Source organism: Pseudomonas sp. Sample_14, assembly GCF_004307515.1.
GTDB lineage: Bacteria > Pseudomonadota > Gammaproteobacteria > Pseudomonadales > Pseudomonadaceae > Aquipseudomonas > Aquipseudomonas atacamensis.
The window spans coordinates 57,059-171,559 of record NZ_RCOC01000026.1 but is presented as its reverse complement, the minus strand read 5'-3'; the positions used below and the strand labels follow the sequence as shown (position 1 = coordinate 171,559).

Below are 114,501 nucleotides of genomic sequence, written 5' to 3'. Positions count from 1 at the left end.
ATGAACGGAATCAAGTGCGCCACGGCCTGCTTCATCACGCGCGCGGATTTCACCACTTGCGGGAGGAACATTTTGCCGGCGCCGAACAGGTCGCCGACGATGTTCATGCCGGACATCAGCGGGCCTTCGATCACTTCGATCGGCCGCGCAAACGCCTGGCGGGATTCTTCGGTGTCTTCAACGATGTGCGTGGTGATGCCCTTGACCAGCGCGTGTTCCAGACGTTTGTTGACGTCCCAGTTACGCCACTCTTCGGTCTCGGCTTCCTTGACACTACCGTCGCCCTTGTACTTGTCGGCGATGGCGAGGAGGGCGTCGGTGCCGTCCGGGGTGCGGTTGAGGATCACGTCTTCGACCGCGTCGCGCAGCTCGGCCGGGATCTGATCGTAGATCTCCAGCTGGCCGGCGTTGACGATGCCCATGGTCAGCCCGGCGCGGATCGCGTAGAGCAGGAACACCGAGTGAATCGCCTCACGCACCGGGTTGTTGCCACGGAACGAGAACGACACGTTGGACACGCCGCCGGAGCTCAGCGCGTACGGCAGCTCATCGCGGATGTAGGCGCAGGCATTGATGAAGTCGACGGCGTAGTTGTTGTGCTCTTCGATGCCGGTGGCGACGGCGAAGATGTTCGGGTCGAAGATGATGTCTTCCGGCGGGAAGCCGACTTCATTGACCAGAATGTCGTAGGAGCGTTTGCAGATCTCTTTCTTGCGCGCTTCGGTGTCGGCCTGGCCGGCTTCGTCGAAGGCCATCACCACCACCGCAGCGCCGTAGCGCTTGCACAGCTTGGCGTGATGGATGAACTGCTCGACGCCTTCTTTCATGCTGATCGAGTTGACGATGCCCTTGCCCTGGATGCACTTGAGGCCGGCTTCGATGACTTCCCATTTCGACGAGTCGATCATGATCGGCACGCGCGAGATATCCGGTTCGCCGGCGATCAGATTGAGGAAGGTCACCATGGCCTTCTTCGAATCGAGCATGCCCTCGTCCATGTTGATGTCGATGATCTGCGCGCCGGCCTCGACCTGCTGCAGAGCGACTTCGAGGGCTTCGGTGTAGTTGTCTTCACGGATCAGGCGGGCGAATTTTGCCGAACCGGTGATGTTGGTGCGCTCGCCGACGTTGACGAACAGCGAGCTGCGATCGATGGTGAACGGCTCCAGACCCGACAGGCGGCAAGCCTTGGGGATGTCTGGAATCTGCCGCGGCGCATAACCGGCCACGGCTTTGGCGATGGCTTCGATGTGGCCCGGCGTGGTGCCGCAGCAACCGCCGACGATGTTGAGAAAACCGCTCTGAGCGAATTCTTCGATGACTTTGGCGGTTTGCGACGGCAGTTCGTCGTACTCGCCGAATTCATTCGGCAGGCCGGCGTTCGGGTGCGCGGATACGTGGGTGCTGGCCTTGTTCGACAGCTCTTCCAGGTACGGGCGCAGTTCGCTGGCGCCGAGGGCACAGTTCAAGCCCACGGAAATCGGCTTGGCGTGAGCCACCGAGTTCCAGAACGCTTCGGTAGTCTGGCCCGACAGGGTTCGACCGGAGGCGTCGGTGATGGTCCCGGAAATCATGATCGGCAGTTCGAGATGCAGTTCTTCGAACACGCCCTGCACGGCGAAAATCGCCGCTTTGGCGTTGAGCGTGTCGAAAATGGTTTCGATCAGGATCAGGTCGGCGCCGCCCTCGATCAGGCCTTTGGTGGCTTCGGTGTAGTTTTCCACCAGCTCATCGAAGGTCACGTTGCGGTAGCCGGGGTTGTTGACGTCGGGCGACAGCGAGCAGGTACGGCTGGTCGGGCCGAGCACGCCGGCAACGAAGCGCGGCTTGGCCGGGTTTTCGGCGGTCTTGGCGTCGGCAATCTTGCGCGCCAGACGTGCGCCTTCTACGTTTAACTCGTACGCCAGCTCTTCCATGCCGTAATCGGCCATGGATATGCGCGTGGCGTTGAAAGTGTTGGTTTCGAGAATGTCGGCGCCGGCGTCCAGATAGGCTTTTTCGATACCGCCGATCACGTCCGGACGGGTGATCACCAGCAGGTCGTTGTTGCCCTTGACGTCACTCGGCCAGTCCGCGAAGCGCTTGCCGCGATAATCCTGTTCTTCGAGCTTGTAGCTCTGGATCATCGTGCCCATCCCGCCGTCGAGAATCAGGATGCGCTCTTTGAGGGCTTGCTTGAGAGCTTGAAGGCGGACGCTGCGATCGGACATGTGGACTACTCGAAAAAGACCATTACGAAGGAGCGGGATCATAGCAAACCTGTGCGCTTTTGGAGCATGTGCAGCTTTTGCATGAATATCGCTCATGTTGGTACGAGCGTCATAACGGTAGAATCGCAGCCTTTTTTATCATCGAGATCAGCAGCATGCCGCACCGCTTCATCAGTTTATGGTTGCTGGTCCTGAGCGGGAGCGTTGCGGCGCAAGATCCCGCCATTTCTTCTTCCATCTCCTACAGCCGAGATATCCAACCGATCTTCACCGAGAAGTGCGTAGCCTGCCATGCCTGTTACGACTCGGCGTGCCAGCTCAATCTCGGCAGTGGCGAAGGCGCCGCTCGTGGCGCGAGCAAGATGCCGGTATATGACGGCGAACGCACCCAGGCGGCACCGACCACGCGCCTGTTTTACGACGCCTTCGGCAAGCGCGCCTGGCAGCAGAAAGACTTCTATTCGGTGCTCGACGCCCAAGGCAGTCAGGCCGCGCTGATGGCACGCATGCTTGAACTCGGCCACAAGACGCCGCTGACGCCGAATGCCAAGCTGCCCGAAGACATTGTCTTGGGGCTTAATCGCAACAATCTATGCGCAATGCCTGCGGAGTTCGACGGATATGCCGGCGCGCACCCGAAAGAGGGCATGCCGCTGGCCGTCACCGGGCTGACCGACCAGCAATATCAGACCTTGCAGCGCTGGCTGGCGTCTGGCGCGCCGATTGACGAGCAGAGCCTGGCGCCGAGTGCCAAAGAGGCCATGCAGATCCTGCAGTGGGAAAACCTGCTCAACGCCCCCGGCGCCCGGCAGAGTCTGGTCGGTCGCTGGCTGTTCGAGCACTGGTATCTGGCGCACATTTATTTCAAGGACGGCGAGCCGGGGCATTATTTCCAGTGGGTACGTTCGCGTACGCCGAGCGGCCAGCCGATCGACCTGATCGCCACGCGCCGCCCCAACGACGACCCGGGCACGCAGGTGTATTACCGCTTGTGGCCGGTGCAGGGGGTGATCGTGCACAAGACGCACATCACTTATCCGCTGAGCGCGGCGAAAATGGCCCGGATCAAGAGCCTGTTCTACAGCGGCAACTGGCAGGTCAATGCGCTGCCGGGTTACGGCCCGCAGAGCCGTGCCAATCCGTTTGCCACTTTCGAGGCGATTCCGGCGCAGGCGCGCTATCAGTTCATGCTCGATAACGCCGAATACTTCGTCCGCACCTTCATTCGCGGCCCGGTGTGCCGTGGGCAGATCGCGACCGACGTGATCCGCGACAACTTCTGGGCGCTGTTCCAGGCCCCGGAGCATGACCTCTACATCACCGACCCGAACTACCGCGGCCAGGCCACGCCGTTGCTGGCGATGCCGGGGCAGAACGACGATGTCGGCAGCGTGCTGAGCCTGTGGCGCAACTACCGCGACAAGCGCAACGAATACGAGGCACTGCGCCGTGACAGCTACGCCGATCTGCCGGGGCCGAGCTGGTCGACGCTGTGGGCCGGCAACGACAACGCCTTGCTGAGCATTTTCCGTCACTTCGACAGTGCTTCGGTGACCAAGGGGCTGATCGGTGAGGTGCCGCAAACCATGTGGCTGTTCGACTATCCGCTGCTGGAGCGCACCTATTACCAGCTCGCGGTCAATTTCGACGTGTTCGGCAACGTCTCCCATCAAGCGCAGACCCGTCTGTATTTCGACCTGATCCGTAATGGCGCGGAGCAGAACTTCCTGCGCCTGATGCCCGCCGACTCACGTGAGGATTACCTCAACGATTGGTACCAGGACGGCGGCCAGTTCAAGATGTGGCTCGATTACGAGGCCATCGATGACGACAAACCGACCGCGCTCAAACTCGACGAAAAAGACCCGAAACACGATTTCGCCATGCAGTTGCTGGCGCGCTACGGTGATCTGAACGCGCGGCCGGACCCGATCAATCGCTGCGACGGCGCTTATTGCTCGCGACCGAATATCGATCCGGCGTTGCAGAACGCCGAGCAGGCCCTGAGCCGTCTAGCCTCGCGACCGGCAGCGGGACTGAAAGTCATCGACCAGTTGCCCGAAGCGACCTTGCTGCGCGTCGAAACCGCCAGCGGCAAGCGCGAGGTCTACAGCGTGCTGCGCAACCGCGCGCACAGCAACGTGGCGTTTCTGCTCGGTGAGTCGCTGCGCTATCAACCGGGTCTCGACACCTTGACGATCTATCCGGGCGTACTCAGCAGTTACCCGAACTTCATCTTCAACGTACCGGCCGAGCAGGTGCCAGCGTTTGTCGATGCCATGGAGAATGCCAGGGATGCCAATCGGTTCGAAAAAATCGTCGAACGCTGGGGCATTCGTCGCAGTCATCCGCAGTTCTGGCTGTATTTCCACGATCTGAGCCAGTACATACACGAAACCGATCCGGTGGAAGAGGGTGTGCTGGATATGAACCGGTACGAGAACCTTTGAGCATTCGCAGGCATATGCCGGGATTCTTTCCCGACAAAAATACTAGGACTTTGTCAGCCGCGCCGATTGGCGTAAACTGCGCCCAAGCCTGCGAGGAGTTTTTATGACCGCTATTACCATTACCGACGCCGCCCATGATTACCTGGCCGATCTGCTCTCCAAGCAGAACACCCCGGGCATCGGCATCCGCGTTTTCATCACCCAGCCTGGTACCCAGTACGCCGAAACCTGCATTGCCTACTGCAAGCCAGGCGAAGAGAAACCCGAAGATACCGCGCTGGGGCTGAAAAGCTTCACCGCCTACATCGATTCCTTCAGCGAAGCGTTTCTTGATGACGCCGTTGTCGACTATGCCACCGACCGTATGGGCGGCCAGCTGACCATCAAGGCGCCAAATGCCAAGGTGCCGATGGTCAACGCCGACAGCCCGGTCAACGAGCGCATCAACTACTACCTGCAAACCGAGATCAACCCGGGGCTGGCCAGCCACGGCGGTCAGGTCAGCCTGATCGATGTGGTCGAGGACGGCATTGCCGTGTTGCAGTTCGGTGGCGGTTGCCAGGGCTGCGGCCAGGCGGACGTGACCTTGAAGGAAGGCATCGAGCGCACCTTGCTTGAGCGCATTCCGGAGCTCAAGGGCGTACGCGATGTGACCGACCACACGCAGAAAGAAAACGCCTACTACTAAGGTGTTCGCTGCGAACAGAAAAAACGGCGCCCCGTGAGCGCCGTTTTTTTATGCCTGATATTTGCCAGCCCTTTGATCATGCCCACGCTCCGCGTGGGCATGCAGCCCGGGACGCTCCGCGTTCCACTCACGGTCGGTACAAATGCGCATGCCCGGCGCGATACAACGAAGACTCGCTGAACACCTCGCTGCCCAGCACCCGCCCGACCAGAATCAACGCCGTACGCCGAAACCCCTTGGCCTCGACCTTTGCGGCAATGTCCGCCAGTGTACCGACGACCCAGTCCTGATCCGGCCATGTCGCGCGGTGAATCACGGCAATCGGGCAGTCCGCGCCGTAATGCGGCAGCAATTCAACCAAAATCTTTTCCAGATGATTGACCCCCAGATGAATGGCCATGGTCGCGCCATGCTGCGCCAGGCTGGCCAGCTCCTCGCCAACGGGCATCGCGGTCTTGTCGGCGTAACGGGTCAGGATCACGCTTTGCGAGATGTCCGGCAGAGTGAGCTCGGCGCCCAGCAGCGCTGCGCATGCCGCTGTGGCGGTCACGCCAGGGATGATCTCGAAAGGAATGCTCAGCTCACGCAAGTAGCGGATCTGCTCACCGATCGCGCCGTACAGACCTGGATCCCCCGAATGCACGCGGGCAACATCCTGGCCTTTGGCATGGGCCGTCCTGATCAGATCGATGATCTGTTCCAGATGCAGTTCAGCGCTGTTGACCACGGTTTCGGCCTGATGACCTTCCAGCACCGCGGCAGGTACCAGCGAGCCGGCATAAATGATCACCGGGCAGCTGCGAATCAGCCGTTGGCCTTTGACGGTGATGAGCTCCGGGTCGCCGGGGCCGGCGCCGATGAAGTAGACAGTCATCGTTGAATCCTTGTGAAGAGGCGCAGGCACACTGCAGATGAAACGTGCTCATGATCGATGGCGGGGATTATCGGGATTTTATGCAGCGCCGGCCAATGCCAGCGTGGCCTGCGCATATTTCTGCCGGTGGATCAGCAGTTTCGCCGGCGCCTGAATCAACTGCTCGGCCAGCGCCAGCGCGGCGCTTTCCGCCACGCCGTAGCAGCCGGTGCGTTCAAAGGCGATCTGCGATTGATGGCTGAGGCGCTGTTGATAGGGCGCCAGCTCGGCACTGTTGAAATACTGCAGCGGCAGGTTCAATTGTGTGGCCAGTTCCAGCAACCCCGGTTCGTCACGCTTGAGGTCGATACTCGCCAAAGCCTTGACCGCTCGCAAATCGATGCGGTGCGCCTGCAACGCTTGATCGAGTAGTGCACGCAGCGTACTGGCCGGGCAGCCACGCTGGCAGCCGAGGCCGACCACGAAGGTCGGCGCTGCGCGGTCATCGGTCATGCCTGATATCGGCCTGCGCTTTTGCGCCGGAACAACCATGCACTGATCAAGCCCAAGGCCAGCCAGAACGCGACGTTGGTCAGCTGCGAAGCAATTTTGAACTGGGTTTCCAGTGCCTCTGGGGCAAGCATCGAATGCACCTGCGGTTGCGGCGCGCCGATCACATGCGGCACGACGAGAATCGCCACACCGAGAAGCTTCATCAGCCAGTGACGACTGAAGGCGATCAGTGCCAGGCCGACGGCGGTCGAAGCGGCGGTGCCGATCCACCAGATCTGCCGCGAAGCCAGATCGGCAGCCGCAGTGCCCGGCAATTCAGGTGGCAGGCCCAAGGTCGGCGCGAGAACGAACGTCGCGTAACCGGCCAGACCCCAGAGCAGCCCTTGCGAGGTTTTGGTTGGCGCGCGCAAGGTGTACAGGCCGGCAAGCATCAGGGCGAAACCCACCGCCACCACCAGATTGCCGCCAGTGGTCGAGACCACGCGCTGCCAGCCGTCTTCCGGCTCCCAGGCTTCGCCATCATGGCTGTGGGCGGCGGTGCCGGCGGCGTGTTCGTGAACTTGCGCGACCGGTTCGGGTTTCTCGAAGGATTCGGCCTGCAGAATCAGTGGCGATACCCAGAAACTCTGCAGCAGGGTCAGCAGCAGGGCGGCGAGCAAGCCGGTGAAGCCTGCGGTTTGCGCGATACGCTTGATCATCTCGGCAGGCCTCAGTGGCACGGGAACGCGGCGCTGTGGCGGGTATCGTGGGCGGCGTTGTGCACCGCTTCGATGTGCGAGAAACCGGCGAACCAGACCAGGCTGGCACCGAGGATCGAGGCGAAGAGGGCGGCGGCGACGCGTTGGCCGAGTGTGGTGCTGCTGGAAATGTGGTCAGTGTGGCTGACGGTATTGCTGATGATCGACATAGCGCTTCCCTCTGAAATGTCAGCGGGTAAACAGAGCGCATGAAAATCCCTGCGAGCCGGGCACGCAGGGATTTCGAACAGCGCCCGCCCACCGCGGGTTTGTTTGTGGTCAGCGGCGCTTGCGCGCGCTGGGTGTTGCGGGCCGGTCTCCGGGCTTGCGAGGGGTTGGCACGAGGCCGACCTGCAAGCATCACCTTCCCATGCCGGGGCACAGTGGATCTGACGCTTCGCTCGCTTACCGTTGCGGGGGCAGCACCGGACTGACATGGCCTTGAGTAAAGCACATGATTCACCGGTTTCCCGTTTCACCCTGTGAAGGGCACCCGTAACAAGGTGGGCAGGAGAACATGGGTTTGGGTTTTTAGTCAATTTCCGGGGAGTTTTCGGTGCTGCGCTGGGGGTGTTTTTCTGATGTTTTTTGTGTGTATATCCGTCGCCGGTGGATCAAGATCAAGATCAAGAGCAGGCGAGCTGACACTCGGCTTATTGAGTGGTGAAAAGCGTGGGTGTTCGGCTTTTAATTTGTGTTGTTGCTGCCCCTCACCCCAGCCCTCTCCCGAGGGAGAGGGAGCCGATTTGTGTGGTGTTCAAAATCTGCATTCGACTCGGTAACGCAAGTCGGCGTATTTCGCCTAAACACCTCGGTCAGTCCCCTCTCCCTCGGGGAGAGGGCTAGGGTGAGGGGCTCTAGATCTGGCTTTTGCTTTGGCTTTGATCTTTTGCCCCTTCAGCAGGCTGCGCCCGGATCGGTCCCGTAACGAAGGTACCCCGAGCCCCAGCGAGCGGGCCGTGCGCCGGGGCAAAGCCTTTTGGTTTCTTTTTGCTGTGCCGGCACTCCGGCGTTTGAAAAAGGGACTCGCTGTAAGAGCGAAACCATAGGAAGCCGTTACCGCAGCAACGGATATACCCCCAGTTTCAGACTCACCGACCATTGACCCACGACGGACCCATGCGTAGCCTTGCGCTTTCGAGGTTCTTCGGCGCTCGCCGAAGCTAAGAAGGGAACGCGGTCAAAGCCGCGGCTGCCCCCGCAACTGTGAACGGTGATGTTCGTTGCCACGCCACTGCCAGCTCAACCGATGAGCCAGCGGGAAGGCGCAATGAACGCCAGGCCCTGCGCCTGAACGCCGTCAGCCAGGAGACCTGCCTCGTCACAGATTCTCACTACAACCGGGCGGGGTGATCCGGTGGCGAATGCTTCCGGCGTGCATGCGCGCTGCCGGTTCTCGTCCCGTATGCCCGCCGCTTGCCAAAGGGCATACCGATGAAAACACTGGCCAAACTCCCCGTCACCATCGTCACCGGTTTCCTCGGTTCAGGCAAAACCACGCTGCTGCGACACATGCTCGATAACGCTCAGGGCCGGCGCATCGCGGTGATCGTCAACGAGTTTGGCGAGCTGGGCATCGACGGTGAAATCCTCAAGCAATGCACCATCGGCTGCACCGAAGAAGAGGCCAGCGGCCGTGTTTACGAACTGGCCAACGGCTGCCTGTGCTGCACGGTGCAGGAAGAATTCTTCCCGGTAATGCGCGAACTGGTTGCCCGTCGCGGCGATCTCGACCACATCCTTATTGAAACCTCGGGCCTGGCCCTGCCAAAACCGCTGGTGCAGGCCTTCCAGTGGCCGGAAATCCGTAGCGCCTGCACCGTTGACGCGGTGATCACCGTGGTCGACAGCCCGGCCGTCGCTGCTGGCACCTTCGCAGCGTTCCCGGATCAGGTCGATGCCCAGCGCAAACTCGATCCGAACCTTGATCACGAGTCGCCGCTGCACGAATTGTTCGCCGATCAACTGGCCAGTGCTGACCTGGTCATCCTCAACAAGGCCGACCAGACCAGCCCGGAAGATCTCGCACGGGTGCGCGCTGAAGTCGCCGAAGAGCTGCCGCCAGCGGTAAAAATCATCGAAGCCAGCAATGGCCGCCTGCCGCTCGACGTGCTGATCGGCCTCGGTGCCGGCTCCGAGGAGCACATAGACAGCCGCCACAGTCACCACGATCACCACCATGACGGTGATGACGACGATCACGATCACGACGCGTTCGATTCGATCTCAATCGAACTGCCGCAAGCCGATGAAAGCCTGCTGCTCGACGCGCTGACGCAACTCGTGGTGCAACACGGCATTCTGCGCGTGAAAGGCTTCGCGGCGATTCCGAACAAGCCGATGCGCCTGTTGATCCAGGGTGTGGGCACGCGTTTCGACAAGCATTTCGACCGTCAGTGGGGCGCCGAAGAAGCGCGCGTCACGCGTCTGGTGCTGATCGGTCAGGAACTCGATGCCGCACAACTCGAAGCGCAATTGCGCGCTGCGCTCAGCGTTTAAACCATGCACCTGCTCAGGACCCAGCCCGGCGGATTCGTCTCGGACGACAACATTGCCGATCTCGGACAAACCCCCGCCGAGCTGGTGATCCTGTGCAGCGGCGATTCCAGCCTGGCGCTGCTCGCCGAGGCTGCGCAGCAATTGCCCGATGACTACCCGAGCCTGCGTCTGGCCAACCCGATGCAGGTGCAGAATCATGCTTCGGTCGATCTGTACGTCGACGAAGTGCTGCGCCACGCCAAGGTCATTCTGATCTCCCTGCACGGCGGCATCGCCTATTGGCGCTACGGTGTCGAGCGGCTGGTCGAGTTGTCCGAACGCGGCGTGCAACTGATTCTGGTGCCCGGCGATGACCGTCCGGACCCCGAGCTCAGCGACTTGAGCACGGTCAGCGCCGAAGTACGCGATCGACTCTGGCAATTTCTGCGTCAGGGCGGCATGGGCAATGCACTGGATTTCTTCCGTTGCCTGGGCAACCAATGGTTTGCCCGCGATTACCCGTGGAGCGAGCCGCAAACCCTGTCGCGCACGGCGATTTATCACCCACAGAAAAACAGCGCTGCCCTGAGCGACTGGCAAGCCGAATGGCTACCCGGTCAACCGGTGGCGGCGCTGTTGTTTTATCGCTCGCATTTGCAGGCGGCGAACACGGCGTTCATTGATGTGTTCTGTCAGCGTTTGCGGGCAGCCGGGCTCAATCCGCTGCCGATCGCGGTGGCCAGTCTGAAAGAACCCGGTTGCTTGTCTGTGGTCGAGGACTGGCTGGATGAAGTCGAGGCGGGGGTGATTCTCAATACCACCGGTTTTGCCCAGTCCAGCCCCGAAGCGCCGCATCTGCGGCCGTTTCGCCGCAACATCCCAGTGATTCAAGCCATCTGCGCTCAGGACAACGAACCCGGCTGGCGCGACAGCGAACAGGGCCTCGGGCCGCGTGATCTGGCGATGCACATTGCTTTGCCGGAGCTTGACGGGCGCATCATCAGCCGACCGATCAGCTTCAAGGATCTGGCCTGGCGCAGCGAGCGCAGTCAGTCCGATGTGGTCTGCTATCGCGCCCAGCCCGAACGCATGGATTTCGTCGCCGAACTGGCGCGGCGCTGGGTTGATCTGGCGCGCGTGGCCAATGGCAAAAAACGCATCGCGCTGATCCTCGCCAACTATCCGACCCGCGACGGCCGCATCGGCAACGGTGTCGGCCTCGATACGCCAGCGGCGGCGCTGAACATCCTGCGCGCGTTGCGCGAAGAGGGTTATCCGATCACGGCCGAGTTGCCCGAGAGCGGCACCGAACTGATCCAGCAACTGCTCGGCGGTGTCAGCAACGACCTCGATAGTCTCGACCTGCGCCCGTGCCAGCAGAGCCTGGCGATGGATGATTACCTGGCGATGTTCAACGCGTTGCCGGAGGCGAATCGCGCGGCGGTGATGGAGCGTTGGGGGGCGCCGCAAAACGATCCGATGTGCCGCGACGGTCGCCTGATGATCGCCGGTCTGCGTTTCGGTCTGACCTTTGTCGGCATCCAGCCGGCCCGGGGTTATCAGGTCGATCCGAGCGCGGTGTATCACGACCCGGATCTGGTCCCGCCGCACGGCTATCTGGCGTTCTATTTCTGGTTGCGCAACACCTACGGGGCCCACGGCGTGATCCACGTCGGCAAGCATGGCAATCTCGAATGGTTGCCGGGCAAAGGCGTCGGCCTTTCGGAGAATTGCTGGCCGGACGCGCTGCTCGGGCCGCTGCCAAATATCTATCCGTTTATCGTCAACGATCCGGGCGAGGGCGCTCAGGCCAAACGCCGCACGCAAGCGGTGATCATCGACCACCTGATGCCGCCACTGACCCGCGCCGAAACCTACGGGCCGCTGCGCAATCTGGAGCTGCTGGCCGACGAGTATTACGAGGCGCAACTGCTAGATCCGCGCCGTGCCCGCGAGTTGCAACGCGACATTCTGCAATTGGTGCGTGACACGCAGATCGACCGCGAGCTGCAACTGGACGCAGCGCTGGACAGCGATGCCGATGCGGCGATCTGGCTGCCGCGTCTGGACACTTATCTGTGCGACCTCAAGGAATCGCAGATTCGCGATGGGTTGCACATTTTCGGCGAATCGCCGAGCGGGCGCTTGCGTATCGACACCTTGCTGGCATTGCTGCGCATCCCGCGCGGTGACGGCAAGGGCGCGCAGTCGAGTCTGCTGCGAGCACTGGCCAAAGCGTTTGATCTCGGTTTTGATCCGCTGGATTGCGCCTTGGCCGATGCCTGGAGTGGCCCGCGTCCGACCGAGTTGCAGACCATCAGCGAAGAAGTCTGGCGCACCGCCGGCGACACCCGCGAACGCCTCGAATTGTTTGCCGCAGACCTGATCTCCCAAACACTGAATGTCCCCTGTGGTAGCGAGCCTGCTCGCGAAAGCGGTGTGTCAGTAAAAGAACAATTGTCTGACCCGACGCCTTCGCGAGCAGGCTCGCTCCCACAAGGGCCGGGGTGGGCTGAGGTTGATTCGATACTCGAGCATCTGCGCGAAGTCGTCGCCCCGCGCCTCGATGCTTGCGGCCCGGCCGAAATGCGCGGTCTGCTTGACGCCCTCAGCGGTCGTTTCGTCCCCGCCGGCCCCAGCGGCGCACCCAGCCGTGGCCGTCTCGACGTGCTGCCCACCGGGCGCAACTTCTATTCGGTGGACGTGCGCAATCTGCCGACCACCACCGCGTGGCGCATCGGATTCCAGTCGGCGACGCTTATCCTTGAACGACACTTGCAGGATCACGGCGATCACTTGCGCCAGCTCGGCTTGTCCGTGTGGGGCACCGCAACCATGCGCACCGGCGGCGACGACATCGCTCAGGCCATGGCGTTGATGGGCGTGCGTCCGGTCTGGGCCACGGGCAGTCAGCGCGTGGATGATTTCGAGATTCTGCCGCTGAGTCTGCTCGATCGTCCTCGGGTCGATGTGACATTGCGGGTTTCGGGGTTTTTCCGTGATGCGTTTGCCAACCTCATCCGCCTGTTCGACGCCGCCGTGCAAGCGGTGGCCGCGCTGGACGAGCCGGACGACCTGAATCCGCTGGCCGCTAAAGTGCGTGCCGAACGCGAGGCGCTGTTGCAGTCGGGCGTCGATGAAGACACCGCGCGGCGTCAGGCCGAGTGGCGCATCTTCGGCGCGAAACCGGGGGCGTATGGCGCCGGGGTGCAAGGCGCCATCGACGGGCGTTTGTGGCAGAGCCGCGAAGACCTCGCCGAGGTCTACCTGAACTGGGGCGCCTACGCTTACGGCGGCGCCGACGAGGGCACGGCTGCCCGCGAGCAGTTCAGCCAGCGTCTGAGCCAGGTACAGGCAGTTCTGCAGAACCAGGACAACCGCGAGCATGACTTGCTCGATTCCAACGATTACTACCAGTTCCAGGGCGGCATGCTCGCGGCGGTGGAGACGCTGCGCGGCGAAGCGGCGGCCAGTTATCACGGCGATCACAGCCAGCCGGATCTGCCGAAGATTCGTACCCTGAAGGAAGAGTTGAACCGCGTGGTGCGCTCGCGCGCGGCGAATCCGAAGTGGATCGACGGAATCAAGCGTCACGGCTACAAAGGCGCGTTCGAACTGGCGGCGACGGTTGATAATCTGTTCGCCTTCGATGCGACTACGCAGTTGATCGATGACCATCAGTACGCGCTGCTGGCGGAGGCATATTTGCTTGATCCGGCGACCCGGGATTTTGTCCGTGAGCATAATCCCCACGCGTTGCGCGACATGACCGAACGCATGCTCGAAGCGCAGCAGCGCGGGATGTGGCAGGAGCCTGGGGCTTATAAGGAGGCGCTGGAGAATTTGCTGTTGGATATCGAGGAAGATATGTAGCCGCTAAAAAGCTACCCTCACCCCAGCCCTCTCCCGGAGGGAGAGGGAGCCGATTTGTGTTGGTTTTGAGGCCTGAGTTCAACTCGATAATTCAGGTCGGCGCAACTTGCAAGAACACCCAGATCAGTTCCCTCTCCCTCTGGGAGAGGGTTAGGGTGAGGGCCACCCAACTGACACGCCACCAAAACTCAAGCACACCAAAGACCACGAAAGGGAAAACCAAAATGACCGACACCCCGCATTTCCCACTCTCCGCCGTGGTCGGCGCCGATGACCTGAAGCTCGCCCTGTGCCTGACCGCCATCGACCCGAAAATCGGCGGCGTACTCATCGAAGGTCCGCGCGGCATGGCCAAGTCGACGCTGGCGCGGGGCCTGGCGGATCTGCTCGCCAGCGGCCAGTTTGTCACTTTGCCGTTGGGCGCTACCGAAGAGCGGCTAGTCGGCACCCTCGACCTCGATGCTGCCCTGAGCGACGGTCGCGCGCAGTTTTCGCCCGGTGTTCTGGCCAAGGCTGACGGTGGCGTGCTCTATGTCGATGAGGTCAATCTGCTGCCCGATCACTTGGTCGACCTGCTGCTCGATGTCGCCGCCAGCGGTACCAATCTGATCGAGCGTGACGGCATTTCCCATCGGCATTCGGCCAAATTCGTCCTGATCGGCACCATGAACCCGGAAGAGGGCGAGCTGCGGCCGCAACTGCTTGACCGCTTCGGCTTGAACGTTGCCCTGAGCGGCCACACCGCGCCCGCCGAACGCGGACAGATCATTCGCCGGCGGCTGGATTTCGACAGCGATCCACAAGGGTTCTGCGCGCAGTGGGCGAGCGAGCAACACATCCTGCGTTCGCGCTGTGAAAGCGCCCGCGAGCGCTTGGCAGCCATTCCGCTGGATGACGCGGCATTGGCGTTGATTACCGAGCGTTGTTTCGCTGCTGGCGTCGATGGCTTGCGTGCCGATCTGGTCTGGTTGCGCGCGGCCCGCGCCCATGCCGCGTGGCGTGGGGCGGATGCGATTGCTGAAGAGGACATCGACGCGGTGGCCGAATTTGCCCTGCGCCATCGCCGTCGCGAGCAGCCCTTGGCTGGCGCAGAGCCACAAGCGCAATCTCCGTCAGGCGCAGACAGCAAATCCGGTGAAGGGCAGGGCCAGTGGGGCGAGATGCCGGCGACGGCGCAAGCCACCGGTGCCCGCCGCGAAGTTCCGAGCTGGCCGCCCCTGGCAAAAAAGCCCTAGGCATTCGCCCCCGGTCCGACGCGGGGGCGAATGCCAAGCCCCGTGCCGGACAACTCGACAATGGCCGCCAGGGCCAGCGGCATGGGGCCGGCAGCGGATCGGTGAACTGGCCGGGCACACTGCTCAATGGCCGCCCCCAGCGCCGCGCCGATCTGCTGTTTCAACAGCGCACCCGCGCGCCCCATGAAGTCTGGCTGGTGATCGTCGACGCGTCGGCCTCGACCCGTCGCCATCAGGCCTTGAGCGATGCCAAGGGCCTGCTCGCGCAGCTGTTCGACGATGCTTATCGCCAGCGGGCGCGGCTAGCGTTGCTGACCGCCAGTGGTTCTACGCCGAAATGGCAGGTGCAAGGCTTGAAGGCCTCAAGCGGCCTGGGCGTCTGGCTCGACGGTCTGGGCGCCGGTGGCGGCACGCCGTTGCTCGCGGCACTGGAGCAGGCGCAGCAATGGCTGACGCTGCGACGCAAGCGCTTTTCTGCCGAACAGCAACGCTGCCTGATCGTGACCGATGGTCGCGTGAAAGAACTGTCGGCGTTGCCAGTGCTGGCGTGTCCGGGATTGCTGATCGACATCGAGCGCGGGCCGATTCGACTGGGCCGGGCGAAGGATCTGGCGACCGCGCTGCAAGCGCAGTATCAGCATATCGATGAGCTGGATTTGCGCTGAAATCCGCCGCACCGCTCGCACCCTGTGGGAGCGAGCCTGCTCGCGAAGGCTGCTTCAGCAACGCTGAAAGTCTGCGATCAAGGTCATTCATACAGATTTTGAAATGATTTACCGCTGTGGAGCAGGTCGGTCGACGCTGTACGCTCGAAGGCCATTTTTCATTCAGGATCTACATGAACACCCTCTCGGAGCCTCCCAGTCAGCACTCTCCAGCACGCCTTCGCGCGGTCTTGATCCTTTCGCAGCACCCCGTCTTCCGACTCCCGACTATGGTTGATAACGCGGCTCTTGAGCCTTTGCGTTGCACTTCGCCGTGTCCGGCCGCCTGAATTCACTGAAGAGAGATCGAGACGTTTTATGGAATGGTTAGCGGATCCCACAGCCTGGTTAGGCCTGTTGACTCTGATCGTGCTGGAACTGGTACTGGGTATCGACAACCTGGTGTTCATCGCAATTCTTGCCGACAAACTGCCGCCGCATCAGCGTGATCGCGCGCGGATCATCGGCCTGTCGCTGGCGTTGATCATGCGCCTGGGCCTGTTGGCGAGCATTTCCTGGCTGGTTACGCTCACGCAGCCGTTGTTCGAGGTGTTCGACAAGAGCTTCTCCGGTCGTGATCTGATCATGCTGTTCGGTGGCGTGTTCCTGTTGTTCAAGGCGACGATGGAGTTGCATGAGCGGCTCGAAGGCCATGTCGGCGAGCGCTCGACCAACACAGCCTACGCGCTGTTCTGGCCAATCGTGGCGCAGATTGTGGTGCTCGACGCGGTGTTCTCCCTCGACGCGGTGATTACCGCCGTGGGCATGGTCGATGAACTGGCGGTGATGATGATCGCCGTGATCATTTCCATCGGCCTGATGATCGTTGCCAGCAAGCCGCTGACCCGCTTCGTCAACGCACATCCGACCGTGATCATGCTGTGTCTGGGCTTCCTGATGATGATCGGTTTTGCCCTGACCGCAGAAGGTCTGGGCTTCCATATCCCGAAAGGTTACCTGTACGCCGCCATCGGTTTCTCGATCCTCATCGAAGTCTTCAACCAGATCGCCCGGGCTCGGCGCAAACGTTCGATGCAGGGCGTGCGCCCGATGCGCGAGCGCACAGCCCATGCGGTGATGCGTCTGCTCGGTGGCCGCAAGCTGGCGGCGGAGGAGGTTGGTGAGGAAATCTCCGATCTGCTGGACAACGGTGAAGCGCCGGTGGCCGAGCTGTTCGACCGTCGTGAGCGGGTGATGATCAGCGGTGTGCTGCAACTGGCGGAGCGGCCGATTCGCAACCTGATGACGGTGCGCGCCGACGTTGACCTGATTGATCTTGCCGATGACGCCGAAACCATTCGCACGAAGTTGATGCATTCGTCGTATTCACGCTTGCCGCTGATTCGCGATGGCGCGGTGGACGAGCCGCTTGGCTTCGTACACAAGAAGGAATTGCTCAAGGAGTATCTGGCCGGCAATGAGCCGAACCTGGAGCATCTGGCACGCAAGACCGTCAATCTGCTCGACAGTTATTCGATCCTCAATGCCCTGGAGCAGATGCGCGCGGCATCGACGCACATCGCCTTCGTGGTCAATGAGTTTGGCGATTTCGTCGGTGTATTGACGATGACTGACATCCTCGAATCGATCGCCGGTGAGTTGCCCGATGCCAGTGAAATCGAAGGCCCTGATGTGGTCGAAGAGCGCGGCGGGTTTCTGGTCAGCGGCGCGCTGCCCTTGGCTCGCGTTCGCCAGCGTACCGGCTTCGATGCCGAGCCGACCGAGGATTATCAGACCATGGCCGGGTTGGTCATGAGTCTGCTGGATCGGTTGCCGATGACCGGTGATCGACTGGAATACGAGGGCTGGCAACTGACCGTCAAAGCGGTAGAAGAACGGCGGGTGACGCGGGTGTTGCTGGAGCGTGAGGTGGCTTGAGCATTCGCGGAATGGCGCAGCGGTCGCTGCGCTTGTTACTGATGAAACGTAAAGCGGTCCTTGCCCGTATGCTTTGATGCGTACAACGCCGCATCCGCCTTGATCAGCGCCTGATTCAACGAGTCACCCTCAGCCACCCGGGTAATGCCGATGCTGATGGTGACCGGGTGCTGGGTGGGCTGTTCACGCACTGATTGGCACAGTTGCGTGGCAAGGCTTTCAACATCCTCGCGCCGCACTCCCGCCAGATAGATCGCGAACTCCTCACCGCCCATACGCGCGTAGTCAAACGCAATCATCACTGTCTTGATATCGGCAGCGACGCGAATGAGCACCTCATCACCAATGTCATGCCCGTAGGTGTCGTTGACCTTCTTGAAGTTGTCGATGTCGATCATCATCAGGTAATGATCGCGCTCGCGCGGGCTTGCCAGCAGCCGTTGCCCTGCGTGGGTCATGAATGAGCGTCGGTTGGGAATCTGCGTCAGCGGGTCGTTATAGGCCTGATCCAGCAGCAGCCGCGACATCAGGTAGTTGTTCAGCTTGGCCTCACGAAACTTCAAGAAGGTGTACACCGTGAGTGCGCAGAGAAACACGCTGTAGCAGGCAGTCAGGACGCCGCGCAGTTCAGTGATTTCGGTAGTGGTGGCAAGAAACGGGTTGAGGATCACCCAGATCACAACTTGTACCGCAAAGAACGCCCAGCGCCGCAGCGGCAGTACCGACACGCTGTACAACATGCTCGCTGCTGCCAGCACCAGCCACAAGCTGTGCGAAGCAGGCGCGAGGCCGTCGACGATCATTCGCACACCGACGGTCAATCCCAGGACCAGCAACAGGGTGAGCACATCGAAATGGCTAGCCCTGCGCGTAAAACCGAGCACCACCGTCAACAGCGCGAAACCAGCGAGAAACGCCATCGAGCGCCACGTGAAGCCTTGGCCGCCGAGAAAACTGACGATCAGATCAAACAGCAGCCACATGAACACACTGACCACGTAGATCAACAGGCTGAACGGTTTGAGCCGTTCGAACTCGCGCTGGAGAAACTCTTCCCTCAACTCGTTAGACGCGGTTTCCTTCAACGCTTGCGCTTCAATGGTTTCGAACATGCTTATCCCGCTGTCTGCGCCGATCCTGGCAACCACCCGAACCGGCGGGCGGCGCGCAATGTGTTCGCTCAACAGCAAAGCAGGCAGACCGCGGGTTGTCCAATCCCGGTCGGGTTCAGCGCAGAAGCCGGTGGCGCGAACCAGTGACGGTGCGCAATGACTTGAGTGTTCGCCTCAGCCATGCCAGATCATGGTGAGGTTTGCGTGGCGTTGCGGGAGCCTTTGTCCTGCCGACATGCCGGGCCATATCCCTCGCCAGGGTTTCCTCGGTGCCGATACCTTTGAGCTTTTTCAGCAGCCTGCCGTTTTTATAGAACAGCACTGTTGGCGTGCCCGTGACGTTCGGGTGCTTGGGCGATTGGCTGGTGTTGAGCATATAGATGTTGGCGCGCAGTCGGTAAGGCTCGGCAATCTGCCGAAAGATCGGCCCGGCCCACTCGCAGGCGGGGCAGTGTTCATTGGCGAAATACAGAATGACCGGACGCCAGGTTTTCAGGGCTTTGCGGTAAACCGGGTCCAGCGCGGAAGTAGTGTTTGTGGCGTTCATCGAAGGGTCCTTTTCAACGAGCGGGTACGCTCCTTGACGTTAAAGGAGCAGGGGCGTCGCGGTCTACTGTCAGAAATTACAGGTGGGGTGCGTCAACACGAGATTAATCGCACAAGAACGCCAGATAGACCTGACAACCAATGCGGGAACCTCACAAGAAACCGCGTGATAACCTCAATGCATTGCGCCGAGCATCACTTGGAGTGCTATTTTGAGCACTAATCAGAGCACTTCAAGAGGCACAGTTCATGACGCACATTGTTCTTTCTCACGTCGTAGCGAGTATTTCCGAATTGAAAAAAAATCCTATGGGTACAGTGGCAGCTGGTGGAGGCCGGTCTGTGGCGATCCTTAATCGAAACGAACCGGCCTTCTACTGTGTTCCTGCCAAGGAATATGAAGCAATGATGGAGCGCCTGGAGGATCTGGAACTGATCGCCCTTTGCAAGGAGCGAGAAAACGATCCGACCATCAAGGTATCCATTGATGACCTATGAACTGGAATTTTCTGAAAAGGCTTGGAAGGAGTGGCGAAAGCTTGGGTCGGAGCTCAGAGAGCAGTTCAAAAATAAACTTGTTGAAAGGCTGGCAAATCCCCACGTTCCGGCGGCTCGTCTGAAAGGATTGAGTAACGCCTATAAAATCAAGCTTCGAAGCGCTGGATATCGGTTGGTCTATCGGGTCAGGGACGAGGTACTGGTCGTTACGGTGATAGCGGTTGGGAAACGGCAAGGTGGTGATGTGTACAGGCAGGCACTCAAACGCTGACACAGGTATTGCTCAACTGTAACCCTGATTCGCACCATCACGACGCCATCTGACCCAAGTTGGGAACGAATCACCCCTTTCATTAGTGATCGCAGGGACCTTCCTGCGTGTTGGGTCGGACCGATCAATTGGTCCGCAAGTCCATATCTCCTTGATTAACAAAGCATTCAATACGACTACAGATTTCTCCTGATTCCTGTGGCACACTTTCTGCTGTCTATTCCGTAGTAACAAACCGTGTTCCGGTATAGCGGAATAAACACAATTCTGGAGTGCTTGCCATGCATCGCCGTCCTTCGTTGTTCAAAGCGTGTGTTTTTGTTCTTGCGGCTTCTTCCTCGGTCATGGGCCTGGCCCAGGCTGCCGACAGCAAGCTCGACAGTGTTCTCGCCCGTGGCAAGTTGATCGTGGGCACTGGCAGCACCAATGCGCCGTGGCACTTTCAGGGCGCGGACGGCAAGTTGCAGGGTTTTGATATCGACATCGCCAGGATCGTGGCCAAAGGGCTGTTCAACGACCCGAGCAAGGTCGAGTTCGTGGTGCAGTCGTCCGATGCGCGGATTCCCAATCTGCTCACCGACAAGGTCGACATGAGCTGCCAGTTCATCACCGTCACCGCCAGCCGCGCGCAGCAAGTCGCGTTCACCCTGCCGTACTACCGCGAAGGTGTTGGCCTGCTGTTGCCGAACAACAGCAAGTACAAGGAAATCGAAGACCTGCAGGCGGCGGGCGATGACGTCACCGTTGCGGTGCTGCAGAACGTCTACGCCGAAGAACTGGTGCATCAGGCATTGCCCAAGGCCAAAGTCGATCAGTACGACAGCGTTGACCTGATGTACCAGGCCGTGAACTCCGGCCGCGCCGATGCCGCCGCCACCGATCAGTCGTCGGTCAAATACCTGATGGTGCAGAACCCTGGCCGCTACCGCAGCCCGAGCTATGCCTGGAGCCCGCAGACTTACGCCTGCGCAGTCAAACGTGGCGATCAGGACTGGCTGAACTTCGTAAACACCGCGCTGCATGAGGCCATGACCGGGGTTGAGTTCCCGACCTACGCCGCCTCCTTCAAGCAATGGTTCGGTGTCGATCTGCCATCGCCCGCGATCGGTTTCCCAGTCGAATTCAAATGATCCCGTGAGAGTGGGGCGAGTCAAATCGCCCCGCTCAAGGTGCTGCTGACCATGAACTATCAGTTGAACTTTGCCGCCGTGTGGCGCGATTTCGACACCTTGCTGGCGGGGCTCGGTCTGGGCTTGCAGCTGGCGCTGGTGTCGATCGCCATCGGCTGCGTGATCGGCCTGCTGATGGCGTTTGCCTTGCTGTCGAAGCACCGCGCCTTGCGGGTGCTGGCCTCGGTGTACGTCACGGTGGTGCGCAACACGCCAATCCTGGTGTTGATTCTGTTGATCTACTTTGCGCTGCCCAGCCTTGGCATTCGTCTGGACAAGATTCCGTCGTTCATCATCACGCTGTCGCTGTATGCCGGCGCGTACCTGACCGAAGTCTTCCGTGGCGGCTTGCTGAGCATTCCCAAAGGCCAGCGCGAAGCCGGGCTGGCAATCGGTCTCGGTGAATGGCAGGTCAAGGCTTACGTCACCGTGCCGGTGATGCTGCGCAACGTGTTGCCGGCGTTGTCGAACAACTTCATTTCGCTGTTCAAGGACACCTCGCTGGCGGCTGCGATTGCGGTACCGGAGCTGACCTATTACGCGCGCAAGATCAACGTCGAGAGCTACCGGGTGATCGAAACCTGGCTGGTGACCACGGCGTTGTATGTCGCGGCCTGTTACCTCATTGCCATGCTGCTGCGTTACCTCGAGCAGCGTCTGGCGATCCGCCGATAGGAGGCTGCGATGTACCAATCTCCCAGTTGGTTGCATGAATTGTGGGTCGCGCGCGAGCCGTTGTGGCAGGGCTTTCTGACCAGTGTGCAGGTCTCGGCGCTGGCCATTGTGTTGGGCACCATGCTCGGCGTGGTTGCCGGCCTGGTCCTGACTTACGGCAGATTCTGGATGCGCGCGCCGTTTCGGCTGTACGTCGATCTGATTCGCGGCACGCCAGTGTTTGTATTGGTGCTGGCCTGCTTTTATATGGCGCCGGCGCTCGGTTGGCAGATCAGTGCGTTTCAGGCCGGAGCCCTGGGCCTGACGCTGTTTTGCGGCTCGCACGTCGCCGAAATCGTTCGTGGTGCGCTGCAAGCCCTGCCGCGCGGGCAGATGGAGGCGGGCAAAGCCATCGGCCTGACGTTCTACCAATCCCTCGGCTACGTACTGTTACCTCAGGCGCTGCGGCAGATTTTGCCGACCTGGGTCAACTCGTCCACCGAAATCGTCAAGGCGTCGACCTTGCTCTCGGTGATCGGCGTCGCCGAATTGCTGCTCAGCACGCAACAGATCATCGCCCGGAACTTCATGACCCTGGAGTTCTACCTGTTCGCCGGTTTTCTGTTCTTCGTCATCAACTACGGCATCGAATTACTCGGCCGGCACATTGAAAAGCGGGTGGCCCTGCCATGACTCAAGCTCAAGTTGCTTCACAGGATCAGGCATTGCTGGATATTCGCGGCCTGCACAAACAGTACGGCGCGGTGGAAGTGCTCAAGGGTGTCGACCTGAGCATGCAGCGCGGCAACGTCGTCACGCTGATCGGCTCCAGCGGTTCGGGCAAAACCACGCTGTTGCGTTGCGTGAACATGCTCGAAGAATTCCAGGGCGGGCAGATCCTGCTCGACGGCGAGTCCATCGGCTACGACGAGGTCAACGGCAAACGCGTACGCCATGCGGAAAAGGTCATTGCCCGCCATCGTGCGATGACCGGCATGGCCTTCCAGCAATTCAACCTCTTCCCGCACCTGACCGCGTTGCAGAACGTCACCTTGGGCCTGCTCAAAGTGAAGAAGATGCACAAGGACGAAGCCGTGGTGCTCGCGGAAAAATGGCTGGAGCGCGTTGGCCTGCTGGAGCGGCGCAATCACTTTCCCGGTCAGTTGTCCGGCGGCCAGCAACAACGCGTGGCGATTGCCCGAGCGATTGCGATGAACCCGAGCCTGATGCTCTTCGATGAGGTCACTTCGGCCCTCGACCCGGAACTGGTCGGTGAGGTGCTCAACGTGATCAAAGGGCTGGCCGAGGACGGCATGACCATGTTGCTGGTGACCCACGAAATGCGTTTCGCCTTCGAGGTCTCGGACAAGATCGTTTTCATGAATCAAGGGCGAATCGAAGAGCAGGGGCCTCCCAAGGAACTGTTCGAACGCCCGCAATCGCCGCGTCTGGCGGAATTTCTCAAAAGCACGCGGTTTTGAATCTGTACTTTTGCAATCAGGAGAAACACCCATGAGCATTACGCGTTACGGCACCGGCAGCACCGCCGCCGGCGGCCAGCCTCGTCCATTCGCCCGCGCAGTTGAAGCGGATGGCTGGCTGCATGTGTCCGGCCAGGTTCCGGCGGTGGACGGCGAGATCATCGTTGGTGGCATTGTCGAACAGACCCACCAGACCATGAAGAACCTGATCGCCATTCTCGAAGAGGCTGGTTATGGCCTTGAAGATGTGGTCCGCACTGGCGTCTGGCTGGACGATCCACGTGATTTCAGCAGTTTCAACAAGGTCTTCGCCGAGTATTTCAAACCCGAACACGCCCCGGCGCGGGCCTGTGTGCAGGCGAGCATGATGGTTGATTGCAAGGTTGAGATTGACTGCATTGCCTACAAGAAGAAGGCCTGATACACGCCGATCGTTCCCACGCTCTGCGTGGGAATGCAGCCCGGGACGCTCTGCGTCCCAAAAGTGGACGCGGAGCGTCCGGTAAGGCATTCCCACGCGGAGCATGGGAACGATCATTGGCTGTAAACTCCCGGCGACTTTGAATGGAAACCACTGACATGACCGAAGACACCATCAAGCGCCGGGCACGCGGTCTGGACCGGGCGTTCGATATCCTCGATTTTCTCAAGGAAATCGGCCAGCCCCTGCGCCCCAACGACATTGCCAATGGCATCGGCAGTCCGAAGTCGACGGTCTACGAACTGGTCGCGTCCTTGCTGGAACGGCGGATTCTCGAGCCGGTGGGCAAGGATGGCCACGTCTACCTTGGCCGCCAGTTGTACTTCCTTGGTCAGGCGCATCTGCGCCATTTCGACCTCAGTCGCGAGGCCGATCACGCCTTGCAGGAGATCGTCAGCCAGACCCGCGAAACTGCGCAGATGTGCCTGCTCAACGGGCGCAAATACACCGTGGCGTTGATGAAAGAGGGCGAGCGGCATTTCCGCATTTCCTCCGATATTGGCGAAAACGCGCCGATCCCATGGACAGCTTCCGGGCGTCTGTTGCTCGCGCACTTGAGCGATCAACAGATCATCGACCTGATCGACGAAGACGACTACATCCTGCCCGACGGCGAACGCCTGCCACTGGACCGTTTTCTGGCGGAGATTCGTCAGGCCGGCAGCGATGGCTTCTTCTCCTTCGACAGCGTCGCCGACACCTTCACCCATTGCTTCGCCGCGCCGGTCAAAGACCGGCAGGGCGTGGCCATTTGCACGTTGTGCATCGTCGCCCCGCGCGCCGATGCGAAAAACAATTACGACGACTATCGCCGGGTGCTGATCGAGAGCGCCAACAGCCTCGCCCGGCGGATCAACGAATAACCGTGGCTGCCTGCGGCCGCGTCTGTGAGGATTGGACCATGACCACTGCCATCAACTCTGCCGTAGAAAAAGGCGACGCCGTCATCGGCGCGCAATTGACCCGCGACGTCAGCCTGCCGGCGCTGGTGCTGCACCGCGAGGCGCTGGAGCACAACATTCGCTGGATGCAGAAATTTGTCAGCGACAGCGGCGCCGAACTGGCGCCCCACGGCAAAACCAGCATGACCCCGGCACTGTTCAAACGACAGCTCGACGTCGGCGCCTGGGGAATCACCCTCGCCAGCGCCACCCAGACCCGCGCCGCCTACGCCCACGGCGTGCGCCGGGTGTTGATGGCCAATCAACTGGTCGGTACGCCGAACATGGCGTTGATTGCCGATCTGCTCGTCGACCCGACGTTCGATTTCCATTGCATGGTCGACCACCCGGACAACGTCGCCGATCTCGGAAGTTACTTCGCTTCCCGTGGGGTCAAGCTCAACGTGATGATCGAATACGGCGTGGTCGGCGGCCGTTGCGGTTGCCGCAGCGAGCAGGAAGTCATTGAGTTGGCCAAAGCTATCGATGCGCAACCGGCACTGGCCCTCACCGGTATTGAAGGTTACGAAGGCGTGATTCATGGCGATCATGCGGTCCGTGGCATTCGCGAATTCGCCGCGTCGCTGGTTCGCCTCGCGGTGCAGCTACAGGACAGCGGCGCCTTTGCCATCGCCAGACCGATCATCACTGCGTCGGGTTCGGCCTGGTACGACCTGATCGCCGAATCTTTCGAAACCCAGAACGCCGCTGGCCGCTTCCTCAGTGTGTTGCGCCCGGGCAGTTATGTCGCGCACGACCATGGCATCTACAAAGAGGCGCAGTGCTGCGTGCTCGACCGTCGCAGCGACCTGCACGAAGGCCTGCGCCCGGCGCTGGAAGTCTGGGCTCATGTGCAGTCGCTGCCGGAACCGGGTTTTGCGGTGATTGCTCTGGGCAAGCGCGACGTCGCCTTCGATGCCGGTTTGCCGGTGCCGTTGTTGCGCTACAAGGCCGGCGTGGTGCCGGCGGCGGGGGATGATGTCGGCGCGTGCAAGGTCACGGCGGTGATGGATCAGCATGCGTTCATGACCGTGGCGCCGGGTGTAGAACTGCGGGTCGGCGACATCATTTCCTTTGGTACTTCGCATCCATGCCTGACGTTTGACAAATGGCGTGTTGGGTTGCTGGTGGATGAGCAGATGGCGGTCATCGAGACCATGGAGACTTGTTTCTAAGGCTTGAGATTGCGTTGCGGCGGCTATTCGCGAGCAGGCTCGCTCCCACAAGATCAATGCGTTCCATTGTGGGAGCGAGCCTGCTCGCGAAGACGCCCGCTTAGCCACCACTGAACCACCCGAGATCCCACCCGATGAAAATCCTCAGCAACACCCCACGCATCGCCCTGATTGGCGAATGCATGATCGAACTGCAACAACGCGCCGACGGTAGTCTGCAGCAAAGCTTCGGTGGCGATACCCTCAACACGGCGGTGTACCTGTCCCGTGCGCTGGGCGACAAGGCGCAAGTCGACTACGTCACCGCGCTGGGCGATGACAGTTTCAGCGACGCCATGTGCCAGATCTGGCGCAGCGAAGGCATCGGCCTCGATCTGGTGCAGCGTTTGCCCGGTCGGCTGCCCGGTCTGTACTGCATCCAGACCGACGCCAACGGCGAGCGGCGTTTCCTGTACTGGCGCAACGAAGCGGCAGTACGCGATTGCTTCACCACCCCTGCGGCCGAGCCGATCCTCGCGGCGTTGCCGAACTACGACGTGCTGTATTTCAGCGGGATCACCCTCGCTGTACTTGGCATGCAAGGCCGTGCCCGCCTGATCAAGACGTTGAGCGAAGCCCGGCAGCGCGATGCGCGCATCGTGTTTGACAATAATTACCGTCCACGCTTGTGGGCTTCTGTGGAAGAGGCGCGGGCGGCGTATCGCAGCGTCCTGCCTTATGTCGATCTGGCTTTGCTGACGGTGGATGACGAACAGGCGTTGTTCGGGTTTGCCGATTGCGCTGATGTGTTTGCCACGTACGCGCAGATCGGCACACCGGAAGTGGTGCTCAAGCGCGGCGCCGAGGCGTGTCTGATTCGTTGTCAGGGGGACGCGTTTGAAGTGCCGGCGCAGAAGGTCGACAAGGTCGTCGACACCACAGCGGCGGGGGATTCGTTCAGTGCGGCGTATCTGGCCAGGCGCTTGCTCGGCGGCAGTCCGGCAGAGGCGGCGCAAGCGGGACATGAATTGGCCAGTCGGGTGATACAGGTGCCTGGAGCGCTGATCCCCAGGTAATCAGAGAATGGCCGCTTGCTGCGCAATCGGTTCGCGAGCAGGCTCGCTCCCACAATGAAAACGCGGTCGACATGGGGGAGCGAGCCTGCTCGCGAAGAAGCCCGGCAGCCAGCCGATCAATCCCGATAAAACACCTGCACCAGGTGATAACCAAACTTGCTTTTGATCGGCCCATGCACGGTGCGCAGCGGTTTCTTGAAAATCACCGCATCAATCGCGCCGACCATCTGCCCCGGCCGCACTTCGCCCAGGTCGCCGCCGCGTTTGCCGGACGGGCAGGTGGAAAATTTCTTCGCCAGCACATCGAACGCTTCGCCCTTGGCAATGCGCTGTTTGAGTTGTTCGGCCTCTTCGGCGGTTTTCACCAGAATGTGGCGGGCTTGGGCTTTCATCGTGCAATACCTGATAACGGGGTGACAGCGGGGCGCGCGATTATGCCTCAAGTCGCGGGGTCGGGTTGCTCAACTTGCGAATCTTGCTCGCCAGCACTTCAAGGACAAAGGGCTTGGCGACCATGTCCATGCCCTCTTCAAGAAAGCCCTGACGCTCGGCAGCAATCTGCGCGTAACCGGTCATGAACAGCACTTTAAGCCCCGGACGATGTTGGCGAGCAATCTCCGCCAACTGCCGACCGTTCATGCCCGGCAGCCCGACATCAGTAACCAGCAGATCGACGCGCTGCACGGACTCGAGCACGGGCAGGGCGTTCGTGGCGTTTTCCGCTTCGAAGGTTGTGTAGCCCAGTTCCTTGAGCAGATCGAGCACCAGCATGCGCACTGCCGGATCATCCTCGACCACAATCGCGGTCTCGCCCGAAGATGAAGCGGCAATCGGTTCAGCTTTCTCCACAGACGAGGATTCGGGCGTCGGCTCAAGCAAACGCGGCAAGTACAGACGTACACAAGTGCCTTGCCCCGGCACACTGTCGAGGCTGACATGGCCACCGGACTGCTGGGCGAAACCGTAGATCATCGACAGCCCCAGACCGGTACCCTGGCCGATCGGTTTGGTGGTAAAGAACGGATCGAACGCTTTGGAACGGATTGACGGCGTCATGCCGGTGCCGTTATCGCTGACCGCGAGCATCACGTATTCCCCGGCCTTCACCGGCTCGAGAATGGTGGTGTCGCTGCTGTCGAGATACACGTTCGCGGTCTGGATCAGCAACGTGCCGCCTTCGGGCATCGCATCGCGGGCATTGATCACCAGATTGAGCAGGGCATTTTCCAGCTGGCTGACGTCGGTACTCACCGGCCACAAATCATCTGGCAGGCGCAGTTGCAGCTCGATGGCATCGCCCTTGGTGCGGCGGATCAGGTCTTCCAGTGAATGCACCAGTTCATTGACGTGCAGTTGCTTGCGGTCCAGCGACTGGCGCCGCGAGAAGGCCAGCAAGCGATGCGTCAGCGCGGCCGCACGGTTGGCCGACGACACGGCCGCCTCGGTGAAGCGACCAATCTCATCGGCGCGACCGTTGGCGATGTAGCGCTGCATCAAGTCGAGGCTGCCGATGATGCCGGTGAGCATGTTGTTGAAGTCATGGGCGATGCCGCCGGTGAGCTGGCCGACAGCTTCCATCTTCTGCGCGTGGCGCAAGGCGTCTTCGGCGCGCTCGCGTTCGAACATCTCGTTCTGCAAGCGCTCGTTGGCCTGAGCCAGTTGCTCGGTGCGCGCGCTGACCCGCTCTTCGAGGGTCTCGTTGAGATTGCGCAGGGCTTCCTCGGTTTTCTTGCGCTCGGTTTCGTCGATGACAAAGATGTAGAAGCCATTCACTGCGCCGTCCGCGCCATGTCGCGGCAGATAATTCATGAGGGCATGACGGGTGCTGCCGTCGCGGTGCGGCGTGTAGAAACTGAAGGAGCAGGAGCGGCCGGCCAGTGCTTCGGCGATGTACGGCGCACGCAGGAAATACGCCTCTTCGCCGATGACTTCGCGGATCGTGCGCCCATACAACTCCTGCGGCGTCAGGCCGTACCAGTCCAGATAGGCTGCGTTGTTCAAGCGAAAGCGTTCTTCGGCGTCGACATAGCTGATCAGGATCGGCATGGCGTTGATGATCAACTGCAATTCGGTCTGGCTCTGACGCAGCGCCTGTTCCGTATGTTTGCGTTCGGTCAGGTCCAGCGCCGCGCCGAGAAAGCGCATCGGCCGACCATGATGATCCTTGTAGCAACGCCCGCGCGCGAACACCCAGCGCAGCGTGCCATCGGCCTGCAACAGGCGATATTCCTCAGCGTACTCGGTGCCATGGGTGATGCAGTACTTGATGCCGCGCGCGACCATGGCGCGGTCTTCGGGGTGCACCCCATGCATGTATTCGCTGATCGGCAACTGCCCGGCCCTGGCCGGATCCACGCCGTGCAATTCGGCGAAGTGCGCATCGGCGATGAAACGGTCTTCGCCAATGTCCCAATCCCAGGTGCCGACGGCGTCGGTGGCGGCGAGGGCCAGTTGCAGACGCTCCTCGGACTGGCGCTGGGCCTTGAGGCTTTCTTCGGAACGACGCTGCAATTCCAGGGCAATGCGTCGGCGCTCGTTGGTTTCGATGGCAGTGATCAGAATCCCGGCCACCTGTGCGGTTTCATCGCGAATCGGGCTGTAGGTCAGATCCAGCCAGAAATCGGTTTTTTTGCCGTCCCGCTGCACGCTGAACCGCTGCTCGCTGAAGCTGCGCACCTGGCCCTGCAGCACCGCTTGGTAAATCGGCTCGGCAAAATCCCGCACCTCTGGCCAGACCTCATGCGTCGGCTGCCCGAACGCTTCGGGATGCTTGCTGCCAGCGAGCAGGGCAAAGCCATTGTTGTAGATCTGCGTGAGTTGCGGGCCCCATAACAGCAGCATCGGCATCGGCGAATGAATCACGATGTCCACCGCCGTGCGCAGGCTCTGCGGCCAGGTGCCGGCGGCGCCCAGCGGGCTGCGGCTCCAGTCGGTGCGGGCAATCAGGGCCTGAGCGTCATCGGTGGTGGATACAGCATTCATGTTTCAATCCTGAGCGTGGTTCGGTGAGACGGGGTCTATCATTGTTGCAGGAGCCGCGCCAAGCGTCGGCCAAATTTGCTCATTCAATGCTTCGCGGGTGCTTTCAGCCATGGAAATCGATGCACTGTTGTCAATATTGTCGCAAAAAAACGGCTCGGATCTGTTCCTCTCTACCGGCGCAGCGCCGAGCGCGCGCATTGATGGCGTGCTGACGGCGCTCAGCGATCAGCCATTCAAACCCGGCGAAACCGCGGCCATCGCCACCTCCCTGATGGACGCCGAGCAGCGCCGGGAGTTCGACCGGGATCTGGAAATGAACCTGGCAATCTCCCGAACGGGCGTCGGGCGGTTCCGGGTGAACATTTTCAAGCAGCGCAACGACGTTTCGATCGTGATCCGCAACGTCAAGGTCGACATCCCGCGATTCGAAGACCTGAAGCTGCCGCCGGTGTTGCTGGAAACGGTGATGCTCAAACGTGGCCTGATTCTTTTTGTCGGCGCGACCAGTTCAGGCAAGTCGACTTCGCTGGCGGCACTCATCGATCACCGCAACCGTCACAGTGCCGGACACATTGTGACGATCGAAGACCCGATCGAATATATCCATCGGCACAAGCGCTCGATCATCAATCAGCGTGAAGTCGGCGTAGATACCCGAAGCTTTCATGCGGCTTTGAAGAACACTCTGCGCCAGGCTCCGGATGTTGTATTGATTGGTGAGATCCGTGACCGCGAAACCATGGAGCATGCACTGTCATTCGCTGATACCGGCCATCTTGTGTTGTCGACGCTGCATGCGACCAACGCCAATCAGGCGCTGGATCGAATCATCAATATGTTTCCCGAGGAGAAGCGCGAACAGCTTTTGCAGACATTGGGCAACAACCTCAAAGCCTGTGTTTCGCAGCGTCTGCTCCGCACTGTCGATGGCCAAAGGCGCGCGGCAGTCGAAATTCTTCTGGGTACGCCGACCATCGCTGACCTGGTCCGACGCGGCCAGTTCGAAGAGCTCAAGCCGATGATGGAAAAATCGACCGGACTCGGTATGCAGACATTTGACGCGGCACTGTTTGCGCTGTTTGCAGAAGGTGCAATCAGTGAGCAGGAAGCATTGAAGAATGCCGATTCGGTGAATAACTTGAAGTTGCGAATCAAACTTCAGCACGATCAGGCAGGTGTTAACAATACAGGCACCGGCGAGTGGGGTTTGATGGATTGACTTGGTGTCTTCGATTGCATCGAGTGTTTGCACGGCAACAACACTTAATAATTGACTCGTGGTTCGGTTGTATGTGTTTGGGTAAAACGTCATCACGCTGAATGGTCAGCTAGTTGGTTTGATGAGGTTTTACTGTGAGCGAAGTTAAGAAAAATAAAGTATTCCGGCCATCGAAAGTTGCGCTGGCTGAATGGAAGTATCGGTCTGCGGCAGATGCCACCGAGCGCGATATGGTTCTCCGGCATCTGGAAGAGGCATTGAATGAGTACACTGAAGATCACGATATAGACTGGTATGGGCGTGAAGTAGAGTTGCAACCAGGCTCTTCACTGCATGAAATATATAACCCCGGCAGACTGCTGCTCAATGAACTGCTGAAAACCGGGCCGGTCATTGGTGCAATCGGTCGAGAGGAGGCGCGCGAGCATAACGGCCTGGTTCGGATTACGCCGGATGGCAAGATGGAAGTCCGTGCCGTCAGAGGTTGGGTAGATCTGGTTGCGGCGCAGTATTTTGTATACAGTCAACCTACGCGCTCGACGGTGAGTCTCATCGCCGACATTGCCGCAGTCGCCGGCGGTTTTGTATGGCCCGATCTGGATGTAACCCTGGATCAGTGGTTCAAGTTTCATGATATCGATCTGCCTGACACCAAGGCCAAGATCAGTAACTTGATCGGCTTGTTCAAGTTTTCACCCGAGGTCAGGGAGCCAGTTGCTTTTTGGGATCACTTTCAATCCGGTGAGCAGAGTCACAACGGGTTATCCGAAGAGCAATTTGCAGATATTCGTGGCGCCACCGCCAAATTGATGCCGAAGCGAAAACTGTTGTCAGCCTTGTACAACGTCACAGGGCGCGCGGATATATCTCACGAAACGGCGGCGCAGCGCCTCTTTGAATTTGTCGCCTATCCAGTTTCGCTGGATCTTGCCAGAAGTTATATCAAAGAGCTGAATTGGTACGGGGTGAATGACGGGCAAACGCTTTCCGAAAATATTCTCCGCCAATTGTTGATGACCGCGATTTTACTCGACCTGGACCCATCAATCGGCCATCGCCACTTGGTCGAACGGCGGGACCTGTACTCGCCAGACAATCTTGAGCGCCATCCATCAGAGATACTCGAGGAGTACACCGAGTTTGTGCGGAACAAGCGCTGGGTAGATCCGATATTGGCGCCTCTGGTGGTTCATCTTCTCCTGGCACGCAACGCGCCCGAATTTCTGGTCAGGAAAATTCCGACAGAGGTCACACTTGGATCGATCGCCTGGATCAAGTTCTGTCGCGCTGTAGTATTGGTCGAGGCGGTAAAGACCGGGGCCTCGCGGGAATTGACCTATGCACAGATCATCGCTTACGGCGAACTGGAGCCGGTCAGTGAAGCGCAGAAGCATATGCGCGATCTGGCGCTGATCGACCCGATCGTGGAGTGGGCGTTGCTCAACCGGATTATCTCCAGAGCCGAGCTCGAAGAGGCAGAAGAAACCTGTACACGAAGGGCGATTGACGCGTTTGAGCACCACGCAGACCAATTCGCCCAGCTAGCCCGCGCATTTTCGACACCATTACCCAACCGAGCGGAAATTGCCCGAAGCCAATTGAGAAAAGCTGCACCTGGCTGCGACACACTGGATGAAAAGGCGCTGTCCGAGAAAGGCGGACAGCAAATCATGTCCATGGTCGAGCTGCACCAATCGGGCGATCTGGTCACTGGTCAGTGGGACAGGCGCACCGTACGGTTGATCGTCAACGGATTGCTGCAACCTGCGATCAACTACAACCCTGCGGGTCTCAGCCTTTATCAGCGTTATCCGCGACTGCTGACGATTGAATCCTGTGACGAGGAAATGGATCGTCAGTTGGCCGTGCATTTCGAAGCGGTGAACGGCGGCATGATGTCTGCCATCAAGCTGGCGTTGGCACACATGCCGGAAGCGGATCTGCAAGTGTTCATGAATGCTGACATTCATTTTTTTACCGTGCGTGAATCGGCATCCTATGTGACTACGCGCCGGGCCGGCGGACCTTTGAATGTAGGGCTTGAACAAGAAACACAACAAAGCCGGGATGCCGCCACGGGACGCTTCGGCGTTGTGATGTACACGTCTGATGAAGACGCTGATCTTTGTTATGAATTATTCACTTCGCGTGCAGAAACCCGCAGGAATGATGCGCTGGGTGCTTTCATCAGACGGGAAAAAAAGCTTCAGCAACGCTCAAGAATGAGCGCCAGTGCCAACATGACGACGCCCCTGAGCAACACCCTGACCCAGAGCGTTCCGCTGAACATCAGGCGCTATACCCATGCCGCGGCCGAGGACGCTTCGATCAGCAGCAGTATGGCGATCATCGATTACTTCGGCGCGCTGAAAGCACCAGCGCAATCTGCGCGGTCGCAGACAGGGTTCTACCAGAAATTCAACGACCCTAACATCGTGCGCATCGCCGGGTTTCTCGCCGAGAACAGACCGTTCCTGAATAAAACCGAGCTCAGAGAGCTCGTGCGTGTACCGACGCCGCTCGAACTCTCCCGGGAAGAGGGCGAACGCTTGCTGACTTACTTCATCGACCTGTTGGTGCCGTTCAAAAAATGCATCGAGGACATCGCCTCGGGCGAACACAACAAGATGGTGGACGGGGTTTACGGATGTTTGATGGACGGCATCGGCCTGGTGGGAACAGTGGCTGGCGCCAGCTCGAAGGCGCTGAGTATTTCCACCAGGGCCATTTCCACTACTGCCAAGGCCGCGCGTTTCACCCGGCTGGCGTTTACTTCGGCCATCTCGCTTTTCAATCCCTTCGACGGTGTGCCCTCTGGTCTGCAGGCGGGCGGTAAACTGGTACACAAGGGCCTGCTGCGGTTCAACAAGAACACTCATGACCTGATTACTCTGGCCAGGGGGCAATTGCACAGGATCAGCGGTCGCCGGCAATCCTATGATCTGCTTGAAGCGGCCGATAACGCGCAATTCGGGTTGGGGAGCTGGCGGCCACGCGGGGCTACGCATGAAGCCGTCGCCGTGCTGGCCGCGCGCAGTGGTGACAAATGGTACTCGCTGAATCGACGCGGCAACTTGTGGGGCAAGTCTCTGGAGGGTTTTGTGTATCAAGCCCCCTTGCAGCTGCCTGCTTCGCCGCGCACGTTGCCGCTCAGTTACACGCGCAAGTTCATCGAGCAAAGCCTGCCCCGTGCACGGGCCAAGATCGACAACGCATTGGAAATCTTCAACCGTCATGATTTCAAACGCGATCGCGACGCGCTGATGAAGATCGTGTTCGGCGATGCTTCTCAGGTGTCCACTGATCGGCTGGTGAACTACTTGCGTTTGATCCGCTTCGATTTCGCCGGTTTCTCCTTGAGCAACATGGTTCTCGACGGCCTCAAGATCAACGACACCCTGGCATCGTTCGATGCAAACAATTACCAGCGCTGGAAAGACGCGGGTTCGAGCGGTGATTGCGCTATAGCGTTTGTTGAGGTCTACACGAAAAACTTCAATCGACACTTCGTCAGCATGGGTCTGAACCACGATGTGATCGCCGACGACCTGATTCATGAGCTGTTCCACGCCAGCGCACAAACCGACGATGTCGGTTATGCCACCGACGCCGTGCATGCCAGTGACAGCGGACAGCAGCTGGATGTGTCCGTATTGCTCAATCTGGGGGCAGGTTGCCTGGCGCAGTCGCAGAGCGGCACTGATTGTCATGCGCCGTCCAGAGCCTTCGAAAACGCCGACTCGCTCACGCTGGTCACCTCATTGCTGAGTCAACTGATCACTGACGAGGTCACTTTCGATCAAAACATGACTGTTCTTGCCAGTGCGCTCGAGGCCAGTGCAGGCCGGGCGATTGGCGAGCCGGTGGTCATTACCTTGAACAAACCTCGTTGATGAAAAGCACTGCCGCCAGCCTGTCGGATGAGGGCGTCAGTGCCGATTTCAATCAGCCAGTTCCGGCCGTTCCCGAAACTGCTCCAGCGCTTCGGGATTGGCCAGTGCATCGGTGTTTTTTACCGGCCTTCCATGCACGACATCACGCACCGCCAGCTCCACGACTTTGCCGCTGATGGTGCGCGGTATGTCCGTCACTGCAACAATCCGCGCCGGGACATGCCTCGGCGTGGTATTGGCGCGGATCACTTCGCGGATTCGCTGTTCGAGCCCTTGATCGAGTTCGACCCCATCGCGCAGACGCACGAACAGCACGACCCGCACATCATCCTGCCACTGCTGGCCGATGGCGACGCTGTCCAGCACCTCGGTGATTTTCTCGACCTGACGATAGATTTCCGCCGTGCCGATACGCACGCCGCCCGGGTTCAACACCGCATCCGAGCGGCCATGGATGATCATCGCGCCGTGGGGCAACTGTTCGGCGTAATCACCTTGTGCCCAGACGCCGGGGAACAGACTGAAGTAGGACTGGCGGAGTTTTGAGCCGTCGGGGTCATTCCACAAGCCGATTGGCATCGCCGGGAAATGCCGTGTGCAGACCAGCTCACCTTTCTCACCAATCACCGGTTGGCCAGCGTCGTTCCACACCTCGACGGCCATGCCCAGGCTCTTGCCCATGATTTCTCCGCGACGTATCGCTGACAGCGGGTTGCCATTGACGAAGCATGAGACGATGTCGGTACCACCGGACATCGAAGCCAGGCACACATCGGTTTTGAAGTCGCGGTAAACGAAATCGTAGCTTTGCGGTGACAAAGCCGAGCCTGTGCACAGCAGGGTTTTCAAACTGCTCAAGTCATGACTTTCGCGGGGCCTCGTGCCGCTGCTTTCCAATGTGGCAAGGAATTTCGGACTGGTGCCAAACACACTGATGCGTTCGTCGTCGATCAGGTCGAGCAAGCGCTGATGGTCCGGATGAAACGGCGAGCCGTCGTAGAGCACCACGGCGCTGCCAACCGCGAGCGCTGAAACCAGCCAGTTCCACATCATCCAGCCGCAGGTCGTGTAGTAGAACAAGCGGTCACCGGGACCGAGGTCGCAGTGCAAACCATGCTCCTTGACGTGTTGCAGCAGCACACCGCCGGTGCTGTGGACGATGCATTTCGGCACGCCAGTGGTGCCGCTGGAGTACAGCACGTAGAGCGGATGATTGAACGGCACCGGGGTGAAATCCGGTTCGCCGCCGGGTTGATAGAAGTCTTGCCACAAGCAGACATCAGCGTGGCTTTGATAATCCTCGATGCGCGCTTGCGGACGGGCGTACGGGACGATGATCAACTGCTGCAGTGACGGCAGTTGTGCCAGGATTTCGTTGAGCTTGGCGGTCTGATCCAGGATTTTTCCGGCGTATTGATAACCGGCACAGGTGAGCAGCACTTTCGGTTCGATCTGGCCAAAGCGATCGATCACGCCGTGGGTGCCGAAGTCCGGCGACGAGCAGGACCAGATCGCGCCGAGGCTGGTGGTGGCCAACATCGCCACCAGGGTTTGCCAGGTGTTGGGCATGCACGCCGCCACGCGATCACCCCGGTCAACGCCCGCCGCGCGCAGGCTCGCCTGAAAACCGGCGACGTGTTCGGCCAGTTCGGCCCAGGTCAGTTGTTCGCGCTGGCCGTTTTCCGCCACAGCAACCACCGCCACGGCATCGTCGCGGCGGCGCAGCAGGTGTTCGGCAAAGTTCAGCGTCGCGCCCGGAAACCACTCGGCGCTGGGAATCTCTGCACCTTCACGCAAGACGGCGTCTGGCTGGGTTTGAAAGCGGATGTCGAAGAAATCGACGATCGCCTGCCAGAACGCCGGGCGCTGATCGATGCTCCATTGGTGCAGGGCAGGGAAGTCGTCGAGCTTAAGCGAATGCCGCTGATTGATTTCGCGCCGGAAGGCATCCATACGCGAACCGGCGATACGCTGGGTGTCGGGTTGCCAGAGGATGTCGGACATGGGTTTGCCTCTTCTTATCGGATTCGCGAGCAGGCTCGCTCCCACAATGGCCAGGTGTTTATTGCGCCAACCACCCACCATCAATATTCCACGCCGCGCCGCGTACCTGGCTGCCGGCTTCACTGCACAAGAACAACACCAGCTCACCCAGATGCTGCGGTGTAACGAACTCCAGCGACGGCTGTTTTTCCGCCAGCAGATCATGCTGCGCCTGCTGCGGATCGACACCCTTGGCCGCGCGATCATCGATCTGCTTCTGCACCAGCGGCGTCAACACCCAGCCCGGACAGATCGCATTGCAGGTGACGTTGCTGGTCGCGGTTTCCAGCCCGACCACTTTAGTCAGACCGATCACGCCATGCTTGGCGGCGACGTACGCGGCTTTGCCGGTGGAGCCGACCTGGCCGTGCACCGAGGCGATATTGATGATGCGCCCCCAATTCTTGCGGCGCATGCCCGGCAGGCTCAACCGCGTGCTGTGGAATACCGATGACAGGTTGATCGCGATGATCGAATCCCAGCGCTCAACAGGAAACTCTTCTACGGCCGCAACGTGCTGAATGCCGGCGTTGTTGACCAGAATGTCGACGCCGCCAAACTCGCGGTCGGCGTAGGCGACCATGTCGGCAATCTGCGCCGGGTCGCTGACATCGGCGGGATGATGGCCGACCTTGCCGCCGTACTGAGCGACGTCGGCGATCACCTTCGAGGCGTCGCCGAAGCCATTGAGAATCAGGTTGGCGCCCGCTTTCGCGAGAATCAGCGCGATGCCCAGGCCGATGCCGCTGGTGGAGCCGGTTACCAAGGCTGTCTTGCCGGAAAGAGTGGTCATGAATACCTCACACAATGCCAGTGGCGTAGAAAGTGCCGATCACCACGAAAACCGCGAGGGTCTTGATCAGCGTAATACAGAAAATGTCTTTGTAGGCTTCGCGGTGGGTCAGCCCGGTCACCGCCAGCAGGGTGATCACGGCGCCGTTGTGCGGCAGGGTGTCCATGCCACCACTGGCCATCGCGGCCACGCGGTGCAGCACTTCCAGCGGAATATTCGCCGCGTGCGCCGCACTGATGAACTGCTCGGACATCGCCGCCAGCGCGATGCTCATGCCGCCCGACGCCGATCCGGTAATGCCGGCGAGCAGTGTCACGGTAATCGCTTCGTTGACCAACGGATTGGGAATCTGCTTGAGCCAGTCGGCCAGCACCAAAAAGCCCGGCAGCGAAGCGATTACCGCACCAAAGCCGTATTCAGACGCGGTGTTCATGGCCGCGAGCAACGCACCGCTGACCGCGCTTTTGCTGCCTTCGGCGAGCTTGCTTTTAATCGCCTTGAAGCCGAACGCCAGGACCATGAGGATGCCGACCAGCAACGCCGCCTGCACCGCCCAGATCGCCGTGAGCTTGGCGATTTCGGTAGTGACCGGCGCGGCCATGCCCGGCAGTGCGAGGCTGTGCGTCTTGCCGTACCACTGCGGAATCCACTGGGTGAACAACAGGTTCATGATGCCCACCGCCAGCAATGGCGACAGGGCAATCCACGGGTTGGGCAGCTTCAGGTCTTCGGCGGTTTCCGGTTCGTTGCGCAGTTCAGTGCCGTAACCTTCGCCGGCACGTTGCGCCTTGTTGCGTTGGCGCTGCAGAAACAGCATGCCGGCGCAGAACACGAAAATCGTGCCGATCACCCCCAGCCACGGCGCCGCCCATGCGGTGGTGTTGAAGAAGGTGCTGGGGATGATGTTCTGGATCTGCGGCGTGCCGGGCAGGGCGTCCATGGTGAACGAGAATGCACCGAGGGCAATGGTCGCCGGGATCAGACGTTTGGGAATATTGCTCTGGCGGAACATCTCCGCTGCAAACGGGTAAACAGCGAAGACAACGACGAACAACGACACGCCGCCATAAGTCAGCAGGGCGCAGACCAGCACGATCACCAGCATCGCTTGTTTAGTCCCGAGCAAGCGAATCGCAGCGGCCACGATCGAGCGTGAGAAACCGGACAATTCGATGAGCTTGCCGAACACCGCGCCGAGCAGGAATACCGGGAAATAGAGCTTGATGAAACCGACCATCTTGTCCATGAACACCCCGGTGAACGCAGGGGCAACGGCGGACGGATCGGTGAGCAGGACCGCGCCGAGGGCGGCGATCGGGGCAAAGAGGATGACGCTGTAGCCACGGTAGGCGGCGAGCATCAGCAGCGTCAGGGCTGCCAAGGCAATGATCACACTCATGGTGTGTCTCTCCAGGATTGTTATTTTTGTGGGTGGAACGGGTGTGGAGAGTGGGTTAGCGAGATTTGTGCCAATCTCCTAACTGGTTGAAATATAACGAAATTTGATCCGGGTCGCGTTCTGGTAGCTGTTTTTGTCTCTTAGTTGAGATTTTCTTTGAGTGGGCCGGCGCCTTCGCGAGCAGGCTCGCTCCCACATTGGTCATGCATTCCCCTGTGGGAGCGAGCCTGCTCGCGAAGCTTTTGCTCTAGTCTTAAAATGGAGATCGGATGTCTCTATATGTAGACTCAACGATCCCCAGCGCAGCCATTTTTTTGTACAGCGTCGACCGCCCCAGCCCCAGTCGAACCGCCGCCTCCGGCACTTTTCCCGCGCATTGCGCCAGGGTCGACTCGATCAACTGCCGATCAAACCGCGCCCGCGCCTGTGCAAATGTCTCCCCAGCGGAGGCTTGCATGCTCGGCTCGGACGTTCGCTCAACCGGAGTAAACGTGCCAATCGCGCCGCGAATATCCTGCTCGGTCAGCATCAGATCATCACTGAGCAACGCCGCCCGCTCCAGCACATTGCGCAACTCACGGATGTTGCCCGGCCAGGCATGCTGGCCGAGCAACGCCAGCGCATCGCGGTGCAATTCATGCTGGCTGCGCAGTTCTTCGAGAATCGCCTCGCTCAGCGCCGGCAGATCGTCGAGACGTTCACGCAGCGGCGGCACCTGGATCGGCAGTACGTTGAGGCGGTAGTACAAATCGGCGCGAAATTCGCCGCGCTTGATCGCCGCCTGCAAATCCGTCGACGTCGCGGCGATTACCCGCACATCGCTCTGAATCACTTCATTGGAGCCGACCGGCTCGAACTCCTTTTCCTGCAACACGCGCAGGAGTTTGCTTTGCAGCGGCAGCGGCATATCGCCGATCTCATCGAGAAACAGCGTGCCACCCTGAGCGATTTGTAATTTACCGGTGCGGCCCTTGCGGTCGGCGCCGGTAAAGGCGCCGGGTGCCGTGCCAAAGAACTCGGCTTCCAGCAGCGCCTCGGGAATTGCCGCGCTGTTGATGCTGACGAAGGCTTTGTGCGCGCGTGGTGAGGCGCTGTGGATCGCTTGGGCAAGCAACTCTTTACCTGTGCCGGTTTCCCCCAGCAGCAAAACCGGCGAATCAGCGCTGGCACTGCGGCGCGCACGTCGTTTGACTTCAAGGCTGGCAGCGCTGGTACCGATGAAGTGGGCAAAGTTGTATTTGGTCTGCCGCGCACGCAGCAGCGAACGGGTCGAGGCGAGTTCTTCCTGCATGCTCAGGTAACGCTTGAGCATCGGCGACAGCGTGCGCAACTCGTCGAACAGGGCAAAACCGATGGCGCCGATCACGCTGCCGGCATCGTCGTGGATCGGCAGGCGCATCACCACCAGCGGTTCCTTTGGCGTGTCCTGCATGTCCAGCAGAATCGGCCGACCGGTGCGTACCACCTCGCGCAGCAGGCTGCCGGGGATCACGCTTTCGCAGGGTTTGCCGATAGCGCCTGCCGCTGAATCGAGACCGAAGCGCCGGGCGTAGCGTTCGTTCATCCAGACGATATTCGCATCGCGATCGACAATCACCGTGCCCTCACTGGATTGCTCGATGATCTCGAACAGCGAACGGATCGCCAGAGTGCGGACTCGTTGGTAGTCCTTGAGGCTTTCGGTGGTGTTCATTGAGGCTGATCCTGATTGTTTGTTGCCGGTACCGGCCCGTTCGCGAGCAGGCTCGCTCCCACAGGGGGCTGCATTCCAATGTGGGAGCGAGCCTGCTCGCGAATGCCGCGCCGCGAATTAGCAGAAAAAACCTACCCCGGATGCGCCGCCGCCAACAGCTCTTTGGTGTAGGGATGCTGCGGGTTGTCAAACACGTCGTGACTGGCACCACGCTCGACCACCTGACCGTCCTTGATCACGATCATGTCGTGTGCCAACGCGCGCACCACCGCCAGATCATGGCTGATAAACAGGTAGGTCAAACCGTATTTTTCCTGCAAATCACGGAGCAGGGCGACCACTTGTTTCTGTACGGTGCGGTCGAGGGCCGAGGTCGGTTCATCGAGCAGGATCAGCGCCGGTTTCAGCACCAAGGCCCGGGCGATGGCGATGCGCTGGCGTTGGCCGCCGGAAAATTCATGCGGGTAGCGATGGCGGCTTTCCGGGTCGAGGCCGACTTCCTTGAGCACGCGAATCACTTGCTCATCACATTCATTAGCGGTCGACTCGCAATGCACTTCGAGACCTTCGCTGATGATCTGTGCCACCGACATGCGCGGGCTGAGGCTGCCAAACGGATCCTGAAACACCACCTGCATCTGCCGCCGCCACGGCCGCAATTGCTTTTGATTGAGGCCATCCAGCGCTTCGCCCTGAAAGCGAATGCTGCCCTCGGAATCCAGCAAGCGCAGGATCGCCTGACCCAGCGTCGACTTGCCTGAACCGGATTCGCCAACTATGCCCAAGGTCTTGCCGCGCTGAATATTCAGACTGATGCCATCGACAGCGCGCAGATACTGCTTGCGCCTGAACAGCCCGCCGCCGACCTGGAAATCGACGCGCAGATCAGCGACCTCCAGCACATTTTCGCGTTCGTCACGGGGCAGGGCTTCACCTTCCGGCTCTGCGTTCAACAGCACGCAGCTGTAAGGGTGTTTGGGTTCGGTAAACAGGGTTTCACAGGGCGCCTGCTCGACGATCTCGCCAGCCTTCATCACGCACACCCGCTGCGCGATGCTGCGAACCAGATTGAGATCGTGACTGATCAGCAGCAGCGACATGCCGAGCCGCTGTTGCAGGGACTTGAGCAGCAAGAGAATCTTGCGCTGCACGGTGACATCCAGCGCCGTGGTCGGCTCGTCGGCAATCAACAACTCCGGTTCGCAGGCCAGGGCCATCGCGATCATCACCCGTTGCCGTTGCCCGCCAGAGAGCTGATGCGGATAGGCTTTCAAACGCTCCTTGGGCTTCTGAATACCGACCAGTCCGAGCAATTCGAGAATGCGCTGCTGGGCTTGCTTGCCGCCGAGGCCGCGGTGCAGCAACAGGGTTTCGCCAATCTGTTTTTCGATGGTGTGCAACGGATTGAGCGAAGTCATCGGCTCCTGAAAGATCATGGCGATGCGATTGCCGCGCAGTTCTCGCAAGACCTTCGGATCAGCACCGAGCAATTCTTGCCCGCGATAGCGGATGCTGCCACGGGTTTGCGCCTCGCTCTCAGGTAACAGTTGCAGGATCGAATGCGCGGTCACCGATTTCCCCGAGCCCGATTCGCCCACCAGTGCCAGGCACTCACCGGGGCGGATATCCAGGCACAGGTCACGCACCACGGTCTGGCCATGGAAGGCGACATTGAGGTTGCGGATTTCAATCAGGTTTTCTGTCATGGTCACGCTTCAGGATCGAGGGTCAAAAGCGTCGCGCAACGCTTCGCCGATGAATACCAATAACGAAAGGATCAACGCCAGGGTAAAGAACGCGGTCAACCCGAGCCACGGCGCTTGCAGGTTCTGCTTGCCCTGACCGATCAGTTCGCCCAGCGAGGCACTGCCGGCCGGCATGCCGAAGCCGAGGAAATCCAGCGCGGTCAGCGTTGAAATGGCGCCGGTCAGAATGAACGGCAGGTAGCTGAGCGTCGCGTTCATTGCGTTGGGCAGGATGTGCCGGAAGATCACCTTGCGGTCAGTCAGGCCCAGGGCGCGTGCGGCTTTGACGTATTCCAGATTGCGCCCGCGCAGGAACTCGGCGCGCACCACGTCCACCAGCGCCAACCAGGAAAACAGCGCCATGATCCCCAGCAGCCACCAGAAATTCGGCTCTACGAACCCGGAAAGGATGATCAGTAGATACAACACTGGCAGCCCCGACCAGACTTCCAGCACGCGCTGTCCGAGCAGGTCGACCCAGCCACCGTAATACCCCTGCAATGCGCCGGCGGCGATGCCGATCAGCGCGCTGACGAAAGTCAGCATCAGGGCAAACAGAATCGATACCCGAGCACCAAAGATGACCCGCGCCAGCACATCGCGCGCCTGATCGTCGGTGCCCAGCCAATTGACCGAAGTCGGCGGACTCGGCGCCGGTTTGTTCAGGTCATAGTTGGGCGTGTCGTCGCTGAACGGAATCGGCGGGAACAGCAACCAGCCGCCGTCCTTGCGAATCAGATTCTGCACGTAATCGCTGCGGTAATCGGCCTGGAACGGCAGTTGCCCGCCGAACTCCTGTTCGGTATGGCGCTTGAACACCGGGAAGTACCATTGGCCCTGATAACTGACCATCAACGGTTTGTCGTTGGCGATCAATTCGCCACCCAGCGTCAGCAGGAACAGGCCGATGAACAGCCACAGCGACCACCAGCCACGACGGTTTTTCTTGAAGCGTTCGAAACGGCGACGACCCAAAGGCGAGAGCTTGAACATCAGGCATTCCTCGCGGCAAAGTCGATACGCGGGTCGACCAGGGTGTAGCAGAGGTCGCCGATCAGTTTTATCAGCAGGCCGAACAGGGTGAAGATGAACAGCGAACCGAACACCACTGGATAGTCCCGCGATACCGCTGCTTCGTAACTCATGCGCCCAAGGCCATCGAGGGAGAAGATCACTTCGATCAGCAGCGAGCCGGCGAAAAACACACTGATGAACGCCTGAGGTATCCCCGAGACCACCAACAGCATGGCGTTGCGAAACACGTGTCCGTACAGCACGCGGCGTTCGCTCAAGCCTTTGGCGCGAGCCGTTACTACATACTGTCGGGTGATTTCATTGAGGAACGAGTTTTTTGTAAGGATCGTCAAGGTCGCGAATCCACCGATCACCAGCGCGGTGACCGGCAGCACCAGATGCCATAAGTAATCGGCGATCTTGCCCAGGGTCGATAGCGATTCGAAGTTGTCCGAAACCAGTCCGCGCACCGGAAACCAGTTCAACGAAGTACCGCCGGCGAATACCACGATCAGGAACATCGCGAACAGAAACGCCGGCATGGCGTAACCGATGATGATCGCCGTGCTGCTCCAGATGTCGAAATGGCTGCCGTGGTGCACAGCCTTGCGGATGCCCAGCGGGATCGACACCAGATAGGTGATCAGCGTCGCCCACAATCCGAGCGAAATGGTCACCGGCATCTTTTCCAGAATCAGGTCGGTGACTGTTGCACCACGGAAGAAGCTCTTGCCGAAGTCCAATTGCGCGTAATTCTTCAGCATCAGCCACAGGCGCTCGTGGGCCGGTTTGTCGAAGCCGTACTGTTTTTCAATGTCCTTGATCAATTGCGGATCGAGGCCACGGCTGGCGCGCGAAGCGTTGCTCGATGTCTCGCCGGCTCCGCCGCCGACACTGGCGCCGCCAATGCCTTGCAGATGGGCGATGGCTTGTTCCACTGGTCCGCCGGGCGCGGCTTGGATGATGACGAAATTGACCAGCAGGATGATCACGAGCGTCGGAATGATCAGCAGCAGGCGCCGCAGTATGTAACCCCACATCAGTGCGGCCCTCCGGGTCTGCCGCGACTGATTTTCTCGGCGGTCATCTGCTGATTGGTCAGTGGCGTGCGGCTGATTTCCCACCAGCTCTCGATGGCTTCGTCATTGCTCGCCTGCACCGTGGGAATGCCGAAGCGGTTCCACCACACGGTCGAAGTGCCCGGCGGGTAATAGTTGGGAATCCAGTAGTAATTCCATTGCAGCACCCGGTCCAGCGCATGGGCGTAATGCAGCATGTCCGACTGAGTAGAGGCGCGGATCAGGCCGTTGATCAAGGTGTCGACCGCCGGGTTTTTCAACACCATGTAATTGTTCGCGCCCGGATCGTTGGCCGCTGCCGAGCCGAAATAGTTGAGCAACTCACCGCCCGGAGAAGTGGTAACGGGGTAGCCGGTGACGATCATGTCGTAGTCGCGACTCATCAGGCGATTGACGTATTGCGAGGCGTCGATGCGACGGATATTCAGCTCGATGCCGATCTGCTTCAGCGTGCGCTTGTAGGGCAACAGCAGGCGGTCCATGCCGTTCTGGCTGACCAGAAAAGTGAAGCTCAGCGGCTCGCCGGCGCCGTTGACCAGTTGATCGCCATCCGGTTTCCAGCCGGCCTGCTCGAGCAGTTGCAGGGCTTGCAACTGCTTGTCACGGATGATGCCGCTGCCGTCGGTCTTCGGCGCCTCGAAGACTTTACTGAACACTTCCTCAGGCACCTGACCGCGCAGCGGTTCGAGAATCTTCAGCTCTTGAGCGTCGGGCAACTGCCGGGCGGCGAGATCGGTATTGGAAAAGTAGCTCTGCTGGCGGATATAGACGTTGCGCATCATCTGCCGGTTGCTCCATTCGAAGTCCCAGAGCATCGCCAGCGCCTGGCGTACCCGGCGGTCCTGGAACATCGGCTTTTGCAGATTGAACACGAAACCCTGGGCCGATTGCGGCGCTTCAGTGGCGAGGTGGGCCTTCTGTAAACGGCCATCGCTGAGGGCGGGACTGTCGTAGCCGATCGAATAGCCGGTCGCGGAAAACTCGCGGTTGTAGTCATAGGCACCGCCACGCAGCACCTGACGGGCGACATCGGTGTCGCCGAAATACTCGATACTGAAATGGTCGAAGTTGTACAGGCCACGACTGACCGGCAGGTCCTTGCCCCACCAGTCGCCATTGCGTTCGAAAGTGATGCTGCGCCCGGAGTCGACCTTGCCGACCCGGTACGGCCCGCTGCCCAGCGGCGGCTCATAACCACCGCCGCCGGCGAAATCGCGACTCTTCCACCAGTGTTCGGGGAACACCGGCAGGGTCGCGATATCCAGGGGCAGGGTGCGGTTTTCGTTGCTTTTGAAGTCGAAGCGCACGGTCAGCGGCGCCTCGATCTCGACGCCTTTGACGTCGGCAAACTGGGTGCGATAACGCAGGCTGCCCTGGGTCATCAGCAGGTTGTAGGTGTAGCGAACGTCCTCGGCGGTGATCGGTTTGCCATCGGCAAAACGCGCCTTCGGATTGATGAAGAAGCGCAGCGACAGACCGTCGTCCGAGCGTTCCATTTTCTCCGCCACCAGACCGTACACCGTGTAGGGCTCATCCAGCGAGCGCTGGGCCAGCGGCGAATACAGCAGGCCGTCGATCTGCGTCACGCCGATGCCTTTGTCTATATAGGGCAGCAGATGATCGAAGTGGCCGATTTCGATTGCCGAGCGCCGCATCGTCCCACCCTTCGGCGCCTGCGGATTGGTGTAGTCGAAATGGCCGAAGCCGGCGGGGTATTTGGCCGGTTCGCCGTAAACGGTCAGTGCGTGTTGCGGGGCAGCGGTCGCACCGGCGGCACCCGTGAGCAGGGCGAGGGCGGTGAGCATCAGTGTGGGGAAAACCAGTCGCATCGTCAGCCTTGGAACGCAAAATCGATAAGCGCAAGTTGTACGCGAGCGGCGCGCCACTCGCCAGCCGTATATGTAACCGAAACACAACGGCCCACCAAAGGGTGGGCCGTTGTCAGCAACAGGACGACGAATCAGTCCTGACGGCTGGTGACTTCCAGCAGGTGGTAACCGAACTGGGTCTTCACCGGGCCTTGCACGACGTTGATCGGCGCGCTGAACACCACGGTGTCGAATTCCTTGACCATCTGGCCAGGACCGAACGAACCCAGGTCACCGCCCTGACGGCTGGATGGGCAGCTGGAGTTGGCTTTGGCGACTTCAGCAAAATCGGCGCCGGCTTCGATCTGAGCCTTGAGTTCGTTGCACTTGTCTTCGCTGGAAACCAGGATGTGGCGGGCAGTGGCTTTGGCCATGGGGAATTCTCCGAACTGTTTCAATAAAAGGTGGAGCGTACCGGAATCAGTCGGTGAATTCTCGGCAAAGTTCCATTCTGATTCCCTGACTCTACTCAAAGATCCGCCGCACGCAGGCGCCGGGCATGCTCGACGTACAGCTCGATAGGGTCCGGCGAAGACGCGGTTACTTCCGGGCTGCGCCGCAAACTAGCCAGGTGATCCATTGGATAATCAGAGCGGATCACTTGGCCGAGATGGCTACTGAAGCGTCCGACGAAGCCGTCATTCTGCTGGGGTTCGGTGGTGAAATACTGCGACAGGACGCGGCAGGTTGCTTGAACCGGATCCAGCGCCGGCAGCCTGGATTGCGCAACAACCCCGCTCCACGAGTAGTAACGCACGCCGTTGACTTGCTCCGGGCCGTGACCGCCCCAGGTGTGTGGCAGGCCTTGTGGGAATTTGTCATTGAATTGACCGACGCCGACGGTGGTCAGTGCGTTGAGTGCGGCCACTGCATTCTGTGGCAGTGCCACGCTGCCACTGAGCAGCGACAACAAATCGGCAAATTGCGTCGCCACGTTTTGTGCAACGACCTCCGGCAGCTTGCCCGGGACCAGTGCCTTGCGCAGGAAGTCGGCGAGCTCCGAACCATGGTTCGGACCACTGACGGAGGTGACTGAAGCGACGACGTTTGGTGCAAGCGCTGCCGCATAGCGTGCAGCGAGTGCACCTTGACTGTGTCCTATAAGGTTGACTTTCTTCGCGCCTGTGCCTCGCAGCACGCAGGCCATCTGTGACAGCAATTGCTCACCCCGCATTTCATTGTCATGGGTGGCCGAAAGGTGTGGAACAAACAATCGACAGCCAGCCGCTTTCAGCGCGGATTTGACGTCATGGAACAGCTCGAAATGACCGATACGCTCGAACCCGAACAGACCGTGGACCAACAGGATGGGATAACGAGTTGTAGCATTCCGTTGCATGTTCTTACCTTTTTCGTAGAAGTTCATCGGGAAATCACCGAGCCACTCTAAAACACCCCTGTCGCTGAGGAAGTACGAAGAGGCTTCGCGTTGTGTTTGAAAATGGACTACGAGGCGTACGAAATTTCGGAGAGCTGTGAAATCCGAATCGGAAGTTCAGTGGGTCGTTTGTCGGCATAACAGCGCGAACGCCCCGGTTGCCTACCTTGCGAGTAGCGCTTGCGCCGTCGTTGCGGTGTATTCGGCTGACATCAAGAACATTCGAAGAAGTCCTCAATGTAGATGTCAGTGTCGCCATTCGGGGCGGCACGTTTTCCAGGGAGTGGAAACGAAAATGAATAGCCATGAAGTCGAGTTTTGCTGGCGGATGCGTCAGCCGATGGTTGCCGAAGTGTCCATCGAAACTCTTGTCGCGCCGATGATTGACGGGCTCAGTGGGAGCGTGTTGGATCCTTCAGTGGTCAAAGCCATCGTTCGCATTTCTCCTTATGCCAACATGAGCTGCGGCGATCAGTTGATGCTGTATTGGGAGGGGCTGGATATCGAAGGCTTCACCTATCAATACGAGAGTGTTCGATTCATCAGCCAGGCTCAGGTCGGCAGGGACGTAATCTTCGTCATCAAGGCCATGCATGTGGCTGCGCTGGATGGAGGCTCGCTGGAGGTTTACTGGACACTGCAAAGTGCGTCCGCGCCCAAGGCAGTGGAATCTGCACGCCTGCAACTGTCTGTGGGCGATATGCGCACGCAATTGTTGGCGCCACAGATCGAAGGCTCGGTAAACGGAGCGCTGGAGCCATCGCGAGTGGCCGAGGGCACCCTGGTGACTCTGCAGCCTTACGCGAGGATGTCGGCGGGCGATCGGGTGATGTTGTCCTGGCACGGCGATACCTCGCCCGAGATCTTTACCGACTCATTGAACGTGGAGGCCTACTCCGTCGCGCAATGCCTGTCGTTCTGGGTGCCGGGTAGCTACATCGAAGCTCACCGAGGTGGTGAAGTGGTCGTCGCCTACCGTGTCGAACAACGCTGTGGAACGGTTCGAGCGTCCGAGCCTGCCACGGTTTTCCTAGGGCCTGCAGTGCGTGCGCAATTGCCTGCGCCGGATGTCGTCGAGGCAGTTGAAAACGTGTTGTCACTGAAGGATTCGGTCGACGGCGTTTCCGTTCTCATCGAAGGGGCGCAGGTGCAAGAGGATGAGTTGGTCTATCTCAAGTGTGACGGTGAGTTCTTCAGTCACCGGGATGATCTTGAAATTACGCGGGAGACGGCTGGTCAAGCGGTGTGTTTCATTGTCCCTCACCGGTTCTGGCGTGAACATCACGGCACAACGGTGCAGATCGCCTACACCGTGGAGCGTCTGGACGATGTCAGTCAGCAATCCCCCGTTAGGCAAATCAGCGTGGAGGCTTTGCCAGTGAATGCCGGCCCTCCGCGCTTTGAATGAGCGGGAGGGCGGTTCGATCAACGTTCGGCTTGCGCGACGCGTCGTGCGGCATCGGTCAGCAATCGCTCAGTTGCATCGAAGCCGAGGCAGCCGTCGGTGATCGATACGCCGTAGCGCAGAGAGCTGCTCAGCGGCTGGCAGCCTTCGAACAGGTGAGATTCCAGCATCATGCCGATCAGCGAGTGGTTTCCCCGCAGGCGTTGTTCAAGGACGTCATTGAAGACTGCTGGCTGGCGCAGTGGATCCTTGCCGCTGTTGGCATGGCTGCAATCGACCATGATCCGGCTGGGGATCTTCAGTCTGCTGAGCTCGGCGCTGATGTTGGCCACGCTGGTTGCATCGTAGTTCGGCCCTTGATGGCCACCGCGCAGCACGATGTGGGTGTCAGCGTTGCCGGCTGTCTGCACGATCGCCGGATGCCCTTGGCTGTCGACGCCGAAGTGCCGATGCGGATGGGCTGCCGAGCGCATGGCGTCGACAGCAACGGCGGCGCCGCCGTCGGTGCCGTTCTTGAAGCCCACCGGCATGTTCAGGCCGCTGGCCATTTCGCGGTGGATTTGCGATTCGGTGGTGCGGGCACCAATGGCCACCCAGCTCAGCAGGTCATCAAAGTAGTTGGCGGCCATGGGTTGCAGGAGTTCGGTAGCGACCGGTAGTCCGAGCCGGATCATTTCCAGCATCAGTTCGCGCGACAGCGTCAGACCGGCAGCCATATCGTCAGTGCCGTCCAGATGCGGATCGTAGGCCAGACCTTTCCAGCCGATCGTCGTTCGCGGCTTTTCGACGTAGGCACGCATGACCAGCAGCATTTCACCGCTGACATCTTCGGCCAGGCGAGCGAGTTTGCTGGCGTATTCGATTGCCGACTGCGGATCATGGATAGAGCAGGGGCCAACGATGACCAGCAGGCGCGGGTCTTCACCGTCGAGGATGGCGCGCACCGCCTGGCGATGGGCATTGACCTGCTGATGCAAGGAGTGGCTGAGCGGTAATTGCTGTTTGAGCTGCAATGAACTGGGCAGACGCAGGGTCAGCGCTTCGTTGGCAGAGTCGAGAGTGGACAGCGGCAAAGCGGAAACTGAAGAGTTCATGTTCGGTCTTCCTGGGCGGATGGCGGGTTTTTCCCGCGCACTCGGCCCTACTGGGGTGTTCGACAAATGGCCGTACGGGCTAGGCGTGTGTGTTTGCCACCGGTAGGTGACCGATCGGAGGCGGCAGGCTGTCCCGAGCGGAGGCTGGTAAATCGCCAGGCGCTAAAGCTGTCGTAACGGTAATAAGTGGCGTAGTTCATGGGGGAATCCTCGAAGTGTGGTGTGTCGCTGAAAGTGATGGGCCTGAAAAAACAAAACCCCCGGTCGGGAGGCCGACCGGGGGTTGAGAAATCTCTGGTAGGCGACCCGTTATCATGGGCGCCGTTTGGGTATCAGGCGCGCCAGTGGCTAAACCAATACCCAAAATAAAAGTTGTCTGGAGCGCAGGCGTCGTTCACCCACGCAGCCGCAATCGAGCGCGAGGCGCTGGCGATGCAAGACTGTGAAGGGGCGTTGAACATGGTCTGTCTCCGAGGGATGCGCCGAGCTTACTCGACGCTGATACGCCTCAGCAATCAGAAAATGCTATTGCGTGCCGAGCGAAACGGCTATCACTGGCAAACGATCTGGTTAAAGTACATTTTTACGATTGGAGAGAGCTGAATGAGTTATCGAATTCGGCATGCCACCCATGATGATCTTGCTTTTGCGCGGGACCTGACCTGTCGCAACATGCTGCGTTATTACATTGACCACGATCTGTTGTGGCAGGACGAGGCATTCGACGCAGGCTGGCAGCATCGTGAGAACTGGATGATCCTTCAGGATGAACTGCTGATCGGCTTTGTCAGTCTGAGCCAGGATGCCCGAGCGCTGTACATACGCGAATTGCAGATTGATCATCCGTGGCAAGGGCAGGGCGCCGGGTCCTGGGCCATTGATCAGGTGGTCGAGATGGCTCGGCAGGCAAGGCGACCGGCACTGCGGCTGACAGTGTTTGACAATAACCCGGCGCAAAAACTGTATGCATCTAAAGGACTGCACATCGTGGGCAGGGATGAGTGTTTCCTCAGAATGCAGCTCGATTTGAGTACAGCTGTGCTCTGAAACCCACAGCCGGCAAGCCCTGAATGACGAATTGAAACTTTTTAAATGCGGCTTTCCGCTAGGTCTGTCTGGCACTTTTTGCTAAGGTGTCCGGCATCCCAATAAGACCATATCGCGAGGTGTCTGCTTGATTAGGGTGCTAGTGGTCGACGACCATGATCTCGTTCGTACAGGCATTACACGGATGCTGGCCGATATCGATGGCCTGCAGGTGGTGGGTCAGGCCGAGTCAGGTGAAGAGTCCCTGATCAAAGCCCGTGAATTGAAGCCTGACGTAGTGCTCATGGACGTCAAGATGCCCGGCATCGGCGGCCTCGAAGCCACACGAAAACTGCTGCGCAGCCACCCGGACATCAAGGTGGTTGCCGTTACGGTGTGCGAGGAAGACCCTTTCCCGACGCGTTTGCTGCAGGCCGGCGCCGCCGGTTACCTGACCAAGGGGGCGGGTCTGCCGGAAATGGTTCAGGCCATTCGGCTGGTTTTCGCCGGGCAGCGTTACATCAGTCCGCAGATTGCTCAGCAGTTGGCGATCAAATCATTCCAGCCAACCAATGATTCGCCGTTCGATGCCTTGTCGGAGCGGGAAATCCAGATTGCCTTGATGATTGTCGGCTGCCAGAAAGTCCAGATCATTTCCGACAAGTTGTGCCTGTCGCCGAAAACCGTGAACACCTACCGCTACCGCATTTTCGAGAAGCTTTCGATCAGCAGCGACGTCGAGCTGACACTGCTCGCGGTGCGTCACGGCATGGTGGATGCCAGCGCCTGACCATGACCGAGACATTTGATTCCAGTGCTTTCCTGTCGACCGTCAGCGGTCGCCCGGGCGTCTATCGCATGTTCGACAGCGAGGCGCGCCTGCTGTATGTCGGCAAGGCGAAAAACCTGAAGAAACGTCTGGCGAGCTACTTTCGCAAGACCGGGCTGGCGCCGAAAACGGCTGCACTGGTCGGGCGTATCGCTCAGGTCGAGACGACCATCACCGCCAACGAAACCGAAGCGCTGCTGCTGGAACAGACGCTGATCAAGGAGTGGCGCCCGCCGTACAACATCCTGCTGCGCGACGATAAATCCTATCCGTACGTGTTTCTCTCCGACGGACAGTTTCCGCGCCTGAGCATCCATCGCGGCGCAAAAAAGGCCAAGGGCAAGTATTTCGGCCCCTATCCGAGTGCCGGCGCCATACGTGAAAGCCTGAGCATTCTGCAAAAGACCTTTTTCGTCCGTCAGTGCGAAGACAGCTATTACAAGAACCGCACCCGTCCGTGCCTGCAATACCAGATCAAACGCTGCAAGGCACCATGCGTGGGTTTGGTCGAGCCTGACGTCTACGCCGAAGACGTGCGCCACTCGGTGATGTTCCTCGAAGGTCGCAGCCACGCGCTGACTAATGAGCTGTCCACCGCGATGGAAGAGGCAGCGATCAATCTCGAATTCGAACGCGCGGCCGAATTGCGCGACCAGATTGCCTTGCTGCGTCGGGTGCAGGACCAGCAAAGCATGGAAGGCGGAACCGGCGATATCGACGTTATTGCCGCATTCGTCAACCCAGGCGGCGCCTGTGTCCACCTGATCAGCGTGCGCGGCGGGCGCGTGCTCGGCAGCAAGAATTTCTTCCCGCAGGTCGGCATCGAGGAAGACGTTTCCGAGGTCATGGCAGCATTCCTCGGTCAGTACTACATCAGTAGCCCCGAACGCGATCTGCCGAGCGAACTGATCGTCAACGTGGTTCACGAAGACTTCCCGGCGTTGATCGAAGGGATTCACACATTGCGCGGCCGTGAGTTGGCCATCAGTCATCGGGTGCGCGGTACCCGTGCGCGCTGGCAGCAACTGGCCGTGACCAACGCTGAGCAAGCGTTGGGCGCGCGTCTGGCCAACCGTCAGCACACCGCCGCGCGATTCGACGCGCTGGCCGAAGTGCTGAATCTGGATGAACCGCCGCAACGCCTGGAATGCTACGACATCAGTCATTCCAGCGGCGAAGCCACGGTGGCCTCTTGCGTGGTGTTCGGGCCGGAAGGCGCGATCAAGTCGGATTATCGCCGCTACAACATCGAAGGCGTCACCGCCGGCGACGATTATGCGGCCATGCACCAGGCGCTGACCCGCCGGTTCAGCAAACTCAAGGACGGCGAAGGCAAGTTGCCGGACATCCTGCTGGTCGACGGTGGCAAGGGTCAATTGTCGATGGCCCGTGATGTGCTCAACGAATTGGCCGTGCCGGATCTGATCCTGTTGGGCGTCGCCAAAGGCGCCACGCGCAAGGCCGGTTTCGAAACGTTGTATCTGAATGATGCAGCCCACGAGTTCACCTTGCGCGGCGATTCACCCGCCTTGCACCTGATTCAGCAGATCCGCGATGAGGCGCACCGCTTCGCAATTACGGGGCATCGCGCTCGTCGCGGCAAGACCCGCCGAACCTCAACGCTGGAAGGCGTGGCAGGGGTAGGGCCGACCCGCCGCCGTGACCTGTTGAAACATTTTGGTGGATTGCAGGAGCTGTCTCGTGCAAGCATCGAAGAGATCGCCAAAGCCCCGGGGATCAGTAAAAAGCTCGCTGAGTCGATTTATGCGAACCTGCATAGTGAGTAGAATGCCCCTTCACCTCGTAGCCAGTTGTGCCGATGAATATCCCTAATCTGATTACCGTTCTACGCGTCCTGCTCATCCCGATCTTTATTTTGCTGTTCTACCTGCCCTACGAGTGGAGTTACATGGCCTCCGCTTCGGTGTTCGCCTTCGCGGCTGCAACCGACTGGCTCGATGGTTATCTGGCGCGCCGATTGGAGCAAAGCACACCGTTCGGTGCCTTCCTCGATCCGGTCGCCGACAAGCTGATGGTCGCTGTTGCCCTGGTCCTGCTGGTGCAGGAACACGGCAATCTTTGGCTGACGCTGCCAGCGGCGGTCATCATCGGTCGCGAGATCGTGATTTCGGCCCTGCGCGAATGGATGGCCGAACTCGGCGCACGAGCGCAGGTGGCCGTTTCCAATCTGGGCAAATGGAAAACCGCTGCGCAGATGCTCGCGCTGGTGATTCTGCTGGCTCATCCAAAGGCATTCAGCTTCTGGGTCGTGCTCGGTTATACGCTGCTGATCGTATCGGCAGGGCTGACCCTGTGGTCGATGGTTCAATACCTTCGCGCCGCCTGGCCGCACCTGAAGACCGATGTCGAAAAGAAATAAAAGTTTTTTGAATCAAGGGGTTGACGGGGCATCTTAATTCTATAGAATGCGCCACACCAAGCGGGAATAGCTCAGTTGGTAGAGCACGACCTTGCCAAGGTCGGGGTCGCGAGTTCGAGTCTCGTTTCCCGCTCCAATTTGTACAGTGTTTGTTGTTGCGCTACTGACAGCAAATACTTTGAGGCCGAGTAGCAAAATGGTTATGCAGTGGATTGCAAATCCACCTACGCCGGTTCGATTCCGACCTCGGCCTCCACTATCAAAAACCCCGTAGATCAATGATCTACGGGGTTTTTTGTTGTCTGCGAAAAAAGTGGTGTTCACATGTTTGCGGAGGGTCAATCAGTCAAGCACGATCCGGTCTGAATGTGGCTGGCACCTTCCACAGTCAGATTCGAGAAAAAGATGCAGCCAATGAGCCGCGCGAACAGCGTCAATGTCTCTGCAAGATCGGGGTTGTCAAACAGAACAGCCCTTGAGTCCAGAGCACATAAGGCACCCCAGAGTCTCCCGTCCGGCAGAAAAACAGGCGCGCCTGCGTAGCTTTCAATTGAATACTGCTTCACCACAGGACGTGACGAAAGTCGTCCATCCTGGCTGATTTGTGGAAGGAACAGGGCTTGAGGGTTTCGTCGAAACTCACTGCAAAGGGTGGTTTCCAGATCCAGCGTATCGCCAACATTTATTCCCAGTTCAATCGGATCGTACGCCGAACAAACGATCCACTCTGTTTCAGTGAATTTTGCGATGCCGGCAAAGCGTGTACCGGTCAGACGGGTGACAAGTTGCAGGATATTGGTGGTCGCTTCGATCTCGGCGATCGCCGAGCGCTCCTCTTGGCTTAAAGACGCTTTTAGAACGGTGTCACTCATTTGCATGGAATCAAATCTCCTGATTGCTTGTACATCCCTGAGCACTGCTCTGGTGACGTTCTGTGAGGCGTGATCGTGGTTGAAGGGGGGGCGTGCTGATTACCCTTTGATTATTGATTTCGGCGCCATCCTTTAGCGTAGACATCCCGTCCAGTCCTGGGTTGCCTGCTCATAATCTCAATCGATGAAACATCTGTCACCCGTGCAGCTACGGTGATGGTGAGCATCTGAATCTTTTTGTGTTTATCGCCCCAATTTCCAGTCTGGTTGCTGCGATTTGCCACTAACTTCGGCCTCTACTTCAAGCAAACTCCGTAGCTCCCTGATTTCTGGGGCTTTTTGATTTTCCTCGGTCAGCGATATTTAGTTCTCAAATCGCGCACTCCAAACTTGCTTCACCGGGACGTGATGTATATATTCCCCGCTCGGCTTTTCAAGCGGCCATCCTGTCAGGATCGCAACCGCAAGGCTGAGCAAAGCAACACCGCGCTACCGCCCGAATGGCGAAACTGGTAGACGCATGGGACTTAAAATCCCCCGCTCGTAAGGGCGTGCCGGTTCGATTCCGGCTTCGGGCACCATGAATATGAAGGGCTTGCATGACATACCTCATGCAAGCCCTTAGTTCTTTTTTCCGCAATCAAAAAATCTTTTCCGCAATTCGTGACCGTTAGTCACCTCGTAGGGGTGACCTTCATGCCCTTCCGCATACGGATGTACTGTTCTGTCATCCCTACGGTGGTGTGCCCAAGTTGGTCTCGAGCTTCTCTGATGTTCCCTGTTGACACCTCTTTATCCGTGGCCGCTTTTGCTCGTAGGTCGCGCATCTGAAATTCTGCTTTTGGAATCCCGGCTGCTTCCCTGGCGTCATCGAACCTTTTTCTGAGCATGCTGGTCGTCATCGGCTGCCCAGAGTCGATTACTACCAGGCGTGTTGATCTGATTTTCTGTCCGGTCTTTCGCGCCATGATTCGATCTATTACGACTTTGAGCTCACCAATGATTTCGATCCTTCGTTTAGCCCCAGTTTTGCCTTGCTGGACGGAGAGCTTTCCGTCCTTTATGTCGCGCTCATCCATCTTCAATGTGTCAGCGACCCTCTGACCTGTTAGATAGAACAGGTCCAAAGCATCTCTTAATGGTTGATCGGCATGCTGGTAGGCTCGGGCAAGGACGTCGTCTTCAACATATATGTCGCGACCGGTTTCTTTATTACCCTTCACGCCTGAGCACGGATTTGCCAAGGATGTGTAGCCGTTCTCGCGAGCGAAGTTCCAAATGGAGCTGAGTAACGCTTTTTCCCGATTTGCACGAATAGGAGCTGCCTTACCGCGATGACGAAGGTACTGGCTGACATGTTTCGGTTCGATTGCTTCTAGAGGGGCCGGTGGGTCGTTGAAGAACAGGAGAAGATTTTTCAGTTCGCGCGCGTTGTCCTTCTGGGTGGCATGGGCTTTCGTGGGTACCACCTCATTCATATAAAGCTCGGCCACGTATGCAAAGGTAAGTACGGTTTGTGTCAGAGCTTGAGAAACGCGGCTTTTTTCGAGCTTTGCGTACTCCAAGATGGCTAGGCCGTAATCTGTACCCAGCGGGATTTCCTTGCGTGGTTTCCCGCCAGTGTCATAAAGGTAGTAGGTGGTGTTGCCGCGTTTTCTCTCGCGTAGGCGAGGAATGCTTCCCGGCTTTGTTGGTCTTCGTCCCATTTATCCCACCAAGCGTGGCTGCCACGTCGGAACTTCTGGTGCGTTTGTAGTTACCCCTGTTAGCGCCGAGGCAATCACGCAGGGCCAGCCATTGCGCTTGATGGTGTGACGAATGCCATTACGCTTCAGTACAGTAATCTGACCGGCTTTAGTTTTGGCTCCAGTCAACTCGCAGACCTGCTCATGGCTAAGAAATTGAATGTTCATGCTGCCTCCTTGCTAGGAAATACAGAGCGCTTCGAATGCGCTTGCTGTGCGACTTTGCTGCCCTCGATTCCTGGTTGCAGCTGCGCAGCCATTGCAAGTGCCTGTTCGCGCATCGATCGGGCATCACGCTCGAGCTTCGTGCCGGTACGAAAGGCGCTGAAGGTTTCGGCGGCGATCCGCAGCAACTCGCCGATGGCGACCAGCGTCTGGTGCTCGGCCGGGCAGAAGAGGGGGGCTGCTTCAAGTCGTTTGCAGGTTTGTGCCAAGCGAGTGTGATCGGCCCGGATGAACTGCAGGGAGGCTCGAAGCTCGCGGATGGTTTTGGCGCTTGCGGCGCGCTGGATGTCTTCACCCTCGCGCAGGCCGGTCTCCAGGCCATCGCTGCGGCCTATGATGTAACCGCCCCAGAGCAGCAGGGCGGCCAGAGCTATCAGGATGAGCAGTGCACCGATTTGTATTGGGGTCATCATGTGGTGTGCTCCTAGGGTTGTCGTTGGCTGGTGGTGACAGCCGTCAGTGGTGTGGGGGCCGTTTGGCGTTGGCCGTCCTGCTGTCGCTGCATATCTTCATCAGCCTTGTAGGCGCGGATGTCGATCAGCGAGGCAACATGGCGGATGTGCGCGTACTTCAACGCCTTGCGGCTTGTGTCCAGCGTGGTTATGGGAAGCTGGATCCGGCCGCTGTTGATCTCCGTCACGAACGACTGCTCGTTGAGATTGCGAAAGTACTGCTCGCGGACTTTTTCTAGCGGGATCAGGACGTCACCGAAGATTCGATAGAGCAGTTCGACGGTGGCCGATTCGGGCGCCGGATGCAGGCGAAGCGGATTCTGTGCAGCGTTACTCATGGCCTTGTCTAGCCTCCTTGCGTTGTTGTCGTGCCGGGTGATTCCAGGCATTCAGGCAGTGGCGTCTGGTCAGCTCGCGCAGATGTTCGGGCACTTCGAGGAGCGCGGCGTTGCGCTCCCCGTGTATGCGTAGCGGGCATCAATGCGCGTGTTCACGCGCACGCGTGTTTTTAAATATTCTCTCTATACACGAGAAAGGAGAGTTAAAAGTAGGACGGTGGGGCAAAGCCCCAATCTGCGGGGCTTTCGGACGTCCCACCTAGTTTTAGAGAGGTGGGACGCGTGGGACGCCAGAAAAGCAAAAGACAGCCGGGATAGATATTCACCGACATTCGCCAGCCGTTCACCGGGCGTAAGCCACACATTCACCGGGTGGCATTAAAACGGTCTTGCTGCCACCAGAATCGACCTGTAAAAAGGGGCCATCTTCGATGGGTGCGACCGCAAAGCGCGGCAGACCACCCACCACCTGACCCGGCCAATGCGCCGGGTCTTTTTGTTTAAGGGGTAGGGCAATGACGAACGAGCAACAGGCACTGGCAGAGATGCCGATCTGGATGGTGATTGCCCTGTCATTGGTTGGCGGTGTATCCGGTGAGATGTGGCGCGCTGACAAGGATGGGGCGCGAGGCTGCGCGTTATTGCGCCGGCTAGCACTTCGGTCCGGTGCCTGCATCGTTTGCGGGGTGTCGGCGATGATGTTGTTGTTCGGCGCGGGCCTGTCGATCTGGACGGCGGGCGCCTTGGGTTGCCTAACAGCGATGGCCGGCGCGGACGTCGCCATCGGGTTGTACGAACGCTGGGTCGCCAAGCGGCTCGACCTGAGCGAGGCCGAGCCGAAGGCATGAGCCGGGCAGGCCGGGTAGGGCGCAGATTTCACGGGTCCTCCCCGAGGGCCGCCCCCTACACGGGTTATCGAACTCGCGAGATCTCTCTAGCTGAAACCTTTGCAGGGATGTCCGTCTTTCCAAAGGGATGGGGGCAGGGCATGGCAGTCGAGCGACCGGACCGGGCGGAAAACCGCCGGGGACCCTGGGGACTTCCAAAGGACACGGGGTCGGAAACCCGCGGGATCTTGTTAGTGGGAGGCCCACCAGCTTACTGAAATTTCAATCCACTGAAATCTTGAAAGCATTCATTGAAAAGCCGCTGAAAAGGAGGGCTTATGACCGCAGCCACGTACCTATCCAAGAGCGCCTTCGCCGCACACATCGGCCGCTCACCGAGTTACATCACCTGGCTGAAGGAAAACGGTCGACTGGTCCTGTCCCCAATGGCAAGCAGGTCGACGTTCTGGCCACCGAAGCATTGATCCGCGATACCGCTGACCCGAGCAAGGCTGCCGTCGCTGCTCGCCACCAACAGGAGCGGCTTCAGCGTAATGTGTACAGCCACGTCGCTACACAATCCGAACCGACCAACATGGCTGCACCGCCGCCCGTTGATCCCGCGCAAGGGCAGTCCCCGGACTTTCAGAAAGCGCGTGCACATCGCGAGCACTACTTGGCGCGGATGGCTGAGATGGAGTTTCGCAAGGCGCAGGGGGAGCTGGTGGAAATCAGCTTTGTGCAGAAAGCCGCTTTTGAAACGGCGCGATCGCTTAATCATTCGCTAATGAGCCTGTCGCCGCAATTGGCGCCACAACTCGCCGCGCTGTCGGATCCGTGGGTGGTGGAGAGGCAGCTAACGGCTGCGCTGCGCCAACGACTTAACGAAGCGGCACAAGTGTCAAGCGATGACTTTGGATTTGCGTTTAGCGAGTGCTAAGGATATCCGCTGATAGGCATTTTTCTGCTCGCATCGGAATTGATTGGCGCCTGCTTCCAGTCAGTATTAGCCGTCGGCGTAAAGTGTTATCACGCGCCTACCGATGCAGCAGGCAAGTGTAATTTTGAATCTACCACCGCATGCGTAGTCACCCATTTTAAGACCTGGATATGCAGGTTCTTGTCAGAGGGTTATCGCTCTACTGCGACGCACTTGATCTCCACGAGAAGGCCAGGTCGAGCTAATTCACTGACACCAATGCAGGTCCATGCACAAGTGCTTCTCGGAAATACTTTATCCTTTACGCGTCTGAAAATTGGCATGTGACGGTGCATGTCGACGTGGTAAGTTGTCATTTCTACGACATCTTCAAATTTACAGCCACCTGCCTCCAAGACGATCCGGAGATTGTCCCATGCAGCTAAAAACTGCTGCTCAGGTTCTTCAATGACGGATAATTCCGGCGTCCTGCCTACCTGACCCGCGCAGTAGAGAGTTTTTCCTACCTTTACTGCTGGTGCATAACCCGCGCGCTCGTAGATCAATCTCATGCCATCTGGAACAATGATCTGACGGTCAGTCATGATTGCGGAGCCCCAAGTTAGAACGGTTACGAAAGCTAACTCAGGGGCCAGAGCCGCGTCCACTCAGTTCACTTCTCATCTATTAATCAACCCCACAGGTGCTTTTAGCCGCTGCTGAGTCTTTTTGAACTCATTACCTAATGTGGCTACCTCGATCGATGCAAAAGGCGCGAGCCGGTAGCGTTACTGATCAGAAGCATTTCGATGGTTGGTTCGCTGCTAGGCTGGCTCGTCAGTTCGTGTCGTCATCACCTTGAAATATATCTGCGTAAAGTCGCGCGACTGTAGGGGTAAGGTTATGACCGGCAGGAATGAGAAAGTCGGCGTGTGGTGCGAGCCGTTTTACGTAGATGACTTCGTAAACCCTGCGCACGATTCCAGGTGCTGTTTCTTCCCGGTCCAGGCCAGGCATTATCCCTACCGCTTTGTAACCGGCTTGCTCCAGTGCTTGTTGCATATACGGCGTGCGGGTTGTTGCCATGCCATAGATCAGCCCCGCGCCCATGAACGTGCCGATTTTTTCTCCCAGGTCCTGGGCCGCAACGGCCAGTCTGGCTTGTCTGTGCGGTTTGGCTACCGCGCCGACCCGCCCGAAAATAACGTCAGCACCGTCAATTTTTTCCCACGTGGCGATAGCGACAATCTCATCGTTCTGGCGGACGACGGTAGCGAATATGCCTCGATCCGGATCGTCTTCGAGCACCACGTTGTCTGCGTAGAACTGCTGGTCCAGAAACGGGCTTGCCAACCCCACCGAAATGGAGGGAAACCATGTCCGGAAAAAATCTGTCGCGACATTGATCTCCTCACGTTTCAGGTAATCCCAACTGTAGCCATAGGGTAAATCGGTGAAGCTGCGAATTTGCTCGATCGTTGGCCATTTCATGCGGTTCTGCTCGTTTGTCTGATTGCTTCGATAAGTGGCGCCGGGGTCAGGCCCGAGGGTCAGGGTTATTGGCGGGTGCCGGGGCATGCCTGGCGGCGATCTGCCTGTGGCGCTCGACCACTTCGCCAATGACCAACTGCATCAGCCTCTGCACGATGGCCGTATCCAGCTCGGCCTCCTGAGCAAGTGCTGCCAGACGCTGGTATTGCTGCTGCTCTCTGGCCTCGTCTACCGCAGGCAACTGATATCGGGCCTTGAGCAATCCGACCTCATCGGTACAGCGAAACCGTTCCGCGAGCAGGTGGATGAGGGCGGCGTCGATATTGTCGATTGTTTTCCTGAATGTTGAGAGTTGACGCGCGATGTCGGAGTTTTCCATGAATGACCTCGTGACAGGTGTTCGAAAGAGCTTCTCAATGATTCGTCTGCTGAGCAAAAACCGACCAGTCCTTGTCGCCATCTCCCCTGGCTACCGCCGATGTCATTTTCAATCGCACGGCATCCGCCGCTGGCAACTCCAGCCCCTTGAGACGACCCGCATCGATCGCCAGATTCATATCCTTGAGGCCAAGCGACAGTTTGAATCCCGGTTCAAAATTGCTGCTGACGATGTTCTGCCCATAACGTTGATAACTGGGGCAGGCGAACAGGGTCTGGGTCATGAGCTTGATGAAAATCGAAGGGCTCAGTCCGTGGCGTTGAACGAGTCCGCTGGCTTCGCCCAGCGACTGGATGGCTTGGGTGATCATCATGTTGCCGGCGATTTTCGCGATACAGGCCTGTTCAGGTTGGTCGCCCAGATACCAGGTTTTTTTCCCGAGCAGGTCGAACAGCGGTTGGACGGTCGAGACAGCGGCCTGCGATCCGGCCGCCAGGATATTCAACTCGCCCTTGGCCGCCACGGCGGGCACGCCGAAGACCGGCGCCGCGATCAATGGCATGCCGACGGCTTCATGTTCGCGCTGCAACTCCAACATCAGCGAAGGCGACAAGGTCGACATCACGACATGCACGCAAGCTTTGTCTGCAGTTTCCAGAACAGCGCTGGCGAGCAGTACTTGCCTGACAGCGGCATCATCGGCCAGAAGAGTGATGACCACCTCTTGCTGGAACGCCGAGGCCGGCGATTCGATAACGCTGATGCCTTCGAGATCCTTGATCGCCGCCTGACTGCGGTTCCATGCCGAGACGTGATGGCCAGCGCGGACGAGCAGTGGAATGATGGCTCTGCCCATGCATCCCACTCCGATAAAACCAATCTTCATTTGCAGTCTCCGGTTGGTATTCGACGACGGTGAATGCAGACAAGTATGTCGGGCACGGGATTGCTACGGCACTGCCATTGCTGCACTCTCACTGTTCATTTTTGTACGGGGGCGGAGCATGGACTGGAGTGATGTGCGGGTCTTTCTCGCGATTGCCCGCAGCGGGTCATTAGGGGCTGCCGCCAAGCTGTTGGGGGTCAGCCATCCGACCGTGGGGCGGCGCTTGCAGGTGCTGGAACAGTTCAGTGGCCAACCCGTTTTCCTGCGTACCAACCAAGGTCTCGTGTTGACCGACAGCGGCGAGAAGCTCCTCAGCCTCGCGCAGGAAATGGAGCAAAGTGCGTTGGCCATCGAAAGGCGCCTCGCGGGGGACAGTGCACAGCCCGAAGGTGTGCTGCGCATTTCCTGCGCTGACTGGTTCGCCTGTTATGTGCTGGCCCCGGTGCTGAGTGAACTGGGCCGGCGTTATCCATTGATCGTGCCCGAGGTCATTGCCGGGCATCGATTGTTTGATCTGGCTCGCCGCGACGCCGACATCGCGTTTCGAATCGTTCCGTTCACCGAACCCGATATCGTGCACCGCAAGCTGATCTCCCTGACTTACGGGTTATACGCAGCCGTTGGATCTGCTGACCCTGAGCCACAGGGCGCCGGGCTGGGTCTGATCACCATGAGTGTTGCCCAGTCTCATTATCCCGATGTGCAGTGGCTGCAGCAGCGTTACCCTCTGGCGCGTACCGTGTTTACCAGTAGCAGCCGCACAGTCCAGGCGCAAATGTGTGCGCAGGGGCAGGGCGTCGCGGTATTGCCCCGCGCTTTGGGCGACCAGTTGACGGCGCTGCGTCTGATCGATTCAGATGAACCGCCACCAGGCCGCGACATTTGGATGGGCTACCACCAGGACATGCGCCAGATGGACAGTCTGCGCGCGCTTGCCGACCTGGCCTCCGTCATGATTGGCACTCAGGCAGGCGGTTGATTCACTCTGCCGGCTGCATGGCCGCCGTTTGCAGCTCTGCAGCAGATTGGCGCGCCAGACTCAGACTCAGTCCTGCGCCTACCACCAGACACGCAGCGATGCACAGTATGGCGACGGTGAAGGCGTGGGTGATGGCCGCCGCGTCCGTGTCCTTGCCCAGAAGCGTGTAAAAAATGCCACCGATGATCGCTACGCTCAGTGCCGTGCTGATTTGCAGTGTGGAACTGGTGATGCCCGCAATCATGCCGGAATACGCCGGTGCCACGCGTCCAGTGATCATGCGCATCAATGTCGGAAGGGCCAGTCCTTGTCCGAAACCGATCAGAAAGAGAATCACGGCAAGGGACAGCGCAGAGGGCGTGACGGCGGTTGGCGTGTGCGCCACGAGCCAGGCCAATAGCACGAACCCCAGCACTTCGAGTGCCATTCCGAAGGGATTCACATAAGACCCCAGCAAACGCCGGAATAGATGGGTGGCGAGCGGCCCCAGCAAGAAACCAGCGCCGAATGACAGAAAGACCAGACCTGCACTGAGCGGGCTCGTATGCAGCGCTCCCTGTAAATAGATGGAAAACAGCAGGAAGAACACGCCGATCGCGTAAAAAGTCAGCGCCACCAGCAATGCCCGGCCCAGCCCGGGCGCACGCAGTGCAGCAGGGTTCAGCAACGGCGCGCCTTGCGCTTGATACAAGCGGGCTTCGTAGCGCCAGAACAGCCAGGCCAGCAGTGGCACCGCCGCCAGCGACAGCCAGGCCCACCACGGCCAGCCCGCTTCACGTCCCTCGATCAGTGGAACGATCAGCGCCGCAAGCGTCACCATCGACAACAGCGTTCCACCCAGATCCAGCTTGCTGGTCTGGGGTGCGCGGGTTTCCTTGACCACGGGGATGGCGATCAGAATGACCAGCAACGCAATCGGTAGATTCACCAGAAATATCGACCGCCAGCCCAGGTTCATCAGGTTGAGCGAGATCAGAATCCCGCCAAGTGCCTGGCCGACTACCGACGCCAAACCAAACACCGCACCGTACAGGCTCAACGCCAAGGGTTTTTCCGACTCAGGGAATATCGCCTGCACTGAAGCGAGTGCCTGCGGCGCCATGACAGCGGCCGTCACGCCTTGCAGCGAGCGTCCGGCGATCAACACCCAGGGTGACTCGGCGACACCGCAGATCAGTGAGGCGACGGCAAAGCCAATCAGGCCAACGAAGAACATTCTCATGCGGCCAAAGATGTCGCCAAGCCTTCCGCCGGTGATCAGTGTCACGGCATACAGCGCCGCGTAAGAAGAGATGATCAACTGTTCGGCAGAGGAGGCCGTGCCCAGCGATTGCTGAATCGAAGGCAGCGCTACGTTCACGATGAAGAAATCCAGCGGCGGCAAGAATGCACCGACCAACAGGATGGCGAACATCAGCCAGCGCCGCTGTTCCGGAAGGGCTACTATTTTCTCAGGCATAAGGTCTCCTTTCTGAAACCCTTCGGCTCCAGAATATTTTCGATTGCGAGTCATGCTTTGAATAAGCTGACTTCAATCTAAACGATCAAACCCTGGCTGACGCCTCACATAAATGAACGGCCAATGTTCATTTATGGCAGTGCCGCTGCGCCCCTGCCTCCTCGCAAAATGGCCGCACTGTGGTTCCAGTCGAGCCACACAACGGAAATCGAGGAGTCAGTTATGTCAGGTAAATTCGCTGATCAGGTCGCAGTCGTCACCGGCGCGTCCACCGGGATCGGATTTGCGATTGCACAGGGTTTGATTGCCGAGGGCGCCAGGCGCGTTTACATCACCGGGCGTTCTGCAGCCACGCTGGAGGCTGCGGTGGCCAAGCTTGGCGACAGGGCGGTCGCGGTCATTTCCGATGTCGCGCGCCAGGTTGATCTGGACGAGCTCAAGGCGACGATTGAGGCGCACGGCGATCAACTGGACTCAGTGTTTGCCAATGCGGGTATTTGTGAAAAGAACCCGCTGGGCGAGACCACCGAGGCCGCCTATTTCAACATGTTCGACATCAACGTAAAGGGAGTCTTTTTTACTGTACAGACGTTGATGCCATTGTTGAAAAATGGCGCTTCGATCGTGCTGACGGCCTCTATCTGTTCCAGCAATGGCATGGAAGGACTGAGCCTCTACAACGCCTCCAAAGCCGCGGTACGTTCCTTTGCCAGGACGTGGGCCAACGAACTCAAAGGTCGCAAGATCAGAGCGAATGTCCTGAGCCCTGGCTTCACCCGCACACCGCTGATGGATAACGGCTTGAAGATGAGCGAAAGCGACGTCGCCGCGCTGCGTCAGCACGTCGAGCAGATCACGCCATTGGGGTACATGGCCGAGCCTGAGGAAATCGCCTCGTCGGCGCTGTTTCTTGCGTCTGCCGATGCGAAATATGTCAACGGTGTGGAGTTGATGGTCGACGGCGGCCTGTCGCAGATCTGACCACGTGCTCAACCGTAGCGCAGCCCTCGCGCAGGGCTGCCTTCCTCGCTTATGCGCAGCCCCTGCAGGAAACCTCATCATGAACAATGAACAACTGACAGCCCGACTGGACGCCCTGGAAAGTCGCGCCGCCATCGAGTCGCTGATCAGCGCCTACGCCAATGCTTTCGACCGCATCGACGCCTCGCTTCTTAGCTCAATCTGGCACGAAGAGTCGACACTGGATCTACCGGGTTTTGGCCAGGCTGGAAACCGTGACGAAATCCTGGCGATGGCGCAAAACAGCTGGCGCCAGATGCCCCATATGCACCACTGGATGGCCAACCCGCTGATTGAAATCGAGGGTGACAGCGCAGTGGGCACGGTAGCTGCGGATTGCCTGTTTCATGACATTGAAAAAGGCCCGGTGCAAGTCAGCGGTCTTTACCACGACAGGTTTGAACGTCGGGACGGAAAGTGGGCGTTCCTGTCACGTCGTTTTGAAATGCATTTCCTGACGCCGTTAAAAGATTGGGTACCCGCAGCGGGCGAAGAACAGTTTGCACCGTTCGAGCAGCTCAAGGGAACGACAGCGAAAAACGAATAGTCCCGGCCCTTGGCTGTTCGACACCCACGTGGCCGTCATGCAGTTGCATGATGGCCACGACAATGGCGAGGCCAAGCCCGTAGGAGTCGGAATTCTGGTGCCGAGACGCATCGCCACGGTAAAAGCGGTCGAAGAGTTTGCCCAGGGTTTCGTCGCCCAGCACCGGCCCTTGGTTCTCCACCTCAATCCGGGCACCTCCGTGGGTTTCCAATACCCGTATCAGAATCTCGGTGCCCTCGTAAGCGTAGCGAACAGCGTTCGCCACCAGGTTGCTCAACGCTCTGCGCAGCAGCAAGGGGTCAGCGAGCACGATACCATCGCCCGTTATTTGGAAGCTCATTCGCCGCTCTTCAGCCAAACCCTCAAAATACTCAGCGATGCGCTGTGATTCGTCATGCAGCGACAGTTGCTGGCGCTCCACTACGGCTTGCGCTTCATCGGCGCGCGCCAGAAATAGAATGCTTTCGACGATGCGCGAGATCCGTTCGAGTTCTTCAAGGTTCGAAGCGATCAGCGCTTGATATTCGTCCTCGCTACGGCGTTGGCGAAGGGCAACCTGACAATGTCCCATCAACGACCCGACCGGCGTGCGGATTTCATGGGCAAGGTCGGCGGAAAATTGCGTCAGTCGCTGATAACCCTGAGCAAGACGATCAAGCATCGCGTTATAGGCGTCACTCAGCTGTTGCAATTCAACCGGCGTATCGGCGCTGTCCATGCGGCTGTGCAGACGCTCAGGCGTTATGGCTGCGGCATGGGCGGCCATTTTGCGCAGCGGACGCAGCCCGCGACGCAATAACAGATAACCCAGCAACGCGGTTGCCAGAAAGGCAAGGGCCACGGCCAGGTAGATGCGCTCGCGATACGCTGCAAGCATCGCCATTTCCTTGCCCATAAGGTGGGCGGCCGTCAATCGGACTACACGGCCACCCGACGTCGTGACTACGGAGGCGGCGCGCAGCCTTGTTCCCGAGTCGGTCACGCCGCTGCGCAGATCACTGACACTCAGCTTTGTGTCCTGGCCGATCACCGGCAGTTCAGGCAACGTGACGTTGAGTGGATTGACCTGGATGACCGGTGGCTGCCCCGGCTCTTCAATGATGAAGATGTCGTCTTCGCTGTCGAGCATGTTCTTGAAAATCTGCGGGCCGTCGCGCAGCTTTTCGATGGCGAGTTCGTAATGCAGGAGCTTGCGGAAATGCTCCAGACGGCCCATCACCGCGTGATCGCTGTAGATCAATACCGAGGCTTTCATCGTCTGATACAGATAGAAGCCCGCGCCGGCCACGGCCAGCATCGCGACCATGGCAAACGCCACGGTCGATCGCAGCGTCAGCGAGGGTTGGCGTCGGGACCGCATGGCCTCACCTCGCAGACATAGCCGATACCGCGAATGGTATGGATCAGCTTGATCGGGTAGGGCTGGTCGACCTTGTTGCGCAGGCGCTTGACAGCGACGTCCACCACGTTGGTATCGCTGTCGAAATTCATGTCCCAGACTTCCGAAGCGATTTGTGTCCTGGACAACACATCGCCGGCTCGACGCAGAAACAGATGCAGCAGGGCGAACTCCTTGTTGGTCAGCACGATCACCTGTTGTTGGCGGGTCACGCGGCGCCGGACCAGATCCAGTTCGAGATCGGCAAGGTGGAAATGGTCGGCTTCGCGTACGACACCGCGGCGCAGAATAGTGCGGATGCGCAACAGCAGTTCGGTAAACGAAAAAGGTTTGATCAGGTAATCATCGGCGCCCAGTTCCAGACCGCGAATGCGGTCTTGCAACTGGTCGCGCGCGGTAAGGAACAGCACGGGTACGTCTTGTCTGGCGCGCAACAGCTCGATGATCTGAAACCCGTCAATCCCGGGCAACATCACGTCCAGCACGATCAGGTCATAGGTCGTATGCAAGGCCATGTGCAGACCGTCGGCGCCGTGCTGGGTCCAGTCGACGTTGTAACCGGACTCGCCGAGCCCCTTTTTCAGGTACTCACCTGTTTTGGTGTCATCTTCGATCAGCAGGATATGCATCGTGAGGCGCGCTCGGGTCTCTTCATGACGGGATTCAGCCCGCGACATCGGTATCTCGGCTGTGCAGTGTAGCGGGATGAACGGGCGCAGTCGGTTACATTTCTGTCATTCACCGGCAGGGCTGACGAATGACAAAAATGTCATTCGGCGGTCATCGTGACGTCCCGATCTGCGGTCGAGGATGGCGACACATCAACCCATGAGGAATCGTCGCCATGCAACTCAAAAACGCCCTGTCTACCACGTTCGGTTTGGTGATGCTCAGCGCTGCCGTCATTGCCACCGCCGCCGACATGCCGGTCATCAAACCACTGCGCGGTACGGTGGAAAGCGTCAGCAACAACACGCTGACCTTCACTGTCCGCTCTGGCGCCCAGCAGACGATCGGACTGACTGACAAGACCGGTATCAGCCGGGTATCGAAGGCCAATATCGACTCGATCAAATCCGACAGCTTCATCGGCTCGGCGGCCATCCCGCAGGCCAACGGAACCTTGAAGGCGCTTGAGGTCACGGTATTCGACGCCAGGCTCAAGGGCAGCGGCGAAGGTCATTACGGTTGGCAGAACGCAGACGGCAGCACTGGCACCATGACCAACGGCACCGTTGGCAAACTGTCCAAAACCGACGGCCGCACGTTGACCGTCAACTACCAGGGCGGCGAGAAACAAATCGTCGTGCCGGATGACGTGCCTATCGCCTACGTCGAGCCAGGCAAAGCCGATGAGCTGGTCAAAGGAACGAAAATCGTCGTGTTCCCCGCTGCAGATGGCACCGCACGCGGCATTGCAGTCGGCAAGGATGGCTTCCAGCCACCGATGTAATCATCTGAGAAAGCTTGAGCGTTGCCGTCTGGCAACGCTCCGCTACACGGAAGGCTTGCAAGGGGAACCACGTGAGACAGAAGAAACTGCATCCCTGGCCGGTTCGCCTCACCCATTGGCTCAATGCGGCCTGCATGGTCTGCATGTTCATGAGCGGTTGGGCTATCTACAACGCCTCGCCACTGTTCAGTTTCAGGTTTCCGGTGTCATTGACCGTGGGCGGTTGGCTGGGCGGGGCACTTGCCTGGCATTTTGCGTTCATGTGGCTGCTGCTGATCAACGGCGCAATCTATGTGCTGTACGGGTTGGCCAGTCGTCATTTCAAACGTGAGCTGCTGCCCATCGGCATTGCCGCATTGAAGCATGATCTGACCGATGCCTTGCGCTTTCGGCTGGTGCATGAAAAGGGTGTCTATAACGCAGTACAGCGCCTGATGTACTGGATCGTGCTGGCGGCAGGTGTACTGATCGTGATCTCGGGTGTAGCGATCTGGAAACCGGTTCAACTTCAAGAGCTGGTCGCGTTACTGGGCGGCTATGACGTTGCTCGTTACGTACATTTTGCGGCCATGGCGATGATTGCAGCGTTTGTAGTGATTCACCTGGTCTTGGTGATTCTGGTACCAAAAACCCTGGTGCCAATGATCACGGGTGGAGTGCGGACGCCTAATAACGAGAAAAATGGGTCATGACTGAATTTAAAATAACAACGCGTCAGCGCGTCAGGATTGAACCTGCGCAACAGCTTGAACTGGAAAACATTCAGCGCCGGCATTTGCTTCGGGCCGGCCTGACGGTTGGCGCGATGTCGATGCTGACCGGTTGCAACCTGCAGGACGGCGATCAGGTCGACAAAGTGCTTTGGGCCATGTCGCGTTGGAACGACCGGGTCCAGGCGTGGCTGTTCAGTGGACGGAAACTGGCGCCGACCTTCGCCCGCGCGCAGATCACCAAGCCGTTTCCGTTCAACGCTTTCTATGGTCAGGACGATATCCCTGAAGTAGACCTGACCAGTTACTCGCTCGCCGTCTCCGGCCGGATCAGGGACAAGGCGCCGTGGACACTCGAAAGCTTGCGCAAGCTGCCGCAACGCAGCGATATCACTCGGCTGATCTGTGTTGAGGGCTGGAGCGCGATCGGTCAATGGGGAGGTGTACCGCTGAAAACCTTCCTGGAACACATCGGCGCCGACACCACAGCGAAATTTGTCGGTTTCAAATGTGCCGATCGTTACTACTCCAGTCTGGACATGCCGACTGCCTTGCACCCGCAGACGCTGTTGGCACTGGATTACGCTGACGTGGCGCTGCCGCCCGAGTACGGCTATCCGCTGAGGGTTCGGGTCCCCACCAAACTGGGATTCAAAAACCCCAAGCATGTTGTCGAGATTTTCGTCAGCAACGACAACCCGGGCGGGTATTGGGAAGACCAGGGCTACAACTGGTTCAGCGGGATCTGATGAAGCAAAGAACGGAACTGTCACGCCAGGAACACTGGCGAGATTCATGACACCAAGCGTGATATGAGGCATGCCGATGACCGGTATTTCTGCAGTACCGCCAGCACCATCCGACTGGCCAACATCAGAACCCAGGATGCGGGCAACGAGTGATGGAGCAGATTTCCAATCTCTCTTGCAGGCTCAGTCCAGGCCACCTTTACAACAGTCAGATAAAGCTCGCACTCGGATGCTCTTTGATAATCTTGCCGCATGTACCTTCAATGGCGAAAAAAGGGCTATCTGCTCTGATGTTATCGGCACAGGGGGACTGAATGCGTTCGCCATTGCAGTGGCTCTTTCGCCGCTAACCGTCACCTGGGTACCGACCGAGATTGTTCGAGCGCCACTGCGTTCGCCTGGGATACGGACTTTTCGCCGTCGCAATCCCTCTTCAGCCGAGAGCTCCTTCCTCAACCGGTCAAGCTCGGAGGATAGGGGTTATGATTAGACGTGTCTCGAGAGCTTGCTCGCCGTAGGCCAGTATTATTAAGGGAGAAGCAGATACCGCCAATTCTCACCTGTGGTGTTGAATGGTCTTTCGTTAGCCTGAAGTAGAAAGCCCGACGGCTTCTCTACCGTGGCGAAGGTGGTGATATGAGGCAGGGTCGACTTACAGCCTATTTCCCCCCCCCCGCTGTCATCCCCCGTTGATTCTGAGCATCAGAGAGTTATAGCCCGCCTTCAGAGCTACTTTTGGCCGAAGGTAGTCGTTCGTGAACGGCCGCTTTCGGCCAGAAGCAGCCCTGATGGGCGTCCATTTTCGGCTATAAGCGGCAGATCAACCTGAGATTACCTTCGATGAAAAACCGCTAGACGCGAACTCGTGGATGTTTCCGAAAACGTCCAGGCTATAGCTGCCAACAGTATTGGCATAAACGCATGAGGAAGGCTAAGAGAAGGCTGTTAACTAAAATTGCCGCCTCTAACTGATGCGCGGAGATAGCCCTTCAAAGATGTTGAATTCAATCGGACAAATGAGGCGGGGCGAAGACCCAGGCCCAGTACGGATACCGGGCCTTTAGCGTCCGCCGCAACCCACAGCGGGCATCAGTTGTGGTGGGCGTACACTAGCCTTTACGCAGGGTCAGCAGAGGGATGCTGAAGTGCTGTCTTCGGACTCATAGGCCTTCGCCATCAAGCCTTGGCAGCAGGCTTCAATCTAAAGCTGACACCCATACGATTGAAAGCGTTCATCGCAGCAATCGCTACTGTCAGGTCAACCAGATCCTTTTCCGCAAACATCGCCAAGGCGGCTGCGTACGCTTCGTCCGATACGTGGGTCTCGCTTACCCGCGTGACCTCTTCTGCCCAGGCTAATGCCGAGCGCTCCTGATCCGAGAATAGGTGCTGCGCTTCATGCCATACCGGTACTAATACCAGCTTGTCCACCGACATGCCTTCTTTGATCAGATCCCGTGAATGCAGATCAATACAGTGTGCGCAGCCGTTGATCTGCGACACTCTGAGAAACACCAAATGGATCAGTTGGGCTGGCAGGTTGGTTGCAGTGGTCGCAAAGTGATGCAAACCTCCAAGCGCCTTGGCTGCACTAGGTGAAATTTGAAACCAATCGAGGCGACTCATGATTAATTCCTCTCTGTAGGGCGATATTAAGCGTGGGACTTGCGGCTCATGGCTGCCGAGCCGGGCGAACGGCTCTCCCGAAATCAAAAAGCAAGGCTCAGCTTCAGGCATCGCTGCCGACCTTTGTACTTCGACCGTCTGGGGGCACCGGCTTCAGGCAACTGTTTCATGAGTCCTAGTTTCGATTTCCTCATGAAAGAACGTGTGCACATCGTCGTACCCTATTTTCTGCGCCGTTTTTAGCGCGTCCGTCCCTTTTGCTGTCCCTTCAACGGTGAAGTAATGCACCTGATTGAGACCGATGGTTTTCAGCACTGCGGATAGGTAGGGACGAAGAAAGTCGGGTTGCCGTGCCCTCTCACCGCTAATGTAGCCGCCGGTGGCTACGGCAACGTAGACGGGGCGATCCAATAACGTTCCAACCTTACCTTTTGATGTGCTCAGGAAAGTTTTTCCGACGCGTACAACGTGGTCAATCCAGGCCTTGAGCGGAGAGGGCACGCTGTAGTTGTGCATGGGAGTAGCGATTACCAGTACATCGCAGGCATTCAACAGGATGATCATTTGGTCGGAGCGACACAATGTACCTTTCTGATCCTCGGTAGCTATTTCGCTCGGATGGGCCAAGGCATGGGCATAAGTCGCATCGACTGGCGATAACGTGTTCAGGTCTATATCCGTCAGTTCAATCCCGCGTATGCCAGCGCGTACTGTCAGAGCGTGCAGAATCCGCTCAGACAGTTTCAAGCTTTCAGATGCATTACCGTTGGGACTGGCAATCAGGCGAAGGATTCGCAAAGGAGCGAGTGGTTTCTGAGACGGGTTCATGATATTGCCTCCTGTACGGGTGATGCGGTCATGGGGTATCGAACTGTTTTTGAAAACGCAGCGCGCCGGTATAAAGGCCTTCGCGGAAGTAGAAGCGTTGGGCGCGCGCGTTGGCCAAACCCGTGTCAAGCACAAGGCGAGCACAACCGCTGGCACGAGCCAGTCGTTCCAGAGCTCGCAATAATCGGGAGCCCCACTGGCCGCCGCGCTGGGCTTCATCGGTGATGAGGTCATCGACATACAAGAATGGGCCATAAATCAGATTCTCCTGAAGGCGGTAACCTGTAAGCGCCACGAGAGCCGATGACTCGAAGGCTCCAACCAGGCGATAGCCGCCGGCTCGCATTCGTTCGATACGACTCATAAAATCGGCCTCGCTTGTTAGGTGGGGGCGCAATTGCTGCATTACCGGGAAAGCGATTTTCAAGTCATGGCGGCTGTCTAGAGGACGCAGGGCAGTGTCGGCCAAGTCGAGCACGCTGGGCACGTAGTCTTGAAGATTGAACGTCATGGGAGAGGCCTTAGTGGGTTGTGATGGTCAAATCTTGAACTAACATTGCCTCAATTTATTGAACCAAGAAGTGAGATATGAACTAGGCCATGATGACTTCCTGTTCGCACCCTTTCGCCTCCTTGGATGGGCAACCCGGCTCGCCTCTATACCGTCAGTTATATGACCGAGTACTCGCCGCCATCGCCGCTGGCACGCTTTCCCCTGGTGACCGATTGCCTTCGGTGCGAGCTCTCGCCAAGGATCTCGGCGTTGCTCGTGGCACCATCGAGCTGGCCTATTCGCTGCTCACGAGCGAGGGCTACCTCTTGGCCCTGGGGCAGAAGGGCACCGTGGTCAATCCCGAATTGCAGAAGCCGCTACTGTCTGCCCCCGCTTTATCCGTCAGCAGCGAGGTGATTGAAAACTCCCCAGACGCACTATGGCGTCCACCGCAACTTTTGCCGTTTCAGATGGGAGTGCCTGCAATGGATGAGTTCCCACGCAAGATCTGGGCGCGCTTGGGTGCCCGTTATCTGCGAGGCATGCGTTCAGGCGATCTGGACTATCCGCCGCCGCACGGCCTGCCTGCCTTACGCAGCGCCATAGCTTCATATCTGCAGGTGTCTCGAGGTATCGATTGCGGCGCCCATCAGGTATTTATCACCAGCGGCTGGCGCAGTAGCCTGTCGCTGATCGCACATACTTTACTGCGCGCAGGGGAGCGAGCCTGGGTCGAAGATCCTGGCTACCCAACCACGCGCCAAGTGCTTCGTCAATTCGGTATTGAGCTTGAGGCAGTGCCAGTTGATGCCGAAGGTATGGATGTGGAGCAGGCCATTGCCAGGCATCAGGCTGCACAGGTCGTCATGGTGACGCCGGGGCATCAAAGCCCATTGTGTATGGCGCTGTCTTTGCCTCGGAGACAGTTGTTACTCGATTGGGTGGCCCGGAGCGATGCCTGGGTTGTCGAGGATGATTACGACGGCGAGTATCGCTATGTCAGTCGCCCCTTGCCGGCGTTGGCGAGCTTGGATCGCAACGGGCGCGTGCTGTACGCCGGAACTTTCAGCAAGGTGCTTTTCCCCGGTATCCGCCTTGCCTACCTAGTGGTGCCTCAGGGGCAAGTGGCAGCGTTTGAGCGTGTAAGTCGGGCGTTATTCTCCGCAGGCTCGCCAGCGATTACTCAAGCGCTGGTCGCAGAGTTCATTGTCGAGGGGCATTTCACTCGGCACATTCAGCGCATGCGAAGGCTCTACAGCGAACGACGCGCTTTGACTATTGAAGCGTTGGAGCGGAGTTTACCCAATGGACTGCTGGTGGAGCGCTCGCCAGGAGGGATGCACCTGGTACTCCGTTTGCCGGAGGGAGTAGTCGACACTGCCCTGACTGAGCAACTGCTGACCAAAGGCATCGCCGTGCAACCCTTGTCGCGATGGAGTGTTTCGTCGCGGCGTCAATCTGGGCTGCTGCTGAGCTTCACCAACTGCGCCTGCGCTGCTCAGGGCGAGCAGCTTGGCGCGTTTATAAACCGTGCGCTCAGTTGAGGTTGGCTTTGGTCAGGCCGAACACCTCATCCGACGAACCAGGGACTGCCTGAAAGGCCACATTGAGGCGATTCCAACCGTTGATGGCGACAATCAGGAACGACAAATCCGACAGGTCCTGTTCGGAAAACTGCTCACGCACATCCGCGTAGAGGCTTTCAGGTACACCATGGGATGGCAGTTGGGTCAGGGCTTCTGTCCAGGCGAGCGCCGCGCGCTCTATTGGCGAGAACAGTTGCGATTCACGCCAGACCGCAATGTGATGGAGGCGCAATTCGCGCTCGCCATGGATCTTGGCTTCCTTCACGTGCATATCCACGCAGAACGCGCAGCCATTCAATTGAGACGCCCGCAGCATTATGAGGTGGGCTAGGTCAGCCAGTAGCGGCTTCTTACTCAGTTGCATCGTCAGCTCCACCAGCTTATTGGAAGCCTGAGGCGACTGTTTGAAGTAATCAAGACGGTTGTTCATGGCGGTCACTCGCAGCGGGTTTAGGGTTGTTGGAGCCCACTGTAGCCAAGCGTGGTCTAGTCAGACAGGGCCAAGAAAAGACCTTTCAACTAAGCCATGCAGTTCTGATTCGCGATTTGCCGTTCGCCGATGTTGCCAAGCCGGTTGTCCGTGAACCCGGCGGAAGGCCACCCAAAGCCGGTGTATAAACTGGCACAGTAAGCGGCAACTGAGTTGCGATGCGCGATAGTTCTGGGGTGGATAACAGGTGCAGCGCCTTTGTGAAGACTGATTCCTCTCGCCGGTCGACAACGCCGAAACAGATCGCAAGAGAGTGGGGCGGTGGGCGGTCAATCCGCAGTTCGCAGAGCAACTCGGGCGTGTTTACGAAGAGTGGAGTGGCATTTTCCTCTCAAAGAAATTCGATGCGACCGGATTTTCAGTCCTATAACGCACTTGACAACACAGCCATTGGTGCGTGTCAAAAAAACCTATTTGTCGTCATTTCGACAAAAACGAATAATGGTCAAATTGACTCGGTATAGCTTCAGCACCCTGATTTTTATGACGTTTGGGGTTGGCATGAAATGTGTCAGTGATGGGTAAATGGTTTAATACCCAAGGAGCTGAAACATGAAAAGTGAGTTCGACAATCGTGTCGCTGTGGTAACCGGAGCAAGTTCAGGCATCGGACTGGCAGTCGTTCAACGATTACTAAGCTATGAAGCGACGGTAGTGGCGATGTCCCGTGGCCGGGGCGGCCTGGCTGCACTCAAAGACGTTCATGGTGATCGCCTCCATATTGTCAGTGGCGATGTTACGGTAAGTTCGGATCTTGAGAAGCTTGCACACTGCGTCTCCAGAATCGGGCCTGTAGATTTTCTAGTACCGAATGCAGGAGTCGCTGTATTTGAAGACAGCTTGGCGAGTGAGGGATTCGAGCGAAATTGGGCCATCAACGGAGCAGGTGCGCTTAACACGCTTTCAGCTTTGCGAGCCCAATTGGCGAGACCCGCTTCGGTTGTATTTGTGGGGACTTTTCTTTCCGCTTTGGCCTTCCCAGGCTTGGCTGGCTACATTGCGTCGAAAACAGCACTGACAGCGCATGCTCGAACCTTAGCCGTCGAACAGGCTGAGGCCGGAGTTAGAGTGAACGTCGTATCGCCAGGGCCAACAGCTACGCCGATCTGGCGATCACTAGGGTTGGATAATGCGACGTTGTCCTCAGTCGCGGAAACGGTCAACCAGCGCTTACTAGAGGGTAAGTTCCTTGAGCCGGAAGCGGTGGCAGATGTGATTCTGTTCCTTCTATCAGAGCGAGCACGTGGCATTTACGGCCAAGATGTTGTGGTAGATGGGGGGTATACCTTGCGGTAGGCGTTAGAAACGCATTGAGGTCGAGGAGACACCTATCCGGTGCGGATCGTGCTCTCGGCCTCTATTTTCTGCGCTAACTTTACCTCTAATTGACGTGATCAACTCGGGCCCTTGATTAAGTACATTCTCCACATAGTTGCCCACCTTTTATCAATGAAATTCTCAGCTGGCCAGTGCCGTCACGCCCAGCTTGCCTTGAAGGAAAGACGAACATGGCAAGCCTGCAGCGGTGACCACTTTGCCATATGCATGGCTCATCTAGGTCCGCTTTTGGCTGTTAGCTGCCGCTAACGCACGACCACTTTCGGCCAATCACCTGTCACGATTATCCTAGTTGTCGCGATCAGCCTATTAAGAGTGCACTGCTCAGAGGTGTTCCCCTCTCCCGTTGAAGGTGTCCACTAAGGGCACCATTTTTCAGCTCTATGCTTCATGTGGCCGTACTTAAAGCAGATCTTCAGGTCGCATCGTCAAAATGATTTTCCCGACGTTTTCGGAAGACTCCATCCGCCGATGCGCATCGGCAGCCCGCGCTAGCGCAAACGTGCTATCGACCACTGGCTCAAGGCTGCCGGCACCCTCGAAGCGATCAAGCCAGTGCTCGCGGAAACGCTTGATCATGGCGTGCTTCTCCGGTTGCGTGCGCGACTTCATCACCGTGCCGATGATTTGCACGTGGCGGTAAAGAATGTCCTCCAGCGCCACCGTGACGTTGCCGCCACCGCCGAGAATTCCCACCTGAACCAGACGGCCACCCTTTGCAAGGGACGCGATGTTGCGGGCGAAGTAGGGCTCACCGATAAAATCGATGATCACATCGACGCCGCGACCCTGGGTTTTGTCGGCGATCACCTCAGCGAAATCCTGGATCTTGTAGTCGATCGCCACGTCTGCGCCCAAATGCTCGACACGCGCCAACTTGCTGCCTTCGGTGGTCGCATACACCGTGGCGCCGGTGGCGTAAGCCAACTGCACCGCAGCAGACCCGACGCCGCCAGCGGCCGCGTGTATCAGCACCGAATCCCCAGCCTTGAGCCGAGCCAGGTGCATCATCGCTTCATGGGCCGTGACGAAGACCTCGGGAATGGCCGCCGCGTATACATAGTCAACCTGCGCAGGGATGTGCATGGCCATGCGGTAATCGATGCGTGCCTGCTCGGCGTAGGCGCCGCCGCCGACCACACCCATGACGCGATCTCCGACCTCGAACCCCGTCACCGCGTTACCTTTGCCGATCACTTCGCCGGCGATTTCCAGGCCGATAATCAGCGAGTCACCGAAATTTGGATGGCCGTACCCACCGGTCCGGTGAGTCAGATCCGCGCGATTCACCCCGGCGGCATAGACACGCACCAGCAGGTCGTTAGGACGCACTTCAGGATTGGCAACTTCTGCGAGTTCCAAGACGTCTGCTGCACCAAATTCTCTGATGTTGATGGCTTTCATTCAGTTGTTCTCCGTTTCGCTGAACGTGGCGTTGGCAATAGCAGACGCAGTGATGGCGCCAGGGAAGCCCACGTAGAACGCCAGGTGCGTGATGGCTGCCGCCAGTTCGTCTTGGGTCACACCGTTGCCAGCCGCACGGCGTAAGTGGGCAGGCAACTCTTCCGAGTGCCCAGCGGCAATCAATGCCGCCACGGTGATCAGGCTACGGTCGCGCGGGGAAAGCGCCGGGTCACTCCAGATCTGCGGATAAAGCGTTGAGTCGACGAATTGCGCCAGCTTCGGCGTGAACGCGCGCGCCGCTTCGCGAGGACTGTTGAAGTTGAGCTTGGACATTGGCGAGTTCCTTAAACCTGGCTGATGAATTTGTGGGTGAGATAGTGCTCGATGCCTTCAATGCCGCCTTCGGAGCCGTGACCGCTTTCTTTCATGCCGCCGAACGGGAGCTCGGTCGCGATGATGCGGTATTGGTTGATGCCGATCATCCCGGCCTCCAATCCGTCGGCGACATCAATGGCCGTGCGCGCGCTGGAGGTGAACGCGTAGGCCGAGAGGCCGTACGGCAGGCGGTTGGCTTCTCGCAGTCCATCGGCCAGTTCGTCGAATGGCATCAGTACGGCGATGGGGCCGAACGGTTCTTCGTGCATGACGCGAGCGTTCATCGGCACATCCGCCAGAACCGTGGGTTGGAAGAAGTAGCCTTCGCCTGACAAGGCTTCACCACCGACCAATACCCGTGCACCTTTCTCAACGGCATCGGCGACCAGTTCTGCCATTTTTGCCAATTGCCTTGGGTTGGCCAAAGGTCCTACCTGAGTATCCGGATGCAGGCCGTCACCGATTCTCAGGGCTTGGGTCGCAGCGACAAACCGATCGACAAAGGCTTGATAGGCGCCACGCTGGATCAGAAACCGAGTGGATGAAATGCACACCTGTCCGGTGCCGCGAAAGCGGTTGGCGACGCCTTCGATAGCCGCTTTTTCGATGTCGGCATCCTCAAACACCAGCACCGGTCCGTGCCCACCGAGTTCGAGGGTGATGGGCTTCACCCCTTCGGCAGCGCGTGCAGACAGCAGGCGACCGATAGGCACTGAGCCGGTAAAGGTCACTTTGCGAATGATCGGCGAAGCGATCAGATGGCTGGACACTTGATCCGGTACGCCAAACACCACTTGCAGCACACCCTTGGGCAATCCTGCATCGTCGAGTGCACGCGCCAGGGCCAGCGCTGTGGAGGGGCTTTCTTCACCGGGTTTGAGAATGACGCTGCAACCGGCAGCCAGCGCAGCCGATAGCTTGCGTGATGGGGTGATGGCCGGGAAATTCCACGGTGTGAATGCGGCCACTGGGCCGATGGCTTGGCGTTTGACCAGTTGCAGCACGCCTGGCCGATTGGCCGGGACCACACGGCCATCAATGCGCCGTGCGCTTTCGGCAAACCATTCGAAATACTCCGCCGCACGGATCACTTCATCCAGGCTTTCATTCAGCGGCTTGCCTTCCTCCAGGGTCATCTGCGCGGCGATCTGCGGTGCGCGCTGGAAGATAAGGTCGGCGGCACGCTTGAGGATCTTGGCGCGTTGGTCAGGCACGGTCTGGCGCCATTTCTCGAAGCTCAGGTGAGTCACTTCAAGGGCGTGATCAAGGTCGCTCGCGGTGGCGAGTGGGACGCGGCCGATTTCCCGGCCGGTTGCCGGGTTGACGACGGCGGCAGTATCGCGCCCTTCGGCACTGATCCATTCACCACCGATGAAAAGATAAAGCGGGTCGTAGGAGGTTTTCATGATGCGCTCTTCAGTTGGTTGTCAGAGATTCGGATGAAACCTGGCGCCTGTTCAGGCGGCCTGTGCAACCAAGTCTATGGAAGGAGGGCCCATTGATTTAGACGGGCCAAAGGGAATCATTGTTGTCGCCAGAGGTAATATCGAGTGTCGAGCCGAACGTGTAGCATCCGGAAAAAATGCGCGTTATCACGGGTGTGCGTCAGATCTACAGGAAGGTCGCGATGGATAAGCTTTCGAACATGTCGGTGTACATAAAGGTTGTCGAGATGGGCAGTTTCACGGCGGTGGCCAATCATCTGGACTCCACAGTCGGTAACGTTTCGCGTGCTGTCTCTGCGCTGGAAAACGTGCTCGATGCACGTTTGTTGCAACGCTCGACCCGACGCCTGTCGGTCACCGATGCCGGGCGACGGTTCTATGAGCGCTGCACGAAGATTCTCGCTGATCTGGAGAGTGCCGAAGCCGAAGCCAGCAATGCCGCGCTGGAGCCTCGGGGAACACTGCGGGTGCATTGCGTACCCGGGCTGGCTCGACATCTGGTTACGGGGGCCGTGCTGGAGTACCGTCAGCAATTCCCGGAGGTGACGGTGGATTTATTACTGTCGCAACGCATGCCTAACCTGTTGGAAGACCAACTTGACGTCTCGATTCTGATCGCCCGCGCGCTCCCCGATTCGGCGTATGTCAGCCAAAAGATCGGTGTCAGCCATTGTGTGTTGGTGGCGTCGCCAGACTACTTGGCCCGGCATGCGGCTCCCGAGACGCCAGAAGACCTGCGTGATCACCAGTGTCTGCTGTTGGGCACCGTCGACTATGTGCGGGATGAGTGGCAGTTGAAGAGCACGGCTGGGGACGCGACATTTGTCCCGACTGGGCCAAGATTCAGCGTTAACGACATGGATGCGATGGCGCTGGCCATTCGAGAGGGCGCGGGGATTGGCTTGCTGGCCGGTTTCACGGCCATCGATGATTTGCGTTCCGGCAAGCTAGTGCGGGTTTTGCCTGACTACCATACCTATGAGCGCAACGTGTATGCCGTCTATACCTCTCGGCAGTTCGTCGATGCAAAAATCACCCGGTTTATTGAAACGCTGAAAGATCGGGTTGGCAGTCAACTGGCCGCCACGGCCAAAGAACTTATCGATTGAAATACTGCGGAGCAAAAAAGCTATTTGCGCCTCGATGAAACAACGCTCCGAGGCGCAATGATCGGCGAACAGCTGACTTAGCCCTGGCTGCAACGGCCCATGACGTTATAGGCCAGTACGTGGCGTTTGCCTTGCGAATCCTGGTAGGTCATGTGCGTCGGTACCACTGCGCAAACATCCGGCACCGGGTCTTCAGAGATGACCTTGGCGACATCCAGGTGGGTGCCGTAGCGATATTGCTCGACCTGTTTAGTCGTTGCAGAACCGTCCTGCGCTGCTACCACAGAGCTGAAGCCCAAGAGTGCGACGATGATCATTGCCGTTTTCATAGTGATATTTCCGATAGTCAGTGTGATGTTGCTGGCAGGACTAACTTTAGGCTTGAGGGTTTTGCGGAAACAGGCGCGGATCAGGGAAAGACTTTTCTCGATTCCGAACACAATCGTGAGGTGTCTGACGTTAGCGCTTTTTTATTTGTGGCCGTCCGCTTTTGGGCGAAAACTGCTTTCAAAGGCAGCCACATGCCACTGAGGTCCGAGGTCGAATCAACAAAATTTGAGGGGGACGCAGTAGTGTCAGAAGGGAATAGTTGCGGAAATGCCCGAAAAGATGCGGAAACGATCTCATAGTGTGGGGCAAATTTTCCAAATCCCCGAAACGACAAAGCCCTGAATAATCAGGGCTTTGTCGGTACCAAATATGGCGGAGGCGATGGGATTCGAACTCATGGACCTGTTACAGTCGACGGTTTTCAAGACCGAAGATTAATCTTTATATTTCAAACTCTTAAGTTAAATCTGTTTCCGCTTGGATGCGATTCCTAGTCATCGAGAGATTCTGGAATCAATGGCTAAACTTTTACGTCTCTCATGAGTTTGGCCGAATTTTGCGTATTGCTGATAGCGCTGGAAACGTAGTCGCGCCGAGGCAGCAGATTTAATGCTAATTACGAGTCCTGCCATAGTTGCAGCCTGAGCTACATCGATTGCCAACGCCACCGAACTCGGCTATCACTGATGAATTATCAGACATAAGCCGGAACTGTGCAGTGACTAATACGCCAAATAATCCTCCTCCTAGTGTCCGGATCGGTGGTGGCGGCGCCGCCACTAGCGCTGGAATCCATTTTGAGCAGCAGCTTGGCGCACTGTTCTCTTCATGGATTCTGGCACGCGACCAGTTTGATGACAGCTTCCGTCTTGGTGCCGCTGCACCAGAGTGGATCCGGTTCGAGACTGAGGCGCCGGTCGACGATCTTTTAATCAAAACGAGCAATGGCGGCTATGTCGCGGTACAGGCTAAGACCAGTGTAAGCCTGAGTGAAGATCCAGCTCAGTCGCTAGGCAAGACGATAGTCCAGTTCGTTCGTCATTGGTTTGTTGCCCAGCAGGGGGATGGCTCGATGGAGTGGAACCGGCCTCTGGATCCTGACCGCGACCGGTTAGTTTTGGCTGTAAGTCCCAAAACATCACCCCAGGTAAGATGCGTTTTGCCGGATGCACTCCGTCTCATGGCGCAGCCAGGTGGAGGCGCGCTTAATCAGGCGCAAAAGCGGGCATATCAAATATTTTCAAGCTTGGTTGAGCAGGCTTGGATGAGCATCACCAACACGGCTATTGATGATCAGATCTTTTTGAAATTGGCGAAACTAGTTGTCGTCTTCACGTTCGATAGCGAGAAGGGTAGTGCATTAGCAAGTGGCTCCCTTGTAAAGGCATTTGGTCCGGACGTGAATGCCGAAACAGCCTTCACAACACTGTCTGATCTTAGCGGCCGGCTGATGCAAGAGCGGGGAGGTGGTGACCTGTATATTTGGCGACAATTGCTCGCACGCCGAGGTATCGTAGTTAATGCTCCTGTTGAATATCGCGCCGATATAAATACTCTTAAGCAGCATTCCAAACGCATCGCCGATGCGCTCGTTAGCTATGAAAGGATTGAGGTAGCCAGGGGAGCCCAGCTATCGGTGCGTCGTGACTGCCAATCCGCGGTTGAGATCGCGGTACGAAACGGCCCTTTGCTTATTATCGGTGAACCTGGGGCAGGCAAGAGTGCAGTACTGAATGTTCTCGCGCGTAAACTTGGTGATGATGGTTTCGATATTCTGCAACTTGCTGTTGATCGCTATTCCATTGAGAGCCTTGAGGGATTGTCACGAGAGCTAGGATTACAGCATCCGCTGCTTGATGCTCTCGATGCTTGGGATGGACCTGAGCCGGCTTATCTGGTTATCGATGCTTTAGACGCAACACGCGGCGGGCGCGGTGAAGGCGTTTTCCGAACGCTGATCGAGCGAGTTCTGGAGCGAAAGGGACGTTGGAATGTTGTGGCGTCGATCCGTAATTTCGATCTGCGTATGGGGCAACAGATGCGTGCGCTATTCAAAGGTAAACCACCAGAGGAATCGCTTGCTGACCCGTCCTTCCCCGATGTTCAACACATTCAAGTACCGCACTGGTCCGAGTCCGAGTTTGGTCAGCTCCTGCGTCAGTCGCCTGAGCTGGCGAGATGTCTGGCAAAGACTCCATCGCGTCTGCGGGACTTGGCAATGGTTCCGTTCAACACTCGGCTGCTAAGCGAGCTGATCTCCGGTGACTCAATCAAGCATTTGGAAGGAGTAGCTTCACAAGCGGACTTGCTGAGCCTTTATTGGGACCACCGTGTCGATGGCCACGGCTTGCCAGCCAGAATTAGCCTAAGTAACGTTGTTCAGATAATGGTCCAAGCGCGAGCCCTACGCGCACCCATACTGCAAGCAGCGGGTGGTAACCCTGCCATGATTGACACCCTCTGTAAGGAGGGGGTACTTGTCATCGTTGACAATGAGCGGTGGGTTCAATTCCGACATCATCTGCTTTTCGACTACGCTGCAGCGAGGCTCGCGCTTGACCCGAGCGCTATTGTCAGCGGCGACTATCGGTTCAGTAAGAACGATGCTTTGGGACTTATGCTGTCACCGGCTCTAGGTTTTGTGTTGCGCGAAATTTGGGAGTCTGAGAAGAGCCGAGCCCGTTTTTGGGGCGCAGTCTGCATGATAATCAATGATGAGGATGGGGATCCGATTATCCGCAGCACAGCTGGTCGATTGGGAGCAGAGTTTCCTGCATTGCCGCAAGATTGCCTTTGGTTGGGTGATCAGGCTATCGCGGGTGACGGACGGCTTCCAAGGATGTTGTCGCATATCGCTGGCGCTCTAGTGGTGCGGCTTGAGGACGAAAAGCAAATCGAGTTAACGCCGTGGATCTACCTTACCGATTGTTTGGCGAAGGCTCCAGAAACCGTTGCAGGTAACCTTCGATTTCTACTACATATTCTAATTGATCGAGTAATAGAGGACGCTTTCAGGCCGTTACTCGGCCGTGCCGCACGCGCGCTACTGGCACACGGGTTGTCCCTGTCGGAACCTGGATTTATTGTAAGGCCCGCAATTGACTTTGTTATTGCTACCTATGGCACCGACATTGAGGACTCCCGGGCGCTTCTACTCCAACTATTCGGTCGAGATCGAATGGAATTATTCGGGCATGAGGAAGTGCCGGCTGTCTGCTATAAGATTTCGGCTTTCGCGGATATCGATCCAGACTTCGTCACTTCCGTCGTCTACCGGACAGTATTCGATTACGAGGTGAGCGAGGATCGGCAAACCCGAATAGGCAATAGTCAAATCCTTACCCTTACGTCCAATGCTCGGCAAGATTATGGCATGGCACGATGGTCGCTCGGGGAGTACCTACCTAGGTTTTTGGAATTGCACCCGCGAGCTGCTGTCAGAGCTATCATCAATGCGGTTGATACCTATGTCTCACGCGATCATTACCCGTCTAATGAAGCACTAAATATTGAACTGCGTGTAAGTGGGCGCTCAATCCGCCTACGGGAAGATCGCAGCTACATTTGGGCACACGACCCAGATAGCCAATACGATAGAGATGCGAATAGCTTAGTTTCCAAATTGCGCGAACACCTTCAACGCGCCACCGAGGTCGTTGCTCTCGCATTGATCGACATCCTGATCGACGAAGCTTCCTTTGCGATCATATGGTCTCGAATGTTCCTCTGCGCCGTCGAGCGTGATGATGGCCTGATAGACCAATTGTGGCCTTTAGCAGCCGCAGAGCCGTTCCTCGTCTTACCCGACACACGCAAGGATGCAATTGATCTCATTGCGAAAGGTATTAGCCGAAGGCCGGCACAGCAGCGCCGAGCTTTCGAGACGAGCGTGTTCGGATTTGACTTCTCAGATTATGAGTATCGCACTGAAGCCCGCCTAGCGTTTCTGGAGCGCCTTTTTTCTGCGATAGGTCGTGACAATCTAATCACTGAGGAGGCAAGACAAGTCTTAGATGCGAGGTCTCAAGATCAGACCATTGTCAATGAGAGACTTTTTGTTATTCGTTCAGGGACTGGCTCGCTAGACGATTATCACTGGATTAAAGGACTTAACAAAGAATCGTCGGAGAATTCGCGGCTTATAGATGCCATCGAGCTCGTAAAAAACCTACTACGTATCGAGCCGAAATATGAAGATATAGTAACGGCCACCCTTGTTGAATTACTCGATGCCTTACAGGTCATTCGTGCATTGCTCTTAAACTATGCAGGGCATGTCGATCTTCGGAGGATTGCAGAGTCGATCATTGGACAAGGCTGCGAAGTAATCGTATCGCGACAGCTACTGATATCGAAGGAGGTCCCTCCCACATCGGAACAAGACGCGACGTTTGCAGAGTTGCTGAATTTTGCCAGTCGTTCAGAAACTCCAGAGCTGGACGAAAACACAGAAGCGCGCTTTGAAGAGTCGGCGTCTTGGGGCAGTCCTGCGGCCCGCATTGAAGCTGCACAAGCCTACTGGGATCTGTTCGCACAACGCGCGGACTTGTACCCCAGACTGGTGCAGCGTGCGGAGGAGCTGCTATTTGACTCCCATCCCGCCGTTCGGCTCAACGCTGCAGTGCGTCTTGTTCGAATCTGGGATGTTGATCGCAATCGATTCTGGCTTCGAATGAAAGACCTCCTTACGCACGAACTAAACCTGACTGTCATCGAACATCTGGTCAGTGATGTCATTTCGAGGCTGATCCATACTGATCAACAAAGAAGTCTTGAGCTACTCATCGTGCTTTTGCAGCGTGAGGCTCCTGGATCAGGCCGAGAACGGCGGTTGTCCAAGGCTATCGCAAATAATTTAACAGTCCTTTGGGTCACCTATCAGTCATCAGAAGCGAAGGCCATTCTCGACCAGTGGTTAGTTGTGCCCTGGAAGCACACCGACGAAGCGAAAGCGATTTTGGCGACATTAAGCGATGCCATGGTTGCTGGGGCCGGTGATATCCCTGATAAAAACTCAGGTCTCCGCCAGCGCGCGCGCGCGCTCATTTACGACATCGTCAATGCCGCGAATGTTCGGCTCGCCGCGCACTTTGAAGTTACTTACGTTGACGAGGCCGAGACCGCAGAGGCGAGAGAGTGCGCAAGTCTAATCGACACTGCGGGTATGCAGGTTTTCTTCGCCACCAGTGCGCGGAATAATCAGCAGGGTGGCGATGTGGTCCTTAGTCAGACACGGCTGGACGTATTCTTCAAAGAGAACGCAACGCTCTTAAAGCGGATTGGTGAGTATGCTTCCCCGCACACCACCCACTACATGCTTCAGCTAGTCGAGCGTCTAGTCGACGTAGATGCGAGCGCGGCCTTTGATTTGGCCGCTAGCACCTTACAATCTGGTCGGCGATCGGGCTACCAGAATGAGTCTTTGGGTGCTGACCTTCTGGTTCGACTTATAGGAGTTTTCCTTGCTGACCACAAAGAGATTTTCGAGGCTCCAGCCCGGCGCGCTGTCCTCGTTGAATTTTTAGAGGTTTTCTTGGAAGCGGGCTGGCCGGCCGCCCGCCGACTGCTGTACCGCCTGCCGGAACTGATCCAGTGACCGGGTTGACACTGAGAAATACGTTCAAGCTGGCGCTCGACGATTTGCTCGAAGCGGTTGAGCGAGAAATTGCAAGGCCGTTGCGCGAGCCATTCGCCGAACTTGACCCTACCCGCAGACCTCACGAGCACGACACTCGCCTACTTTTTGTGGATGAATTGCTCGGACATCTGGGATGGAAACTGGGAGTAGGAGGGAATGTGCTCGAGGAAGCCCGCCTTCAAGCTAAGACCACGAGGTTCATGGACTATGTCGGAGTTGTGAACATCACCGGTAAACCACTCTTGCTGGTAGAGGCAAAGGCTTGGGATAAGCCTGCGATCACGCCGAGGGGAGGCGGTGAGTATGGTAGTGAGGCAAACCTACTCGCTGCGGCAATCCAGCATATCTACGAAGGAAAAGCCAAGGATATGTCGCCGGTAATCGGTGAATGGGATGACTATTTACGTCAGGTCTGCGGCTATGTACGAACCCTCAAAGAGCGGTACGGTCATGACTTACCCAGGGCTGCCATAATTAGCGGTGAGTGGATGGTAGTGTTCAGCAAACCGGTTGAGACCTTCCTGAAAGCCGCACGGTCTGATGACATCTCGGTTTTTACAAGGCCACAGTTCAAGGATAAGGCTAAAGAGATTTTTCAGCTTCTCCATCGCTCGGCGCTCACTGAGGATCCGCCTATCCCCATACGTCCTGCGCAGCTTCGACAATATTTAAGTGTGGGTGATGTCGCCGGGGTGTTTCAGGGGCTGCATGTCCACTTTGAGAGAACTGGAAGCTCACTGTTTGTTCGTCGACCACGCATCCTGATTTATCCGGCCTTGTTCGTCGTCCGAAAAGACGAAATTATCTTCACTGTGATCGATGGTGATACACCTATCGAACTGGATTACCGAAAGGATGATGATGGCAATGAAACGCTGGTGCCACACTTGGAGCGGATACAGGCGCAAAGCGGTGCCCTGATTGAAACCTGCGAAAGCGAGCTCAGCGGCTCACTTTCCATAGACGACCTCTCGGCTTTTCCCGGATTCTGTAACGAGGGATTGGAAAAATCGCTGATAGGCGAACTAGAGTTGGCAGATGAATGGCTTGTCGCGACAGGGAGGGCGACCCATTTTTTACTCGCTGAACCTCGTACTTCAGAATGCCAATTTCACACTTGGGCTAAATGTGGAACTAGAGCCGCAATGCAGTCCGCCATCAGCGCTCGCACCACTGCCCCCCGGGTGTTCTTTGTAGACTCACAGCGCCATCACTGTGCTCATCAAGTAGTTCAGGACCGTCGTGAAGGGCGATGTCTTATTCACCCCATAGACAGCCGAACCTGCTGTCAAGCCTGTCTATTTTTAGATCATTGCTGGACAGATGAAGAGAAAGCGGCTCTGCCCTGTAGCCGTTGACAAACTTGTTAGCGTTTATCGATAGCGTGTTCACGTGCGGATTTTATTCCGCAATTTTTTGTAAGGGCCTGATTTTATTGGTTTCTAACTGAAAAGAAATTCTTGAGATGCGGAAAAAAATCCACTTTAACCATATGATTTATAAGTTAAAAACTCTGGACTTAAAATCCCCCGCTCGTAAGGGCGTGCCGGTTCGATTCCGGCTTCGGGCACCATAAATATCAAGGGCTTGCATGACATATGTCATGCAAGCCCTTATTTTTTGTGCCGTGGAAATGTTTTCCACGCTCCTGACTGGCCATTCCGTCACCGTCTGGTGTTTGTAAATCCACTCCTTTCTTCAGCGTCGACTGCATCCATCAGCGAGTAAGCGTTTCCGGCGCCATCACCCACACACTACAAGGCATTTTGTACAACAGATGCTCGACCGTACTGCCAACCAGTCGGGCGATTCCTCGATGGGTGACGCGGCCCATTACGATCACATCGATGTCGTAAGCATCGGCATAGCTGGAAAGCACCTTGGCGGGATCGCCCACAATCATGTGCTGGTTTTCTGCCGGAATGTTGTTACGTTCAGCCAGCGCCTGGAAGGCTTCGCCTTGGGCCTCGAACAGTTTCTTGGCTGCGCTGGAAGAAAAGATCGCGGACGCGTTATTGAAGCCGAACTCGGCAGCGCTGATCGATGACAGGTCGTGGGCATAAATCACGTCCAGGCCGCCATTGCAGATACTGGCCAGTCTTGCTGCTTCGCGCAGGATCCGATCGTTGAGGCCCTGGTATTGGCCATCACGATGGAAGGGGTCGACCGCCGCGACGATTCGGCGTGGCAGAGCGTGTTGAACCTGGCTGACAAAATGCAGCGGCACCGGGCATTCGCGCAACAGGTGGATGTCCAGCGGGGTGAACATCAGTCGCGACAGAACTGATTCGTGCTCCAGAGCCTTTATAAGGACAGCCATCGGCTGTTCTTTCAAATGAATGAGGATTTCCTTCAAAGGATTGTCCACCCAGACGACCTCGGTGGTGACGGTCACCCCGATCTTGCGCAGCGGCCGGGCCTGATCTTCGAGCCATTGATGATGGCGTTCGACATAGCCCAGGCGCATCTGCTCCAGGGCTTGCTCGTTGACCATTCCTGCGGTCGCCAGGCCCTCCAGATAATCAAACGCGACAATATGCAGTGCGGCATCCGACGCTTTGGCCAGTGCGGCGGCGCGGTCGAACGCCGGACTGTTTTTCATCAGCGGCGACACGACCAGCATGAAACGCGATTGCTCAGACATGACAGGACTCCCGTGGGTGGTCACCCAGGCATTGCGCTGCATGCCTGGAATCAGTGAGTAGTGGGGCATGCGCTTATCCTGGAGCGAGCCAGCAGGGCGGGGTTGATATTTATCAACCAGACATCAGCGCGTGGTCGTGAGCGGATGTACGGTCGAGCAAGACCACTGATCCTCGGATAGTTGACCATTATCAACTACGACCCTGCCGCCGCGGCTCAAGCTCTGCTCTGCACTCACCTGTCGGCGGAGGGAAAGCCATCATGGCCACCATGAAAGCCGCAATATTCGTTGAAAAAAACCGCATCGTGCTCGATGACAAGCCGATTCCCGAGGTCGGGCCGCTGGATGCGTTGATCCGCGTGACCACCACAACCATTTGCGGCACCGACGTGCATATCCTGCGCGGCGAATACCCAGTGGCCAGAGGACTGACCATCGGCCACGAACCGGTCGGCATCATTGAGCGATTGGGCTCGCAAGTACGCGGTTTTGTCGAAGGGCAGCGGGTGATCGCCGGGGCCATCACCCCCAGCGGGCACAGTTACGCGTGCCTGTGTGGCTGCGGCTCGCAGGACGGCCCCGACACCCGGCACGGCTTCAAGGCCATCGGCGGCTGGAAGTTTGGCAACACGATCGACGGTTGCCAGGCCGAGTACGTGTTGGTGCCGGATGCACAGGCCAACCTGTGCCCGATCCCCGATGAGTTGAGCGATGAACAGGTGCTGATGTGCCCGGACATCATGTCCACCGGGTTCTCGGGGGCGGAGCGCGGCGAGATCGCCATCGGCGACGCTGTCGCGGTATTTGCATTGGGCCCGATCGGCCTCTGCGCCGTGGCCGGAGCACGCCTGAAGGGCGCCACCACGATTATCGGTGTCGACGCGGTGGCCGAACGCATGGCCATGGCGCGTCAACTGGGCGCGACCCATACCGTCAATTTCAAGGACGGCAATGTGGTGGAGCAGATCATGGCATTGACCGATGGCCGTGGCGTGGATGTGTCCATCGAAGCGCTGGGCACCCAAGGCACGTTCGAGTCGGCATTGCGGGTGCTGCGCCCGGGCGGGCGTTTGTCCAGCCTTGGGGTGTATTCCAGCGATCTGCACATCCCGCTCGGTGCGTTTGCCGCGGGATTGGGCGATTACAGCATTGTTTCCACCCTGTGCCCGGGCGGCAAGGAACGCATGCGTCGACTGATGGCCGTGGTGCAGAGCGGCGCCGTCGATCTGTCACCGCTGGTGACTCACCGTTTCAGACTGGACGACATCGAGCAGGCGTATGAGTTGTTCGCTCATCAACGCGACGGAGTCATGAAAGTCGCAATCACTCCTTGAAAGCACCTTGGCGTGCCGCTGAAACCGGGGTTTCCATGAACATCAAGATCACTGAAAAACACGCTCCCCACGGCTGGGTCGTGCACATGGATGACTGGGATGTGGGCTTCAGGAGCCTCAAGGCTGCGCAGGAATTTGTCGAGGTGCTTGAGGCCCGTATCAACGCCCCTCACGAGTGGCCGAATGCGTTTGCCCAGCCGTTGCCAGCAAGGCCGGCAACGGCTCGCCGCATCAGCGCAAGCGTTGAATGCTCGCCATAAGCCGAGCAGGGTGCGCAAACCCTGCGGGACGCTACCCATGAATGAGGTTTTTGATCTGTCCGGCGCCGCTGCGGCGTTGGGGATCGGCATGCTCATTGGTCTTGAGCGTGAACGGCACAAGGGTACTGGCGATGCGCGACACTGCGCCGGCTTGCGCACGTTCGCCATTACCGCGCTGCTGGGATATGTCGCGCTACAAGTCGGCGGTGGCCTGCTGCTGGGGATCATCGCTGTCTGTGTCACGTTGCTGACCAGCGTCGCGTACTGGCGCAGTCAGAGCGACGATCCCGGGGTGACCAGCGAGGTGGCGTTGATCGCGGTGCTGGTCCTGGGCGCGTTGTGCGCAACCGCGCCGGCGCTGGCCATTGCCCTTGGTGTGGTGATCGCGGGCCTTCTGGCGTATCGCCAGGCGCTGCATCACTTTGCCAACAGCCAGTTGTCAGAAACGGAAATGCGTGATGGCCTGATCCTGCTGATCGCAGCGCTGGTGATACTGCCTTTGGCACCGGACCGATATATCGGCCCGTACGCCGCGATCAATCTGCGCACGATTTGTACCGTGACGGTGTTGCTGATGCTGGTCGGCGCGTTCGGCCACATTGCCGTGCGCGCCCTGGGCTCGCGCTATGGCTACGTCATCAGCGCGATTGCATCCGGCTTCGCCTCCAGTACCGTAACAATCGCGACCATGGGCCAACGCCTTGCCCTTGAGCCGGACAACATCCGCATCCTCAGCGCGGCGGCGATTTTTTCCAATCTCGCGACGGTGATACAGATCGGCCTGATCCTGACGATGGTTGATGCGGATCTGCTGAAGAGTTTATGGGCGCCACTGCTTTTCGGCTTGATCGCTACGTTGTTGTACGGCGCCTGCCTGATGTTCCCCGACCCCACGCGAGGGAGCCGCAGCAAGCCGGTCGACACGGCAGGGGCGTTCAATCTGAAACTCGCGGTCATCGTGACACTGACCCTTACCGGCATCACATTCATCTCATCGGCCATGCTCAGCCACTTTGGTCAGGCAGGCTTGTGGCTGACCGCAATGCTTTCGGGCTTTGCCGATGCGCACTCTGCCACAGCGTCCATCGCCAGCCTGGCCAAGGCGGGCCAGGTGCCTTATGACTCGATAGCGGTGCCAGCGCTGATTGCCGTCAGCAGTAACTCGGTGAGCAAATGCGTGGTGGCGTGGGTCAGCGGCGGCAGGCGTTTCGCTGCCTGCGTGATCCCGGGCCAGGTATTGCTGACCTTGGCCATGTGGGCGGGCAATGTACTGTTTTGAGCGCAATCGGTGCTCTTGCTGACAAAGATCAATCTGCCAGTGGCCACAGCATTCACCTTGAAGACTGTTTCTCCTGGCTGGCCGCATGCCGAGGTATCCCATGTCACAGACTCCGCGTTTACTGTTGATCGCTCCTTCAGTCATGGAGCGCACGCCGGCGTTCGAGCGCGCGGCTGCCCTGGCCCAGGCCATGCAATTGCCGTTGCACATCGTGGCCTTCGACTACATGCAGGCGCTGGCCGTGGCAGGGCTGTTTGCCCCCGAGCAGATCCGCCTCGCCCGCGATGGTTATCTGCGCACTCACCGGCAGTGGCTCGCAGAGCAGGCTTCATTGCTGGCGAGGCATCAGATCATGGTCACCAGCGAAGTGATGTGGGTCCAGGATCCCTTCGCCGAGATCCTGCAGTTCATCAACGAAATGCCGTTGCTATTGATCATCAAGGATGTGCAGCACGAGTCCGTGCTGGAGCGTATTTTCTACACCCCGCTGGACTGGCAATTGTTGCGCGATTGCCCGGTGCCGGTGCATCTGGTGACCGACGACACCCATCCGCGCCCACGCCGTGTGCTGGCCATCGTCGATGTCTTGCGCAGCGAAGAGCAGGACTGCGTATTCAACGATCAGATCATCGATGCCGCCGCCCAACTCGCCGCGCAGTGCGATGCCAGTCTTGATGTGGTGCATGTTTACGACTGGACGGCGGTTTACGCCACGGACCTGGGGTTCGGCGCATTGCCGCTGGCCACCGGGATTCATGAAGCGCTGGGCACTGCGCAGCATGAGGCATTTACGGCCTTGGCCGAGCGCCACGGCGTGCCGGTCCCATGCCGGCACTTCATCGAGGGCCCACCGGTGCGCAGTATCTGCGGGTTCGCCATCAACAAGCAGATCGACGTCATTGTCATGGGCACAGTGCAGCACCACGGCTTGAGCAAGTTGTTAGGCACCACCGCCGAACAGCTGCTGCATCGGGCACCTTGCAGTGTGCTGGCGATCAAGCCGCAACCCACACCGCAATCCTGAGACACGATCGCCCCGAGGTGAATCGTTGGCCGACTCACCTCGGGGCGATTCATTTACAGGTCAAGACGATGAATGACCTGGCGTGCGTCGTCCGGATCATTGTGGGTTTCGAAGCCCAGGCTTTTGGCCAGATCGCGCATCGCCGCGTTACTGGCGGCATCGACCGAGTACATCTGGCGAAATCCGTTGTGGCGGGCCGCCTTGATCAAGTGTTCCATCAGCAACGTGCCCAAGCCCAAGTGCTGCCATTCATCGGCGACCGTCACCGCGCATTCGCATTGATGGGCGCCTGTGCCGGCATAGCGGCTGATGCCGATTTCGATCAACTTGCCGTTCTCGTGAACCAGTGCAATGAAGGCGGTGCGCTGTTTGTTATCGGTGTCCATCAACTGGTCGAGCAGAGCGGTGCCGGGTTCGCTGATCTGGGCGAGAAAACGCATGTGCCTGGATTCGGGCGACAGGCGCTTGATGAAGTCGTATTCGCGCAGGCGATCCTTTTCCGTGAGCGGCCGGATCAATACATGGCGGCCGTCCTTGAGCGCCTCAATCCAGTATTGACCGGAAACCGCTGCAAAAGCGGCCACGGCCTGATCGTTGTGGTCTTTGACGGTGAGCATGGTCATTCTCCATCCGGTTCGAAAGGCTGGCGGACGGTGAAAAAGCGTCCGCTTGCCTTCCTTCTACGCGGTTGCCCATGGCGACATCTGATCTACATCAGACGCCTCTTTCATTGACCCGGGCTTGATGTAAATCAACGCCGGGCAAGGGCGAGCGGGCGCAGTCTTGAAGCCTGCCGGCCCACAGCGCCGGTGCCGAGCGGAGGTGTGTGATGGGCCAATATGAACGTCTGTTGCTGGTCGCTGACCAGACGCTGCATCAATCGGCGGCGATGCTGCGTGCGATCGCGCTGGCCAAGGCGAGCGGGGCGGTGCTGGATGTGCGGGCCTTTGTTTCGCCGGTGCCGATCACCCATCTGTGGGAGGAAAAAATCGATGACGTGGATGCTCAGCGCTATCAGCGGCGCTACCGGCGCTGGGTGGCCGATGAGCTCGAGCAGCTCAGCAACCAGGGGCTGGACGGCACCGTTGACGTGGTCTTCTCCAGCCATCCGCTGCTGGACATCCTCAAGACCGTCCATGTGCTCAAGCCCGACCTGTTGATCAAGGACGTGCGACTGGAACCGGCGCTCAAGCGCGTGTTCATCACGCCTCTCGATTGCCACCTGCTGCGTGAGTGTCCGATCCCGGTGCATCTGGTCAATCAGATTCGCTATGCGTTGCCGCATCGTGTCGTGGCAGCCGTGGACCCGTTCGATCCGGATACCCAAATCAGTGGCTTGAACGACGTGATCATACGGTCGGCGAACGCTTTGGCGTTGCAATGCGACGTGCCGTTGCACCTGCTCTGCGCCTACGATTTTTCCGCTGCCTTCAACGGCGATGCACCAATGGTCAACGGTGGCTGGAACGAAGATTTGGCGAACGAACTGCGTCAGACACTGCATCAGGCTTTTGTCGCCCTTGCCGATCGCCACGGTGTGCCCCCTGAGCGTCGACACTTCGTCATGGGCCAGCCAGTGCAGGTCATCAATGAGTTCGTCGAGCAGTACCTGGCCGACGTGGTGGTGATGGGCACGGTTCATCGCGTGGGCATCGAACGCGTGATCGGCAGCACCACCGAGCGCGCCTTGTATTCGGTGCCGGGGAGCATTCTGGCAATCAAACCAATGGTCGCGGGATGAGCACAATCACCCGCTTCGGATTCATCCAGCGTAAACCTGGCAGGGCTCAATGACTCTGGCGGTTGCAGCCGGACACCATGTGCTTGAGGCCGTCCATGTTGTGGATTCTCACGTCGCGCGCGGTGATTTCCACCAAACCCTGATCGCGCAAGTGGGCAATGCCGCGGCAAATGGTTTCCAGACGCAGCCCAAGGTAGGAGCCGATTTCTTCGCGGCGCATTTTCAGCACGAACTCTTTCGAGGAATAGCCACGGGAGCTGAGGCGTTGTGAGAGGTTGAGCAGGAAAGCCGCCAGGCGCTCATCGGAGTTCATGTTGCCCATGAGCATCAACATGCTGTGGTCGCGCACGATTTCCCGGCTCAGCAGCTTGTTGAGGTTGTGCTGCAGGGATGGCAGGCTTTGCGCGAGTTTTTCCAGCTGTGCGAAGTGAATAGGACAGACTTCGCTGTCTTCCAGCGCATACGCAGTACACGCGTGTTGATCGATGCTGATGGCGTCCAGCCCGAGCATTTCGCCGGGAATATGAAAACCGGTCACTTGCTCGCGGCCATCGACGGAGACCACGCTGGTCTTGAACGAGCCTATTCGCACTGCGTACAGCGAGCGTAGCGGGTCCCCGGTCCGGTAGAGCGCGGCACCTTTCTTCACCTTGTATCGCTGCACGATCAGCGTGTCGAGCCGCTCGACCTCCGGGCCCGTCAAACCAAGCGGCAGGCATAACTCGACCACACTGCAGTTGGAACAGGCAGTTTTGAGAATCGGGGGGGGCGAGTGGGCTTCAAGCATGGATTAGCAGCCTCCAATGAGTGTGATAAGCATAGAAGTCTTCGCAGCGCATGTACTTTTCGTTTGGCGTGTCAGCGTGATTACGGACGAACGGCGGGGAGGGAACTCACAGAAGCGTCGGGCTCTTCGCCGCTCTTGTATTGCAGGGTTAATGGGGAGACTTGATGCATATCAAGCGTGGCGGTTGGCAGAGTTGCAGAATCGTCCGATGGCGCTGACTGGAAACACTCGTGATGTTCAGGCTCAAACGCATTCTGTTGATCGCACCTGCCGAAATGACCCGCACCCCGGCGTTTGATCGCGCCCAGGCACTTGCTCGGGCCAGTGGCGCGTTGCTGCACATCGTGGCGTTCGATCATGTCCAGTCCCTGGCGTTGGCCGGCCTGATCGACCACGACGCCATGGCGCAAGCGCGTGAAGGCTATTTGCAGATGCATCGCCAGTGGCTGGAACAGCAGGCCCGGTTTCAACGTGGCGCTGGCGTGCAAGTCAGCACCGAAGTGGTCTGGGCCAGGGCCACGCCGGCGCATGTGCTTGAGTACATCAATGACTTTCATGTCGATCTGGTGATCAAGGACGCTCACCATGTTTCAGCGCTCAATCAAACGTTTCATCCGCCATTGGACTGGCTATTGGTACGAGATTGTCCCGCCTGCGTGCATCTGGTCACCGAGGCAGCGCATCCGAAACCCTTGAAGATCCTTGCGGCCATTGACCTGTCGCATCTCGAGGATCTGACCCAAGGGCTCAACGACCGGATACTCGGGGTTGCATCGACATTGGCGTCGAAATGCGATGCATCGTTGCACTTGTTGAACGTCGCCAATTGGTCGGTGGTAGGTGATGCGGCGATGAGCGTGCCGAACTTGAGCCTGGACCACAGCTTGTGCGATGCGATCAACGATACTCAGCAAGAAGCGTTCGATACGCTGGCCGAGCGCTATGGTCTCGATGAACAGCACAGCCACCTGCTCTCAGGTGTCCCGTACCGGGTGATCGAAGACTTTGCCCGGCAGAACGCGTTCGACCTGCTGGTGCTCGGCATCTGTCACCATCGAGCGCTAGACGGCTTTATCGGCGGCACGGCCGAATGCCTGATGAACCGGGCTCCTTGCAGTTTGATGATGGTCAAGGCAATGCCTGCCAAAGCCTGACCGGTCATCGCAGCAGTTGATGGTAATCGGTTGGGGGTAATCCATCAGTGACTGCGCCCGCCGTGTGCGTATTGCCATTGTTGCCAGGCGTGCCGATATTTCTCATCGGCGCGTTTCTTCGCTTCGCTGAACTTGTGCATGGTGTCTGGAGAAAACGGCTCTTCAACGACGGCATAGGCCTGGTCGCTGAGTCGATCCGCTTCGTGAAACAGAGCGCAACTGTCACCGCTTCCGTCGCGGACGCAGGCAGTTGTCATGGCTGGATCATTGATGACCATATCGTGAACCTCGCAAAGCAAGAATGAGGGTGGGTTGCGGACCTGTCACCCTGTGGCCGCATCTGTAACTTTCACGCGTTCGAGCAGCTTGTGACTGTCCCTGATCCGAGATGCGGGCGCAGCCGAGTCATGACTCTATTTCGATCCAGTTTGTCGTCGCAGCGATTGATCCAGATCAATGTCGCTCGCCAGTTTCATCGCCGCTTTGTCGGTTTTCCAGGCGCTTGCGCAAGGGTGGTGGACAAGCCTCGATATTCAGGTTTTTCAGGGGAAGGACGCGCACCAGGGGCCTTGCATATGACATTTATCAAGGAAGTCGCCGGGCTATGGCGCAACCTCGATTGACGTTGTTGTCTGATTCTTTCGGCCCGGTTCAGCTGCGAGTGACATGAGCGCAGACGTCCATCTCTCTGGAGACAAACATGAGCCAATATCAACACTTGTTGCTGATCATCAACCCGGCCCTGCGCCATTCCCCGGCGATAAGCCAGGCCGCCGCCCTGGCTAAAGCCAGCGGCGCGTCGCTGCACATCGCAGCCTTGATCAAATGGTGGGATTTCCTGTCGCTGCTGGAGGAAGGGGATCGGGCAAGGGCCCGTGCGGCCTATTTGCAGGACCATCACGAGTGGCTGGCAAGCCAGGCCGCCAGCCTGCGAGGCGAAGGTTTGCGGGTGACGACCGAGGTTGGCTGGTCCGAAGACATCAAACGGGAGATCCTCGATCACGTCACCGTGAACCAGCCCGATCTGCTGATCAAGGAAGTGCAGCACGAACCCTTACTCAAACGCGCTTTGTTTACCCCATTGGATTGGCAGCTGCTGCGTGATTGTCCGGTGCCGGTCTACTTGTTGGGCGCTGCTGGCCCGGGTCTGCCGCGCAAGGTCGTAGCGGCCGTAGATGTAGCTGCAAGCGAAGATGATGGGGGCGCTCTCAATGACCGGATCGTCGAACAGGCCACATCCTTCGCCACTCAGTTTGGTGCAGAGTTGCACCTGTTATATGCCTATGACGTCTCGCAAAACTATCTGGATGAAGTGGTGAACAACTGGACGGTTTCGGAATTGATGAATGCCCGGCGCCAGGAACTGCAAGTGCATTACAGCGCTTTGGCGAGGAAATTCGGTGTGATGGCCGAGCACAGGCATAGCAGGGAGGGACATCCCGTGGCGGCGATCAGTGAGTTTGCCGATGAACACGATGTGGACGTGATTGTGATGGGCAGGGTTCAACGTCACGGGCTGGAAAAACTGCTGGGAAGTACCACCGAACATATTCTGTACCAGGTTCCCTGCAGCGTACTGGCGGTCTAGAACGAACAACGGTGCGCCTTGCCGAACAGCCCCTTGCCGACTTGTCGACAAGGGGCAGCTGCTCGAAACTTACTCGCCTTTGATGGGCTGAGGTGATAACCCTTGCGCTTCTGTTCATGGATAATTTCGAGCGAGATGATCGTCGTTCCACAACAATCACGAGGCGTTTCCTATGATCCGCGACACCGCTGTAACCCGTTATGGAAAACTCTCAATCATCCTGCACTGGCTGATGCTGGCGTTGTTCGTCGGGGTGTATGCGTGCGTCGAAATCAAGGGCTACCTGCCCAAGGGCAGTGAGGGGCGCAGCATGCTGATGGGCCTGCATGGCCTGTTTGGCGCCAGCATCTTCGCCTTGGTGTGGATTCGCCTGATCGGCCGCCTGACTCCGCGTCCGCCGATCATCCCCAAGCCACCGGCGTGGCAGACCGCAATCGCGCACCTGACACACCTGGCGCTGTATGGATTGATGATTGTCACACCGCTCCTCGCGTGGCTGATGCTCGCGGCGGGCGATAAGCCGTTTCCGTACTTCGGTTTCCATGTGCCGGCGCCGGTGGCTATTGATCCGGACCTGGCCAAACAACTCAAGTACTGGCACGAATGGATTGGCGGTGCCGGCTACTGGCTGATCGGCCTGCACGCGCTGGCGGGGCTGTTCCACCATTACTGGGTGAAGGACAACACGTTGCAGAGGATGTTGATTGCGCGTGCCCGCTCTTGAAGCAAGAATCTTGCGCTGTTCGTCTAAGGGAATGTTCGCCGCAACTCAAGCGCATGGCTGCGGTGGAGCTGAAAATCCGGAACTGCCAGCCCTCGCCGATGCCGAAATAGCATCGACAACGAGGGCAAAGCCATGACTGAAGAAAAAACCGAAGTGCCGCAAGAAGTACCGGATCAAACAACCCCGGCACATTCCACCGAAGAAGAGCGCGAGCGCTTGAAGGACTTTAACAAGGACGGTATCCCGCCGGGCAGTTGCTGATCAGCGGTCACCGTGGCTGCGTCACCAGTTCCCCGCTGATCGCATCCATCATCGCCGGATGCTCCTCAGCGGCGACGCGCAAATCCTCGGTGACCCGCAACTCCGCACCCGTCGGCGAATAGGTGGCTGCCGCCGTGAACGGTGCGGGGTTGGCCGGCACCGGGCGTTTGCCACGGCGCCAGAAGAAAAAGCTGACCATGCTCAGATTGACCACTGCGAAGACCCAGAACAGGCCGTTGGCGCCGAACGAGTTCATCACCGGCGAGATCATCATCGGGCTGATGGCCGAGCCCAGCGAGTTGATCAGCAGCAAACCCTGAATCATCGGCACCAGCGCTTCGGCCGGGGCGCGGTCGGCCGCGTGGCTGACGGCCACCGGGTACAGCGCGAAGACGCCGCCACCGAGCAGAAACAGCATCGCCGCGAGCATTGTCGAAGACAGCGGCAGCAGCACAATCACCAGTGATAACGCGGTGCACGCCACCGTCAGCAGCGTCAGCACCTGCAAGCGATCGGTGCGGTCGGACCAGCGTCCGACTGGATACTGCAGCAGCATCGCGCCGAGAATCGTCCAGGCCATCATGCTGCCGACTTCGCCGACGTCCAGACCTCTGCGTTGCAGATACAGCGGCAACAAGGTGTAGATCGCCGCGATGGTCACGCCCGAACCGAAACAGCCGACCAGCCCGGTCGGCGTCACGCCCAGCAGTTGCCGGGGCTTGAGTGGCTCGACCTGATCGAGCAGCGGCGAGACGCGCGGCAGGATCACGATCGGCAGCACCGACAACGCAGCGAGCATGCCAGCGACCATGAACGGCGCGCTGTCGCTCATGCCGGTGATGGTCCCCAGCGTCGCCTGGCCCAGAACGCCAGCGCCATAAAGCACGATCATGTACAGCGCGAGCAAGCGCCCGCGAATCTTCTCGTCACCGGCCAGCAGCAGCCAGCTTTCGATCACCAGAAACACACCGACCGTCGCCCAGCCGTTGATCAGGCGCAGGACCAGCCAGCCCCAGGTGTCATAAAACAGACCTTGCAACAGGATCGTCACGGCAATCAGCGAGGCGAAGCTGCCGTAGGCACGAATATGGCCGATGCGCAGAATCAGCCGGTCGTTGAACACCGCGCCCAGCGTCAGGCCGATGAAATAGGCCGACGAAACAATTCCGATCATCGTCGCCGAGGCGCCGGCGGCGTCCAGGCGAAGGGTGGTCAGGGAAGACAGAAAACCGTTGCCCAGAGCAATAATGAACAGCCCGAGCAGGGGCGCCAGCGCCATGGCCAGCAAACGCGGAGACATAAAAACCTCAAGAAATCGAACAGCGCAACGTGCGCCTCTGCGCATGCGGTTGCCAGGCTGGAACAGGTGTTGTGCAAATGTCTGCCGATCGGGCAGGGCGGTGGCGTCGGACGACATGGCCAGCCCTGCAAGTTCGCGTCTGTGACCAGACGCGCGCTTGCAAGAGCGCGCGGGATTCTACGGCTTGCGCAGGATTTGCCAATAGCTGAAGGCTGCGACGTTAGGACGCAGGCAATTTCGAAGTCGAAGAGGAGGCTGAAAACCCAACATCGAGCTCAGCTCTGACAAGGGCCTGCCAGCGAAAGCTGACGCAGGCCCTTGCTCGTTTCAGCGCCTAAGTATGCGAAATCAACAAATCACTGATGATGCAGATCGAGCCATCCTCTGGCGGCGTGGCGTCGGTGTAGTCGATCTGGTTGTAGACCCCGCCGTGGAAATTGAATACCTGCGAATTCCAGGTTGAGTCGAGCTGCAAGTCACCTGATGTGCCGACAACGCCGTTGTAGTCGACAGTGACTCGAGCCACGCCGGCAGAGTTGGCGCGAATGGTGATCTTGAACTTCGCCCCCAACGGTACGCCCTTGAGCACCGTGGTGTTGACCGGGGTGGGCTGGTTGAAGCTCTGGCGGAAGCCCATGGTGATGTTGCCTTTCTGCCAGAACACTTTGATCACCGGGCCGTCGTCATTTTTCACATGCATCTGCGAGATAACGACTTTCTGCGCAGAGTTGACCTTGGTCACGGTCATTTCCTGATAGTTGAGGTGGTCAGCGGCGCTGCCCAGCGACCAGTAAAAGGATTCTTTCCATTCGCAGCGGGTGCGGTGAGTGCTCTTGCTCGAGGCGCCTTTGGTCGGCGCGGACAGTTGCAGCGATCCATCCGGTAGCACCGTGACGATGCTCGGGAACTGCGCAATGGCTTCGGCGCCGTTGAGCTCAAGTGCGACCGGATTGGTCGCCGAGACGGGAACCGGAGTGGAGAGGGTGAGATTGCTGATGTTTACGGCCATGGTTTGTACTCCTGACGATAAAAATCATTAGCGACCCAAGCCTTCGGTGGATTGGCACATCTGTCCGCGCGGACTTTCACCATCTCTTGGGCACAGCACCATGGCGGCGCAAGCGGCCGCCGCGAAAACACAAAGGGCAACGATTACGCCGGCAGCCTCCAGCACAGCGCCGAAAAGCGGGGTGCCAGCGGTCTGACCGAGCGCCAGTACCAGAAACGGTATGCCCAGTCCCAAGTCCGGACGATCCGCAAACAGGCGGATGCCTTGCAGCAGATAAACGCCCGAGGAAACGATATAGGCCGCGCCAAACAGGCACATTGCGATGAGGCCAGACCCGGCTGATATCGAGGCGGCCGACAGGCCCAATGTCCCGAGGGCGATCCCAGCCAGTGCCAGATGCTGAATACGCACGACACCGAATCGGCCGGTGAACACGCCCGTCATGCATCCGCTGATTCCCGCCGCACCCAGGACGATCCACGCCCATGCTATCGACTGATCTGAGAATCCAGCCTCGCTGCGCAGAATGTCGGCACCGAATGTCCAGATCGCCGTGCTCGCCAGGCCCATCAGGAAAGCGCTGGCGCACAAAGGCAGTACGCCGGGTCGACGCAGCATTGCCAGCGAGAAGTTCTGCGCGACGTCATGCTCGACCCGGCGCGGTAGCGCAAACCAGAGCCAGATCGTGACGCCGATGCCGATCAAGGCAAACAAGGCATACAGCTGGCGCCATTGCCCGGCTGCCAATATCGCCGCCAACCCGGAAAAAACGATGCCCGCCGCTGTCCCGGCATTGATAAAACCATTGGCTCGCGGGCGATCCGCATCATCAAGACGCGCTGCCACCGCACTGGCCAATGGCGGCGAAGTCAGACCCGTGCTCAATCCCGCCAGCGCCACGCCGCAGCCCAACGTCAGCCCCGACGAAGCGACAACCACCAGTCCCATGCCCAGCGTCGCAGCGGCGCCGGCCATCACCGTCAACCCACGCGGACTGACTTTGCCGTTGCAGGCAAACGTCGCAACGATGCCCACACAGTAAGCGGCAAAAGCGCTGCCTCCGATCCATCCGGCAGCGGTCACGCTGAGCGTCAGATCCTGACGAATCTGTGGCAGCAGCAGTCCATAGGCGAAGCGCGCCAGGCCATAGGACAAGGCGGTCAGCGCGAAGGCTGCTGCGACCAGATTGAGGCTGCGTCGATTGAGGCTCACGGGGAAATCGGATCGCTGGCAGGGAAGGTTTCCTCGACCGCCTGATCCAGTTTCGAGTCACTGACATTGCGCTCATCGGCCCCAAGGTTCTGCTCGCAATGGCAGGTCGAGGACGGGCAGGGTTGGCCCTTCGGGTGAAGATCCGCGCAGGCCTGACTGCAAAACTGCTTGCCGTCACGCTCGAAGGTTTGCTCGCCGCTGCATTTGCAGGTGCAGCCCGGGCAGGCGCAATCAATTGTTGAAGGATCGTTAGCCATGGGTTTCCTCCAGGTGGTCTGTAAAGGCAGTCGTTACCGATTCTGATAACCCGCCCCGCACCTGCGTTTGATGATTTTCCCCCACGCCCGATGAGTGGTAGAGCGCAGAGGGCGAGGGCAGTACGGCGTTCAACGCGAGGGAAAGATTCAGCGCCAGGATCAGCAGGATCGATACGCTGAAAATGCGCCGCGCCCAGACTTTCGCATTGGTGGTTCGCACCGGTCGCAACGTCAGATAAAACCAGTAGCCGCCCAGGCCAAGTACCACCAGCGGATAAGAAACATTGATAGCCGCAACCCAGCCCAATATCGCCGCGCTGATCAGGAACGCGACCATGTACAGGTTGATCTCGCGTCGTGCCTGTCTGAGCGTCAAGGTTGGCAATCCGGCGGCACGAAAGTCTTCATGGCGCATGACGGTGATCGCGTGGGAGTGGGGCATCTGCCAGCAGCAAAACACCACGATGAGCATCAGCGCCGTGGCATCGAAGCTGCCGGTCACGGCGCAATAACCGACCACCGGCGGCATGGCCCCGGACAGGCTGCCGACCAGCGTGCCCCAGTGCGAACGGCGTTTCATCAGGCAGGTATAAACGCCCGCATAAACCATCAGACCGACTGCCGCCATGGCGCAGGCCAATGCTGTGGTGCCGACCCACAGCAAACCGAAGCCGATCACACCCAGCACCGTCGCGTAGCAAAACGCACTGGGCAACGACACAGCGCGAACGGCCAGCGCCCGATGACAGGTGCGCACCATGCGCCGGTCGATATCGCGGTCGACGCAGTTGTTGATCACGCAACCGCAAGCGATGACCAGCGCGGTGCCGAGCAGGGCGGCCAATAAATGCGCCAGGGACACCGGGCGGCCACCGGCGGCAAGCAGATAGCCGCCGAACACCGAAGCCAGATTGCCGACGATGATGCCGGGCTTGGTCAGTTCCAGCCCGACATTCAGCGACAGCCGCCATTGCTTCAGTGCGCCAGCATGTTGTGGTGAATGCTGTCCATGATCCATAGCGAAAGCCCCACCAGCAGAAGAATGATCACCACCGAGAAGATCAGCGCTCTGAGGTTCCAGCGTTGCTCCTTGGCGGTGTCCAGATGCAGGAAATATTTGAGGTGGGCGAAGATCTGCACCACACCGAGCGCGACCACCACCCAAGCGGTGACGCTGCGTGGCAACGTCGGGTACATGACCAGGCCAAAGGGAATGACGGTCAGAATCACTGAAATAATGAAACCGACCATGTATGAACGACTAGTGCCATGGCTGGTGCCGGCACTGCTATGAATCGGACTCTGGTTATACATGTCACACCACCCCCAGCAGATAAACCACGGTAAATACGCAGATCCACACCACATCGAGGAAGTGCCAGAACAGGCTCAGGCAACTCAGGCGCGTGGTGTTGGTATTGGTCAGGCCCCGGCTGCTTACTTGCAGCATCAACACTGCCATCCACACCAGACCACTGAGCACGTGGGCGCCGTGGGTGCCGACGAGGGTGAAGAACGCGGTCAGGAATCCGCTGCGATCCGGCCCGTAGCCTTCTGCGATCAGATGATGGAATTCGTTGATTTCCATGGCGATGAAGCCGCAACCCAGCACGAAGGTGACGCCAAGCCAGCGCAGCACGTGGGCTTTGTCATTGCGGTTCATCGCCAGCATCGCGTAGCCGTAAGTGATGCTGCTGAGCAGCAGCAACGCTGTTTCGGCAAGGACGTAGGGCAATTCGAAAATGTCGACGGTCGAAGGCCCGCCAGCCACGCTGTCACGCAGTACGGCATAGCCTGCGAACAGCGTCGCAAACAGGATGCAGTCGGTCATCAGGTAGATCCAGAAACCGAAAATGCGCATCGAGCCCGCGTCTTCATGGCCATGTTCATGGCTGTGCGCGATGTCTTTATCCAGAACGATATTGGACATGTTCAAGCCTCCGCCAAGTCTTTGAGACGCGCTTTTTCAATCCGCGCCACTTCCTGCGCCGGGACGAAATAATCGATGTCTTCGTCGTAGCTGCGCACGATCATCGCTACCACAGAAGCGACCAGGCCGAAGATTGCCAGCCACCAGATATGCCAGACCAGGGCGAAGCTGCAGATCAGCGCGAAGACACTGATCACCAGGCCGGCGGAGGTGTTGCGCGGCATATGGATGGCGCGGTAGTCGGTGTGGCTGAGGGTGCTGACGCCGCGCTCCTTCATGCCCCAATAGGCGTCGAGGTCGTTAACTTTCGGTTGCTCGGCGAAGTTGTAGAACGGTGGTGGCGAGGCCGTGGCCCATTCCAGGGTGCGACCGTCCCACGGGTCGCCGGTGAGGTCGCGCAGTTTCGCGCGGTTGCGGATGCTCACGTAGAGCTGCAACGCCTGCGCGGACACGCCGCAAAGAATGATGCCGACGCCAAACAGTTCCAGCAGCAGCCACGGTTGCCAGGCCGGGTTGTCGAAATGGTTCAGGCGTCGGGTCATGCCCATGAAACCGAGCACGTAAGACGGCATGAACGCGAAGTAGAAACCGACCAGCCAGCACCAGAACGCAATGCGCCCGAGGCGGTCGTTGAGGCGGAAACCGAAGGCTTTCGGGAACCAGTAAGTCAGCCCTGCCATGTAGCCGAACACCGCGCCACCGATGATCACGTTATGGAAGTGGGCAATCAGGAACAGGCTGTTGTGCAGCAGGAAGTCGGCCCCGGGCACCGCCAGCAGCACGCCGGTCATGCCGCCGATACTGAACGTGACGATAAAGCCCAGCGTCCACAGCATCGGCGTTTCGAAGCGCACGCGGCCGCGATACATGGTGAACAGCCAGGTGAAGATCTTCACCCCGGTCGGCACTGCAATGATCATCGTCATGATGCCGAAGAACGCATTGACGTTGGCCCCCGCGCCCATGGTGAAGAAGTGGTGCAGCCAGACGATGAACGACAGGATCGTGATCGCAATCGTCGCCCACACCAGCGAGACATAGCCGAACAGGCGCTTGCTGCTGAAGGTCGCGGCGATCTCCGAGAAGATCCCGAACGCAGGGAGGATCAGGATGTACACCTCCGGATGGCCCCACGCCCAGATGAGGTTGACGTACATCATCGGGTTGCCGCCGGCCTCGTTGGTGAAGAAGTGCATGCCCAGATAACGATCGAGGGTCAGCATCAACAGGGTGGCGGTAAGGATCGGGAACGCAGCGAGAATCAGGATCGAGGTGCACAGTGCGTTCCAGGTGAACACCGGCATCTTGAACAGGGTCATGCCTTCGGTGCGCATCTTCAGGATGGTCACGAAGAAGTTAACCCCGGTTAACAGCGTCCCTATGCCGGATATCTGTAATGACCAGATGTAGTAATCCACCCCGACCCCGGGGCTGTAGCCGAGTTCGGAAAGGGGCGGGTAGGCGACCCAACCGGTGCGGGCAAACTCACCAACGCCCAGCGAGATGTTCACCAGTGCCGCACCCACGACGAACAGCCAGAAACTCAGCGCATTGAGGAACGGGTAGGCGACGTCGCGGGCACCGATCTGCAACGGCACGACGATGTTCATCAGGCCGACCACGAACGGCATGGCCATGAAGAAAATCATGATCACGCCGTGGGCGGTGAAGATCTGGTCGTAGTGTTCCGGCGGCAGATAACCCGGCCCGCCACTGGATGCCATGGCCTGTTGGGTACGCATCATGATCGCGTCGGAGAAACCACGCAGCAGCATGACCAGCGCGACGATGATGTACATGCAGCCGATCTTCTTGTGGTCGACCGAAGTAAACCACTCGCGCCAGAGGTAGCCCCACTTGCGCTTCCAAGTGACGGTGCCGACCAGGGCAAAACCCATCAGGCCGACGATAGCCAGGGTGTACATGACAATCGGCTCGTGCAATGGAACCGCGTCCCATGAAAGTTTCCCGAACATGATTTAACGCTCCTCGGCCAGCAGACTCGGTTGTTGATTGACGCGCACATCGTCGCTGTTGCTTTGCACCTGGGTTTCCTTCTTGCGCGGTGCTTTGTTCATTCCTTCGTACTTGTCGACGATGTCGAGAAACAGTCGCTCCTGCACAGCCGAGTAATAGGTGATCTTGTGCGCCACTGAAGGCTTGGCCAACTCGGCATAACTGGCTTGATCAAGTTGCCCGGGCGCCGCTTTGACTTTGTTGACCCACGCCTCGTAATCCGCGCCACTGAGTGCCAGGGTGCTGAAGTGCATGTCGGAAAAGCCGTGGCCGTTATAGTTCGCGGCAATTCCGCGATACTGGCCGATTTCATTGGCGATCAAATGCAACTTGGTCTGCATGCCGGCCATGGCATATATCTGCCCACCGAGTGCGGGAATAAAGAATGAAGTCATGGCCGCGTCGGAAGTGACGGTGAAACTTACCGGCGTATTCACCGGTATCGCCAGTTCATTGACCGAGGCGATACCCAGATCGGGGTAGATGAACAGCCATTTCCAGTCCGTTGCCACCACTTGCACATTGAGGTGCGGCACGTCGGAGTCCAACGGGCGATAGGGATCGAGTGCATGGGTGGTTTCCCAGGTCACCCAGCCGAGTACGCAAATAATCAGGAACGGCACGCCCCAGACCACCGCTTCGATCTTGTGCGAACTGGCCCAACGCGGCGAATAACGGGCCTTCTTGTTGGTCGCGCGGTAGCGATAGGCGAACAGGAAGGTCATGACGATGACCGGGATCACCACCAACAGCATCAGGCCCGTGGCGAGAATGATCAGGTCGCGTTCATCTCGGGCAACATCGCCCTTGGGGTTGAACACCACCAGATTGCAACCGGCGAGCAGAACGCTGGTAGCGAGATAGACCAGGCAATAGCTGATTGTTCGCTTCATACATGCTCCTGTTCTTTATATCGATCCTTGTTTTCTTCGGGCAACAGTTGGCCATGGACAGAAAACCCTGTTTCTGTACCGGCTAATCACGCTGGGCTGAATAACGAGTTGTACTTGAGCTCGCCTGGGCCTCGAACTTTTTGAATGAGCATTGCGGCGTTGGTTTTACAGAATGTTACGCAAGCTGACGAACGGTTGAACTAGCGAAACGGCGGGCGCGAATCAACGCGCTATGCTGAAAATGCCTCTTGGCAATCCTTGGAATTATTCCGCCAAAGGAAAGATCTTTGACGTGAGCGAGTTGAGTTCAGGAGTACGACATGTTCAAACGCGGCGAAACCTACAACAAATGGAAGGCGACGGAAAAGGCGGAAAAGTGCCATACCGAAGAAGTTGAAAACGGCTGTCATATCGAGGTGCGGGCACGGCAAGCCGATGATGGCGACGTCGAAATGTTCATCAGCGTTTACACCGCAACCGGCGAGTGCGCCTACGAGCGCATCAGGAAATTGCCCGGCGTGGAATGGGAAGTCGAGGACGCGCTTAAACGTGGCATCGATCAGGCAGAACGAATTGCCGGCGGCGAGTCCGGACGATTGTCCTGTGCCGATGCGCACGGCCATGAGAATGAGTGAGCGTGCGCAGCTTTCAATTGGCCTGGCGAACGTCAACCTGGCCGAGTTGATTGCACTGCCAGCGCCAGGCATCGGCGAGCATGCTGTGCAGTGAGCGGCTCGCCTGCCAGCCCAGTTCTTCGAGGGCTTTTTGCGGGTCCGCCCAGCATCGCGCGATGTCGCCGGGGCGCCTTGCTTCAATCCGCAAAGGGATCTTGATACCGGTCACTTGCTCGAAGGCGCTGACTACCTCCAGCACCGAATAGCCGCGCCCGGTACCGAGGTTCCAGATGCTCACACCATGGCGATCGCGCAAGGCGTCGAGCGCGCAGACGTGCCCGAGCGCAAGGTCGACGACGTGCAGATAATCACGAATGCCGGTGCCGTCCGGGGTCGGGTAATCGTTGCCGAACACTGACAGCTGCGCGCGCTGGCCACTGGCAACTTCCAGCAGATAGGGCAGCAGATTGTTCGGCGTGCTGGTGGGGGCCTCGCCGAGCAGGCCGGAAGGGTGCGCACCAATCGGATTGAAATAGCGCAGCAGGCCGATCGACCAGCGCGGGTCGGAACTGGCGACACTCTTCATGATGTTTTCCGACATCAGTTTCGACATGCCGTAAGGATTGGTCGGCTGGCCAGTGGCGCAGTTTTCGTTGATTGGCAAGGTGGCGCAGTCGCCATAAACAGTGGCCGATGAACTGAACACCAGATGGAAAACTCCGGCCCGGGCCATGGCTTGGCACAGCGTCAGGCTGCCGCCGACATTGGTGTCGAAATAGCGTAGAGGTTCACGCACGCTTTCGCCGACCGCTTTCAACCCGGCGCAATGCACCACGGCGTTGATCGGGTAGTCCCGCAACAGGTTGTCGAGCAGTCGTCGATTGCGTACATCGCCCTGGATGAACTCCGGTCGTTTTCCGGCCAGCGTACTGATGCGCTCGATTGCCGCGCGCTGGCTGTTGCACAAATTATCGAGGATCACCACATCCTCGCCGTTGCCCAGCCATTGCAGTGCGACATGCGCACCAATGTATCCCGCACCACCCGTAATCAAGATCATGCGCCCGCCCTCACAAGTGACGCCATCGGCGATGGCTTCGTAGATGGTTTCGATGCGCCTGTGCGGCGGCAAAAACCATGGTTGTTCTGGACGGTAGGGGCTGGATTGATCGGCAAGTTCAACCTCGTTTGCCAGCCGGTATGTGCAGTTCATCGGCTGTGTTCAAGGTTGGGCTGAACGTCGTGTGACCGCCGCGATTCCAACCTTCAAGAGCCTTACGGCCTCATCGAGAAATGCCCTGCACTTGCAGTGTCGACAAGTGTGACGGCCCGGTGGCTCGGCACTGAGTCGTCTTGTTTTTTTTGATGAGGATCTGGCTATGAACCTGGCAGAACAACCCGAGGCGCTTGCACTGGCGAGCGCGCAAAATGCTGTCGAAGCATCCCTTCAGGTGCGACCCACGTTGGTGTGCCTGTCGCATCTGCGCTGGGGATTTGTTTATCAACGGCCGCAGCACGTCATGTCGCGATTGGCCAGACACTACGACGTGGTGTTTTTCGAAGAGCCGGTATTTGTCGAAGACGCCACGCCCAGACTCGAGCTTTCGAATCCGGCGGCGGGAATAGAAGTGGCGGTGCCGCAATTGCCGATCGGCATGAGTGGCGAGGCGATCGAGCAGGCGCAGAGGCAATTGCTCGATGAACATCTCGCCGGGCGCGTTCAGGGCGATCTGCTCCTTTGGTATTTCACGCCGATGAGCCTGCTGTTTACCGAGCACCTCGACGCTCGGGTTACCGTCTATGACTGCATGGATGAACTGTCGGCGTTCATGGGCGCACCGGCGCGCTTGATCGACATGGAGCAGCAACTGCTCGCCCGGGCTGACGTGGTGTTTACCGGCGGCTTCAGTCTGTGGGAGGTCAAGCAGCGCCAGCACGGTAATGCCTATCCGGTACCGAGCAGCGTCGACATCGCGCATTTCGCGGCGGCGCGGCAGGCACTGCCGGAACCGCCCGATCAAGCAACCATAGCGCGGCCACGCCTGGGCTTTTTCGGCGTGATCGATGAACGCTTCGATATCGAATTGATTGACCGCGTGGCGGCGATGCGTCCCGACTGGCAGATCGTGCTGATCGGTCCGGTGGTGAAGATCGATCCGCAGACGCTGCCGCAACGGCCGAACCTTCATTATCTGGGCGGCAAGCAATATGCCGAGCTGCCGGACTACCTCGCTGGCTGGGACGTGGCACTGATGCCGTTCGCCCTCAACGCCTCCACGCGTTACATCAGCCCGACCAAGACTCCCGAATACCTCGCTGGCGGTTGTCCAGTGGTGTCGACGCCGATTCACGATGTGATCAGCGGCTACGGCGAGAGCGGCGCGGTGTTCATCGCCGACACTGCCGAGGCCTTCGTCGAGGCCATCGAAAAAGCTTTGCCACTCAAAGGCACCATCGAATTTCTGCAGCGCGCCGATGCCGCGATCGCCGGCATGTCGTGGGACAACACCAGCCGCTTCATGCAGGAGCAGATCGAATGCCTACGATAAGCCTTGAGCGCGCCAAGTCCGGCCACGCCTATGACTACCTGATCGTCGGTGCCGGGTTTGCCGGCAGTGTCATCGCCGAGCGTCTGGCCGAAGGATTGGGCCGCCGGGTGTTGCTGATTGACCGGCGCCCGCATATCGCCGGCAATGCCTACGACCATTACGATGAGGCCGGGGTACTGGTGCACCGCTATGGTCCGCACATCTTTCACACCAACGCGCAACGGATCGTCGACTATCTGTCACGCTTCACCGAATGGCGGCCCTACGAACACCGCGTGCTCGCGCAGGTGGACGGCAAGCTGGTGCCGATTCCGATCAATCTGACCACGCTGAATTCGCTCTATGGCCTGTCGATGTCCTCCGAAGAAGCCGAAGTGTTTCTCGCCGAACGCGCCGAACCGGTGGCGACCATTCGCACCTCCGAAGACGTCGTGGTCAATCAGATCGGCCGTGAGCTCTACGAAAAATTCTTTCGCGGATACACGCGCAAGCAGTGGGGGCTGGATCCCTCGGCACTGGATAAATCGGTGACTTCGCGCATTCCGACGCGGACCAGCGAAGACGACCGCTATTTCGCCGACACTTTCCAGATCATGCCCTCGGGCGGCTACACGCAAATGTTCGAACGCATGCTCGATCACCCGAACATCGATCTGTTGCTCGGCGCCGATTTCAAGGCTGTGCGCGACGAGGTGCAGTACGCGCATCTGATCTACTGCGGCCCGATCGACGAATACTTCGATTTCCAGTTGGGCCGTTTGCCTTATCGGTCCTTGCGCTTCGAACACCATACCCTCGAGCAGGAACACTATCAGCCAGTGGCGGTGGTGAATTATCCGCACCCGGATGTGCCGTATACGCGCATCACTGAATACAAACACCTGACCGGGCAAACGCACCCGTGCACCAGCATCACTTACGAATATCCGTGTGACGATGGCGACCCGTATTACCCGGTGCCGCGCACAGAAAATGCCGAGCTGTACAAACGCTATCGAGCGCTCGCCGAGCAGACGCCGAACGTGACGTTTCTCGGGCGACTGGGTACCTACAAGTACTACAACATGGATCAGGTGGTGGGCCAGGCGCTGGCCTTGTATCGGGATATTCAGGCGGCGCAGGCAGAAACCACCGCTGAAACCGAGATCGATGCTTCATGACCGCGCAGCCGAAAGGCGACGAGCCCGGCGCAGATGCGTCTTCGATCTTCAGCAGCTTCGTCATGGCCGGTTTCGAATGTTCCAGCCAGCGCCGCCAGGACGGTCGGCGCCTGGATCTGCTGGCCGACACCGGGCATGCGCGCTGGGCCGCCAAGGACTATCAGCGACTAAGCGAGTTGAACATTCGTTGCGCCCGCGACGGCTTGCGCTGGCATCTGATCGAGCGCAGCCCCGGGCGCTATGACTGGAGCAGTTTTCTGCCGATGCTCAAAGCGGCACAAGCGCAGCAAGTGCAGGTGGTCTGGGATCTGTGCCATTACGGCTACCCGGATGATCTGGACATCTGGCGCCCGGCATTTGTCGAGCGTTTCGCCCGCTTCGCCGCTGCTGCAGCGAAGCTGATGGCCGACGAGGGCGTGAGCGTTCCGTTCTACTCGCCGATCAACGAGATTTCCTTCTGGAGTTGGGCGGGAGGCGAGGTGGCGTATTTCAATCCGAACGCACGCGGGCGCGCGCAGGAGCTCAAGCATCAACTGGTGCGGGCGAGCATTGCTGCGATCGAAGCGATTCGCGAACAGGTCCCGAATGCGCGGTTTGTCCAGTGCGATCCGTTGATCCATGTGATCGCCGGCTCCCGGCGCACTGACGATATCGAAGCCGCTGAGGCCTATCGGCTGTCGCAATTTCAGGCGTGGGATCTGCTCACCGGCCGCGAATGGCCGGGTCTGGGTGGGCAGGAGCATTACCTGGATATCGTCGGCGCCAATTTCTATGCGCATAACCAGTGGTATTTCCACGGCCGACGGATCCT

General features: G+C 58.6%; 103 protein-coding genes, 3 tRNA genes, 1 pseudogene and 2 riboswitches (2 of these 109 only partly in view). Of the genes and pseudogenes, 53 read left to right on the top strand and 54 right to left on the bottom strand.

Annotation, left to right across the window (positions count from 1 at the left end; all coding sequences use genetic code 11):
- Positions 1-2,210, bottom strand: partial view of a methionine synthase gene (gene metH / locus D8U61_RS06385; RefSeq protein ID WP_130926606.1) — the 5' portion only. The gene continues 1,501 nt to the left of window position 1, outside the view; only the first 2,210 of its 3,711 coding nucleotides appear in the window; it begins with the start codon at positions 2,208-2,210; the stop codon falls past the left edge of the window.
- Between the two features lie 155 nt (positions 2,211-2,365).
- Between metH and D8U61_RS06380 the strand changes: the two genes are divergently transcribed.
- The gene (locus tag D8U61_RS06380; RefSeq protein WP_130926605.1) at positions 2,366-4,660 is read left to right on the top strand and encodes a fatty acid cis/trans isomerase; all 2,295 of its coding nucleotides are present in this window, start codon (positions 2,366-2,368) and stop codon (positions 4,658-4,660) included.
- Between the two features lie 103 nt (positions 4,661-4,763).
- Positions 4,764-5,348 carry a Fe-S biogenesis protein NfuA gene (gene nfuA / locus D8U61_RS06375; protein WP_003225494.1) on the top strand — a complete coding sequence of 195 codons (585 nt, stop codon included), beginning with the start codon at positions 4,764-4,766 and terminating at the stop codon, positions 5,346-5,348.
- A 127-nt stretch (positions 5,349-5,475) separates the two neighbouring features.
- Here nfuA and cobM read toward each other — a convergent pair whose 3' ends face one another.
- The 4 genes from cobM to D8U61_RS06355 all read right to left on the bottom strand — a co-directional run bounded on the left by cobM (position 5,476) and on the right by D8U61_RS06355 (position 7,621).
- A complete protein-coding gene (gene cobM / locus D8U61_RS06370) occupies positions 5,476-6,222 on the bottom strand; it encodes a precorrin-4 C(11)-methyltransferase (protein WP_016774483.1) in 747 nt (248 codons plus the stop codon).
- 78 nt (positions 6,223-6,300) lie between these two features.
- Positions 6,301-6,714 (bottom strand): cobalamin biosynthesis protein, encoded by a 414-nt coding sequence (locus D8U61_RS06365; RefSeq protein ID WP_024012735.1) that lies wholly within the window; start codon positions 6,712-6,714, stop codon positions 6,301-6,303.
- Positions 6,711-7,412: a CbtA family protein gene (locus D8U61_RS06360; protein ID WP_130926604.1), complete on the bottom strand. Its 702-nt coding sequence runs from the start codon at positions 7,410-7,412 to the stop codon at positions 6,711-6,713. Before D8U61_RS06360 ends, D8U61_RS06365 begins: the two co-directional genes overlap by 4 nt.
- Before the next feature lie 11 nt (positions 7,413-7,423).
- Positions 7,424-7,621 (bottom strand): CbtB domain-containing protein, encoded by a 198-nt coding sequence (locus tag D8U61_RS06355; RefSeq protein WP_016774486.1) that lies wholly within the window; start codon positions 7,619-7,621, stop codon positions 7,424-7,426.
- A 122-nt stretch (positions 7,622-7,743) separates the two neighbouring features.
- Positions 7,744-7,963, bottom strand: a riboswitch (cobalamin riboswitch).
- A gap of 611 nt (positions 7,964-8,574) precedes the next feature.
- Positions 8,575-8,787, top strand: a riboswitch (cobalamin riboswitch).
- Positions 8,788-8,885: 98 nt separating this feature from the next.
- On the opposite strand from D8U61_RS06355, the gene cobW reads away from it, so the two are divergent.
- The 5 genes from cobW to D8U61_RS06325 all read left to right on the top strand — a co-directional run bounded on the left by cobW (position 8,886) and on the right by D8U61_RS06325 (position 17,619).
- Positions 8,886-9,950 carry a cobalamin biosynthesis protein CobW gene (gene cobW / locus D8U61_RS06345; protein WP_042610347.1) on the top strand — a complete coding sequence of 355 codons (1,065 nt, stop codon included), beginning with the start codon at positions 8,886-8,888 and terminating at the stop codon, positions 9,948-9,950.
- Positions 9,951-9,953: 3 nt separating this feature from the next.
- The gene (cobN, locus tag D8U61_RS06340) at positions 9,954-13,802 is read left to right on the top strand and encodes a cobaltochelatase subunit CobN (protein ID WP_130926603.1); all 3,849 of its coding nucleotides are present in this window, start codon (positions 9,954-9,956) and stop codon (positions 13,800-13,802) included.
- 224 nt (positions 13,803-14,026) lie between these two features.
- A complete protein-coding gene (locus D8U61_RS06335; protein WP_110646494.1) occupies positions 14,027-15,037 on the top strand; it encodes an AAA family ATPase in 1,011 nt (336 codons plus the stop codon).
- Entirely contained in the window at positions 15,010-15,702 is a 693-nt protein-coding gene (locus D8U61_RS06330) for a VWA domain-containing protein (RefSeq protein ID WP_130889014.1), read from the top strand. The genes D8U61_RS06335 and D8U61_RS06330 overlap by 28 nt, the downstream gene beginning before the upstream one ends.
- A gap of 357 nt (positions 15,703-16,059) precedes the next feature.
- Positions 16,060-17,619, top strand: coding sequence for a TerC family protein (locus D8U61_RS06325; protein WP_130889008.1), 1,560 nt, complete (start codon positions 16,060-16,062; stop codon positions 17,617-17,619).
- A gap of 35 nt (positions 17,620-17,654) precedes the next feature.
- Here the strand turns inward: D8U61_RS06325 and D8U61_RS06320 are convergent, their stop codons facing one another.
- Both D8U61_RS06320 and D8U61_RS06315 read right to left on the bottom strand, forming a co-directional pair.
- On the bottom strand, positions 17,655-18,731 hold the full coding sequence (locus D8U61_RS06320) for a GGDEF domain-containing protein (protein ID WP_125926828.1): 1,077 nt from the start codon (positions 18,729-18,731) through the stop codon (positions 17,655-17,657).
- A gap of 115 nt (positions 18,732-18,846) precedes the next feature.
- Entirely contained in the window at positions 18,847-19,278 is a 432-nt protein-coding gene (locus D8U61_RS06315) for a thioredoxin family protein (RefSeq protein ID WP_125926827.1), read from the bottom strand.
- A 248-nt stretch (positions 19,279-19,526) separates the two neighbouring features.
- Here D8U61_RS06315 and D8U61_RS06310 point away from each other — a divergent pair, with 248 nt between their 5' ends.
- The 10 genes from D8U61_RS06310 (at position 19,527) to D8U61_RS06265 (ending at position 27,002) form a co-directional block, all read left to right on the top strand.
- Entirely contained in the window at positions 19,527-19,775 is a 249-nt protein-coding gene (locus tag D8U61_RS06310) for a type II toxin-antitoxin system Phd/YefM family antitoxin (RefSeq protein WP_039758605.1), read from the top strand.
- Entirely contained in the window at positions 19,765-20,046 is a 282-nt protein-coding gene (locus tag D8U61_RS06305; protein ID WP_039758603.1) for a type II toxin-antitoxin system RelE/ParE family toxin, read from the top strand. Before D8U61_RS06310 ends, D8U61_RS06305 begins: the two co-directional genes overlap by 11 nt.
- Before the next feature lie 281 nt (positions 20,047-20,327).
- Entirely contained in the window at positions 20,328-21,176 is an 849-nt protein-coding gene (locus D8U61_RS06300; protein WP_016774493.1) for a transporter substrate-binding domain-containing protein, read from the top strand.
- Between the two features lie 51 nt (positions 21,177-21,227).
- Positions 21,228-21,890 carry an amino acid ABC transporter permease gene (locus D8U61_RS06295; protein WP_024012746.1) on the top strand — a complete coding sequence of 221 codons (663 nt, stop codon included), beginning with the start codon at positions 21,228-21,230 and terminating at the stop codon, positions 21,888-21,890.
- Between the two features lie 9 nt (positions 21,891-21,899).
- Positions 21,900-22,562 carry an amino acid ABC transporter permease gene (locus tag D8U61_RS06290; RefSeq protein WP_122507098.1) on the top strand — a complete coding sequence of 221 codons (663 nt, stop codon included), beginning with the start codon at positions 21,900-21,902 and terminating at the stop codon, positions 22,560-22,562.
- On the top strand, positions 22,559-23,350 hold the full coding sequence (locus tag D8U61_RS06285) for an amino acid ABC transporter ATP-binding protein (RefSeq protein ID WP_073474746.1): 792 nt from the start codon (positions 22,559-22,561) through the stop codon (positions 23,348-23,350). The genes D8U61_RS06290 and D8U61_RS06285 overlap by 4 nt, the downstream gene beginning before the upstream one ends.
- 31 nt (positions 23,351-23,381) lie before the next feature.
- Positions 23,382-23,771 (top strand): RidA family protein, encoded by a 390-nt coding sequence (locus tag D8U61_RS06280; RefSeq protein WP_130926602.1) that lies wholly within the window; start codon positions 23,382-23,384, stop codon positions 23,769-23,771.
- A 158-nt stretch (positions 23,772-23,929) separates the two neighbouring features.
- Complete coding sequence (locus D8U61_RS06275) at positions 23,930-24,694, top strand: IclR family transcriptional regulator (RefSeq protein ID WP_130901692.1); 765 nt, start codon at positions 23,930-23,932, stop codon at positions 24,692-24,694.
- 38 nt (positions 24,695-24,732) lie between these two features.
- Positions 24,733-25,947 (top strand): amino acid deaminase, encoded by a 1,215-nt coding sequence (locus D8U61_RS06270; protein WP_130926601.1) that lies wholly within the window; start codon positions 24,733-24,735, stop codon positions 25,945-25,947.
- Positions 25,948-26,081: 134 nt separating this feature from the next.
- Positions 26,082-27,002 carry a sugar kinase gene (locus D8U61_RS06265; RefSeq protein ID WP_130926600.1) on the top strand — a complete coding sequence of 307 codons (921 nt, stop codon included), beginning with the start codon at positions 26,082-26,084 and terminating at the stop codon, positions 27,000-27,002.
- A 116-nt stretch (positions 27,003-27,118) separates the two neighbouring features.
- Here D8U61_RS06265 and D8U61_RS06260 read toward each other — a convergent pair whose 3' ends face one another.
- Together D8U61_RS06260 and D8U61_RS06255 are read right to left on the bottom strand one after the other, a co-directional pair.
- Positions 27,119-27,394 (bottom strand): peptidylprolyl isomerase, encoded by a 276-nt coding sequence (locus D8U61_RS06260; RefSeq protein WP_007912322.1) that lies wholly within the window; start codon positions 27,392-27,394, stop codon positions 27,119-27,121.
- Between the two features lie 40 nt (positions 27,395-27,434).
- Positions 27,435-29,984, bottom strand: coding sequence for a PAS domain-containing protein (locus tag D8U61_RS06255; RefSeq protein WP_130926599.1), 2,550 nt, complete (start codon positions 29,982-29,984; stop codon positions 27,435-27,437).
- Positions 29,985-30,093: 109 nt separating this feature from the next.
- On the opposite strand from D8U61_RS06255, the gene D8U61_RS06250 reads away from it, so the two are divergent.
- Positions 30,094-31,203 carry a PilT/PilU family type 4a pilus ATPase gene (locus D8U61_RS06250; protein WP_130926598.1) on the top strand — a complete coding sequence of 370 codons (1,110 nt, stop codon included), beginning with the start codon at positions 30,094-30,096 and terminating at the stop codon, positions 31,201-31,203.
- A gap of 134 nt (positions 31,204-31,337) precedes the next feature.
- On the top strand, positions 31,338-35,096 hold the full coding sequence (locus D8U61_RS06245) for a hypothetical protein (protein WP_130926597.1): 3,759 nt from the start codon (positions 31,338-31,340) through the stop codon (positions 35,094-35,096).
- 48 nt (positions 35,097-35,144) lie between these two features.
- Here the strand turns inward: D8U61_RS06245 and D8U61_RS06240 are convergent, their stop codons facing one another.
- From D8U61_RS06240 to D8U61_RS06195, 10 genes are all read right to left on the bottom strand, one after another.
- Entirely contained in the window at positions 35,145-37,100 is a 1,956-nt protein-coding gene (locus D8U61_RS06240) for an acetoacetate--CoA ligase (protein WP_130926596.1), read from the bottom strand.
- Positions 37,101-37,158: 58 nt separating this feature from the next.
- The gene (gene hbdH / locus D8U61_RS06235) at positions 37,159-37,932 is read right to left on the bottom strand and encodes a 3-hydroxybutyrate dehydrogenase (RefSeq protein WP_130901612.1); all 774 of its coding nucleotides are present in this window, start codon (positions 37,930-37,932) and stop codon (positions 37,159-37,161) included.
- Between the two features lie 7 nt (positions 37,933-37,939).
- Positions 37,940-39,331 (bottom strand): GntP family permease, encoded by a 1,392-nt coding sequence (locus D8U61_RS06230; RefSeq protein WP_016774505.1) that lies wholly within the window; start codon positions 39,329-39,331, stop codon positions 37,940-37,942.
- Positions 39,332-39,584: 253 nt separating this feature from the next.
- Positions 39,585-41,024: a sigma 54-interacting transcriptional regulator gene (locus tag D8U61_RS06225; RefSeq protein WP_130887827.1), complete on the bottom strand. Its 1,440-nt coding sequence runs from the start codon at positions 41,022-41,024 to the stop codon at positions 39,585-39,587.
- Positions 41,025-41,155: 131 nt separating this feature from the next.
- The gene (locus tag D8U61_RS06220; protein WP_073474724.1) at positions 41,156-42,730 is read right to left on the bottom strand and encodes an ABC transporter ATP-binding protein; all 1,575 of its coding nucleotides are present in this window, start codon (positions 42,728-42,730) and stop codon (positions 41,156-41,158) included.
- Between the two features lie 9 nt (positions 42,731-42,739).
- A complete protein-coding gene (locus tag D8U61_RS06215; protein ID WP_122610514.1) occupies positions 42,740-43,762 on the bottom strand; it encodes an ABC transporter permease in 1,023 nt (340 codons plus the stop codon).
- A complete protein-coding gene (locus tag D8U61_RS06210) occupies positions 43,762-44,823 on the bottom strand; it encodes a microcin C ABC transporter permease YejB (protein ID WP_125926815.1) in 1,062 nt (353 codons plus the stop codon). Before D8U61_RS06210 ends, D8U61_RS06215 begins: the two co-directional genes overlap by 1 nt.
- Positions 44,823-46,691 carry an extracellular solute-binding protein gene (locus D8U61_RS06205; protein WP_125926814.1) on the bottom strand — a complete coding sequence of 623 codons (1,869 nt, stop codon included), beginning with the start codon at positions 46,689-46,691 and terminating at the stop codon, positions 44,823-44,825. Before D8U61_RS06205 ends, D8U61_RS06210 begins: the two co-directional genes overlap by 1 nt.
- Before the next feature lie 131 nt (positions 46,692-46,822).
- Positions 46,823-47,104 (bottom strand): peptidylprolyl isomerase, encoded by a 282-nt coding sequence (locus tag D8U61_RS06200; RefSeq protein WP_016774509.1) that lies wholly within the window; start codon positions 47,102-47,104, stop codon positions 46,823-46,825.
- Positions 47,105-47,199: 95 nt separating this feature from the next.
- On the bottom strand, positions 47,200-48,069 hold the full coding sequence (locus D8U61_RS06195) for a triacylglycerol lipase (RefSeq protein ID WP_051600704.1): 870 nt from the start codon (positions 48,067-48,069) through the stop codon (positions 47,200-47,202).
- A gap of 334 nt (positions 48,070-48,403) precedes the next feature.
- Here D8U61_RS06195 and D8U61_RS06190 point away from each other — a divergent pair, with 334 nt between their 5' ends.
- A complete protein-coding gene (locus D8U61_RS06190) occupies positions 48,404-49,516 on the top strand; it encodes a hypothetical protein (RefSeq protein WP_130926595.1) in 1,113 nt (370 codons plus the stop codon).
- Between the two features lie 17 nt (positions 49,517-49,533).
- Here the strand turns inward: D8U61_RS06190 and D8U61_RS06185 are convergent, their stop codons facing one another.
- Entirely contained in the window at positions 49,534-50,607 is a 1,074-nt protein-coding gene (locus D8U61_RS06185) for a 3-deoxy-7-phosphoheptulonate synthase (RefSeq protein WP_071172273.1), read from the bottom strand.
- A 603-nt stretch (positions 50,608-51,210) separates the two neighbouring features.
- Here D8U61_RS06185 and D8U61_RS06180 point away from each other — a divergent pair.
- The 6 genes from D8U61_RS06180 to D8U61_RS06155 all read left to right on the top strand — a co-directional run bounded on the left by D8U61_RS06180 (position 51,211) and on the right by D8U61_RS06155 (position 55,098).
- Positions 51,211-51,654: a GNAT family N-acetyltransferase gene (locus D8U61_RS06180; protein WP_122699220.1), complete on the top strand. Its 444-nt coding sequence runs from the start codon at positions 51,211-51,213 to the stop codon at positions 51,652-51,654.
- Between the two features lie 127 nt (positions 51,655-51,781).
- Positions 51,782-52,423: a UvrY/SirA/GacA family response regulator transcription factor gene (gene uvrY / locus D8U61_RS06175; RefSeq protein ID WP_024012761.1), complete on the top strand. Its 642-nt coding sequence runs from the start codon at positions 51,782-51,784 to the stop codon at positions 52,421-52,423.
- Positions 52,424-52,425: 2 nt separating this feature from the next.
- Positions 52,426-54,249, top strand: a complete 1,824-nt coding sequence (gene uvrC, locus D8U61_RS06170; protein ID WP_024012762.1) for an excinuclease ABC subunit UvrC — start codon at positions 52,426-52,428, stop codon at positions 54,247-54,249.
- Positions 54,250-54,281: 32 nt separating this feature from the next.
- On the top strand, positions 54,282-54,842 hold the full coding sequence (gene pgsA, locus D8U61_RS06165; protein WP_016774513.1) for a CDP-diacylglycerol--glycerol-3-phosphate 3-phosphatidyltransferase: 561 nt from the start codon (positions 54,282-54,284) through the stop codon (positions 54,840-54,842).
- A gap of 60 nt (positions 54,843-54,902) precedes the next feature.
- Positions 54,903-54,978, top strand: a tRNA-Gly gene (locus D8U61_RS06160).
- A gap of 46 nt (positions 54,979-55,024) precedes the next feature.
- Positions 55,025-55,098: transfer RNA gene (locus D8U61_RS06155), tRNA-Cys, on the top strand.
- Between the two features lie 82 nt (positions 55,099-55,180).
- On the opposite strand, the gene D8U61_RS06150 is transcribed toward D8U61_RS06155, so the two are convergent.
- A complete protein-coding gene (locus tag D8U61_RS06150; RefSeq protein WP_016774514.1) occupies positions 55,181-55,720 on the bottom strand; it encodes a GAF domain-containing protein in 540 nt (179 codons plus the stop codon).
- Between the two features lie 488 nt (positions 55,721-56,208).
- Between D8U61_RS06150 and D8U61_RS06145 the strand changes: the two genes are divergently transcribed.
- Positions 56,209-56,295 (top strand) — tRNA-Leu (locus tag D8U61_RS06145).
- Positions 56,296-56,388: 93 nt separating this feature from the next.
- Here D8U61_RS06145 and D8U61_RS06140 read toward each other — a convergent pair.
- The 4 genes from D8U61_RS06140 to D8U61_RS06125 are packed head-to-tail and all read right to left on the bottom strand — an operon-like array spanning position 56,389 to position 58,474.
- The gene (locus D8U61_RS06140; protein WP_130926594.1) at positions 56,389-57,420 is read right to left on the bottom strand and encodes a tyrosine-type recombinase/integrase; all 1,032 of its coding nucleotides are present in this window, start codon (positions 57,418-57,420) and stop codon (positions 56,389-56,391) included.
- Positions 57,421-57,627, bottom strand: coding sequence for a DUF4224 domain-containing protein (locus D8U61_RS06135; protein ID WP_093101817.1), 207 nt, complete (start codon positions 57,625-57,627; stop codon positions 57,421-57,423).
- Complete coding sequence (locus D8U61_RS06130; protein ID WP_125926810.1) at positions 57,624-58,097, bottom strand: hypothetical protein; 474 nt, start codon at positions 58,095-58,097, stop codon at positions 57,624-57,626. Before D8U61_RS06130 ends, D8U61_RS06135 begins: the two co-directional genes overlap by 4 nt.
- An 11-nt stretch (positions 58,098-58,108) precedes the next feature.
- Positions 58,109-58,474 (bottom strand): pyocin activator PrtN family protein, encoded by a 366-nt coding sequence (locus tag D8U61_RS06125; protein ID WP_093101815.1) that lies wholly within the window; start codon positions 58,472-58,474, stop codon positions 58,109-58,111.
- Between the two features lie 515 nt (positions 58,475-58,989).
- On the opposite strand from D8U61_RS06125, the gene D8U61_RS06120 reads away from it, so the two are divergent.
- Positions 58,990-59,322 carry a phage holin family protein gene (locus D8U61_RS06120; protein ID WP_110599393.1) on the top strand — a complete coding sequence of 111 codons (333 nt, stop codon included), beginning with the start codon at positions 58,990-58,992 and terminating at the stop codon, positions 59,320-59,322.
- 317 nt (positions 59,323-59,639) lie between these two features.
- A pseudogene (locus tag D8U61_RS06115) lies at positions 59,640-60,241 on the top strand (terminase small subunit).
- 191 nt (positions 60,242-60,432) lie between these two features.
- Here the strand turns inward: D8U61_RS06115 and D8U61_RS06110 are convergent.
- The 4 genes from D8U61_RS06110 to D8U61_RS06095 form a co-directional block, all read right to left on the bottom strand.
- Positions 60,433-60,825 carry a RidA family protein gene (locus D8U61_RS06110; protein WP_009049394.1) on the bottom strand — a complete coding sequence of 131 codons (393 nt, stop codon included), beginning with the start codon at positions 60,823-60,825 and terminating at the stop codon, positions 60,433-60,435.
- A gap of 232 nt (positions 60,826-61,057) precedes the next feature.
- Entirely contained in the window at positions 61,058-61,711 is a 654-nt protein-coding gene (locus tag D8U61_RS06105) for a hypothetical protein (protein ID WP_110599395.1), read from the bottom strand.
- Positions 61,712-61,757: 46 nt separating this feature from the next.
- Positions 61,758-62,090 carry a chorismate mutase gene (locus D8U61_RS06100; protein ID WP_042609810.1) on the bottom strand — a complete coding sequence of 111 codons (333 nt, stop codon included), beginning with the start codon at positions 62,088-62,090 and terminating at the stop codon, positions 61,758-61,760.
- A 34-nt stretch (positions 62,091-62,124) separates the two neighbouring features.
- The gene (locus D8U61_RS06095; RefSeq protein WP_125916126.1) at positions 62,125-62,976 is read right to left on the bottom strand and encodes an NAD(P)-dependent oxidoreductase; all 852 of its coding nucleotides are present in this window, start codon (positions 62,974-62,976) and stop codon (positions 62,125-62,127) included.
- A gap of 118 nt (positions 62,977-63,094) precedes the next feature.
- Here D8U61_RS06095 and D8U61_RS06090 point away from each other — a divergent pair, with 118 nt between their 5' ends.
- On the top strand, positions 63,095-63,955 hold the full coding sequence (locus tag D8U61_RS06090) for a LysR family transcriptional regulator (protein ID WP_122704478.1): 861 nt from the start codon (positions 63,095-63,097) through the stop codon (positions 63,953-63,955).
- A 1-nt stretch (position 63,956) separates the two neighbouring features.
- On the opposite strand, the gene D8U61_RS06085 is transcribed toward D8U61_RS06090, so the two are convergent.
- Positions 63,957-65,468, bottom strand: coding sequence for an MFS transporter (locus tag D8U61_RS06085; RefSeq protein WP_241663604.1), 1,512 nt, complete (start codon positions 65,466-65,468; stop codon positions 63,957-63,959).
- A 168-nt stretch (positions 65,469-65,636) separates the two neighbouring features.
- On the opposite strand from D8U61_RS06085, the gene D8U61_RS06080 reads away from it, so the two are divergent.
- Positions 65,637-66,395: an SDR family oxidoreductase gene (locus tag D8U61_RS06080; RefSeq protein ID WP_130926593.1), complete on the top strand. Its 759-nt coding sequence runs from the start codon at positions 65,637-65,639 to the stop codon at positions 66,393-66,395.
- 79 nt (positions 66,396-66,474) lie between these two features.
- The gene (locus D8U61_RS06075; protein ID WP_042609814.1) at positions 66,475-66,981 is read left to right on the top strand and encodes a nuclear transport factor 2 family protein; all 507 of its coding nucleotides are present in this window, start codon (positions 66,475-66,477) and stop codon (positions 66,979-66,981) included.
- Here the strand turns inward: D8U61_RS06075 and D8U61_RS06070 are convergent.
- Both D8U61_RS06070 and D8U61_RS06065 read right to left on the bottom strand, forming a co-directional pair.
- Positions 66,953-68,341 carry a heavy metal sensor histidine kinase gene (locus D8U61_RS06070; protein ID WP_130926592.1) on the bottom strand — a complete coding sequence of 463 codons (1,389 nt, stop codon included), beginning with the start codon at positions 68,339-68,341 and terminating at the stop codon, positions 66,953-66,955. The genes D8U61_RS06075 and D8U61_RS06070 overlap by 29 nt on opposite strands.
- The gene (locus tag D8U61_RS06065) at positions 68,314-69,009 is read right to left on the bottom strand and encodes a heavy metal response regulator transcription factor (RefSeq protein WP_039760267.1); all 696 of its coding nucleotides are present in this window, start codon (positions 69,007-69,009) and stop codon (positions 68,314-68,316) included. Before D8U61_RS06065 ends, D8U61_RS06070 begins: the two co-directional genes overlap by 28 nt.
- Positions 69,010-69,224: 215 nt before the next feature.
- Here D8U61_RS06065 and D8U61_RS06060 point away from each other — a divergent pair, with 215 nt between their 5' ends.
- The 3 genes from D8U61_RS06060 (at position 69,225) to D8U61_RS06050 (ending at position 71,292) form a co-directional block, all read left to right on the top strand.
- Positions 69,225-69,833 carry a hypothetical protein gene (locus tag D8U61_RS06060; RefSeq protein WP_042609816.1) on the top strand — a complete coding sequence of 203 codons (609 nt, stop codon included), beginning with the start codon at positions 69,225-69,227 and terminating at the stop codon, positions 69,831-69,833.
- A gap of 71 nt (positions 69,834-69,904) precedes the next feature.
- Positions 69,905-70,525 (top strand): cytochrome b/b6 domain-containing protein, encoded by a 621-nt coding sequence (locus D8U61_RS06055; protein ID WP_110599401.1) that lies wholly within the window; start codon positions 69,905-69,907, stop codon positions 70,523-70,525.
- Complete coding sequence (locus D8U61_RS06050) at positions 70,522-71,292, top strand: molybdopterin-dependent oxidoreductase (RefSeq protein WP_177433306.1); 771 nt, start codon at positions 70,522-70,524, stop codon at positions 71,290-71,292. Before D8U61_RS06055 ends, D8U61_RS06050 begins: the two co-directional genes overlap by 4 nt.
- Before the next feature lie 1,176 nt (positions 71,293-72,468).
- On the opposite strand, the gene D8U61_RS06045 is transcribed toward D8U61_RS06050, so the two are convergent.
- The 3 genes from D8U61_RS06045 to D8U61_RS06035 form a co-directional block, all read right to left on the bottom strand.
- Positions 72,469-72,918, bottom strand: coding sequence for a carboxymuconolactone decarboxylase family protein (locus D8U61_RS06045; protein ID WP_122506013.1), 450 nt, complete (start codon positions 72,916-72,918; stop codon positions 72,469-72,471).
- 153 nt (positions 72,919-73,071) lie between these two features.
- A complete protein-coding gene (locus D8U61_RS06040; RefSeq protein ID WP_130926591.1) occupies positions 73,072-73,746 on the bottom strand; it encodes an NAD(P)H-dependent oxidoreductase in 675 nt (224 codons plus the stop codon).
- A gap of 28 nt (positions 73,747-73,774) precedes the next feature.
- Complete coding sequence (locus D8U61_RS06035; RefSeq protein ID WP_122506015.1) at positions 73,775-74,257, bottom strand: GNAT family N-acetyltransferase; 483 nt, start codon at positions 74,255-74,257, stop codon at positions 73,775-73,777.
- Positions 74,258-74,346: 89 nt separating this feature from the next.
- Between D8U61_RS06035 and D8U61_RS06030 the strand changes: the two genes are divergently transcribed.
- On the top strand, positions 74,347-75,783 hold the full coding sequence (locus tag D8U61_RS06030) for a PLP-dependent aminotransferase family protein (RefSeq protein WP_130926590.1): 1,437 nt from the start codon (positions 74,347-74,349) through the stop codon (positions 75,781-75,783).
- Here the strand turns inward: D8U61_RS06030 and D8U61_RS06025 are convergent.
- The gene (locus tag D8U61_RS06025; RefSeq protein WP_122506017.1) at positions 75,776-76,255 is read right to left on the bottom strand and encodes a carboxymuconolactone decarboxylase family protein; all 480 of its coding nucleotides are present in this window, start codon (positions 76,253-76,255) and stop codon (positions 75,776-75,778) included. The two genes, D8U61_RS06030 and D8U61_RS06025, sit on opposite strands and share 8 nt — an antisense overlap.
- Before the next feature lie 612 nt (positions 76,256-76,867).
- Here D8U61_RS06025 and D8U61_RS06020 point away from each other — a divergent pair.
- A complete protein-coding gene (locus D8U61_RS06020) occupies positions 76,868-77,611 on the top strand; it encodes an SDR family oxidoreductase (protein ID WP_123442615.1) in 744 nt (247 codons plus the stop codon).
- 444 nt (positions 77,612-78,055) lie between these two features.
- Here the strand turns inward: D8U61_RS06020 and D8U61_RS06015 are convergent, their stop codons facing one another.
- Genes D8U61_RS06015 through D8U61_RS06005 form a run of 3 tightly spaced genes read right to left on the bottom strand, consistent with a single transcriptional unit; the run spans position 78,056 to position 80,838 of the window.
- Positions 78,056-79,057, bottom strand: a complete 1,002-nt coding sequence (locus D8U61_RS06015; RefSeq protein WP_130926589.1) for an NAD(P)H-quinone oxidoreductase — start codon at positions 79,055-79,057, stop codon at positions 78,056-78,058.
- Complete coding sequence (locus D8U61_RS06010) at positions 79,058-79,390, bottom strand: carboxymuconolactone decarboxylase family protein (protein WP_130926588.1); 333 nt, start codon at positions 79,388-79,390, stop codon at positions 79,058-79,060.
- 11 nt (positions 79,391-79,401) lie between these two features.
- The gene (locus tag D8U61_RS06005) at positions 79,402-80,838 is read right to left on the bottom strand and encodes an NAD-dependent succinate-semialdehyde dehydrogenase (RefSeq protein WP_130926587.1); all 1,437 of its coding nucleotides are present in this window, start codon (positions 80,836-80,838) and stop codon (positions 79,402-79,404) included.
- A 221-nt stretch (positions 80,839-81,059) separates the two neighbouring features.
- Here D8U61_RS06005 and D8U61_RS06000 point away from each other — a divergent pair, with 221 nt between their 5' ends.
- Positions 81,060-81,986 (top strand): LysR family transcriptional regulator, encoded by a 927-nt coding sequence (locus D8U61_RS06000; protein WP_130926586.1) that lies wholly within the window; start codon positions 81,060-81,062, stop codon positions 81,984-81,986.
- A gap of 77 nt (positions 81,987-82,063) precedes the next feature.
- Here the strand turns inward: D8U61_RS06000 and D8U61_RS05995 are convergent, their stop codons facing one another.
- On the bottom strand, positions 82,064-82,315 hold the full coding sequence (locus D8U61_RS05995) for a DUF2790 domain-containing protein (RefSeq protein ID WP_130926585.1): 252 nt from the start codon (positions 82,313-82,315) through the stop codon (positions 82,064-82,066).
- A gap of 719 nt (positions 82,316-83,034) precedes the next feature.
- Between D8U61_RS05995 and D8U61_RS05990 the strand changes: the two genes are divergently transcribed.
- On the top strand, positions 83,035-87,912 hold the full coding sequence (locus tag D8U61_RS05990; protein WP_130926584.1) for an ATP-binding protein: 4,878 nt from the start codon (positions 83,035-83,037) through the stop codon (positions 87,910-87,912).
- The gene (locus D8U61_RS05985; RefSeq protein ID WP_130926583.1) at positions 87,909-89,312 is read left to right on the top strand and encodes a hypothetical protein; all 1,404 of its coding nucleotides are present in this window, start codon (positions 87,909-87,911) and stop codon (positions 89,310-89,312) included. The genes D8U61_RS05990 and D8U61_RS05985 overlap by 4 nt, the downstream gene beginning before the upstream one ends.
- Positions 89,313-89,671: 359 nt before the next feature.
- Here D8U61_RS05985 and D8U61_RS05980 read toward each other — a convergent pair whose 3' ends face one another.
- Complete coding sequence (locus tag D8U61_RS05980) at positions 89,672-90,598, bottom strand: universal stress protein (protein ID WP_130926582.1); 927 nt, start codon at positions 90,596-90,598, stop codon at positions 89,672-89,674.
- Between the two features lie 260 nt (positions 90,599-90,858).
- Between D8U61_RS05980 and D8U61_RS05975 the strand changes: the two genes are divergently transcribed.
- The 4 genes from D8U61_RS05975 (at position 90,859) to D8U61_RS05960 (ending at position 94,495) form a co-directional block, all read left to right on the top strand.
- Positions 90,859-91,932, top strand: coding sequence for an NAD(P)-dependent alcohol dehydrogenase (locus D8U61_RS05975; protein WP_130926581.1), 1,074 nt, complete (start codon positions 90,859-90,861; stop codon positions 91,930-91,932).
- A gap of 35 nt (positions 91,933-91,967) precedes the next feature.
- Positions 91,968-92,192, top strand: a complete 225-nt coding sequence (locus D8U61_RS05970; RefSeq protein ID WP_016774525.1) for a hypothetical protein — start codon at positions 91,968-91,970, stop codon at positions 92,190-92,192.
- A gap of 37 nt (positions 92,193-92,229) precedes the next feature.
- On the top strand, positions 92,230-93,471 hold the full coding sequence (locus D8U61_RS05965; RefSeq protein ID WP_130926580.1) for a DUF4010 domain-containing protein: 1,242 nt from the start codon (positions 92,230-92,232) through the stop codon (positions 93,469-93,471).
- A 100-nt stretch (positions 93,472-93,571) separates the two neighbouring features.
- On the top strand, positions 93,572-94,495 hold the full coding sequence (locus tag D8U61_RS05960) for a universal stress protein (protein ID WP_130926579.1): 924 nt from the start codon (positions 93,572-93,574) through the stop codon (positions 94,493-94,495).
- 53 nt (positions 94,496-94,548) lie between these two features.
- On the opposite strand, the gene D8U61_RS05955 is transcribed toward D8U61_RS05960, so the two are convergent.
- Positions 94,549-95,112 carry a GNAT family N-acetyltransferase gene (locus D8U61_RS05955; RefSeq protein ID WP_130926578.1) on the bottom strand — a complete coding sequence of 188 codons (564 nt, stop codon included), beginning with the start codon at positions 95,110-95,112 and terminating at the stop codon, positions 94,549-94,551.
- A gap of 212 nt (positions 95,113-95,324) precedes the next feature.
- Here D8U61_RS05955 and D8U61_RS05950 point away from each other — a divergent pair, with 212 nt between their 5' ends.
- A complete protein-coding gene (locus D8U61_RS05950) occupies positions 95,325-96,236 on the top strand; it encodes a universal stress protein (RefSeq protein ID WP_130926577.1) in 912 nt (303 codons plus the stop codon).
- A 46-nt stretch (positions 96,237-96,282) separates the two neighbouring features.
- On the opposite strand, the gene fnr is transcribed toward D8U61_RS05950, so the two are convergent.
- Positions 96,283-97,023: a fumarate/nitrate reduction transcriptional regulator Fnr gene (gene fnr, locus D8U61_RS05945; RefSeq protein WP_130926576.1), complete on the bottom strand. Its 741-nt coding sequence runs from the start codon at positions 97,021-97,023 to the stop codon at positions 96,283-96,285.
- A gap of 233 nt (positions 97,024-97,256) precedes the next feature.
- Here fnr and D8U61_RS05940 point away from each other — a divergent pair, with 233 nt between their 5' ends.
- On the top strand, positions 97,257-98,177 hold the full coding sequence (locus D8U61_RS05940) for a universal stress protein (protein ID WP_130926575.1): 921 nt from the start codon (positions 97,257-97,259) through the stop codon (positions 98,175-98,177).
- A gap of 44 nt (positions 98,178-98,221) precedes the next feature.
- Here D8U61_RS05940 and D8U61_RS05935 read toward each other — a convergent pair whose 3' ends face one another.
- On the bottom strand, positions 98,222-98,434 hold the full coding sequence (locus D8U61_RS05935; protein WP_241663603.1) for a hypothetical protein: 213 nt from the start codon (positions 98,432-98,434) through the stop codon (positions 98,222-98,224).
- Between the two features lie 443 nt (positions 98,435-98,877).
- Here D8U61_RS05935 and D8U61_RS05930 point away from each other — a divergent pair, with 443 nt between their 5' ends.
- The 3 genes from D8U61_RS05930 (at position 98,878) to D8U61_RS28205 (ending at position 100,750) form a co-directional block, all read left to right on the top strand.
- Positions 98,878-99,765: a universal stress protein gene (locus tag D8U61_RS05930; RefSeq protein ID WP_130926573.1), complete on the top strand. Its 888-nt coding sequence runs from the start codon at positions 98,878-98,880 to the stop codon at positions 99,763-99,765.
- 172 nt (positions 99,766-99,937) lie between these two features.
- Entirely contained in the window at positions 99,938-100,489 is a 552-nt protein-coding gene (locus D8U61_RS05925; RefSeq protein WP_130926572.1) for a cytochrome b, read from the top strand.
- A 132-nt stretch (positions 100,490-100,621) separates the two neighbouring features.
- Complete coding sequence (locus D8U61_RS28205) at positions 100,622-100,750, top strand: hypothetical protein (protein WP_024012797.1); 129 nt, start codon at positions 100,622-100,624, stop codon at positions 100,748-100,750.
- A gap of 7 nt (positions 100,751-100,757) precedes the next feature.
- On the opposite strand, the gene D8U61_RS05920 is transcribed toward D8U61_RS28205, so the two are convergent.
- From D8U61_RS05920 to cyoA, 9 genes are all read right to left on the bottom strand, one after another.
- Positions 100,758-102,095 (bottom strand): MFS transporter, encoded by a 1,338-nt coding sequence (locus D8U61_RS05920; protein ID WP_323167399.1) that lies wholly within the window; start codon positions 102,093-102,095, stop codon positions 100,758-100,760.
- Positions 102,096-102,384: 289 nt separating this feature from the next.
- Entirely contained in the window at positions 102,385-103,059 is a 675-nt protein-coding gene (locus D8U61_RS05915; protein ID WP_122507221.1) for a polysaccharide lyase family 7 protein, read from the bottom strand.
- 27 nt (positions 103,060-103,086) lie between these two features.
- Entirely contained in the window at positions 103,087-104,271 is a 1,185-nt protein-coding gene (locus tag D8U61_RS05910; RefSeq protein WP_130926571.1) for an MFS transporter, read from the bottom strand.
- Positions 104,268-104,528 (bottom strand): metallothionein, encoded by a 261-nt coding sequence (locus D8U61_RS05905; RefSeq protein ID WP_024012801.1) that lies wholly within the window; start codon positions 104,526-104,528, stop codon positions 104,268-104,270. The genes D8U61_RS05910 and D8U61_RS05905 overlap by 4 nt, the downstream gene beginning before the upstream one ends.
- Complete coding sequence (gene cyoE, locus D8U61_RS05900) at positions 104,521-105,546, bottom strand: heme o synthase (RefSeq protein ID WP_130926570.1); 1,026 nt, start codon at positions 105,544-105,546, stop codon at positions 104,521-104,523. The genes D8U61_RS05905 and cyoE overlap by 8 nt, the downstream gene beginning before the upstream one ends.
- Positions 105,504-105,842: a cytochrome o ubiquinol oxidase subunit IV gene (cyoD, locus tag D8U61_RS05895; protein ID WP_130926569.1), complete on the bottom strand. Its 339-nt coding sequence runs from the start codon at positions 105,840-105,842 to the stop codon at positions 105,504-105,506. The genes cyoE and cyoD overlap by 43 nt, the downstream gene beginning before the upstream one ends.
- Before the next feature lies 1 nt (position 105,843).
- Positions 105,844-106,458 carry a cytochrome o ubiquinol oxidase subunit III gene (locus D8U61_RS05890; protein WP_110599448.1) on the bottom strand — a complete coding sequence of 205 codons (615 nt, stop codon included), beginning with the start codon at positions 106,456-106,458 and terminating at the stop codon, positions 105,844-105,846.
- A gap of 2 nt (positions 106,459-106,460) precedes the next feature.
- Positions 106,461-108,434, bottom strand: coding sequence for a cytochrome o ubiquinol oxidase subunit I (gene cyoB, locus D8U61_RS05885; protein ID WP_039760284.1), 1,974 nt, complete (start codon positions 108,432-108,434; stop codon positions 106,461-106,463).
- A 3-nt stretch (positions 108,435-108,437) separates the two neighbouring features.
- Positions 108,438-109,367: a ubiquinol oxidase subunit II gene (gene cyoA / locus D8U61_RS05880; RefSeq protein ID WP_016774553.1), complete on the bottom strand. Its 930-nt coding sequence runs from the start codon at positions 109,365-109,367 to the stop codon at positions 108,438-108,440.
- Between the two features lie 320 nt (positions 109,368-109,687).
- Between cyoA and D8U61_RS05875 the strand changes: the two genes are divergently transcribed.
- Entirely contained in the window at positions 109,688-110,002 is a 315-nt protein-coding gene (locus tag D8U61_RS05875) for a hypothetical protein (RefSeq protein WP_122610461.1), read from the top strand.
- 13 nt (positions 110,003-110,015) lie between these two features.
- Here the strand turns inward: D8U61_RS05875 and galE are convergent, their stop codons facing one another.
- The gene (galE, locus tag D8U61_RS05870; protein WP_130926641.1) at positions 110,016-111,041 is read right to left on the bottom strand and encodes a UDP-glucose 4-epimerase GalE; all 1,026 of its coding nucleotides are present in this window, start codon (positions 111,039-111,041) and stop codon (positions 110,016-110,018) included.
- Positions 111,042-111,360: 319 nt separating this feature from the next.
- Between galE and D8U61_RS05865 the strand changes: the two genes are divergently transcribed.
- The 3 genes in view from D8U61_RS05865 to D8U61_RS05855 are tightly spaced (each overlapping or abutting the next) and all read left to right on the top strand, a layout consistent with a single transcriptional unit that may run on beyond the window.
- Positions 111,361-112,530: a glycosyltransferase family 1 protein gene (locus D8U61_RS05865; protein ID WP_130926568.1), complete on the top strand. Its 1,170-nt coding sequence runs from the start codon at positions 111,361-111,363 to the stop codon at positions 112,528-112,530.
- Complete coding sequence (gene glf, locus D8U61_RS05860; RefSeq protein WP_130926567.1) at positions 112,518-113,690, top strand: UDP-galactopyranose mutase; 1,173 nt, start codon at positions 112,518-112,520, stop codon at positions 113,688-113,690. Before D8U61_RS05865 ends, glf begins: the two co-directional genes overlap by 13 nt.
- Positions 113,687-114,501 carry the 5' portion of a beta-glucosidase gene (locus tag D8U61_RS05855; protein WP_130926566.1) on the top strand. The gene runs 379 nt beyond the window's last position, so 815 of the gene's 1,194 nt are visible here — the first part of the coding sequence; the start codon lies at positions 113,687-113,689; its stop codon lies off the right edge, out of view. The genes glf and D8U61_RS05855 overlap by 4 nt, the downstream gene beginning before the upstream one ends.

Coding starts and splice junctions, on each gene's coding strand:
- D8U61_RS06100 (WP_042609810.1), bottom strand. CDS start 62,090: ATGGAAAACTCCGACATCGCGCGTCAACTCTCAACATTCAGGAAAACA.
- D8U61_RS06310 (WP_039758605.1), top strand. CDS start 19,527: ATGACGCACATTGTTCTTTCTCACGTCGTAGCGAGTATTTCCGAATTG.
- D8U61_RS06060 (WP_042609816.1), top strand. CDS start 69,225: ATGCAACTCAAAAACGCCCTGTCTACCACGTTCGGTTTGGTGATGCTC.
- D8U61_RS06150 (WP_016774514.1), bottom strand. CDS start 55,720: ATGCAAATGAGTGACACCGTTCTAAAAGCGTCTTTAAGCCAAGAGGAG.
- D8U61_RS06300 (WP_016774493.1), top strand. CDS start 20,328: ATGCATCGCCGTCCTTCGTTGTTCAAAGCGTGTGTTTTTGTTCTTGCG.
- D8U61_RS06110 (WP_009049394.1), bottom strand. CDS start 60,825: ATGACTGACCGTCAGATCATTGTTCCAGATGGCATGAGATTGATCTAC.
- D8U61_RS06270 (WP_130926601.1), top strand. CDS start 24,733: ATGACCACTGCCATCAACTCTGCCGTAGAAAAAGGCGACGCCGTCATC.
- D8U61_RS06190 (WP_130926595.1), top strand. CDS start 48,404: ATGAATAGCCATGAAGTCGAGTTTTGCTGGCGGATGCGTCAGCCGATG.
- D8U61_RS05970 (WP_016774525.1), top strand. CDS start 91,968: ATGAACATCAAGATCACTGAAAAACACGCTCCCCACGGCTGGGTCGTG.
- D8U61_RS06050 (WP_177433306.1), top strand. CDS start 70,522: ATGACTGAATTTAAAATAACAACGCGTCAGCGCGTCAGGATTGAACCT.
- D8U61_RS05915 (WP_122507221.1), bottom strand. CDS start 103,059: ATGGCCGTAAACATCAGCAATCTCACCCTCTCCACTCCGGTTCCCGTC.
- D8U61_RS06105 (WP_110599395.1), bottom strand. CDS start 61,711: ATGAAATGGCCAACGATCGAGCAAATTCGCAGCTTCACCGATTTACCC.
- cobW (WP_042610347.1), top strand. CDS start 8,886: ATGAAAACACTGGCCAAACTCCCCGTCACCATCGTCACCGGTTTCCTC.
- D8U61_RS05965 (WP_130926580.1), top strand. CDS start 92,230: ATGAATGAGGTTTTTGATCTGTCCGGCGCCGCTGCGGCGTTGGGGATC.
- D8U61_RS06285 (WP_073474746.1), top strand. CDS start 22,559: ATGACTCAAGCTCAAGTTGCTTCACAGGATCAGGCATTGCTGGATATT.
- cyoB (WP_039760284.1), bottom strand. CDS start 108,434: ATGTTCGGGAAACTTTCATGGGACGCGGTTCCATTGCACGAGCCGATT.
- D8U61_RS06280 (WP_130926602.1), top strand. CDS start 23,382: ATGAGCATTACGCGTTACGGCACCGGCAGCACCGCCGCCGGCGGCCAG.
- D8U61_RS05890 (WP_110599448.1), bottom strand. CDS start 106,458: ATGTCCAATATCGTTCTGGATAAAGACATCGCGCACAGCCATGAACAT.
- D8U61_RS06365 (WP_024012735.1), bottom strand. CDS start 6,714: ATGACCGATGACCGCGCAGCGCCGACCTTCGTGGTCGGCCTCGGCTGC.
- uvrC (WP_024012762.1), top strand. CDS start 52,426: ATGACCGAGACATTTGATTCCAGTGCTTTCCTGTCGACCGTCAGCGGT.
- D8U61_RS06090 (WP_122704478.1), top strand. CDS start 63,095: ATGGACTGGAGTGATGTGCGGGTCTTTCTCGCGATTGCCCGCAGCGGG.
- D8U61_RS06295 (WP_024012746.1), top strand. CDS start 21,228: ATGAACTATCAGTTGAACTTTGCCGCCGTGTGGCGCGATTTCGACACC.
- D8U61_RS05865 (WP_130926568.1), top strand. CDS start 111,361: ATGAACCTGGCAGAACAACCCGAGGCGCTTGCACTGGCGAGCGCGCAA.
- D8U61_RS06220 (WP_073474724.1), bottom strand. CDS start 42,730: ATGACAGAAAACCTGATTGAAATCCGCAACCTCAATGTCGCCTTCCAT.
- D8U61_RS05960 (WP_130926579.1), top strand. CDS start 93,572: ATGTCACAGACTCCGCGTTTACTGTTGATCGCTCCTTCAGTCATGGAG.
- D8U61_RS06200 (WP_016774509.1), bottom strand. CDS start 47,104: ATGGCCAAAGCCACTGCCCGCCACATCCTGGTTTCCAGCGAAGACAAG.
- D8U61_RS06335 (WP_110646494.1), top strand. CDS start 14,027: ATGACCGACACCCCGCATTTCCCACTCTCCGCCGTGGTCGGCGCCGAT.
- cobM (WP_016774483.1), bottom strand. CDS start 6,222: ATGACTGTCTACTTCATCGGCGCCGGCCCCGGCGACCCGGAGCTCATC.
- hbdH (WP_130901612.1), bottom strand. CDS start 37,932: ATGACCACTCTTTCCGGCAAGACAGCCTTGGTAACCGGCTCCACCAGC.
- D8U61_RS05955 (WP_130926578.1), bottom strand. CDS start 95,112: ATGCTCACCGTCAAAGACCACAACGATCAGGCCGTGGCCGCTTTTGCA.
- D8U61_RS05950 (WP_130926577.1), top strand. CDS start 95,325: ATGGGCCAATATGAACGTCTGTTGCTGGTCGCTGACCAGACGCTGCAT.
- D8U61_RS06045 (WP_122506013.1), bottom strand. CDS start 72,918: ATGAGTCGCCTCGATTGGTTTCAAATTTCACCTAGTGCAGCCAAGGCG.
- D8U61_RS06030 (WP_130926590.1), top strand. CDS start 74,347: ATGATGACTTCCTGTTCGCACCCTTTCGCCTCCTTGGATGGGCAACCC.
- D8U61_RS06255 (WP_130926599.1), bottom strand. CDS start 29,984: ATGAATGCTGTATCCACCACCGATGACGCTCAGGCCCTGATTGCCCGC.
- cyoE (WP_130926570.1), bottom strand. CDS start 105,546: ATGGATCATGGACAGCATTCACCACAACATGCTGGCGCACTGAAGCAA.
- D8U61_RS06070 (WP_130926592.1), bottom strand. CDS start 68,341: ATGCGGTCCCGACGCCAACCCTCGCTGACGCTGCGATCGACCGTGGCG.
- D8U61_RS05975 (WP_130926581.1), top strand. CDS start 90,859: ATGGCCACCATGAAAGCCGCAATATTCGTTGAAAAAAACCGCATCGTG.
- D8U61_RS05940 (WP_130926575.1), top strand. CDS start 97,257: ATGTTCAGGCTCAAACGCATTCTGTTGATCGCACCTGCCGAAATGACC.
- D8U61_RS06065 (WP_039760267.1), bottom strand. CDS start 69,009: ATGCATATCCTGCTGATCGAAGATGACACCAAAACAGGTGAGTACCTG.
- D8U61_RS06360 (WP_130926604.1), bottom strand. CDS start 7,412: ATGATCAAGCGTATCGCGCAAACCGCAGGCTTCACCGGCTTGCTCGCC.
- D8U61_RS06180 (WP_122699220.1), top strand. CDS start 51,211: ATGAGTTATCGAATTCGGCATGCCACCCATGATGATCTTGCTTTTGCG.
- D8U61_RS06025 (WP_122506017.1), bottom strand. CDS start 76,255: ATGAACAACCGTCTTGATTACTTCAAACAGTCGCCTCAGGCTTCCAAT.
- D8U61_RS06355 (WP_016774486.1), bottom strand. CDS start 7,621: ATGTCGATCATCAGCAATACCGTCAGCCACACTGACCACATTTCCAGC.
- D8U61_RS06080 (WP_130926593.1), top strand. CDS start 65,637: ATGTCAGGTAAATTCGCTGATCAGGTCGCAGTCGTCACCGGCGCGTCC.
- D8U61_RS06260 (WP_007912322.1), bottom strand. CDS start 27,394: ATGAAAGCCCAAGCCCGCCACATTCTGGTGAAAACCGCCGAAGAGGCC.
- galE (WP_130926641.1), bottom strand. CDS start 111,041: ATGATCTTGATTACGGGTGGTGCGGGATACATTGGTGCGCATGTCGCA.
- D8U61_RS06140 (WP_130926594.1), bottom strand. CDS start 57,420: ATGGGACGAAGACCAACAAAGCCGGGAAGCATTCCTCGCCTACGCGAG.
- D8U61_RS06020 (WP_123442615.1), top strand. CDS start 76,868: ATGAAAAGTGAGTTCGACAATCGTGTCGCTGTGGTAACCGGAGCAAGT.
- D8U61_RS06010 (WP_130926588.1), bottom strand. CDS start 79,390: ATGTCCAAGCTCAACTTCAACAGTCCTCGCGAAGCGGCGCGCGCGTTC.
- D8U61_RS06125 (WP_093101815.1), bottom strand. CDS start 58,474: ATGAGTAACGCTGCACAGAATCCGCTTCGCCTGCATCCGGCGCCCGAA.
- D8U61_RS06215 (WP_122610514.1), bottom strand. CDS start 43,762: ATGTTCAAGCTCTCGCCTTTGGGTCGTCGCCGTTTCGAACGCTTCAAG.
- cobN (WP_130926603.1), top strand. CDS start 9,954: ATGCACCTGCTCAGGACCCAGCCCGGCGGATTCGTCTCGGACGACAAC.
- D8U61_RS06005 (WP_130926587.1), bottom strand. CDS start 80,838: ATGAAAACCTCCTACGACCCGCTTTATCTTTTCATCGGTGGTGAATGG.
- D8U61_RS06095 (WP_125916126.1), bottom strand. CDS start 62,976: ATGAAGATTGGTTTTATCGGAGTGGGATGCATGGGCAGAGCCATCATT.
- D8U61_RS05875 (WP_122610461.1), top strand. CDS start 109,688: ATGTTCAAACGCGGCGAAACCTACAACAAATGGAAGGCGACGGAAAAG.
- D8U61_RS05920 (WP_323167399.1), bottom strand. CDS start 102,095: ATGCGCAGAGGCGCACGTTGCGCTGTTCGATTTCTTGAGGTTTTTATG.
- cyoA (WP_016774553.1), bottom strand. CDS start 109,367: ATGAAGCGAACAATCAGCTATTGCCTGGTCTATCTCGCTACCAGCGTT.
- D8U61_RS06120 (WP_110599393.1), top strand. CDS start 58,990: ATGACGAACGAGCAACAGGCACTGGCAGAGATGCCGATCTGGATGGTG.
- D8U61_RS06075 (WP_042609814.1), top strand. CDS start 66,475: ATGAACAATGAACAACTGACAGCCCGACTGGACGCCCTGGAAAGTCGC.
- D8U61_RS06185 (WP_071172273.1), bottom strand. CDS start 50,607: ATGAACTCTTCAGTTTCCGCTTTGCCGCTGTCCACTCTCGACTCTGCC.
- D8U61_RS05925 (WP_130926572.1), top strand. CDS start 99,938: ATGATCCGCGACACCGCTGTAACCCGTTATGGAAAACTCTCAATCATC.
- D8U61_RS06015 (WP_130926589.1), bottom strand. CDS start 79,057: ATGAAAGCCATCAACATCAGAGAATTTGGTGCAGCAGACGTCTTGGAA.
- D8U61_RS06195 (WP_051600704.1), bottom strand. CDS start 48,069: ATGCAACGGAATGCTACAACTCGTTATCCCATCCTGTTGGTCCACGGT.
- cyoD (WP_130926569.1), bottom strand. CDS start 105,842: ATGTATAACCAGAGTCCGATTCATAGCAGTGCCGGCACCAGCCATGGC.
- D8U61_RS06085 (WP_241663604.1), bottom strand. CDS start 65,468: ATGACTCGCAATCGAAAATATTCTGGAGCCGAAGGGTTTCAGAAAGGA.
- D8U61_RS06225 (WP_130887827.1), bottom strand. CDS start 41,024: ATGAACACCACCGAAAGCCTCAAGGACTACCAACGAGTCCGCACTCTG.
- D8U61_RS06265 (WP_130926600.1), top strand. CDS start 26,082: ATGAAAATCCTCAGCAACACCCCACGCATCGCCCTGATTGGCGAATGC.
- D8U61_RS06035 (WP_122506015.1), bottom strand. CDS start 74,257: ATGACGTTCAATCTTCAAGACTACGTGCCCAGCGTGCTCGACTTGGCC.
- glf (WP_130926567.1), top strand. CDS start 112,518: ATGCCTACGATAAGCCTTGAGCGCGCCAAGTCCGGCCACGCCTATGAC.
- D8U61_RS06135 (WP_093101817.1), bottom strand. CDS start 57,627: ATGAACATTCAATTTCTTAGCCATGAGCAGGTCTGCGAGTTGACTGGA.
- D8U61_RS06230 (WP_016774505.1), bottom strand. CDS start 39,331: ATGAGTGTGATCATTGCCTTGGCAGCCCTGACGCTGCTGATGCTCGCC.
- fnr (WP_130926576.1), bottom strand. CDS start 97,023: ATGCTTGAAGCCCACTCGCCCCCCCCGATTCTCAAAACTGCCTGTTCC.
- D8U61_RS06210 (WP_125926815.1), bottom strand. CDS start 44,823: ATGTGGGGTTACATACTGCGGCGCCTGCTGCTGATCATTCCGACGCTC.
- D8U61_RS05905 (WP_024012801.1), bottom strand. CDS start 104,528: ATGGCTAACGATCCTTCAACAATTGATTGCGCCTGCCCGGGCTGCACC.
- nfuA (WP_003225494.1), top strand. CDS start 4,764: ATGACCGCTATTACCATTACCGACGCCGCCCATGATTACCTGGCCGAT.
- D8U61_RS06325 (WP_130889008.1), top strand. CDS start 16,060: ATGGAATGGTTAGCGGATCCCACAGCCTGGTTAGGCCTGTTGACTCTG.
- D8U61_RS05980 (WP_130926582.1), bottom strand. CDS start 90,598: ATGTCTGAGCAATCGCGTTTCATGCTGGTCGTGTCGCCGCTGATGAAA.
- D8U61_RS06240 (WP_130926596.1), bottom strand. CDS start 37,100: ATGTCCGACATCCTCTGGCAACCCGACACCCAGCGTATCGCCGGTTCG.
- D8U61_RS05995 (WP_130926585.1), bottom strand. CDS start 82,315: ATGAAAACGGCAATGATCATCGTCGCACTCTTGGGCTTCAGCTCTGTG.
- D8U61_RS06320 (WP_125926828.1), bottom strand. CDS start 18,731: ATGTTCGAAACCATTGAAGCGCAAGCGTTGAAGGAAACCGCGTCTAAC.
- D8U61_RS06275 (WP_130901692.1), top strand. CDS start 23,930: ATGACCGAAGACACCATCAAGCGCCGGGCACGCGGTCTGGACCGGGCG.
- D8U61_RS06000 (WP_130926586.1), top strand. CDS start 81,060: ATGGATAAGCTTTCGAACATGTCGGTGTACATAAAGGTTGTCGAGATG.
- D8U61_RS06040 (WP_130926591.1), bottom strand. CDS start 73,746: ATGAACCCGTCTCAGAAACCACTCGCTCCTTTGCGAATCCTTCGCCTG.
- D8U61_RS06290 (WP_122507098.1), top strand. CDS start 21,900: ATGTACCAATCTCCCAGTTGGTTGCATGAATTGTGGGTCGCGCGCGAG.
- D8U61_RS06250 (WP_130926598.1), top strand. CDS start 30,094: ATGGAAATCGATGCACTGTTGTCAATATTGTCGCAAAAAAACGGCTCG.
- D8U61_RS06205 (WP_125926814.1), bottom strand. CDS start 46,691: ATGCGACTGGTTTTCCCCACACTGATGCTCACCGCCCTCGCCCTGCTC.
- D8U61_RS06305 (WP_039758603.1), top strand. CDS start 19,765: ATGACCTATGAACTGGAATTTTCTGAAAAGGCTTGGAAGGAGTGGCGA.
- D8U61_RS06380 (WP_130926605.1), top strand. CDS start 2,366: ATGCCGCACCGCTTCATCAGTTTATGGTTGCTGGTCCTGAGCGGGAGC.
- pgsA (WP_016774513.1), top strand. CDS start 54,282: ATGAATATCCCTAATCTGATTACCGTTCTACGCGTCCTGCTCATCCCG.
- D8U61_RS06315 (WP_125926827.1), bottom strand. CDS start 19,278: ATGAACGCCACAAACACTACTTCCGCGCTGGACCCGGTTTACCGCAAA.
- D8U61_RS05930 (WP_130926573.1), top strand. CDS start 98,878: ATGAGCCAATATCAACACTTGTTGCTGATCATCAACCCGGCCCTGCGC.
- D8U61_RS06130 (WP_125926810.1), bottom strand. CDS start 58,097: ATGATGACCCCAATACAAATCGGTGCACTGCTCATCCTGATAGCTCTG.
- D8U61_RS05935 (WP_241663603.1), bottom strand. CDS start 98,434: ATGACAACTGCCTGCGTCCGCGACGGAAGCGGTGACAGTTGCGCTCTG.
- D8U61_RS28205 (WP_024012797.1), top strand. CDS start 100,622: ATGACTGAAGAAAAAACCGAAGTGCCGCAAGAAGTACCGGATCAAACA.